A 113797-nucleotide genomic window follows, 5' to 3' on the forward strand; every position below is an offset into this window, starting at 1 on the left:
GGTCCACCAGGTCGGCCAGCGCGGGCCTGGCCCAGGCGCCCAGCAGCCGGGACGCGCCCTCTCCCAGCCGGATCAGCCGGGGGCCGAGCGAGTAGCGGCGGGAGGGTTCCTGGCGCACGTAGCCCCGGGCGACCATCGTCTGCATCAGCCGGTAGACGGTCGGCATCGGCAGACCCGCCTTCTCGGTGAGCTCGGAGAGCGCCAGCTCGCCGCCCGCGTCGGTGAGGTGCTCCAGCAGTTCGAAGGCCCGTTCCAGGGACCGCACAGTCATGGGCTCAGTGTACGGAAACTGCATTTCGCTCTGTGAAAGTGGTCTGGGAGGTTATCTCCGATCATCGTGGGGGATGACCTTGCTGCGCCCCCTTGACCCCCTCCGAACAGGCGACGGAAGGCGGCGGCGGTGCGGGCGAGACGGGTATGGGGAGCGGCGCTCTCGGCGGGACTGGCCCTGTGGACGGCGCCGGGCGCCGTGGCCCTCTGCCCTCCGCCCCGGCCGGAGCCGCCGGAACCTCCGAGCCGCCACGAACACCACGAACCCCGGGCGCGCCACGGGTCGCCGGAGCCCTCGGAGGACCGCGGGTCCTCGAGAGGCCGGGAAGTCCCGGAGGATCCGGAACCCATGGAGGAGCGGGAGCCCTCGACGGACCCGGAGCCCTCGAAGGAGCCGGAGTCCTCGGGAGAACCGGAGCCCTCGGGGGAGCCGGAGCCTCCGGGTCCGCGCCGCTCGCCCCCGCCGTCTCCCGATCCGAGGCCCCGCTATCCCTCGGGACGTCCGGCGGAGGTGCGGGTGGACGTCGGGTTCGAGAGGGGGAAGGGCCCCGGCGCGCGAGACGGGCGGGTCACCGCCACGATCGGGATCCGGGTGGTGCGGGGGGCCGCGAGAAAGGCCCGTCTCACCGTGACGGGGCCGGTCCGATGGTCGCGGATCCCGTCCTCCTGCGAGGTGAAGGGCGCCCGGCTCTCCTGCGAGATGGGCGATCTCGCCGGGATCACCGTGCTCCGGCTCGGACTCAGGGAGAAGGAGGCGGTGGGGAGAGACGAGGGGCTCAGGACCGTCGTCGAGTCGGAGAACACGCCGAAGGTGGTGAAGACCGTCCGGCTGCCGGGGCCAGGGCGGGGATCAGGGCCGGGGCGGGGACCGGGGCCGGGAAAGGCGGCGAGGCACCGCGTCCTCGGATCCGGGCCCTCGGATACCGGGATCGTCGAACGCGTGGAGCGGCGGAAGCCGTCCCGGAGCGTGGACCCGCCCCGGTCTCCGTCATCTCCGCTCTCGCCGGGCGCCGTCCGGCCGCCTGCGTCCGTGGAGCCGCCCTTGGCGCCGCCCGTCCTTCCGAAGGCACCCGTGGTCGCGCTGCCGCCGGTCGGGCCGAGCGGGACGGCGGGGCCGTCGCCGCGGTTGAGCGTCACCAGCGCCGAGGGGCCGCTGGCGGACGACGGCCGGGGCTGGCTGGTGGCGCTGGCCGTCGCGCTGGCCGGTGAGGCGGCGGTGGCTTGGTCCGTCGTCGTGCTGGCGTTGTGGCGGCGCAGGACCTGATTTGTGGGGGACTTGAGAGGTGGTGCGTCTTGACAGGGCGCGCCTGAAGGGTGAGACGTACCGGGCTTGTCACCTCACTAACAAAAGGTCCGGATGTGTATCGTCTCGGTGGTTAGTGACCAGGTGTGCCCGGGTTCCGGTAGCCTCGCGAAGTCATACCCACGGCCCCCCTGGAGTCCTTCATGGCATTGGGTTCACTGCTCCCCGATCTCAACCTCCGTCCGCTGGTCGAGTCGTTGGCAGAGCACGCCGTGACCAAGCCCGATGCCAAGGCGTTCACCTTCGTCGACTACTCCAGCGACCGGGACGGGGCCAAGCACACGCTGACCTGGGGCGAGGTGTGGCGGCGGTCCCAGGCGACGGCCGCGGCGCTGCGCCAGATCGCCGAGCCCGGCGACCGGGCCGCGCTGCTGCTGCCGCAGAGCCTGGAGTACCTGATCTCGATGTGCGGGGCGTTCGCCTCCCAGATCATCGCGGTCCCGCTGTTCTCCCCGGACCTGCCCGGCAACGCCGACCGGCTGATCCGCGCCTACTCCGACGCCGAGCCCGCCGTCATCGTGACGCTGAGCTCCGCGCTCCCGTACGTCGAGAAGTTCCTGGACGAGCACGAGGTGCCCCGCCCGCGCGGCATCGTCCTGGCCGACGAGATCGACCCGGCGCTCGGCGAGGGCTGGGAGCTGCCCGAACTGTCCCCGGACGACCTGGCGTACCTGCAGTACACGTCCGGGTCGACCAGCAGCCCCGCCGGAGTGGAGATCACCCACGGCGGTTTCGCCGCCAACGCCCGCCAGCTGTGGCGCTCCTGGGACCCGCCGGAGATCGAGACGTGCGAGGCGGTCACCTGGCTGCCGCTCTTCCACGACATGGGCCTGATCACCGCGCTGGCGCTACCGCTGGTGAACGGCAACCACGTGATCCTGGCCGACCCGATGTCCTTCCTCATGCGCCCGATCCGCTGGATGCGGCTGCTGTCGGAGTGCCCGAACGTCTACACGGCGGGTCCGAACTTCGCCTACGACTACGTGGCGGGCCAGGCCAACGACAAGAGCCTGGCCGGGCTCGACCTCAGCGGCGTCAACGTGTGCCTGAACGGCGCCGAGCCGATCCGCCCGTCCACCCTCAAGGCGTTCAACGACGCGTTCGCCCCGGCGGGGCTGCGGCCCGGCGTGCTGCGGCCCGCCTACGGGCTCGCCGAGGCGACGGTCTTCGTGTCCGGCAGCTTCGTCACCAACCCCGACCCGACGGTGCCCGCCAGGCTGCTGGGCGTGGACCGCGAGGCGCTCACCCAGGGGCGGATCGTCCCGTTCGAGGGGAGCGAGGAGGACGCGGAGGGCGACAGGGTCCAGTACCTGGTCTCGTGCGGCGCGCCGCAGGGCCAGTACGTCGCGCTCGTCGACCCGGAGACCGGCCGCGAGCAGCCGGACGGGACGGTCGGCGAGATCTGGGTGCACGGGCCGAACGTCGGCCGCGGCTACTGGGGCAACTGCGAGCGCAGCGCCGAGACGTTCAACGCCGTCATCCAGGACGCCCAGGGCATCCCGGCCGGCGGCTGGATGCGCACCGGTGACTTCGGCGCCGTCCACGACGGCGAGCTGTACGTGACGGGCCGCATCAAGGACCTCATCATCGTCGACGGGCGCAACCACTACCCGCAGGACATCGAGGTCACCGCCGAGGAGGCCAGCCCGGCGATCCGGCCGGACTACGTGGCGGCCTTCTCCATTCCCGGCGAGGAGACCGAACGGCTGGTCGTGGTGGCCGAGCGCAACCGGCGGGTGCCGATCGCCAAGCTCGACCTGGCCGAGGTGGAGCGGGCCGTCCGCACCAGGGTCAACCAGGTGCACGAGATGCACATCCACGAGTTCGTGCTGATCGAGCCCGGATCCCTGTCCCGCACGTCCAGCGGGAAGGTCGCCAGGGCGGCGACCCGCACCCGTTACCTGGAAGGCGGTCTGGTGCGCACCACCGACCGCCTCGCCCGCTGATCCGGGGGGATCACCACACATGTACGGCTGGGGTCGTTTCGTCCATCGGTTCCGTTGGCTCGTGCTGCTCTTCGCGACACTCGTGACGTTCGGCGCGGGTTACTGGGGACTGGGGGTCATGAGCCCCGGAGTGCTCAAGCAGGGCGGTTTCGAGGACCCGAACGCCGACTCGACGTACGTCTACCAGCAGTCGGCCAGTGTGTTCGGCGCCTCCAGCCCGGACGTGATGCTGGTCTACCGGAGCGACGAGTACAAGGTCACCGATCCGGAGTTCATGCAGTCGGTGCTGTTCACCGTCGCCCGGCTGCCGAAGGAGCACGTCAAGCAGGTCTTCAGCTACTGGCACATCCCGGGGAACAAGAAGGAAGCCAAGGACGCCCGCAAGAACTTCGTCTCCCATGACGAACACAGCACGATCGTGGCGCTGTTCGTGCAGACGGATCCCGACCCGGCCAAGGCGGACCAGGTCAAGGCGCAACATTACGAGGCCATCAAGGGCCTGGTGCAGGCGCCCGGGATGTCGGTGGAGATCAGCGGCAGCATCCCGATCGGCACCGACTTCGTCAACCAGATGAGCGCGGACATCGTCAACGCCGAGATCATCTCGATGCCGCTGGTGCTCATCATCGGCCTGATCGTCTTCGGCAGCGTCGCGGCCGCGCTGCAGCCGGTGCTCATCGGCGTCTTCTCGATCATGGGCGCGTTCGCCGTCCTGCGCGTGATCACCATGGTGACCGACGTGTCGAACCTGGCGATCTCGCTGGTCAGCCTGCTGTCGGTCGGTCTGGCCATCGACTACTCGCTCTTCGTGATCAGCCGGTTCCGCGAGGAGCTGGGCAAGGGACGAGATCCGCGGACGGCCATGGGCGTCACCATGGCCACGGCGGGGCGCACCATCTCGTTCTCCGCCGTCACGGTCGCGGTGTCCATGGCGGGGCTGCTGCTGTTCCCGCAGGTGTTCCTGAAGTCGATCGGGCTGGTCGGCATCGCGGTCATCTTCGTCGCGATGCTCGCCACCGTGGTGGTCCTGCCGGCGATGTTGTCGATCCTAGGGCCGCGGATCGAGTTCGGTCAGATGCCCTGGCTCAAGCGGGCCAAGAGAAAGGCCAAGCCCGAAGAAGAGGGCATGTGGTACCGCCTCGCGCACAGCGTGATGAAGCGCCCGATCCTCTACTTCCTCGGCACCAGCGCGGTCCTGGTCATGCTCGTCCTGCCCTTCGCGCGGGTGCACTTCGGGGTCTCCGACATCCGGTCCCTGCCGGAGGAGATGGAGACCCGCCAGACGGTGGAGACCATCCAGCGGGAGTTCTCCTCCGGGGTCATGGACCCGATCGACGTGCTGCTCGAAGGCGCGCTGATCCCCAAGAACTACAAGCCCGGCGAGGACGAGCTGCCGAAGAACCTGGCGGACTTCCGCGACCGGGTCGCCGAGCTGCCGGGAGTGGTCGCGGCGACCTACGCCAACCAGAGCCCCGAGCACGGCCTGCTCAAGATGCAGGTGACCTACAAGGGCGACGCGCACAGCAAGGAGACCCAGGACCTCGTCCGGACGCTGCGGGCCATGGACGAGCCGGGGCAGCGGCCGGAGGCGATCGACCACATCAGCGTCGGCGGCAGCACCGCCGGCCAGATGGACCTGATGGCCAGCCTGGCCGAGGCGCTGCCCAAGACCGGCCTCTTCGTCGTGGTCGCCATCTTCCTGCTGCTGTTCGCCGCGTTCGGCTCGATCGCGCTGCCGATCAAGGCGATCATCATGAACCTGCTGTCGATCGGCTCGTCGTTCGGCGCGATGGTCTGGGCGTTCCAGGACGGGCACCTGTCAGGGCTGCTCGGCTTCACCGTCACGGGCAGCATCGACGCCACCGCGATGATCCTGGTCCTGTCCATCATCTTCGGCCTCTCGATGGACTACGAGGTGTTCCTGCTCAGCCGGATCCGGGAGGAGTGGGACAGGACCCATGACAACCGGGCCGCGGTGGCGCGGGGCCTGCAGCAGACCGGCGGCATCATCACCAGCGCGGCCGTCCTGCTCATCGTGGTGGTCGCGGCCTTCTCGACCGCGAAGATCACCACGGTGCAGATCCTGGGCGTGGGCCTGCTGGTCGCGGTGGTCGTCGACGCGACGCTGGTGCGCTCGCTGCTGGTGCCGGCGACCATGCGCTTCCTCGGCGACGCCAACTGGTGGCTGCCGGGGCCGCTGAAGGCGCTGCACGCCGCCATCGACCTGCGCGAGGTCCACGACATCGAGCTCGGGGACGGGGCCGGGGGCCGGGAAGTGACGGGGGACACGTCCCGGACGCTGAAGGGGGAGAGGACTTCCGGCGGATTCCGCCGCACCGTGGTTCCGGTGCGCGGAGGATACGACTGGGACAAAGAAGTACGTCCGCGAACAGCTGGACGCACAGTGAAAAAGCGTGAGATCGTGGCCGGCCCCGACGGGGTGGGCTGGCGATGGCGCGAGGTGGAGGATGAGTATGCGCACTGAAACCCTGCGGCGCTTCGGGATGGTGGTCACGGCTTCCGCGCTGCTGGCCGGAACGCTGCCCGGCGCCGCGAGCGCCGCGCCCAAGCCGAAGTTCAAGCCCGCGTCGACCGGTGCGAAGATCATCGCCTACAAGTGGGTCAGCAAGAACAAGCGGCAGATGGACATCACCGTCAAGACCCCGTCGCTCCCGGGCGGCAACCCCAAGGTGCGGCTGCTGCTGCCCAAGGGCTGGTCGATGAAGTCCAAGAAGACCTGGCCCATCGTGTACCTGCTGCACGGCGGCCAGGACAGCTACCTCTCCTGGACCCGCATGACCGCCATCGAGTCGCTGGCCGCCCAGTACGACGTCATCGTGGCCATGCCCGAAGGCGCCAACGGCTCGTACACCAACTGGTACAACTACGGGAAGTTCGGCACTCCCAAGTGGGAGACCTTCCACATGACGGAGGTCTACCAGCTCATGGAGCGCAACTTCCGGGCGAACAAGTCGCGGGCCGTCATGGGCAACTCCTCCGGCGGCATGGGCGCGATGGGCTACGCCGCCCGCTACCCGCGCCGGTTCAAGTACGCCGCGTCCTTCAGCGGCCTGCTGCACCTGCGCGCCCCGTTCATCCCGCAGTTCCTCTCGCAGATCAACACGGGCAACGGCCAGGACCCCAACGCGATCTGGGGCCGCTACCCGGCCGACGCGGAGAACTGGAAGCTGCACAACCCCTACGACCTGGCCGCGGGCCTGAAGGGCACCAAGATCTTCTTCTCCTCGGGCCTCGACGGCAAGCCCGGCGAGGGCGACCCGCAGAACCTCGACCCGTGGGACCTCGGCCTGGTCTCGGAGAAGTGGACCGGCACCACCAACCAGTACTTCAAGCGGAAGCTCGACAGCCTGAAGCTCCCCTACGTGGCGCACCTGTACGCGAACGGCCGCCACAACTGGCCCGCCTGGCGCCGTGAGTACAAGTTCGTCTGGCCCAGGGCCATGAAGGAAATCGGCGCCAAGAAGTATTGAGCAGAATCGTGAAAATCCCCCGCCACCCCCGCCGTCTCACCTCGCTGGCCGTCACGGGCGCCCTGGTCCTGGCCATGGCCCCCGCCCCGGCCGCTCCCGCGGCGGCCGCCGCACGGTTCAAGAAGGCCGACAACGGCAGTTCGATCACCGCCTACAAGTGGCTGACGAAGGACAAGCGCCGACTCGACGTCGCCGTGAGGTCCAAGGGCCTCGGCAAGACCGAGAAGGTCCGGATCCTGCTGCCCAAGGGCTGGAAGAAGAACACGAAGAAGACCTGGCCCGTCGTGTACCTCCTGCACGGCGGGCGGGCCGGCTACCAGTCCTGGTCGAAGAGCTCCACCATCACGAAGCTCGCCGCCGAGTGGGGTGTCATCGTCGTCATGCCCGAGGGCCGCAACGGCTCGTACACCAACTGGTACAACTACGGGAACTACGGCATCCCCCAATGGGAGACCTTCCACATGACGGAGGTCTTCCAGCTGGTCCAGCGGAACTTCCACGCGGGTTCCCGCCGCGCCGTCATCGGCAACTCCTCGGGCGGCCAGGGCGCCATCACCTACGCCGCACGCTACAAGGGCCGCTTCAAGTACGCCGCGTCCTTCAGCGGTCTCCTGTCGTTGCTCTCCCCGGGCGTCCCGGATGCGCTGAAGCAGGTGAACAGCGGCAACGCCGACATCAATGCCATCTACGGCGACCCTGAAACGAACCGCGACAACTGGGTGGCCCACGACCCGTACTCCCTGGCCGGGAACCTCCGCGGCACCAAGCTCTACTTCACCTCCGGCAGCGGCGCACCCATCCCCACCGACGTCGCCTTCTTCTCCGAATACGTCGTCGGCATGACCAACGGCGACTTCAAGAAGCGCCTCCAGGCCCTCAAGATCGCCCACAAGTCGCACATCTACTCCGGCGGCACCCACGCCTGGCCCTACTGGAAGCGCGAGCTCAAGAAGGCCTGGCCCACCGCCATGAAGACCCTCAAGGCCAAGAAGACCGGCTGACCCCGCGCCACGGGACGAAGGCTCCCGAACCCGCTCGGGGACGCGGGCCGCACCGGGGCGGCGTGCCGCCCCGGTGCCTCTGCCCCCTGGTCAGGAGGAGCGCTTGAAGGACAGCGTCCCGACGGCGGTGCCGTTGGGGTCGGAGATCGTGTACGTGATCTTCAGGGTCGCCGTCGCCTTCTTCGTCTTCTTCGTCTTGCCGGAGCAGTCGAAGGCCGAGACCGGGACGGCGATGGGCTCGTACTCGCCGCCGCGGTACTTCTTGGCGAGCTTGTAGGCCGGGGTCTTCTTGCCGCCGAAGCTGACGGTGCCGGTGGCGCTGCCGGAGGCGGTCTTCGGCTTCAGGGTGAGGGTGCCCGTCTTGGTGCCCTTGAACGAGGACTTCATCGTCAGCGACTTCTTGTACTGCGTCTCGACGGTGAGGGGCTTGCCCGCCTCGGTGCCGGTGGTCACGAGCTTCTTGGCCTTGGTGAAGTTGTAGGTGACCGAGTTCTTGCCGACGGTCAGGCGCATGCCCTCGGCGCCCTGGCCGGTCACGTCGATGTTCTCGCCCTTGGCGGTCATCGTGAACTGGGTGAGCTTCCACTTGCCGAGGAGGCAGGACTTGGCGGCCGAAGCGGGAGCCTGCATGGCGAGCGTGCCGCCGGCGGCCAGAGCGGTGGCCAGCACCAGACGCGTGGTGTTCGCGAGCAAAGTAAACCTCCGTGAGGGGATGAACGGAACAGAAGTCCAGAAGCACCGAACCTTCACACATGATGTGATCCCGGCACTTCGACCCTGGTCTGAACGCTTTAGCGCCGCCCCTCCCGGGTTCGTCACCCCCCGGCGAAAATTCGTCGCGCCGAAGTGTCCTCCCCGCCGCCGACCTGGGAAAGTACGCTGAATTCCGTCGGGACCAGGACCCGCCGAGCGGGTTCAGGGAGGTGTGCCATGACGGTCGTGATGGTCGTCCCCGCGTGGATGCATGAGCGGATCACGGCGGAGCAGTACGACTCCTGGTCTGAGGAACAGTGCTCGGGCATCGAGATCGTGGACGGGATGGTCGTCGTGAGTCCCAGAACGTCCAAACGGAACAACCGCCTCGCTCGGATGCTGGCCAACTCCCTGGAGGGTGCCGCGGGGCCGGACTGGAACGCCGACACGGACTTCGACGTCCGGCTGCAGGACGCGCCGCTCACCAACCGCCGTCCGGATGTCGTCGTGTACAGGGCGGACACGCTCGATGCCACGCCCACGCGCCCGGAGCACGTGCTGCTGGTCGCCGAGGTCGTCTGACCGGGGTCGGAGACGACCGACCGGACCGTGAAGACGGAGCAGTACGCCAAGGCGGGCATCGCCTTCTACTGGCGGGTCGAGCAGGCCGCCACCGGGATTCCGTTGGTGTACACCTACGTCCTCGATCCGGCGGCCGGCGTCTACCGGGAGGGGGAGGTGTTCACCGGCGTGGTCAAGGTGTCGGCTCCTTTCCCGGTGGAGATCGACCTCGGCGCGGTCTGAGCTGCTCCGGCCTCGAACCGAGTCCCGGTTTTCTCGTGACTCTCCGATTACCTGGAGTAATATCGGCTTGTCCTTCGACGCTCGTTGCTCTGTCCAGCCGAGGGCGCTGTTCCTTATGCCGGGCAGGTGATGGGAAGGGGATGCGGCATGGACGCTGAACTCGCGGAGCAGCCGTTCGACGAGGACGAGTCGCTGCTGCAGTACTTTCTGGCCTTGGAGACGCCGGAGGGCTTTCGCGCGGAGCTCGTGGAAGGGGAGATCGTCGTGTCGCCGCCTCCTGGCGGTTACCACGAGCACGCGTTGTCGCGGATCGTCAGGCAGATGGTGAAAGAGGCCGCCGTGCTCATGGACTTCTCGGGCAACAGGGGTGTTCGGCTGCGGCGGGACGGACTGCGCCCGAAGAACCATGTGATCCCCGACGCGGTGTTCGCTCCCGCTGAGATGGCTCTCTTCGCCAGCGACGAGTCGTGGATGGAACCAGAGGGGGTGGCGATGGTCGTCGAGGTGACCTCGTCCAACCCGGATCGGGACCGGACGGTGAAAAGACGCTGTTACGCCCGGGCGGGTATCCCTCTCTACCTGCTGGTGGACCAGAGCGCTCGCACCGTGACGCTGTTCAACGACCCCGATGTGAAGAACAACGACTACCGCACCAGCGTGCGGGAGGACTACGGGACGGCGATCGAGCTGCCCGAGCCGTTCGGGTTCAAGCTGGAGACTTCCGGCTTCTGCTGAGATGTCTTGGGGCGATCAGCGTTGGAGGAGGTCGAGGGCCTCGCAGGCTCGGGCGACGCCGTCTTCGGCGTTGAGGGAGCGGGAGAGCTCCCGGGCCCGGGAGCGGTGGGGGCCCTTGACGGCGTCGCGGAGGCGGGTGGCCAGGGCGTCGACGGTCAGGGACGCGACCGGGAGGGGGGACGGGCCGGCGCCCAGGGCGTGGACGCGGTCGGCCCAGTAGGGCTGGTCGCCGAAGAAGGGGCAGACCAGCGACGGGACGCCGGCGCGCAGGCCCTCGGCGGTGGTGCCGGCACCGCCGTGGTGGACGACGGCGGCCATGCGGGGGAAGAGCCGGCTGTAGGGGACGTCCTGGACGACGAACATGTCGTCCTCGGGTTCGATGGTGCTTCCCGGCTGGGGGGAGAGCACACCGCGCAGGCCCGCCATGCGCAGAGCCGAGCGGATCCGCTGGTCGGTGGCGGCCGGGTCCTTCGTCGCCATGCTGCCGAAGCCGACGTAGACGGGCGGGGGGCCGTCGTCCAGGAAGGCCGACAGGTCGGCGGGGGGCTCCCAGTGGGGCTGCTCCAGGAACCAGAAACCGGTCATGCGGACGTTGTCGGGCCAGTCGGAGGGGCGGTCGACCAGGGTGGGGCTGAAGGCGCACAGGACGGGTGCGCGGCGGGCGGCGGGGAGGGGTCCGCGGAGCGGGGAGAGCCGGGGGAGCTTCAGCTGCTCGGCGCGCCACGGGTTGATGAAGGGGCGGCAGAGCTGCCAGGTGATCCAGTCCAGGGCCTCGAAGCTCAGGCGGTTGGCGTAGGGGCCGAGCAGCCGGGCCCGGGGGAGGAACGGGTGGGGGAAGGCCCGGGTCGGGTGGGAGGGCTGGAAGTGCACGATGGCGTGCGGGATGCCGAGGTGCTCGCTCACGTGCTGGCCGAGGAAGCCCAGGGTGGGGGCGAGGAACAGATCGGCCCCGTCGGCGCCGGCCAGGACCTCCCGCAGGAGTCGCATCGCGAGGGGCCGTGCGATGCGCTGGATGCCGCGCAGGAACTTGACGGGGTTGCGCCCGCCGCTCAGCAGTTCCTGTCCCTCGGGCGAGTTCACGATCTGCGTGGGGTCCAGGGAGAGCGGGGCGAAGCCCAGCCCGGCCCCGGTGATCAGCTCCCGGTACTGCTCGCTGCTGATGAGGCGGACCTCGTCGCCCCGGTCGGCGAGGCCGCGGCCCAGGGCGACGCACGGCTGCAGGTCGCCCCGGGAGCCGGCCGCGAAGATCACTACTGTCCGGCCCATGTTCTGCCTTTCTCCGCCTACCGGGAGCCCGAGCGGGACGAGCCGCTCTCGGACATCTCATAGGGGCTGTAGGGCGGTGGCGGCGGCCACGCGGACGGGATCTGGCTGCGCCGGTTGTTGCCCCACCAGTCGGGGATGACCGGGAACGAGCCGGAGGTGATGGACGGGGACTCGGGGGCCTTGGGCGTGGTGCCCGGCTCCTCTTCGGGGATGTCGCCGCGGCGCTGCAGGGTGAACAGGGTGATGATCGCGCCGGCCAGGACGAGGCCGCCGCCCACCATCAGCGCGGCGGACGAGCCCTGCTCCATCGCCTCGACCTCGCTGGAGCCCTGGGTGAGGGCATCGCGCTCCAACGATTTCAGGACCGCGCCGAGCGCCACGATGCCCATCGCGGCGGAGATCTCGCGGCCGACGTTGAGGACGCCGCCCGCGACGCCGGTGCGCTCCTCGGGGACGGCCTTGATCAGGTAGAGGCCGAGCGGCATGGTCAGGGCGGAGCCCGCGCCGACCAGGGCGATGCCGGGGATGATGTCGACGAAGGTGTCGCCCTGGCGCAGCCGGGAGAAGGCGACGAGGCCGCAGGCCATGAGCACCATGCCGGCGGAGATCGGGACACGGGGGCCGAACTTGGCGGACAGCCAGAACCCGAGGGGGGTGAGCACGCCGATGATGACGGCGGGCGGGATGAAGGCGGTGCCGGCCTGGGAGGGGGTCCATTCGAGGACTTCCTGCATGAAGTTGCCGGAGTAGGTGATGACGCCGGAGAAGCCCATGCCCCAGAGGATCTGCCCGGCCAGGCCGCCGCTGAAGGCCTTGTTCCGGAAGAACTCCGTGGTGAGCATCGGGTTGGGCGCCCATTTCTCGACCAGGATGAACGAGCCGAGGGCCAGGGCGGCCAGCCCGAACACCGCCAGCACGCTGGGGTCCATGAAGCCGAGTTTGGGGTTGCCGCCGGAGTGGATGCCGTAGGTGAGGGCGAAGAGCAGAGTCGCGGAGGTGAGCACCGCGGGCAGGTCGACGCTCTCGGGGCTGTTGTCGCTCTGGCCGTCCAGCACGAACAGGCCGAGGACGGTGACGAACAGGCCGGGCACCACGTTGATCAGGAAGATCCAGTGCCAGCTGAAGGCGTCGATGATCAGGCCGCCGACGGTGGGGCCGAGGGCGGAGGCGATGGTCGCGGTGAGGATGTAGACCAGGTTGCCGACCGACTTCTGCTTGTCGGTCCTCTTGTTGATCACCATGACCAGGGTCGCGGGCAGCGCCAGCGCGGCCCCGGCGCCCTGGACCACCCGGAAGAGGATCAGGTGGGTGAGCTCCTGGGAGAGTCCCGCGCCCAGGGAGGAAAGGGTGAAGGTCGCCATGCCGATGGTGAAGATCCGGCGGCAGCCGTACACATCGACCAGACGTCCGCCCGCGATCATCAGGCAGGAGAACATCAGGATGTAGGAAGTGGTCACCCAGCTGACGGCCGCGATGTCCGTGTCGAAGTACTTGTACAGCGTCGTCAGCGCGATGTTGGTGACTGTGTTGTCGAGGGTGACCATGAACGCGCTGACGGCTACGACCGTCAGCGTCCACCCGTACCTGTCCCGTCCCATTTAGCCCCAATCAAGTCATATTCCAGGGCCAAAGCTCTTGTCATCAAGGTGATAAGGAACACCTGGGATTCGTGGTCCGCGTGCGAAGAGGGATGCGGTCAAAACAGGACAAGGTGGTCCCTCTGCACTGACCCATGCCACCTTGGGGGATCCTCACCATGCCGGAAACCAAAGGTTCCCGATCCCCGGAGTCGGGTAATCCGCAGCTCCAGGCGGAGATCCAGAATTTCCTCATTAGTGAGATAGCACATCGCGCCGGGCTGGTGCCCGGCGAGGTGGACGTGGACCAGCCCCTCGAGGAGTTCGGCCTGGCCTCCCGCGACGCCGTCGCCGTCGCCGGCGAACTCGAGGAACTGCTCGGCCGCTCGCTGCCCGCCACGCTGGTCTGGGAGCACCCGACGATCAGCCGGATCGCCGCCGCGCTCAGCGGCGCGAACCCCCCGGAGGCCGCCGTGGCCGCCGCGCCGAAGGACGGGCCCTCCAGGGCGTCCGACGAGCCGGTCGCCGTGGTGGGCGTGGGCTGCCGCTTCCCCGGCGGGATCAACGGCCCCGAGGACTTCTGGCGCTTCCTGCTGGAGGAGGGCGACGCGATCGGCGAGGTCCCCGAAGGCCGCTGGGACGCCTTCGACGACGGCTCGCCGGAGATCGCCGACCTGCTCGACAAGGTCACCCGCAGGGGCGGCTTTCTGGACGACATCGCCGGCTTCGACGCGCAGTTCTTCGGCATCACCCCGCGCGAGGCCGCCGTCATGGACCCCCAGCAGCGCCTGCTGCTGGAAGTGGCCTGGGAGTCGCTGGAGCACGCGGGGATCGCCCCCGCCCGGCTGCGCGGCACCCGGACCGGCGTGTTCGTCGGCGTCTCGGCCCCCGAGTACGCGGGCCTGACCGCCTCGGACCTGACCAAGCTGGAGGCGTTCACCGCCACCGGCGCGGCGCTGAGCATCGTCGCCAACCGCCTGTCGTACCTGCTCGACCTGCACGGTCCGTCCATGATCGTGGACACGGCCTGCTCCTCCTCCCTGGTCTCGACCCATCTGGCGGTCCAGTCACTGCGCAACGGTGACAGCGACGTGGCCCTCGCGGGCGGCGTCAACGTGCTGCTGTCGCCGACCATCACGATGACCTTCGACGCGGCGGACGCCACCGCCGCGGACGGACACTGCAAAGCGTTCGACGCTTCGGCGGATGGGATGGTTCGCGCCGAAGGGTGTGGAGTCGTCGTCTTGAAGCGGCTTTCGGACGCCCGCCGCGACGGGGACCGCGTCCTGGCCGTCATCACGAAGACCGGCGTCAACTCCGACGGCCGGTCCAACGGCCTGGTCGCGCCGAACGCCGACGCCCAGAAGAGCCTCCTGCGCGACATGTACGCCGCCGACCGCCACCTCGACTACATCGAGGCCCACGGCACCGGCACGTTCCTGGGCGACCCCATCGAGGCCCGGGCGGTCGGCGAGGCCCTCGGCGGAGGCCGGACCGAGCCGCTGCTGCTCGGCTCGGTCAAGTCCAACCTCGGCCACATGGAGGCCGCCGCGGGCGTCACGGGGCTGATCAAGACGGTGCTGTCGCTGTGGCACCGGACGATCCCCGCCTCCCTGCACTACACCTCGCCGAACCCGCACATCCCGTTCGACGAGCTGAACCTCCAGGTCGTCGCCGAGCGCAGGCCCTGGCCGTCCCATGAGGACAGGCCGCCCCGCGCGGGTGTGTCGGCCTTCGGGTTCGGTGGCACCAATGCCCACGTCACGCTGGAGGCCGTCGAGGAGACCGAGCGGACCGTCGAGGCCGCCCCGGTCCGGACGTTCCCGTTGTCGGACGTCGCCGCCGACCGCCTCCCGGCGTACGCCGAGGCCCTTCTCGCGGAGCTCGACGCGCGGGAGGCCGGCGACGGCGTGGACCCGCACGACCTGGCGGACACCGCCGCGACGCTCCGCCGCCGCGACCCGCGCGGACGCGCCCGCGCGGCGGTCGTCGCCCGCGACCTGGAAGGGCTCCGCTCCGGCCTGACGGCACTGGCCGGGGGCACTCCGCACCCGGCGGTCGTCACCGGCATGACGGTCGGTACCCCGGGCCGCCCGGTGTTCGTGTTCTCCGGTTACGGCGCGCAGCGTCCCGGCATGGCGCAGTCCCTGCTGGAGGAGGAGTCGGCGTTCGCCGAGGCGATCGACGACCTGGACGGGCTCTTCGTCGAGGAGGCCGACCTCGCCCTGTGGGACCTGCTGGAGAGCGGCCGGATGCCCGAGGGCCCGGCCGAGATCATGCCGGTGCTCTTCGCGGTGCAGATCGGCCTGGCCCGGATGTGGCGCTCCTACGGGATCGAGCCCGCCGCGGTCGTCGGCCACTCGATGGGCGAGGTCGCCGCGGCGGTCGTCTCCGGGGCGCTCGGTCTCGCCGACGGTGTCAAGGTGATCGTCCGCCGGTCGCGGCTGATGACGGCGCTGGTCGGCGGAGGCGGCATGGCCGTGCTCGGCTGCGGGCTGCCGGAGCTGGCCGACTACGACGGGCCCGAGGTGCACCCGGCGGTGTTGTCCTCACCCCGCCAGACCGTGGTGACCGGCGACAACGAGGCGATCGAGGCGGTGCTGGCCTGGGCGTCGGGGCGGGGATACCTGGCCCGCCAGGTCAAGGCCGAGGGCGCGGGCCACTCCCCGCAGGTCGAGCCGCTGCTGCCGGAACTGCGCGAGCTGCTCGCCGAGCTGAAGCCGAAGGCCGGCACGGTCCCGATGTACACCACCGCGCTGGAGGACCCGCGCAAGCTGCTGGACGGCTCGGTCCCGCTGGACGCCGAGTACTGGGCGGCGAACCTGCGCAACCCCGTCCGGCTCGCGGACGCCGTCACCGCCGCCGCGCAGGACGGCCACCGCACCTTCGTCGAGATCAACGCCCACCCGATCCTGTCGATGGCGGTCGGGGAGACCCTGGAGGGTTCCGGGGCGCTGATCACGCACACGCTGAAGCGCGCGCCGAAGGGCCAGGAGACCGACGACACGGTGACGTTCCACACCCGGCTCGCGACGCTGGCCGTGCACGGGCACCGGACGGTCACCGCCGCGGACGGCGCGATCATCGACCTGCCGCGGGCCCCGTGGCGGCACGAGCGGCACTGGATGGACGGCGCGCGCCGTGTGGCGGGGAGCGACGTCCACCCGCTGCTGGGCTCGCACGTCGAGCTGCCCGGTGAGGACCGCCACGCGTGGCAGGGCCGTCTCGCTTGGGACGGCGCTCTGCTGCCCGCCGCGGCCCTGGCCGAGATGGCCTTGGCTGCGGGCGCGGAGATCGGAGCCGACGCGGTCCGCGGGCTGGCGGTCCACCGGCTGGTGGCGCTGTCGGACGAGACGACCCTGAGCACCACGCTCTCCGAGGACGGGCATGTGGAGATCCACACCCGTACGCCGGCCGGGACGTGGGCGCGGGTCGCGTCCGCCGAGGCGGTCGAGGCCGCCGGGGAGCCCATGGCGGAGGCCGGCGCGGGTTCGGCCGTCGTGGAGGCGGCCGTGCGGGGCAGCCGCCACTACCGGCTGCACCCGGAGGTCTTCGACCGCTGCCTGAAGCTGTTGTCGGCCGAGGTCGGCGAGCCGGGGTGGCTGCCCGAGTCGATCGCCGAGCTGCGGGTCTTCGGCCCCACCCACCGGGGCGGGCGCTGCCGGGTGAACGTCGAGCACACCGAGCAGGGCGTGGTCGGCGAGGTCCTCCTCCACGACGAGGACGGCGCTCCGCTGCTCGCCGCGACCGGGGTCCTGCTGGCCCGGCCGGAGGACGTGCCGGTGCCGCTGGCCGACAAGCTCGTCGAGAGCGTCTGGGCGCCCTCGGAGCTCGCGGAGGAGCCGCGGGACGGCGGCGAGCCGGAAGGCGTGCTGGTCGTCGACGACCTGGACTGGTCGGACACCGAGAAGGCCCTCAAGGCGCTGATCACCCCGGACGTGCGGCACGTCGTTCTCGTCCCGCCGGTGCGGGACGAGGCGCTGGTGCTGGCCGTGGCGGGCGCGGCGCGCGCCTTGTCGTCGCAGCGGCTGTGGCTGGTCACCCGGGGAGCGCAGCCGGTGCTGCCCGGCGAGGCCGGACGTCCGGCCCAGAGTTTCCTCACCGCGCTGGTCCGGGTGCTCGGCTTCGAGCAGCCCGGTCTGCGCACCACCCTGATCGACCTGCCCGCCGGGCTGGGCGGGCGGCTCGGCGCCGACGAGCTCGCCCTGGTGCGGCGCGAGATCGCGGCCGGGACCGCCGACACCGAGATCGCCTGGCGCGACGGCGTGCGCCACACCAGCCGGCTGGCCGCCGCGCGCCTGCCCGAGGGCAAGCCGCGCAGGGCGGTCCGGCGCGGCGGCGCCTACATCATCACCGGCGGCTACGGCGGCATCGGCCTGGTCACCGCGCGCCTCCTGGCCGGGCGCGGCGCGGGCCGGATCGTCCTGTCCGGCCGCTCCGGCCCGTCCCCCGAGGCGGAGAAGGCCATCGCGAGGCTCCGCGAGTCCGGTGTGGACATCGGTGTGGTGCTCGGCGACATCGCGGCCGAGGGCGTCGCCGAACGGCTGGTCGAGGTCGCCCGCGAGGGCGGCCGGAAGTTGTGCGGCATCGTCCACGGCGCGGCCGGGATGGCCGACCGGCTGATCGCGGAGATCGGTCCCGAGGACCTCCACAGGGTGTGGACGCCGAAGGTCGTCGGCGCCTGGCGGCTGCACGAGGCGGCCCCCGACGACCTCGACTTCTTCGTCGTGCACTCCTCCGCCGCCGCCCTGCTCGGCTCCCCCGGCCAGGGCTCCTACGCGGCCGCCAACGCCGCGCTCGACGCGCTCGTCGCACACCGGCGGGCGCAGGGCCTGGCGGGCACCACCGTCAACTGGGGCACCTGGTCCCAGGTCGGCGGCGCGACCGACGTGAACGTCACGGTCATCGAGCCGATCTCGCCGGAGGAGGGCGCCGAGGCGCTGGAGGCGCTGCTGGCCTTCGACCGTCCGGCGACCGGAGTGCTGCGGTTCGACGCCGCCAAGGCCGTCGAGCTGTTCCCCGAGATCAAGCAGATGCCCTTCTACGAGGCGCTCGTCGCCGCCGCGGGCACCGCCGCCGTCCAGGACGACTGGGCCGGTCCGGACGCGCTGCGCGGCATGCCCGCTGACGAGGCCCGCAAGGCGATCCGCGACCGGGTGATGCAGCGGGTGTCGTCCATCCTCGGCTTCGACGCCTCCCGGCTCGACCCGTCCGTCCCGCTCACCGAGCTGGGACTGGACTCGCTGGTCGCGGTCCGGATCAAGAGCGCGATCGAGCACGACCTCGGGCTGACCGTCCCGCCCTCGGTGCTGCTGCAGGGCGCGAGCGTCGACGTCTTCGAGGAGTGGGCCGCGGGAGAGCTCGGCATCGGCGGCACCGCCGAGCACACGAAGGACGACAGCGGCTACGTGATGCCGCGCGACGCGGCCGAGCGCACGGCCGCCCGGCTCTTCGAGGAGCAGCTCGGCCTGGAGAGGGTCAGCGTCGCCGACGACTTCTTCGCCCTCGGCGGCCAGGAGCACCAGGCCGACCGGATCCACGCCGCTCTCGAAGCGGAGTTCGGCGTGAGGCTCGACCGGATGGAGCTGTTCGCCGACCCGACGGCCGAAGGGGTCGCCGACGTCATCCGCGCAGTGGAAGAGGAGGCCGCGCGGCAGACGGTCAGACCCCTCCAGCCGCTCGGCGACGGGCGCCCGTTCTTCGCCGCGCACCCGGCCGGTGGCACCACCGGCTGCTACCGGCAGCTCGCGGAGCTGATCGGCACCGCCCAGCCGTTCTACGGCCTGGAGCGCTGGGAGGACGCGCCCAGCGTCGAGGAACGCGCGGCCCGGTATGTCGAGCACATCCTGGCCACCCAGCCGGAGGGCCCCTACCGGCTCGGCGGCTGGTCCTTCGGCGCCACCCTCGCCTACGAGACCGCGCAGCAGCTCAGCGCGGCCGGGCATGAGGTCGAGTTCGTGGCGCTGTTCGACGGCGGTGTCCCGCTGCCGACCGACGACGACGAGGACAACCTCGCCAAGCGGTTCGCAGGGTTCGCCGCCTATCTCACAGAGACGTACGGGATGGAGGTGAAGCTGGACTACGAAGAACTGGCGGGCAAGAGCGAGGACGAGATGTTCGCCCTCGTCGCCGAACGGACCGCACCCGTGATGGCCTCTCTGCCCCCGGCGGTTCTGCACCACCAGCTGACCTCACACCAGGACACCCGCACGCTGGAGAGGTACACCTACCGCCCGTACGACGGCCGGGTGATCCTCTACAAGGCGCCTCTGCCCACCCCCTGGGCGGTGCAGGACGCGCGTTACATCGATCTCGACGAGACCAACGGCCTGGGCCCGCTGTGCCCGCGCCTGGAGATCGTCGAGGTGACGGACACGCATCACCTCAACCTGCTGGACCCGCCCGGCGTGCACATCATCGCCGGGCACCTGGCGGGGGAACTGGCCCGATGACCGAAGAAGGCGCGACCAAGCTGAGGAAGAAACATGTCTGAACTGCTCCAGGCCGTGATCAACGGCGCCTCCCCCGAGGAGCTGCTCGCCACCGAGCTTCCCGAATCGTTCCGCGCCGCCCACACACTGCGCGACGAGGTGGGGATCTTCGAGGGCGAGACCGACAAGGACGTGCGCAGGTCGATGCACGTCGGCGAGGTCGCCATGCCGGAGATCGCGCCGGACGAGTGCATCGTCGCGGTGATGTCCGCGGCGATCAACTTCAACACCGTCTGGTCGGCGATCTTCGAGCCGGTCCCGACCTTCGCCTTCCTGGAGAAGTTCGGCCGCCAGGGCTGGTACGGCGCCCGCCACGACCTGCCGTACCACATCCTCGGCTCAGACGGCTCGGGCGTCATCGTCCGCACCGGTGTCGGCGTCAAGAACTGGAAGGTCGGCGACAAGGTCGTCATCTCGCCCGCGTACGTGGACGAGGAGGACCACGCCTCCTACGACGACGGCATGATGACCGAGACCCAGCTCGCCTGGGGCTTCGAGACCAACTTCGGCTCGCTCGGCGAGTTCTGCGTCGTCAAGGCCAACCAGCTCATCAAGAAGCCGGCCCACCTCACGTGGGAGGAGTCGGCGTCCAACACCCTGTGCGCCGCCACCGCCTACCGCATGCTGGTCGGCAACCACGGCGCCCGGATGAAGCAGGGCGACGTCGTCCTGGTCTGGGGCGGCACCGGCGGCCTCGGCTCCTACGCCACCCAGCTGGTGAAGAACGGCGGCGGCATCCCGGTCGCGGTCGTCAGCTCCGAGGACAAGGCGGCCCTGGTCCGCAGGCAGGGCGTCGAGCACGTCATCAACCGCAGCGAGCTGGGCCTGGGCTCGGAGGGCTTCCGCAACCGCAAGGCCGGACGCATCCTGGGCGAGGCGATCCGCGCGCAGGTCGGCGAGGACCCGCAGATCGTCTTCGAGTACCTCGGCGCGGAGACCTTCGGCACCTCGGTGTACGTGGCCAAGCGCGGCGGCAAGATCGTCACCTGCGGCTCCTCCACCGGCTACCAGCACCAGTACGACAACCGCTTCCTGTGGATGCGGCTGAAGAGCATCGTCGGCTCGCACGGCTTCAACTACCACGAGGCCGTCGAGACCAACCGCCTGATCAGCCTCGGCATGATCCACCCGACGCTGTCGAAGGTCTTCGACCTCGACGGCGCGGGCGAGGCCACCCGGGCCGTCCAGACCAACCAGCACGTCGGCAAGGTCGCCGTGCTGTGCGCGGCCCCCTCCGAGGGCCTGGGCGTCGACGACCCGGCGCTGCGCGAGAAGATCGGCGAGGACAAGATCAACCTCTACCGCGGCTGAGGCCGGCGGAGGCGCTCGAACGCCTGATGGGGAAGGCCACCCGCGGACGTCCGCGGGTGGCCTTCTTCGGTGGTGCTCGGTACCGGTGGTGCTCAGTAGCGGCGGAAGGTGATGACCTCGCCGCTGACCGCGCGCTGCTGCTCCCCGGAGCCGGTGGAGGCGGTGCTGCCCTGCTGGAGGCGGCGGGCCCGCAGGACGATCTCCAGCTCGAAGCGGAGGTCGGGGTCCAGGAGCTGGTCGCCGAAGAGCTCCTCCAGCTGCCGCAGCCGGTAGCGGACGGTCTGCGGGTGGACGTGCAGGCGCATCGCCACCTCGTTGGCGTTGCGGCCGGACTGGAGCCAGGCCAGCAGGGTCTCGGCGAGCCGGTCCTGCTGGCTGTTGCGCAGGTGCGCCAGCGGGGCGAGGCGCAGCTCTGCCAGCGAGCCCAGCAGCGTCTCGTCCTGGAACAGGATCAGCGTGGACATGTGGTCGACGCACCGGATCACGCCGTGGGCCTCGATCACCCCGCGCTGGGCGAGTTGGAGCATCTGGCGGGCCAGCAGCATGGAGCGGGCGGCCTCGGTGACCGGGACGGTCGGGCCGATCACCCCGCTGCAGTCGGCCAGTGCCCGGTCGACGAGTTGGGCCCGGCCGGGTCCGTCGGGGTCGGGGATGATCAGCGACGGCTGGGTGCGGCTCAGGTCGGACAGCACGTCCGGCGGGAAGGCCGGGGGCCGGGTGTCCTGGTGGCGGATGTCGAGGGCGACCGCGGCGACCGTCCTGGGCACCTGCCAGTGGGCGGCGGCGGCCAGGTCCGCGATGGCCTCGGGGCCGGCGGAGGGGTCGCTGAGCATCAGGTCCAGCAGCCGCCTGCGGCGGCGCTGCATCTCGCCCGCCGCGGCGGCGCGGGCCTGGTGGTAGCCCTCGGCCGCGGACTTGGCGATCTCGTTCTGGTGCAGGAAGACCGCCTCGCCCAGGGCCGCGATGACCCGGGGGTCGAGATCGTAGGCGTTCTCCGAGAGGCGCCGCCAGGCGACCAGGCCGCCGATGCGCATGGCGGCCTGCAGCGGGTCGAGGCTGCGGCCCTCGCCGGCCTCTCCGCGGCCGATGGCCTGGAAGAACTCCGAGTCCGGAGGGCCTCCGGAGGCGGCGATGCGGTCGACGAAGTGTTGAAGCGCGCGTTCGACGATCGTCCTGAGCATGATCGCGTATGGGCCGTCACCCCGTGAGTACTCACGGACCTGGGACTGGATCTCCGCGATCATCTCCTCGGCGAGGGAGTCGAGATGCGGTTGGATGTGCTCGGCCAGCTCGCTGGGGATGTTCCCCCAGGGGATTTGATCAGGACGGGTGCGAGCGGGGAAGCTCGCCTCTGCTGTCACGCGGTGACCTCCGTTCGGCACTGGCCCCGCGCGCCTTGGGGCTGTCGGTCAAGCTCGCCACGGATGTGGCCGAAGAGGGGTTTGTTACAGGACTGTGGGGCAAATCATGTCCCGAGGTGTCCCAGATCGCCAGTGTAGGTGCGGTGGCGACCAGGATCGGCCGGGTTGGGAGCGCAACTTGTGATGAACTTCTCGCCTCCTGAGCCGCCCGCCGCCTCTCGGGTGGAAGGGGCGTCCTCGGCTCGGGAGCGGAACCGCTGGCGGAACGCTCTTTATCAGATGCTGCTCGCCGGTCAGGGCTCTGTGAAGGTGTGGTATTGCGCATAGTCTGTTCGTGCCTTAATTGTTACTAAACTCCTCCATTTTCCTTTTTGGGAGCGTTCCCGGCGTCAGCGGATCAGGCTCCGAAGAGGATTCTCGTGACATGACCCCGTCATGGGCGATCTGGTGCTTCTCCCGTGACTCCCGGTGATTATCGTCAGAAGAGGCGTCGCATCCGGGGGGACGTATGAGGCTGCGGCCGCGGTCCATCAGGGCCCGGGGTACATTGCTGGCCACCATCGTGGCCGCCGTGTTGCTGTGCACGCTGGGGGTGACGGCCGCGTGGCTCTTCCGGACGCTGACCTACGAGGAGGCCCAGAGGTACGCGGAGAGGACGTCGGCGAGGGTCGTCGAGGACGTGCGGTCAGGGTCCCTCGGGCCGAAGATCGAGGCGGACCCGAACGCACCGATAGTCCAGGTCTTCGACGCGAACGGCAAGATGATCGCGGCTACACCGAGTGCCGTGGACCGGCCTCCCCTCAGCACGATGCGCCCGTCTCCCGATGATCGCACGGCCACGTTCGCCCGGTGCTTCCCCAGCGGGAACTGCTATGTGGTCCGGGTGGTCAGGACCGGCGGCGAGCCCGACGCCCCGGTCGTGATGGTGGGGTCTCCGCTGCCCCGGTTCCTGGCCAGCGGGCTGGGCGACCTGTTCAACGCGCTGGTGGTCGGCGCGGCGATCGGGCTGGTCGGGGTGCTGAGCTGGGTGGTGATCGGACGGGCGCTGCGGCCGGTGGACGAACTGCGCGCCCAGTACGAGGAGATCAGGGCCAGCGACCCGAGCCGCCGGATCCCCGAGCCCCAGGGGGAGGACGAGATCTCCCGGCTGGTGCGGACCGTCAACCGGACGCTGGACCAGATGGAGCGGGCGCTGGAACGACAGCGGCAGTTCGCGTCCGACGCCTCCCACGAACTGCGCACCCCGATTGCGAGCCTGCGCGCCAATCTGGAGGACGCGCTGCTGCATCCCGATGACACCGACTTCCGCGAGGTCGCCGAGGCGGCGCTGCGGGCCACCGACCGGCTGGAGCTGATCGTCACCGACCTGCTGCTGCTGGCCCGGATCGGCACGGGCAGGGAGAACTCGGAGGACCTCGACCTGAGCCTGCTGCTGCGCGGCGAGGTGAACCGGGACGTGGCGACCGACATCGAGCCCGGGCTGCGCGTCCACGCGGTCAGGAACGAACTGAGCCGGCTCTTCTCCAACCTGCTGGACAACGCCCACCGCTACGGCGGAGGCGAGATCAGGTTGGCGGCGCGGCGGCACGGCACCGAGGTCGAGGTCGCGGTCACCGACGAGGGGCCGGGCATCCCCGAGTCGGAACGGGAGCGGATCTTCGGCCGGTTCACCCGGCTCGACACCGCGCGCAGCAGGGAGGCCGGGGGCACCGGGCTGGGCCTGGCGATCGCCAGGGAGGTGGCGCTGGCCCACGGGGGCAGCCTGAGGGCGGAGGACACGCCCCGGGGCGCCAGGTTCGTGCTCCGGCTGCCACTGCTCCCGGAGGATCAGGAGCCGACGGCGGACCGCTGACCTTCGGCCGCGGCCACGGTGCGCCGGATGATCCCGGCGGCGGCCTCGGGTCCGCAGCCCCGGGGGAGGTCCCCGCAGCCCGGCAGCCACATGTGGCGGACGTGCGGGAGCCTGTCGCGGGCGCGCAGCGCCTCGGGCGGGGGCGTCCGCCGGTCCCTGCCGCCCCACGCGAGCGTGACGGGGACGTCCGCCAGTTCCCCGGTGAACCGGGCGGGTCGGCGGGGACGGGGCGGGGCGGGCTCCCACATCACCTCGGGGTCGACGACCAGTGCCTCGGCGTCGGCGGGGTGAGGCCGCCCATAGAGCGTGCGGAATCTCAGCGACTCCTGGAGCGGGGACGCGAGGAGCCGTTCCAGGACGGCTCCGGGGAGGGAGGCGCCGAGCCTCATCGCCTGCAGGACGGCGTCGGCATAGCGGGGGCCGGTCCGGGGGGCGAATCCGGAGGGGGAGAAGGCCGTGGCGGAGGCGACGAGGGCACGTTCGGCGGCCTCCAGCGCGAGCAGCCCTCCCAGGGAGTCGCCCGCGATGTGCGGGATCCCCAGCCCGAGGCCGGAGAGGGCGAGCTCCAGGTGGAGGATCAGAGAGCCGGGCTCGGAGTCGGGGAGCCCGTCGGGGGTGCCGCCCAGCACGATGATCTCGTGGTCGCGGGCGAGCAGGTCGGACACCGGTTCCCAGTCGGCGCGGCGGCCGGGCCCGGGGAGCAGGACCAGAGGCGGTCCTTCGCCCCGGCGTTCGAAGACGACGTCCATGAGCGGAGGCTAACCGCCGGTAACTACCCGGTCATATGTCCTATGTCACAAGAAATCGCTGAAAATCAGCGCAAAAGTGACATGGAAACTAATGCGGCGAAACTTCAGGACACGGCAACCTGAGCGGGGAGTTCCTCCGCCGCCCGCGCCGCCGGGTCCCGGTGCTCCAGCGCCATGCGCAGCTGGGCGCGGCCCCGGTGGATCCGGCTGCGCACCGTGCCGATCTTGACGTTGAGGGTCGCGGCGATCTCCTCGTAGGTCAGGCCCTCGATGTCGCAGAGGACGACCGCGACCCGGTACTCGGGGGCCAGCGCGTCCAGGGCGCGCTGGACGTCGGCGTCCAGCGCGGCGTCGTCGAGGATCTGGTCGGGACCGCGCTCGCGGCTGCGCAGGCGCTCGGCGGCCTCGTCGGTGAGGGCGTCGAAGCGGATGCGCTGGCGGCGGCGGGCGCCGTCGAGGAAGAGGTTGGTGGTGATCCGGTGCAGCCACCCCTCGAAGGTGCCGGGAGTGTAGGAGGACAGGGAGCGGAAGACCCGGACGAAGACGTCCTGGGTGAGGTCCTCCGCGTCGTGCCTGTTGCCGGTGAGACGGTAGGCCAGCCGGAAGACGCGGCCGGAGTGCTGGGAGACGATCTCCTCCCAGGTGGGCGGGGTCCAGGCAACCGGTGTGCTCACTTCGCATCGCCCCCTTGCGTGGTTGCCGAATCGTTATGCACAGCATGTCGATTCATCCATAAGACCGCTGTTAACTCCACCGCTTTTCGGGGGTGTTCACCGTCACTCTGCGCCGGTTCCCCTCATGAAGGTTGCGCAATGGGCCCTCAAGGTGCAGAAGTCGGGCAGAAGTTGAGTTCTGTGATGGACCTAACCGAGATGTTTTGTCAGCAGAGTCTTGCTGTGTAACGCGAGCGAAACGGAAGATGTCCGGAACCCGCGTCCACAACCCCCTCGGAGGCGCCGCATGTCCACGTACAACCTGGCCGATCTGCTGGAGATCATCGCCGGTGCCGCACCGGAGCGGGAGGCCCTCGTCGCGGGGGACGTCCGGCTCACCTACGGCGAGCTCGACGCCAGGGCGAGCAAGGCGGGGCACCACCTGGCGGCCCAGGGCGTACGGCCCGGGCAGCACGTGGCGATCCTGGCCTGGAACCGGGCCGAGTGGCTGGAGGCCTTCTTCGGCATCTTCAAGATCCGCGCGGTGCCGGTGCCGGTGAACTACCGCTACGTCGCGGGCGAGCTCCATCACGTGCTGAGCGACTCCGAGTCGGTCGCCCTGATCGCGGAGCGCTCCCTCCTGGCGAACGTCGACCGCGCCACGCTGCCCGGACTGCGCCACGTGATGGTGCTCGAGGACGGCGGGGAGAACGAGGTCCCCGACTCCGTCGAGTACGAGGCGGCGCTGGCCGCGCAGTCCGGCGAGGCCGACTTCCCCGAGCGCTCCAACGACGACCGGTACATCATGTACACCGGCGGGACCACCGGCTACCCCAAGGGCGTCGAGTGGCGCAGCGAGGACATCTTCTTCGGCGCGCTGGGCGGCGGCAACGTGCTGGGCGACCCGATCGGCAGCCCCGAGGAGATCGCCAAGAGCGGCTCCGCCGACCCGACCACCACGCTCGACTGCGCCCCCGTCATGCACGGCGCCGGCCAGTGGGTGGCGATGATGGCGCTGTTCAGCGGCTCCCGGCTGGTGCTCTACACCGACCACGCCTTCGACCCCGCCCGCGCCCTGAAGCTGGTGGAGGCCGAGAAGGCCAACGTCGTCATGCTCGTCGGCGACGTCATGGCCCGTCCGCTCGCCGCCGAACTCGGCAAGGGCGGCTACGACATCTCCTCGGTCTTCGCGATCGCCTCCGGCGGCGCGCCGCTCACCGAGGCCGCCAAGGACGCCATCAAGGAACACCTGCCGTTCGCCATCTTCCTCGACAACTACGGCGCCTCCGAGACCGGAGCGTGCGGCCCGTCCGTCGGAGGCAAGGAGGGCACCGCCCGCTTCCAGATGAAGCCGGGCATCACCGTCCTGGACGACGAGCTCAAGACCGCCGGGATCGGCGAGGTCGGACGGCTGGCGCGCAGCGGCCACATCCCGCTCGGCTACTACAACGACCCGGCCAAGACCGCGAGCACCTTCTTCACCGACGCCGACGGGGTGCGCTGGTCGGTGCCGGGCGACTTCGCCGTCCGCGAGGAGGACGGCACGATCGTCCTGCTCGGCCGCGGCTCCCTGGTCATCAACACCGGCGGCGAGAAGGTCTACCCCGAAGAGGTCGAGGTGGCCATCAAGGACCACCCGGACGTCTACGACGTGGTCGTCGTGGGCCTGCCGGACGAGCGGTTCGGCCAGCGGGTCGCCGCCGTGGTCGCGCCCGTGCCCGGCGCCGAGGTCACCCTGGAGAGCCTCGTCGAGCACTGCCGGGGCAGGCTCGCCGGCTACAAGCTGCCCCGCGAGCTCCAGATCGTCGGCGAGGTGCAGCGGACCGCCGTCGGCAAGTCCGACTACAAGTGGGCCAGGTCGGTCTTCAGCGCCTGAGCTCGTACAGCTCCTCGAACGCGGCGAGCACCGAGGGCCACGTGCACCGCGTCGGCTCGGTGGAGCCGTTGTGCGAGGCGATCCCGTGCCGGAGCTCCGCGTCGCCGACCAGACGGACCAGCGCGTCCGTCAGGTCGGCGGCGCACGAGCCGAGCAGGCCCTCCTTCTCGGGCCGGACGAAGTCCGCGACACCCGAGCCGGCGTGGGCGACGACGGGCAGCCCGGCCAGCCTGGCCTCCAGCGCCGCGAGCCCGAACGACTCGCGGCGGGCGGGCGCGACGAACACGTCAGCGGAGGCCAGCACCTCGCGGACCTCGGCGCGCTCCAGCCGTCCGGTCATCCGCACCCATCCGTCCATGCGGTGGCGGCGCAGGTACCGGCGCATGGCCGGGGCGGCCGGGCCGTCTCCGACGACGACCGCGCGGATCGGCACCCGCCGTCCCGTGTCGCGCAGGATCCGCAGCAGGGCGAACGGCTCCTTGCGCGGGGCGAGCCTGCCCACCGCCGCGACCTGGACCGCGCCGGTGGGCAGCCACGGCCGGATCTCCCGCCACGGCCGGGTGTCGATGCCGTTCGGCACCACGTGCACCGGGACGTCCAGGGCCCGGCGGATCGGCCGGGCCGCGGCCTCGCTCACCGTGCTCACCGTGACCCCGTCGCCGATCAGCCGCCGGTAGAGCGCGCCGATCCCGCCGTCCCACAGGCTGTGGACGGTCACCACGGACGGGACCTCACGGCAGGTCGCCAGTGCCCGCCACGCGAACGGCGACACCACCCCGGCGTGGACGTGCAGGACGTCCGGCGCGAAGTCGCGCAGGACCGAGCGGAGCGAACCGCCGACGGGCAGCCCCCAGGGAACGCGCGGACCCACCCGTATCAGTCCGTCATGGGGCGAACCGGGTGTCGCGGTCGCCACCCGGACGTCGTGGCCCGCGGCCCGCTGGACCGCCGCCAGTTCGTCCACCTGCACCTCGATCCCGCCGAGCCGGGGCAGGAAGCAGTCGCTCACATGGAGGATCCTCACCCTGGGGAGTCTCAGCAGCGGGCGGGCCGCAGACCGGTAACGGCGTCCGTGCTGGCCCAGTCTTGACCCGGGCCAGGAAAGATCTTCAGCCGGTGCCGGGAATGGAGCCAGGGTGCGGACCTGCCTGTTCTTCCACGCCCATCCCGATGACGAGGCGCTGCTGACCGCCGGGCTGATGGCCCGGCTGGCCGCCGAAGGCCATCGGGTGGTCCTCGTGGTCGCCACCGCGGGGGAGGCGGGGCCGTCCGCACCGGCCGTATCGGGTTCCAGGCCGCTCGGCCTGGTCCGGATGGACGAGCTGCGCGAGTCGGCCCGCCGTCTCGGCTGCCATCGCGTCGTCTGCCTCGGCTACCGCGACTCCGGCCTCGACGGCCGGGCCGAGGGGGGCTTCGCGTCCGCGCCGGTGGCACAGGCGGCGGAACGGCTCGCGCGGCTGCTCAAGGAGGAGCAGGCGGACCTGCTGACCGTCTACGACGAGAACGGCGGCTACGGACACCCCGACCACGTCCAGGTCCACCGGGTGGGAGTGGCGGCGGCGGAGCTCGCCGGCACCCCGGTGGTCCTGGAGGCCACCGCGGACCGGGACCGGCTGCTGCGCTGGACGCGCCCGCTGCGGCGGGTGCTTCCGGATTGGAGGAGGGCATACACACCAGGAGCACAGATAACCCACCGCGTCGACGTCCGCCGGTACGCCCGCGTGAAACGCGCCGCGATGGCCGCCCACGTCAGCCAGGCCTCCGGAGGACTGCGCACCCTGTCCGTGCTGCGGCGGATGCCCCTGCCGCTGTTCCGGCTGGCCTTCGGGGTCGAGTGCTACGTGCGGCGGAGTTGAGCCGTTCTCATACCACGGGATGGCGCAGGCCGCTGCTCTCGGCGCTCTCCCTCGCCTTCGGCGCGGTGCTCGTCGCGTTGATGCCGCGGCTGGTCGGCGCGAACTGGAGCGCGGTCTGGCACAGCCTGTCCGGGCTGGACCCGGGCACGCTGGTCCTGCTGTTCGGGCTGTGGGCGCTGGGCTTGTGGGCCTACACCTATGTGCTGACCGGTTCGCTGCCGGGGCTCGGCCACGGCCGCGCGTTCATGCTGAACGCGGCGGGCAGCGCGGTCAGCGACCTGCTGCCGCTGGGCGGCGCCGCCGGGGTGGCCGTCACCTTCACCATGGCCAGGACCTGGGGGTTCTCCAACGCCGCCGTCACCGTCTCGACCCTTGTCAGCGGCGTCTGGAACATCTTCGGGAGGCTGCTGCTGCCCGCGGTGGGCATCGGCGCGCTGCTGCTCGTCGGGCAGGCGCCCGACAGGCGACTGGCCTTCGCCGCGGGCACCGCCGCGCTGCTCCTGCTCGCCGTGGCGCTCCTGCTCGCCGGGTCGCTGCGCTGGGAGTGGGCGGCGCGCACGCTCGACGCCTGGCTGGAGAGGCTGGCCGGCCGGCTTCCCCGGCGTCCGGCGCGGCTGCTGCGCGCGCTCGGCGGTTCGCTGCTGCGGATCCGCGAGCTGACCCTGGACGTGCTGCGCGAGTCCTGGCTCTTCCTGACCCTCGGCATGACCGGATACCTGCTGCTTCAGGGCGTGCTGTTTCACGCCTGCATGTGGGCGGTCGGCGACACGCTCCGCCTGGCCGAGACCATCGCGGTGTTCGCGCTCAACCGGGCGCTCACCAGCGTGGTCCTCACCCCCGGAGGGACGGGCGTGACCGAGACCGGAACCGCCGCGCTGCTCGTGTACTTCGGCCTGGACGCCCCGGCGGCCGCGGCTTCGGTGCTGCTCTACAGCTTCTTCACCTTCCTCATCGAGATCCCGGTGGGAGGGGTGGTGTGGGCCTACTGGCTGGGTCGGCGAGCGGGGAAACTGACCGACTCTTGAACGGACGTCACAGTTGAGACCCGCCCAAAACGGGCAAGTGTCAAGACAAGTAGGCCGGAAACGTGCGAGACGGGGGTCGGGACATTCTTGTCGCGGGAAGGTACCGGCTACTGGAAGAGGTCGGCAGGGGCGGCATGGGCGTGGTCTGGCACGCGCATGACGAACTGCTCGACCGCCCGGTGGCCGTGAAAGAGATCCTGTTTCCGTCCAATGCGGACACCGAGCGGCAGCGCAGGCTGTGCCGGCTGCTCACCAGAGAGGCACGCTCCATGGCGAGGCTGAGCCATCCGGGCGTCGCCGGGGTCTTCGACATCCTGGTCGCGGGAGGACGGCCGTGGATGGTCATGGAAATGGTCGAGGCGCCCAACCTGCAGCAGATCATCGACGAACACGGGCCACTGGCCCCGCGCGAGGCGGCCGAGGTGGGAAGGCAGCTGCTGTCGGTCCTGCGCGCCGCGCACGCCCAGGGCATGCTGCACCGGGACGTGAAACCGAGCAACGTGCTCATCCACCCGGACGGGCGGGTCGTGCTCACCGATTTCGGGCTGGCCATCGACCTGGCCGACACCGAGCCGAGGCTCATGGAGTGCTCCCCGGCCTACGTGTCGCCCGAACAGGCCTTCAACCAGCCGCTCAGCGAGGCGTCCGACCTGTGGTCCCTGGGAGCGACGCTCTACACCGCCGTCGACGGACGTGCGCCCTACCGGCGCGCCGGCGCGCTGGCCTCCATGCTCGCCGTCCTCACGGACGACTACCTGCCGCCACGCCACGCCGGGCCGCTCCGTCCCGTCATCGACGGGCTGCTCCGCAAGGACCCGGAGGAAAGGCTGACCGCGTCCCAGGCCGCACGCCTGCTGGAACGCATGGGGCACACGGGCCCCCGCATGCTCAACCTCTTCCGGCCCGCCCGGACCGTCGCGCGTGCTTGAATCCTGAAGGATCCGGTGGATCCGATGTGTCGGGTGGTGCGTCTCATCGGCAAGGGCAAACCTCAGGGAGAGCATACGGATGCCTGTGATGAGTCGGTCTAACCCTCTAAGACGGACGCATGGCACTCATGGTTGTGGCAGGACCGGGCGAGTTCGTCCGCACGGGGGACTTCACGCACTGCTCGCCTTCGACATCTGCGCCTTCGGAGACCTGAAGCGCAGCCAGGAGGATCGGATCTACCTGCGTTCCACCATGTACACGCTGGTCGAGGAGGCGTTCGCCGCCTCGGGCCTGCCCTGGGACCACTCCTACCGGGAGGACCGCGGCGACGGCATGCTGCTGGCCCTGCCGGGAGGCCTTCCCACCGCCCTGCTCGTCGACCCCCTCGTCGGCGAGCTGAGGGTCATGCTGCACGCCCACAACCGCCGCGCCAGCGAGGGCTCCAGGCTGCGGCTGCGGATGTCGCTCGACGCGGGGCACGTCACCCACGACGGGTACGGGCTCGTCGGCAACGTCGCCAACAAGCTGCACCGGGCCCTGGACGCGCCCGCGTTCAAACGCGAACTCGTCGCCTCCTCCGCCGACCTCGGGGTGATCGTCTCGGACTTCGTGTTCGGCGAGGTGGTCAGCGGGCGGTTCGAGGCCGAGTTCTACCGGCCCATCGAGGTCGCGGTGAAGGAGACCAACGCCAGGGCCTGGGCCTGCTTCCCGCACGGCACCTGGGACCCGGCGCTGCCGCCCGTCACGCTGGTGCCCCGGCCCGTCGCCGGCGCGTGAGGCGGCGTGGGCCGGGAGGCCTTTGACCGGAGGGAGAACCGGACGCCAGACTGGGCGGCATGAGCAGAGCGCTGATTCTCGGTGGTGGCGGGGTGGCCGGTATCGGCTGGGAGGCCGGACTGGTCACCGGGTTGAGGGAGAGAGGCGTCGACCTCGGCGAGGCCGACCTGATCGTGGGCACCTCGGCGGGCTCGGTGGTCGGCACGATGATCCGCCAGAAGGCCGACATGCGGGAGCTGGTCTCCCAGGTGGCCGAGGCGGAGGCCGACGCCGCGCCGATGGTCGTGGACATGGAGAAGGTCATGGAGGCCTTCATGTTCATGTTCGACACCAAGGCGGACCCCGTCGAGTCCCGCCGCAAGATCGGCGAGCTGGCCATGCAGGTCACCGGGGACGGGTCCAGGCTGGCCCAGATCGCCGACCGGCTGCCCAGCCACGAGTGGCCGGCCGAGCCCCTGATGATCACCACGGTGGACGCCGAGGACGGCTCCTTCCACGTCTGGAAGGCCGACTCGGACGTCCCGCTGCCGCTGGCCGTCGCGTCCAGCTGCTGCGTGCCGTGCGTCTTCCCGCCGGTGGAGATCGGCGGACGCCACTACATCGACGGCGGGGTGCACTCGATCACCAACGCCGACCTGGCCGCCGGGCACGACAGAGTGGTGATCATCGAGCCGCTGGGCCACCTGACCCCCCGTTCGACGCTGCGCGCCGAGCTGGAGCGGCTGGGCGCGGCCGAAACCGTCGCGCTCGGCCCCGACCAGCCCGCCATCGAAGCCTTCGGAATCGACGTCCTGAACCCCGGCCTGTGGCTTCCCGCCTTCGAGGCCGGGCTCCGGCAGGCCCCGGAGGTCGCGGATCAGGTCGCCGAGGTCTGGAAGTGACCCATTATTAAAGGGTGAACCTGTATCAGCTGCTTCCCCAAGACGGTGATCCGGACAAGGCGTTCGAGGCGTTCGCCGGGTGGACCGAGGAACGAGGGCTGACCCTCTATCCGGCGCAGGAGGAAGCGCTGATGGAGCTGGTCACCGGGGCCAACGTGATCCTCGCGACCCCGACCGGCTCGGGCAAGTCGCTGGTCGCGGCCGGGGCGCACTTCGCGGCCCTGGCCCGCGACGAGTGCAGCTTCTACACCGCGCCGATCAAGGCGCTGGTGTCGGAGAAGTTCTTCGACCTCGTGGAGCAGTTCGGCAGCGAGAACGTCGGGATGATGACCGGTGACGCCTCGGTCAACCCGGGCGCGCCGATCATCTGCTGCACCGCCGAGGTGCTCTCGGCGATCGCGCTGCAGGAGGGCGACCGGGCCGACATCGGGCTGGTCGTCATGGACGAGTTCCACTTCTACGCCGAGCCCGACCGGGGCGTGGCCTGGCAGATCCCGCTGCTGGAGCTGCCGCAGGCCCAGTTCCTGCTGATGTCGGCGACGCTGGGCGACGTCGCGATGTTCGAGAAGGACCTGACCCGGCGGACGGGGCGGCCCACGGCCGTCGTCAGGTCGGCGACCCGGCCGGTGCCGCTGGAGTACAGCTACAAGCTGACGCCCCTGCACGAGACGATCGAGCACCTGCTGCTCGAGAAGAAGGCGCCGGTCTACATCGTGCACTTCACGCAGGCCGCGGCGATCGAGCGGGCGCAGTCGTTGATGAGCGTCAACGTCTGCACCAAGGAGGAGAAGGCGCAGATCAGCGCGCTGATCGGGCGCTTCCGGTTCACCACGAAGTTCGGCAAGACGCTGGAGCGGCTGGTCCGCCACGGGATCGGCGTGCACCACGCGGGGATGCTGCCGAAGTACCGGCGGCTCGTGGAGCGGCTGGCGCAGGCCGGGCTACTGAAGATCATCTGTGGTACGGACACCCTGGGCGTCGGGGTGAACGTGCCGATCCGGACGGTCCTGTTCACCGCCCTGTCGAAGTACGACGGGCGCCGGGTGCGGCGGCTGCGGGCCCGCGAGTTCCACCAGATCGCCGGTCGGGCGGGACGGGCGGGCTTCGACACCGTCGGATACGTCGTCTGCCAGGCTCCCGATCACGTCGTGGAGAACCACAAGGCGGTCCTGAAGGCCGGGGACGACCAGAAGAAGCTGCGCAAACTCGTCCGCAAGAAGCCGCCGGAGGGCTTCGTCTCCTGGGACGAGGAGACCTTCACCCGGCTCCAGGCCGCCGAGCCGGAGCCGTTGAAGTCCCGGTTCGACGTCACGCACACGATGCTCCTTTCGGTGATCAACCGGCCGGGCAACGCCTTCCAGGCGATGAAGAAGCTGCTGACCGACAACCACGAGGAGAGGGCCGCGCAGCGGCGGCACATCTCCCGGGCGATCGCGATCTACCGCTCCCTGAAGGCGGGCGGCATCGTCGAGGAGCTGCCGGTCCCGGACGAGGACGGACGCTGGGCGCGGATCACCGTCGACCTCCAGGAGGACTTCGCGCTCAACCAGCCGCTGTCGACCTTCGCGCTGGCCTCCCTGGAACTGCTGGACCGAGAGGCCCCCACCTACGCCCTGGACGTCGTGTCCGTCATCGAGGCGACCCTGGACGACCCGCGCCAGATCCTGGCCGCCCAGCTCAACAAGGCCAAGGCCGAGGCCGTCGCCGAGATGAAGATGAACGGCATCGAGTACGAGGAGCGCATGGAACTCCTCCAGGACATCGACTACCCCAAGCCCCTGGCGGAGCTCCTGGACGGCGCCTTCGAGATCTACGCCCGCGCCAACCCGTGGGTGGCCGACCACCCGCTCCGCCCCAAGTCGGTCGTCCGCGACATGTACGAGAAGTTGATGAACTTCTCGCAGTACGTGCAGTTCTACGAACTGGCCCGCAGCGAGGGCATCGTCCTGCGCTATCTGGCGGGCGCCTACAAGGCCCTGGCCCAGACGGTCCCCGACGCCGTCAAGACCGAGGAGCTCCAGGACCTCATCGAGTGGCTGGGCGAGCTGGTCCGCCAGGTCGACTCCAGTCTTCTGGACGAGTGGGAGCAGCTCACCAACCCCACCGAGGAGACGGACAAGCCCATCGAGGAGCGCACGACGGCGGTCACGGCCAACCCGCGCGCCTTCCGCGTCCTGGTCCGCAACGCCCTCTTCCGCCACGTGGAGCTGGCCTCCCTGCGCCGCTACCGCGACCTGGCCGCCCTGGAGACGGGCTGGACGGCCGAGGACTGGGAGGACGCGGTCCTCGACTACTTCGACGAGCACGAGGAGCTGCCCGCGGGACCCGAGGCCCGCGGGCCGGCGTTCCTGGAGATCAAGGAGGAGCCCGGCGTCTGGCACGCCCGCCAGATCATCGCCGACCCCGAAGGCCACCACGACTGGTCCATGACCTTCGACGTCGACCTGGCGGCCTCCGACGAGACGGGCACCGCCGTCCTCCACATCAAGGACTTCACCCGCCTGGACTGACCGGCCGCCGCGCCCCGCGGCGGCCGCGTGGCTCAGGCCGCGGGCTCGGTCCAGGCGAACGGCCGCAGCGCCTCGTCCAGGGGCGCTTCGGTCATGCGGTTGGCGAGGGTGGACATGGTGTAGGCGCTGATGCCGAGGACGACTTCCAGGGCGTTCTGGCGGGTGTAGCCGTGGGCGAGGAACTCCTCCAGGGCCTCGGCGGAGACGGCTCCGGAGGTGGCGAGGACCTCCAGGACGAACAGCCGCAGGGCCTCCAGAGGTGCGTCGTCCAGGGGGCGGCCCTCGCGCAGGGCGGCGATCTGGTCGGGGTTCGCGCCGACAGAGGGGAGCTTGGCCGAGTGCATGGCGACGCAGACGTGGCAGGCGTTGCGGGTGGCCACGGTCATGATGAGCACCTCCCGGGCGAGCGGGCTCAAGGTGGTCGTCTCGAACAGGCCGCTCATCCGCAGGAAGCCGTCCAGCAGTTGGGGGGACTCGGCGAGCCGGGCGACGGCGGCGGGCAGGTATCCCGTCTTCTTGAGGACCGCCTCCATGGGGCGGCGGGCGGCGGCGGGGGCTGACTCGATGGTGTGGTCGACGAACGACATGAGGGATCTTCCCCTAAAATGGGCAATGTGGTTGTCGAAATAGTAAACCGGGTTGTCCATGTCCGCAACATCTGACGGGCGTCCGGGCTTCGAGCTGCCCCTGCTGCTCCTGGCCGGATTCCGCACCCTCATCGATGAGCTGCACGCCGAACTGGCCCGCCAGGGGCATCCGGACGCACGTCCGGCCCACGGGTTCGCGATGCAGGCCATCGGCCTTGCCGGCGCCTCGGCCACCGAGGTCGGCCGCCGCCTCGGGGTCTCCAAACAGGCCGCGGGCAAGACCATCGGCAGGCTGGAGGAACTCGGCTACGCCGAACGCGTGGACGACCCCGCGGACGGGCGGCGCAAACTGGTGCGCCTGACCCCGCGCGGCGTTGACGCGCTCACCCGGTCCGCGGTGATCTTCGAGGGGCTGCGCTCCCGGTGGGCCGCGGCCCTGGGCGCCGACCGCCTCGCCGACCTGGAGGACTCCCTGCGTGCGGTGGCCGCGCCCGTGGGAATCGGCATCGACACCGACACCGTCGGCTGGTTCGCGGGCGGATGACGGCCCGCGCGGGCCCGGCCGCCGCCGAGGCGGCCGGGTACCGGCGGATCAGTACTGGCCGGCCGCGAGCATCTGCTCGATCTTGAGGTCGGGGAACTCGCGCTCGATGGCGCGCAGACGCCACTTGTCGGAGAAGAGGACGACGAGGTCGCCGGTCAGGGAGCGGGTGAAGACCTCGACGCCGCGCATCTTGGCGAGCTGCTCGGCCGACTCGGCGTCGGTGAGGCGGCACTCGTTGAAGTCGATCGTGTTGAGGACCACGGGGGAGTTGAACTCGTGCTCCATGCGGTGGGCGACGACCTCGAACTGGAGGGGGCCGACCGCGGCGAGGACCGGGGACTGGTCGCCCCGGACGTCGCTGCGCAGGACCTGGACGGCGCCCTCGCTGTCGAGCTGCTCGATGCCCCGGCGGAACTGCTTGTACTTGCCGACGTCCTTGGCGCGGCAGACCATGAAGTGCTCGGGGGCGAACGCGGGGATCGCCGGGTAGGTCACGGCGGGGCCGTCGTAGAGGGTCTCGCCGACCGTGAGGCCGTGGGTGTTGGGGAGGCCGATGACGTCGCCGGGGTAGGCGGTGTCGACGGTCGTGCGGTCGCGGCCGAAGACCGTCTGGGCGTGCTTGGTGACCAGGCCGCGGCTGGACGATCCCATGGTCAGGGTCATGCCGCGCTCGAATTTGCCGGAGAAGACGCGGATGAACGCCAGGGAGTCGCGGTGGGCCTTGTCCATGCCCGCCTGGACCTTGAACACCTGGCCGGAGAACGGGGCGTCGACCGGGCGGGGCTCGCCCTTGGCGTCCTTGTGGGCCGAAGGGGGCGGGGCGTAGGTGGTCAGGGCGTCCAGCAGGGCGCTCACCCCGAACTGGGGCAGGGCCGCGCCGAACAGCACCGGGGTGGAGATCCCGCCGGTGAACGCCTCCTCGTCGAGCTCCGCGCCGATCTCGGTGAGGAGGGTGAGCTCCTCCAGCGCGGTCTCCCACAGGTCGCCGAGCTCGGCGGCGGCGTCCTCGGCGGACATCCGGACGGCCTGGGCGCGGCCGCCGCCGGGGGCGGGGACGAACTTCGTGAACGAGCCGTCCGCCCGGCTGATCAGCCCGCGGAAGTCGCCCGCGATGCCGACCGGCCAGTTCAGCGGGGCGGCGTGCAGGCCGATCCGCTGCTCGATCTCGTCCAGCAGCTCCAGCGGCTCCCGGCCGGGCCGGTCCCACTTGTTGACGAACGTGATGATCGGGACGTTGCCGTGCTTGCAGACGTCGAACAGCTTGAGGGTCTGGGCCTCCAGGCCCTTGGCGGAGTCCAGCAGCATGACCGCCCCGTCGACCGCCGACAGCACCCGGTAGGTGTCCTCGGAGAAGTCGGCGTGGCCGGGGGTGTCCAGCAGGTTGAGCAGCGCCCCGTGGTAGTCGAACCGCAGCACCGACGAGGTGATCGAGATCCCTCGGCTGCGCTCCATCTCCATCCAGTCGGAGGTGACGCCCGCCCGGTCGCCCTTGCCGTGCACGGCCCCGGCGGTGGAGATCGCCGCGGCCTGGACGGCCAGCGCCTCGGTGAGCGTGGACTTTCCGGCGTCGGGGTGGCTGATCACCGCGAAGGTACGCCGCCGCGCGGCCTCGGCCGAGACCTCGTCGATCCTGCCCTTGACGGTGGACACCGCGTACCCCTCTCGAACGCCGGTTCAGCCTTTCTACTTTACGGGGGGCGGCGGTATGGCGGGGACGCCTCCAGAGGACCCCTGGTAGCGGACGGCGAGATCACCGCTGTCGTTCCTGGCGCGGATCCGGTGGGGGGCCGAACCGGTCTGCTCCACGGAGACCTCACGGCTCCCGGCGACGCTTTCCGCGTCGACGAAGTAGAGGGCTCCCCGGGGCACTTGGATTTCGAGGTTCCCGGCGGTCGTACGGACGTCGACGCTCGTCGGGGGCGTGACGAAGCCGAGGTGGGTGTCGCCCGCGGTGGACTCCACCACCACGGATCTCGACCGGGAATCCATGATCGACACATTGCCCGCGACGTTGGTGACGTCGAGGTCCCCCAGAACGTTCTCCAGCCGGATGTCGCCGCCGGCGAGGTCGACGTCGATCTTCTCGGTGAGGTCGCGGACCGTCACGTCCCCACCGCCCCCCTTCACGGTGAGAGGCGTCTGCGCCGGGACGCTCAGCCGGTAGGAGACGCGGCACGGCCGCGTGATCTCGATACGGCAGCGCACCTTGATCCGTAGCGTGTCGCCTTCCCAGGTCTCCTGGATCTTCGGCTCGAAGGACGACCAACGGAGCACCCGGACGACCCGGACCCGTCCCACGGGACCTGGTTCGACCTCCACGGAGGCGTTGTCCAGATCGATGGACAGGCTGGTGAGGGAGCGCTCGTAGACGTCACTGGTCGTCTTGCTGCTGGCCAGCATCAGGTCCATGGCGGCGAGGGAGCCCGCCAGCAGCGCCAGCAGGGTGAGGAGGATCCCGCCCACCCGCCAGCCCGTGCGCTTCTTCGCACTCGTTGCAGGGGTGAGCCCGGTCTCGGCGGTGGTCTTCATGCCCGTTCTCCCAGGAAGCGCAGTACGGCCAGAACCCGGCGGTGGTCACTGTCGGCGTGACGGAGGTCGAGCTTGGCGAAGATGTTGTTGATGTGCTTGGCGACCGCGCTCTCGCTGACGGTCAGGGCGGCGGCGACGCCCGCGTTGGACCGGCCCTCGGCCATCGCCTTGAGGACGTCGAGTTCGCGGGGGGTGAGCCGGTCGAGGGGGTCGCTGCGCCGCCGGACGAGCAACTGGGAGACGACCTCGGGGTCCAGGACGGTGCCGCCGGAGGCGACCCGGCGCAGCCCGTCCAGGAAGTCCGCCACGTCGGCCACCCGGTCCTTCAGCAGGTAGCCGACTCCGGAGGTCTCGCCGGCCAGCAGGTCGGTGGCGTAACGCTCCTCCACGTACTGGGACAGGACGAGCACCCCCATGTCCGGCCACTGCCTGCGGATGACGAGCGCCGCGCGGAGTCCTTCGTCGGTGTGCGACGGCGGCATGCGGACGTCCGTGACGACGACGTCCGGCTGCTCTCGTTCGAGTTCCACGAGCAGGTCCTCGGCCGTTCCCACCGCCGCCTGGACGGTGAATCCGGCGCGTTCCAGCAGCCGGATGAGGCCTTCTCGCAGCAGGACCGAGTCTTCGGCGATCACGACGCGCACGGGAGCTCCGCGGTGAGAGTGGTGGGACCGCCCGCAGGGCTGTGGACGGTGAGGGTTCCGTCGATGGACTCGACGCGCTGGGCGAGGCCGCGCAGGCCACTGCCCTTGCCGGGGTGGGCGCCGCCGATCCCGTCGTCGGTGACGAGGATCCGGATGACGTCGCCGTCACGGGAGACGGTCACCTCCGCACGGCCGGCCTGAGCGTGTTTGGCGGCGTTGGCCAGGGCTTCGGAGACCACGAAGTAGGCGACGGCCTCCGTGGTCGCGGAGGGTCGTTCGGGGAGGTCCACCGCCAGCGTCACGGGTACGGGTGAGCGCGCCGCGATTCCCGAGAGCGCCGCGTCGAGCCCCCGGTCGTTCAGGACCGCCGGGTGCAGCCCCCGGACGAAGTCGCGCAGTTCGGTGAGGGCCAGCTTGGCCTCTTCGTGTGCTTCGGCGATCTCCGGCAGGTCGGGGTTCATCGCCCGTGCCATCCCGAGGTTCATGGCCAGCGAGACGAGCCGCTGCTGGGTGCCGTCGTGCAGGTCGCGTTCGATCCTCCGCCGCTCGGCGTCGGCGGCGTCCACCACCGCGCTGCGGCTCTCGGTGAGCACCTCGACGCGGTGCGAGAGTTCCTTCGTCTGGTCGGGACCGAGCAGCGCGCGGGCCATGGCCAGATCCAGAGCGGTCAGCGCGTGCACCACCCAGGGCGTGACGAACAGCAGGAGCACCCCGAGAAGGAGCAGCACGACCTCCAGAGCGGTGTTGGAGGTGTCCAGCATGTCGGTGTCACGCAGCAGGTCCGGAGCCGTCACGGAGAGGGCGGACAGGGACAGCAGGCCGAAGCCCGCGCTCCAGAGGCCGACCACGAGGAGGGCCGAACCCAGCTCCGTCACCCCGGCCGCGACGTGGAATCCCGCCTGCTTCCACGTGTTGCGGTCAGCGATGTCGGCCACGAGACGTTCGCGGAAGCCCTCCGGGCGGTTGCGGGGCAGGGGGCTCACCGTCTCGCCCAGAAGGACGGAGAACCGGTTCCGCTGCAGGTCCCCCAGGACCCATACGCAGAAGAACAGGCCCGCCAGGGCGAAGGGGAGGATGACGAGGAGCATGACGGCGGAGGCCAGCAGGGCCAGTGAGCACACCCCGGCCACGGATACGAGCGCGCCCGTGACCAGGTGGACCGTCTTCCACCAGGTTCGGGGGCGCACCGGGCCGAGGAGGATCTCGCGCCAGATGGCGTCGGGTCTGTTCCCTTTCACGATGATCACGGTAGAGGCGGCTCGTGAGTCAGGCGATCCCTCTGGTTGCCGGATATGTGGTGAAGCCAGTGCCACCCGGGACGGGTCGTTCCGGCGACCGCATCAAGCCTTGCGGGCTGCGTAGGCCAGGATGTCCGCGCGCCGGTAGAGGCGGCGTGTCCGGCCGCCGCCCAGCGGAACCTCCTCCACCGGCTCGGGCCATCCCTTCGGCGGGCGGGAGGCGTAGACGGTGACGGTGCTCGGGGCCAGACCGAGCAGGCGTCCGGCCTCGGCGAGGGTCACCAGTTCCTTCTCGGGGGCCCGGTCCCGCGCCCGGGAGAACCCCTGGTACCAGGAGGCCCATTCCTCGGCGTCCCAGTAGAGGGCCTTGCCGTGGCGGTGGGCCGGTTCGGGGTGGCCGTTGGACGCGCGGGCCGCCCACAGGTCCTTCAGGGCGTGCTTGGAGAGGCCGTGGGCCTCCGCCAGCTGGTCGCGGGTGGCCAAGCCGGAAGGGGCGGGCGAGGCCGTCTCGCGGGAGGCGTACCAGGCGCTCCACTCGTCCGCGTCCCAGGTGAGCTGCTGCCCGCACCGGCCGTCCGGCTCGGGATGTCCGTTGGAGGCCCGTTCCCGGAACCACTTCTCCAGGGTGCTTCGTCCCAGGTCGTAGCGGGCCATGAGGTCTGCGCGCGTTACGGAAGTCACGCATCCAGTGTCGTGTACGTGCCTGAGATTACGCGGACATTAGGTGCCCTCCCGGTAGTGTTCACCCACGATGAGAAGGCCTGCCGTGCGTTTCGCGCTGCTCGTCGCCGGTGCGGCGGCCGCAGCGGTGGCTGCGGCGTTCCTGGTGCCGGACCGGGACGGGCTGGCGGCCGCCTTCGTGTCGGCGGGTGAGCTCAACCCGGTGCTGGCCGTCGTCGCCACCTGGGTGCTGATCCTCGCGATGGTGCCGCGCACGGCGCTGGCGTTCGTCTGCGGCCTGCTGTTCGGGCTGGGCCCGGGGGTCGGCTACGCGCTGGCCGGCGCGCTGCTGGGTGCCAGCACGGCCTTCGCCGTGGGCCGTTTCCTGGGCCGGGAGTTCGTCGACGGCGTGCTGTCGCGGGAGCACTCGGGGTGGCGGGGCGCGCTGGCGGCCCGGATGGCGCGGCTGGACCGCTGGCTGGGCCACAACGGGATCATCGGAGTGGTGGCCGTCCGGTTCCTGCCGATTGCTCCCTATGGCATGGTCTCTTATGCTTTCGGGACTTCTGCGACCCGTTACCGCGACTTCCTTTTCGGCAGCGCGGCGGGTGTCCTTCCCTCGACTCTGGGGTATGCGGCACTGGGAGCCGCCGTTTTCGGTCCCTCCGCGGCGCCGATGAGCATCGCTATCCTCAGTGGGCTGGGACTGCTGAGCCTGGTGGTGACCATCGTGCTACACCGAGTACGCAAAAACGAGCCCCACCCGTCGCCCGGACCGTCAAGACCGGATAACTTGAACATGGTCCGCCGGTGACCACAGAGAAGTGAGACTCCTGGAGGTCCCCCCGATGAAGATCCTGCTCGCCGGAGCCACCGGTGTGATCGGCCGCGCGCTGGTGCCGCTGCTCGTCGAGGCAGGCCACGAGGTGTCGGGGACGACCCGGCACCGCGCCAAGGGCAAGTTCCTCGAAGGGCTGGGCGCGCACCCGGTGATCGTGGACGTCCTGGACGCCAAGAGGCTGCGCAAGGCGGTCAAGGCAGAACGCCCCGACGTGATCGTCCACCAGCTCACCGATCTGTCGAACGAGGACTTCGCCGCCAACGGCGCGCTGCGCATCGAGGGCACCCGCAACCTGGTGGACGCCGCGCTGGCCGCGAACGTCGAGACGATGGTCGCGCAGAGCATCGCCTGGCTGTACACGCGGGGCGAGGAGCCCGCGGTGGAGACCGACGCGCTCGACCCCGCGCTGCAGCCCTACAAGAGCATCGCCTCGCTGGAGCAGGAGGTCGCGCGGATGCCCCGGGGCGTCATCCTGCGTTACGGCGCGTTCTACGGGCCGGGCACCTGGTACGCCCCGGACGGGGCGATCGCCGACCGGGTGCGGCGCGGGGAACTGGCGCTGACCCCGGCGTGGACGTCGTTCGTGCACGTGGAGGACGCCGCGGCCGCCGCCGTCGCCGCCCTCGGCTGGGAGCCGGGGCCGGTCAACATCGTCGACGACGAGCCCGCCACCTTCCAGCAGTGGCTGCCGCCCTACGTCGAGGCGCTGGGCGCTCCGGCGCCGAGGTCGATCCGGCACGCCGCCGCCACCGGCCGTCCGGTCTCCAACGTCAAGGCCAGGCAGCTGGGCTGGAAGCCGCAGTACCCGACCTGGCGGACCGGACTGATCGCCGAGGCCGCCCCGGCCGAGTAGGAGGACCGCGGGCGGGGAGCCCGCGGCCGGTCCGCGGGACGGCTCAGAAGGTGACCGTGTACCAGAACCGGAGCCGCTGGTCGGAGAGCCGCTCCCAGCCCCATTCCTTGGCGAGGAAGTCCAGGATGTACAGCCCGCGGCCGCTCTCCCGGTCGCTGTCGGGGTCGTAGCGCAGGGCGGGTTCCCCGTTCCCCCCGCAGTCGACGACCTCGACCCGCACCTGCTGGTCGTTCAGCTCCGCGGTGAGCTCCACCATCCCGCCGGGACGGGCGTAGAGCACGCTGTTGCCGAAGGTCTCCGAGAGCAGCTGCACCGCCGCGTATTCGGCCGGATGGTCGGCCCCGAGCCAGGCGGACAGCCATCTGCGTGCCACGCGTACCTGCTCCGGTCTGCCGGGCATGGTGATGCGCGTGGCGGTCAGCATGGTCGATCCTTCGGCCGTTCGGACTCTTGCTCCATCGCTCGAACCCTCCTGCGATCCTGCCGGGTCCGGCCGGGTGGTTCAGGGGGTTCTCCGGGGGATTACCCCTGGATTCCTCCAACACCGAGCCTTCCCGTCGCTACTCTCTGAGTGTGAAGCGCGACGGGGGGTCATGTAAAGCGCTTTCGTGGAATATTCCAAACTCGATCGTGTCGTCGATCGGGGACCACGCACCAGGAGGATCCGATGACCTCAGGGCGGACCAGCCCGACAGTCCGCCGGCGGAGGCTCGCCGCCGAGATGCGCAGGCTCCGCGCGGCTCGCGCGGTGAACCTGGACGAGGTGGCCAGGGGCTCGGACGTGGGACGGACCACCGTCTACCGCATCGAGCAGGCCTCCCACGCGCCGAAGGTGAACGACATCAGGGCGCTGTGCCGGTACTACGACCTCTCGGAGGAGGCGACCGAGGAGCTGGTGACCCTGGCCAGGGAGAGCCGGCAGCGGGGCTGGTGGCAGCGCCCCGGCCCGTCCTCGTCGATCCCCTCCTGGTTCGAGACCTACATCGGGCTGGAGGAGGAGGCCTCGGAGCTGCTGGTCTACGAGCCCGAGCTGATCACCGGCCTGTTGCAGACCGAGGACTACTACCGGGCGCTGCTGTGCGTCGACCCGGTGCTGCCCGAGGAGAGCGCCGCCGAGCAGGACCGCCGGGTGGAGGTCAGGCTCAAGCGCCAGGAGAGGCTGGCCGGCCCGGACGCGCCCAAGCTCTGGGTCATCCTCAACGAGGCCAGCGTGCGGCGGGTGGTGGGTGGCCGAACTGTCATGAAAAAGCAGCTGGAACAACTCATCGCGATCTCCCGGCCGCGCAGAATAACGTTGCAGATACTACCTTTCTCGGCCGGGGCCCATGCCGCCGTCGACGGGTCATTCCATATTTTGCATTTTCCCCGGCAGGCACATCCCTCGATCGTGTACCTTCAGTTCCGCCGCGGCAGCCTCTATCTCGAGGAAAAGGCAGATATCGCCGAGTACATGGAGATCTACGAGCACCTGCGCGCCATGGCGCTCTCTCCCGAGCTTTCCGTCGAGCTGATCGAACGGATAGCCGGAGAGTTGCCGCCCGCGTAGGACCGATATATGAAAGCGGGTGTTCTGAATGCTGGAGTTCTCCCGTCCCACCTGGCGGAAGAGTAGCCGAAGCGCCCAGAACGGTGCGTGTGTCGAGATCGGCACGTACCGCTCCGGTGCGCCTGTGGCGATACGTGACAGCAAGAATCCGGAAGGTGCGAAACTGGCCTTCTCCCGGCCTGAGTTCCGTTCCTTCATCTCGAAGGTGAAGACACTTTAGCGGGTTCTCCGGCAGAACGGCGCGGCACTCCGGTGTCGCGCCGTTCTGGTTTTCCGGACATTTTCCAGAATCCATTGTCTCAATCTGAGACTCTCGAAGTGTAATTTTTCAGATCAGTGGCGGTGGCGGATTCCGTGAAAGAGCGCCACCGCCCCGGCCAGCCAGGCGGCGCCCGCGACGATGAAGAAGCACAGGACGTAGTCGTCGAGGGTGGTGACCGCGCCCCCGCCGGTGAGGATCGCCGCGACGACCGCGCCGGCGACCGCGCCGCCGGCCGTCCGCACCAGGGAGTTGACGCCGCTGGCGATGCCGCTCTGGCTCATCGGCACGTGCTCGACGGCCAGGGTGCCCAGGGCGGCGTAGGCGATGCCGAACCCCACGCCCTGGAGCGCTCCATAGGCCAGGAAGTCGAAGCCGTGCGAGTTGGAGAGCGCCAGCCAGAGGTAGGAGCCGCCGGCGGGCAGGGATCCGATCGCCAGGGCGAACGCCGGGCCGGTCCGGGCCGCCAGCCTGCCGGAGTAGGTGGAGGCGTAGAACATCGTGACCGTGCTCGGCAGCGAGTACAGGCCCACGTCCAGCACCGAGCCGCCCAGCCCGTACCCCATGCTCTTCGGGGTCTGGACGAGGTTGGAGATCAGCGTGAACGAGGAGTACATCGAGAAGCCCAGCAGCAGCGACATCAGGTTCGCCGACAACGACTTGGGGCCGACCAGCAGGGACAGCCGCACGAGCGGCTCGGGGACCCTCAGCTCGGTCAGCGTCCAGCACACGCACAACACCGCCGAGGCGGCGAACAGCCCGAGGACCCGGCCCGACGTCCAGCCCCAGGCGTTGCCCTGGCTGATGGCCAGCAGCAGGCACAGCAGCATCAGGGCGGTGAGGACCGCGCCGGGGTAGTCGGGCCTGCCCCCGTGCCCGACGCCTCCCGAGGGCACGCCGAAAGCGACGAGGGCGATGCACAGGGCGCTGAGCCCGGCCGCCACCCAGAAGACCGGGGCGTGGTGGGAGGTGGAGGCGGCCAGCAGTCCGGTGATGAGCATGCCGAGGGTGCCGCCGATGCCCATGGTGGCGCTGACGAAGCCGATCGCGCTCATGATGCGGGCGGGCGGGAGGACGTCGCGGATCACCCCGATCGCCAGCGGGAAGAGCGCCACGCTGACGCCCTGCACCGCGCGTCCGGCGAACAGCACGCCCAGCGATGTGGCCAGCGCGCAGAGGACGGAGCCGGCCAGCAGCGTCCCCAAGGTCATCAGGATCAGCGGCTTCTTGCCGTACATGTCGCCGAAGCGCGACAGCAGCGGGGTGGCGACGGCGCCGGCCAGCAGGGAGGCGGTGAAGACCCAGGTGACGGTGGCGACCGAGGTGTCGAACTCGCGCATGAGGTTCGGCAGCAGCGGGATGACCAGGGTCTGCTGGACCGCCACCAGGGAGCACGCGACCGCCAGAGCCGCCAGGGTCAGCCTGGATCGGGGGGAAGGGGAGGTGGACTCGGGCGCGGGGGGATCGAGGGTGCTGGTCAAGGGGGGTCTCCTGGGGGCGCTCCCGGCTGCTGCTTACCCGACGAAGGTAGCCGGAGCGCTTTCCCCGGGATCCACCCGGCCTGCTCTCCTAAGCGAAGCAGCAGCGGACCGCCATCGTCCACTCGGTGACCGAGGAGCCGTGGCCGGAGACGTGCTCGTACTCCGAGCAGAGCATCTGGACGACGAACAGGCCCCGCCCGTCCTCGGCCAGCTCCTCCACCGCGACCGCGGGCCCGGCCGGGGCCAGCAGGAGCTCGGTCTGCGCGGCGACGTCGCCGCGCAGCACCGGCTTGCCGGTGGGCGGGGAGTGGTGGACCAGACGTCCCCACACGTGGTCCCTGCCGTGGACGACGCTCAGGGAGACCTTGCCGCCGCCGCCGTGCTCGGCGCAGTTGCCGAGCAGTTCGGACACCACGAGCAGGAACTCGTCGCGGGTCGGGCAGGAGGGGCCGAAGATGCCGCGAAGCCAGCTGCGGGCCGCCGTCCCGGCCCGCAGATCCACCGGAAGCGTCCGTTCCGCCGTCCACCCGGGAGACGAGGACGGGCCCATCTGGCTGTCGACCGTGGTCGGTCTGTTCACGGATCGCTCCAGTCAGCGTGCTTCCGATGGACGTGCCTAAAACTAGGGATTCGACGAGGGGCACGTCCAGGTTGTTTCTCGGAGTTTCTTCAGGGTTTTGCCGCCTCGATCAGATTCTGCGCGGTACGGCCGTAGGCCGAGGCCTCCACCAGGTGTTCGAAGGTCTTGAGGTAGTGCGCGACGTCCGCCGGCTGGCGGTTGCGGATCTGCCCCGCGACCAGATCCGGACGGACCTCATCGGCGTCGTAGATCCAGAATCCCTCCCACGGCCAGACCGTGCGGGGTGCCGACAGGGGCAGGACGCCGAGGGAGACGTTCACCTGCCCGCCCACGAAGTGCAGGAGGTGCTCGAGCTGTTCCCGCATGCCGTCCTCATCGAGCATCGGAGCGTACAGCGCGGCCTCGGAGACGACGAAGCTGAAGCGCTTGGCGCCGTCGGCGAGGTGCTGCTGGTGTTTGATCCGCTCCTGTGCCGCGGCGTCCGCGTCGTCGGGCACCTCGCGGAACCGCATGATGGAGGTGAGGTGCGCCTTGGCGTAGGCGGGGGTCTGCAGCAGCGAAGGGATGGGGCTGTGCTGGAAGATCCGGAACTCGGACGTGCCCTCGTACTGGGGGTGGAAGGACTCCTGGACCCGGCGCAGCCCGGTCTGCTCGATCCGGCGCCACTGGATGTAGAGGTCGTCGATGTTGCGCACGGCCGCGATGAGGTCGAGGACGCTCTCGGGGTTGCCCGTGGCCTCGCACCAGATGCGGATGTCCTTCTCGGTGGGGATCTGCACCCCGTTCTGGATCTTGGAGACCTTCGACTTGGCCCAGCCGACCTCGGCGGCCAGCGAGACGGTGTTGAGCGGCGACTCGGCGAGCAGCTGCCGCAGCCGGGCCGCGAGGATCCTCGCCGCCTCGTCGGCCCGTTCCTTGGTAGTGGGCATCCCTCGAAGCTACGCCGTTTGTTTCGAGTTGTCGCGGCGAGTTTCTAGATCGGTTTCAGTGGAGGTCGGACGGGTCGGTGTTGCCGCCGCACAGGACGACCACGGTGGTGCCCGGCTCGCCTTCGAACCGCCGCAGCCCGGCCAGGGCCGTCGACGCGCCGTGTTCGACCGCGAGCCGGTGGTGCCGCCACAGGTGCCTTCGGGCGTCGATGATCTCCTCGTCGGTGACGAGGACACTGTCGGCGCGGGTGGCCCGCGCGGTGTCCAGGGCCAGCCGGGAGGCGCGGCGGGCGCCGAGGGAGTCGGCGGCCACCGAGTCGACGGGGACGTCCACGGGTTCTCCCGCCTCCAGCGCGGCGTTCAGCGCGCGGCAGTGCTCGGGCTCCACGACGATCGTGCGCAGCCCGTGGTGGTCGGCGGCGGTCGCCACCCCGGTGAACAGCCCGCCGCCTCCGGCCGAGACGACGATCGTGTCGGGTTCCGGCACCTGGGCGAGGATCTCGTCGACGAGCGTTCCGGCCCCGGCCGCGATCAGGGGGTTGTCGTAGGCGTGCGAGGCCAGCGCTCCGGAGCCTGCCGCGAACTCCTCGCAGGCCCCGAGCGCGTCGGCGTACTGGGTGCCGACCTGCCGGACGTCCGCTCCGTATCCCCGAAGGCGGTCGACCTTCACCGCCGGGGCCGTCTCCGGGACGAAGACGGTGGCGGGGATCCCGAACATGCCCGCCGCCCACGCGCAGGCCATCGCGGCGTTGCCTCCGCTGGCGATCGTCACCCCGGCCTCGGGGAGCGTCCCGGCCTCCCGGTGGGCGAGCAGCAGGTTCAGCGCGCCGCGCGCCTTGAAGGAGCCGGTGTGCTGCATGAACTCCAGCGCGAACCACACCCCGTCGTCCGCGGGCGCGACGGCGACCTCGCGGATCCCGGAGCCGATGCGCCGGGCGGCCTGCGCGACATCGTCATATCCGATCTTCTGAGCTTCCACATATCCCTCTTACCGCACCATTTGCCCGGGCAATCACCCGGCCAGGGCATGGATCAGTCCGATCGCCGCGCCGATGGCGAGGTACCACGCGTTGTTGATCCGGGTCCGCCACACCGCCACGAGAGTGCCGAGGGTGATGGCGGCGGTGAGGGGGTCGACGACCGCGGCGCGCGCGAGCTGCCAGGAGACCCCGGCCATCAGCGCGAGGGCCGTGGCGTTGAGCCCGTCCAGCATGGCGCCCGTCCAGTCCCGGCTCCGCAGGAAACCGGTGAGCCGGGTGAGCAGCCCGACGAACAGGAACGACGGCAGGAAGATCGCCACGGTGGCGAGGAACGCGCCGGCCGGCCCGGCGATCACGTATCCGAGGAAGGTCGCGGTGGTGAAGACCGGTCCCGGCGTGACCTGCCCGATGGAGACGGCGTCGGCGAGCTGCTGTTCGGTGATCCAGCCGAGCCGGTCGACGAAGTCGCCGCGCAGGAATGCCAGCAGGACGTAGCCGCTGCCGTACAGGACCGCGCCGATCTTCAGCATGGTGGCGAAGAGCTGGGCGAGCTGGGCTCCGGTCGGGTCGGGGAACAGCGGGCCGGAGAGCGGCAGGACCAGGGCTCGCGGGTCGAGGGGGCGCGCTCGGCGAGCGGCGTGGACCGCGACGGCCGCGAGCGCGCCGGAGACCAGGATGAGCAGTTCGTTGGCGCCCGCCAGGTAGGCGGCGAGGGCGGCGGTGGCCAGCAGGGCGAGCCACACCGTCTTGAGGACGGTGCGGAGCAGGGCGAAGAGGGCGTGGGCGATGATCGCGATGACGGCCGGCACCACCCCGTACAGGATCCCCTCGACCGCAGGGGTGCTCCCGTAGCGCACGTACGCCCAGGCCAACGCCGTGACCATCAGGGCGGCGGGGAGGATGAAGCAGACCCCGGCCGCGACCAGCCCGCGCCACCGCGCCCGTTCGTGGCCGAGGTGGATGGCCAGCTCGGTGGAGTTGGGGCCGGGAATGAGGTTGGTGGCGCCCATGAGGTCGGCGAACCTCTGGTCGGTGAGCCAGCCGCGGCGGCGCACCAGTTCGTCTCGCATCAGCGCGGTGTGCGCCGCGGGCCCTCCGAACGCGATCGTGCCGAGCCGGAGGAACAGCAGCGCCACCTCCTGCCAGGATCCCTGAGCCGGTGCTTCCCCGTTCCCGTTCGCCACCCCCGCATCTCACCACGCTCCGGTGAACCGGCGGTGAAGCGCGGACGCGTGCCGTCAGGGCACGCGGGACAGCGGCTGGGGCAGCAGGGCGTGGGCGTGGGCGATGGCGGCGGGGGTGTCGGGGAAGAGCAGCCCGTCCCGGCGCAGGTGGTCGGCGATGCCGAGGGCGGCCAGCACCTGGTCGTGGTCGGGCTGGATGCCCGAGAGCAGGACGGTGATGCCGCGCTGCTCCAGCTTGGTGATGGCGTCGCCGAGGATCTGCGCGCCGGTGGCGTCCAGGGTGGTGACCCGCGACATGCGCAGGATGACCACCCGCACATCGGCGGTCTCCGACAGCTCCAGCAGGAAGCGGTGCGCCACCCCGAAGAACAGCGGCCCGTCGAACCGGAAGACGACGATGTGCTCGTCGAGCAGGCGCCGCTCCTCCTCGCTGTGGTCGCCGCCCTCCAGCGGCATCTGGTCGAGCTTGGCGGTGCGGGCGACGGCGCGCAGCGCCACCAGGATCGCCAGGGCGACGCCGACGGCGACCGCGGTGATGAGGTCGAGGGCGACGGTGACGGCGAAGGTGAGCAGCAGCACCAGTCCGTCGCCGCGGGTGGCGCGGGCGATGGCGCGCAGCGAGCTGACCTCGACCATCCGGATGGTGGTGGCCAGCAGGACGCCGGCCAGCGCGGCCAGCGGGATCCGTCCGACCAGTCCGGACGCGGCGAGCACGATGACGGCGAGCACGGCGGCGTGGGTGAGCGCGGCCAGCCGGGAGCGGGCCCCGGCCCGGACGTTGACGGCGGTGCGGGCGATCGCGGCGGTGGCCGGCACTCCGCCGAAGACCGGCGCGGCGAGGTTGGCGATGCCCTGCCCGAACAGCTCCCGGTCGGGGTCGTGCTTCTCCCCGACGGTCATGCCGTCGGCGACGGTCGCGCACAGCAGGCTCTCCAGCGCGGCGAGCGCCGCGACGGCCAGCGCGGACGGCAGCAGTGCGGCCATCGTGTCCACGGACACGAATCCCAGGGACGGGGAGGGCAGCCCGGAGGGCAGCGCCCCGATCCGGGCGACGTCGAGGTCGGCGAGTTCGGCCGCGGCCGTGGCCAGCACGATGCCCGCGAGCGAGAACGGGACGGCGGGCTTGAACCTGGCGCCGACGAGCATCAGCGCGGCGACCGAGAGCGCCATGGCGGGCGCCGCGATCCCGGGGCTCTGGAGGAAGAGGAGCAGGGACTGCCAGGCGGCCCGCCAGACCTCCTCGACGTCGGGCGCCTCGACCCCGAGCGCGGCGGGCACCTGCTGGAGCGCGATGACCACCGCGATGCCCGCGGTGAACCCCTCGATGACCGGCATCGGTAGGTACTGGGCGAACCGGCCGGCGCGCAGCGCGGCCAGCAGGATGAGCACGAGTCCGGCCATCAGCCCGACGAGCAGCACCCCTTCGGCCCCGTACCGGTGCACGATCGGCACCAGCACCACCGTCATGGCCCCGGTCGGGCCGGAGACCTGCAGGTTGCTGCCGCCGAAGACGGCGGCGAGCGCCCCGGCGACGATCGCGGTGACCAGCCCGGCCTGCGCGCCGAGCCCGGAGCTGACGCCGAAGGCCAGGGCCAGGGGCAGCGCGACCACCGCGACGATCAGGCCGGCGAGCAGATCGCGGCCGGGGGAGCGGCGGGCGGCGCGCCAGTCGGATCTGGCGGGCAGCAGCTCGGGCAGCCGCTGCAGCATGGTGGGGGTGGTCATCGTGATTCCTGCGCTCGTAGTTCGGCCAGCAGCTCGCCCTGGTCGGCGAGCATCTCGGTGAGGATGCGGCGGGCGGCCCGCAACAGGTCCGCCACGTCGGGGGTGCTCAGGGAGTAGACGACGGTGCCGCCCTCGCGGGTGCCGTTGACCAGTCCGGCGCGGCGCAGCACCGCGAGCTGCTGCGAGAGGTTCGACGCCTCGACCGCGAGCTCCTCGAGCAGCTCGCGTACCGGCCGGGGGCCGTCCTGGAGCAGCTCCAGGACGCGGATGCGCATGGGGTGGCCCAGGACGCGGAAGAACTCGGCCTTTGCCTGGTACAGCGGGACGGGCACGCGGGACTCGTTTCGCCGGGTGTGGGAGGTGGGAGGTTCTCTTCACTATGCATGAAATTGAAGAATTCTTCAAATCGTGGACACGAGAAGGGCCCGCGGCGGGTGTGTGCCGCGGGCCCGGGTGGCGGGTCCGGTGTCCCGGAGCTCAGTAACCCCAGAGGCGGGTGATCTCCCGCAGGTCCTCCGGCACGTCCTCGAAACGGGGCAGCGGGCGGGCCGGCTGGATCTTCCCGGACTTGATGTTGGCGCTCCAGTCGCCGAAGACCGGCTTGATCGGTCCGTGGTCGTGGGAGCCGTAGTCGAGCATCGAGGGCTCCCACGGCACCCCGAGATAGGCGCAGATCTTCTTCGTCACGTCGGCCGGGTCGGCGGTCAGGTCCTCGTAGCGGACCGTGAGGCCCTCCAGGCTCTGCCGGGCGGTCTCGACGCCCACCAGGTACTCGAGCACCTCCTTGACGACGGCGTCGTGCTCGGCGTCCTTGCGGCGGTTCATGACCGACTCGACGACGGCGGCGGGATGGCGCTGCAGGAAGATGTACCGGGCCTGGGGCCAGGCCGAGGAGATGCGCTGCCACTGCAGGGCGTTCGACGGGGTCTTGTCGACGATGATGCTCTTGCGGCTCTTCAGCAGCTCGTGGTGGAGCACCCTGTCCCACAGCAAGTGCTCCAGTTCGGTCAGGCTGAGCCCGACCGCCTCCATGATGTCGGCGGAGTACTTGCGGCTCGGCTCCACCTTGAGCGTGCGCAGGTGCAGCTCGTGCGGGGCGCGGATGCGCGAGTGGCTGTTGAGCAGGACGCGCAGGAGGGTCGACCCCGACCGTACCGATGAGAGGACGAAGACAGGTGAGGCGACCAGGCGTGTGGCCGACCGGTCGGGCAACGGCGCCCTCCGCTTGAGCGCCATCCCCGGAGGCCGTACGGCCTCGAGCAGGTGTGCTCCCCTGCGCCGGATGGCCTTCTTGATCACGCGCTTGCGCTTAGCGTCCTGCATCCTTCATCCCGGGGTCGACTCCTCCTGAACTCCCCGGACGGTACCGGGAGATCATGAAATATAGCTAAAGATTCTCGTTTATTAGGAGATGTTCATGCAACCTTTGGAGTCGCCGAGGTGTCAGCTTGGCACAGATCGCGGGCCATGAGCGTGGCTCCGGCGACCGCGCCGGGCATGAACAGCACCGCGCCGAGCGGGATGAGGAACAGCGCGCAGGTGGCGGTGCCGAAGCCCAGGGCGGTGGACCGCCGCGACCTCAGCCGGGCGAAGCGCTCCTTGCGCCGGATCCCGCGGCGCTCCATCGCGATGCCGGTCAGCTCCCCGGTGAGGAAGTAGCCCGACACCACGAGCGCGACGACCGGGACGACGGTCTGGCCGATCACCGGGATGAAGCCCAGCGCGAAGAACAGCACGCCGAAGGCCACCGCGGCCGCGCCCAGGACGAGCGCGTCGCGGACGCTCCGTCCGAGCCCGTGCCAGAACGGCTCGCCGGGTTCGGGCGGGGCGCCGCCCACGGAGTCCTCCACCCGGACGGCGAGCGCCTCGTAGAACGGTTCGCCGATGATGAGGGTGACGGCGGTGAAGAGGAGCAGCGAGACGAACAGTGCCGCGCCGAAGACCGCGATCCCGGAGATGAGGCGCAGCGTGTCGCGCGCCCCGGGGGCCCAGCCGTCGGCGAACGGCGTCATCCACCGGACGAGGTCGCCGATCTGGAAGCCCAGCCAGGTCAGCAGCCCCGCGAACAGCAGCAGCGCCAGCAGGGCGGGGATCAGCCCGAACATCCACTGCACGGGGCGTTTGGCCACCCAGCCGATTCCCCGTCCGAGGTAGCGCACTCCATCGATCACCGTTCGCACCTCCGCGTCGTCATGACTTCCCGCGGAGATTAGTTTGCCAAGATGGCGAGTCGGTTCGGCCGTCGCGCAGTGGAGCAACGCATGAACGGAATCCCTGTCGTCATCCACACCGACGGCGGGCCGGCACACGATCGGCCGGCGCGCCGAGATCTCTCCTTATCGGAGACCAGCATCACACCGGGTATTCGTGGCAGAACAAGGCGCGCCTATCTCTTCGATATCAATAGTGTCCGACCGGCGGTGCGTTCCCGAAGTAATGGGAGGCTTCATCGGGCATGAGATTCCGCCGTGATGTCCTGTTCCAAGGTCGCCCGGCTTTCGGGGCGCCGATCGTGGTGTGCTGCGGGAAGGCCGCGTGGGCACGGGTTTCTCTCTCCGTGACGCCGCTACCACGGAGAGGGCGTCGCGCGATGCCGGGCATGCGTGCGGCGGCAACTTCCATTATGGAAGGCCCCGGGTTCGGGTCGGTGGCCAAAACCCCTTGAAACTCAGTACTGTGAGCGACCCTGGTTGATCAGGGGACCCGACCACGGAGCGAAAACGTTGTTCAAACGCCAAAAATCTCCGACCCCTCGTCGTGGGCGGCCGATTCTGCGACGCATCGCGGCGCTGCTGGTACTGCCGTTGCTCTCACTGACGGTGCTGTGGGGATACGCGGCGAGCACGACGTTGTCGGCCGCGCTGCGGAAGTTCGAGTACACGGACACCTACGAGCAGCTCGGCCTGCCCGCGACCGACGTCGTGACGAAGCTCGGCGCGGAGCGCGTCGCGGCCTCCATGCTGCTGGGCCGCTCGAGCACCGCCGAAGCCGCCTACGGCCAGGCGAAGAAGGAGACGGACGCGATCCTCGGCGTGTTCCTGCCGGCGATCGAGGACAAGGACATCGTCGCCAGGCTGGGCGACGGCGCGGGGTCGCACCTCGTCAAGGCCAAGGAGGCCCTCGGCGGGCTGCAGCAGCTGCGTACCAAGGTCGAAGACGGCCGGACCGACCTGATCGGCGTCCTCCAGGGCTACGGCGGGCTCATCGACAGCATGCTGAGCTCGGTCGCCGGTCTGGTCAGCGTCGAGGACGTCCAGGTGGTGCAGGACACCAAGTCGATGCTCCACCTGATGTGGGCCCACGACCTGCTGATGCGCGAGGGCGCGCTGATGTCCTCGATCAGGCCCGGCACCCGGGTCGACGCCGCCCACAGGGTCGCGTTCGCCGAATGGGCCGGCAGCCGCAAGCGGTTCTTCGCCTTCGGCGTCAGCGGTATGGACGGCGAGCTGCAGAAGTACATGGACAAGGTCGTCAACAGCCCCGAGTACCAGAAGTACGAGCAGATGGAGCAGTCGGTCCTCGCCGGCCGCACCCAGCAGGACCCCAAGGAATGGCGGGCTATCAGCGGGCAGGTGGCCCTCCTGTGGGGCACCGAGCTCCGCGAGGCCGGCGCCTACCTGAGGAACGAGAAGGTCGAGCCGATCGGCCAGCGGATCATCACGGAGTTCATCCTGGCCGGTGGTCTCGGTCTGCTCGCGGTGATCGCGTCCGTCCTGATGTCGCTGCGGTTCGCGCGCAGCGTCTCGCGCGAGCTGAGGGGACTCCAGCTGGCCGCGTGGGACCTGGCCCGCGAGCGGCTGCCCCGGGTCGTGGCCCGGCTGCGGCGCGGTGAGGAGGTCGACTCCGCGGCCGAGGCGCCGCCGATCGACCGAGGCGTGACCAAGGAGATCAACGAGGTCGCCGAGGCGTTCGACACCGTGCAGCACACCGCGGTCGACGTCGCCGTCGCCGAGGCGCAGCTGCGCAAGAGCGTCGGCCAGGTCTTCGTCAACCTATCGTGGCGCAGCCAGGCGCTGCTGCAGCGCCAGCTCCAGCTGCTCGACGCGATGGAGCGCCGCGCCTCCAGTCCCGAGGAGCTGGACGGCCTGTTCAAGCTGGACCACCTCACCACCCGCATGCGGCGGCACGCCGAGGGTCTGGTCATCCTGTCCGGGGCGCCCACCGTCCGGGCCTGGGACCACCCGGTGGAGATGGAGGACGTGGTCCGCGCCGCGCTCGGCGAGGTGGAGGAGTACACCCGGGTCGACACCGCGGTCTCCTCCTCCGTCCTGATCAACGGCGACGTGGTCGCCGACGTCATCCACCTCCTGGCCGAGCTCATCGAGAACGCCACGATGTTCTCCCCGCCGACCACCGAGGTGCTGGTCCGGGCCGAGGCCGTCGCCAACGGCGTGGTCGTCGAGATCGTCGACCGCGGCATCGGGATCTACCCCGACCAGATGGCCATGCTCAACCGGAACCTCGCCGACCCGCCGGAGTTCAACCTGGCCGACAGCGACCGGCTCGGCCTCTTCGTGGTGGCCCGGCTGGCGGCGCAGCACGGCATCAAGGTCACGCTCCAGCCGTCCGCCTACGGAGGCACCTCGGCCGTCGTCCTCCTGCCCGAGAGCCTGGTCGTGCGGACCGGCGGAGCCCACGCGAGGAAGGAACGAGAGCCCGTGCGGGCCAGCAGGATGTCCCCGGCGGCTCCGTCCGCCTCCACCACGGGCCAGAACCCCGCGCTGCCGGAGGGGCCCGCGACCTCGTCCTCGGGCAGGTACGCCCCGCCCTCGATACCGCCTTCGGTGCCTTCGGACTCGAACTCGACGCTCACCGGCGGGTTCGACGCCTACACGGGGGCGGTTCCGGAGACCCCGGCAGGACTGTTCCCGCAGCCGCCCGCGCCCGCTCCCGCCCCGGAGCAGGGCCGGGGAAACGGCGGACGGCCGGGCAAGCTGCCCCGCCGGAACCGGCAGCAGCACCTGGCGCCGCAGCTGCGTAAGACGTCGGAGTCCTCGTACACCGGTGCCGCGAACGGGTCCTCCGAGGAGGACGAGGGTTTCGTCGAGCCGGATCCGGAGTTCAGCCGGGACCTGATGTCCGCACTGCAGTCTGGATGGCTGCAGGGACGCGGCTCGGACGATGAGACCACAGAGTTCGAAACCTACGATGAACGGGAGAGGCCGTGACTCAGCCGCAGCCATCCGGAGAATTGAGCTGGATGCTCGATGACCTGGTCCAGCGGGTGGAACAGGTGCACCAGGCGGTGCTGCTGTCCCGCGACGGTCTGGTGATGGGTGCCTCGCGCACCGTCTCCCGCGCGGACGCCGAGTTCCTCGCCGCGCTGTCCTCGGGTTTCCACAGCCTGTCCAACGGCGCGCGTGATCATTTCGGCGCCAGGCAGGTCCGGCAGGCGGTCATCGAGCTCGACGACAAGCTCTTCTTCGTCCTGCCCGCAGGGAACGGCAGCTGCCTGGCCGTGCTGAGCACCGCCGGGCCGAAGGCGGGACTCGTCGCCTATGAGATGGCGCTCCTGATCAAGCGGGTGCGGCAGCACATGGCGGCCGCGCCGCGCAGGCAACCGACGGCGAGCGCCGGATGAGCGCGGCCGGGGGACCGGGGGGAACAGGAGGGCCGCTGCCCAGGGAACGCTGGGTGGGCAAGGAAGCCGGTCCGCTGGTGCGCCCCTACGCGGTCACCAGGGGCCGCACCCAGCCCCGGGGGGTGCGGCTCGACCTGGTCACCATCCTGGTCGTGAGCGGCCGGGGCGCCGCGGAGAACGTCAGGCTCTCGAGTGAGCACCGGCGGCTGCTGGAACTGTGTCGGCGGCCGTCGACCACCGCCGACCTGGCCTCCGAGGTGGAACTTCCGCTGCGGGTGGTCCAGGTGCTCCTGGGCGACCTCTACCACTACGGACTGATCGAAGAGGTCCGTCAACCTGCCCCCCAGCGTCCTGACGCTCACTTGCTGATGAGAGTGCTCGATGAACTTCGCCACCTCTGACCCTTCCCACCGGGAAGTCGCCGACGCGCCGACCGTCGCGTTGAAACTGCTGGTCGCCGGTGGTTTCGGAGTCGGAAAGACCACCCTGGTCGGCGCGATCAGCGAGATCCGTCCGCTGCGCACGGAGGAGGACCTGACCGACGCCAGCGTGGGTGTCGACGACACCACCGGCGTGGAGCGCAAGTCCACCACCACGGTGGCGATGGACTTCGGCCGGCTGACCTTCAGCGGCGGCCTGCGGATCTACCTGTTCGGCACGCCCGGCCAGGAGCGGTTCTGGTTCATGTGGGACGAGATGGCCTACGGCGCGACCGGCGCGATCGTCCTGGCCGACACCCGCAGGCTGGAGTCGAGCTTCGCCTCGATCGACTTTTTCGAGCAGCGCGGCATCCCGTTCGTGGTGGCGGCGAACTGCTTCGAAGGGGCCCAGAAGTACAACCCGGACGAGATCCGGGACGCCCTGGACGTGGGCCCCGAGGTCCCGGTCCTCCTGTGCGACGTGCGCCAGCGCGAGTCCGTCAAGGCCATCCTGGTCACGCTGATCGAGTACGTCCTCAGGCTGACCAACGCCGCCTGATCTGGCCGGCCTCCGCCTGATCGGCTGACCGAGGCCTGATCAGGCGGTCGGCTGCGGCACGGGGTGGCGCCGGCTCCAGTGCGACAGGACCGCCGGGCTCGGCCGTCGCCCCTGACTCCTGACCCGGGGGCGACGGCGTGGGCCGGGGGTTCAGGGTTTGCGGCCGACCCCGCAGACGGCATCGCTGGTCTCCAGCGGGGTGCCGACCTCCACCGGGCCGGGACGCCATTGGGCGCTGGTGGTGACGCCCGGCGGGACGAGTTCCAGGCCTTCGAAGTAGCGGGTGATCTCGTCCCGGCTGCGCAGGTGGTAGGAGCTGGCGGAGTTGGCGTTGTACGTCGCGATCGCCTGGTTGAGCGTCTCGTTGGTGTCGGTGCCGTCGCCGAGCGCCAGGTAGCTGCCGGACGGCAGCGCGTCGACCAGCGTGCGGACGATGCTGTGCGGATCGTCGGAATCCGGGAGCTGGCCCATGATGCCGAGCATGGTCAGCCCGATCGGCTTGCTGAAGTCCAGCGTCTCGGCGGCCTCGGCGAGGATCTTCCCCGGGTCGCGGACGTCGGCCTCGATATAGGCGCAGGCCCCTTCGGGGGCGCTGCGCAGCAGCGCCTCGGCGTGCACCAGCACCAGAGGGTCGTTGTCCACGTAGACGACACGGCACTCGGGCGCGATGGCCTGCGCGACCTCGTGGGTGTTGTCCGCGGTCGGCAGCCCGGCTCCGATGTCCAGGAACTGCCGGATGCCCGCCTCCTTGGCCAGATAGGTGACGGCGGCGACCAGGAACCGCCGCTGCAGCCGCGCCAGCAGGGCGATGTCCGGGAACATGTTGATGATCATGCCCCCGACCTCGCGGTCGGGCGGGTAGTTGTCCTGGCCGCCGAGGAGGTAGTTCCAAGTACGCGCGGAATGAGGCAGGTGAGCCTGGATCCGGTCCTGCCAACCAGGTGTTTCAGAAACATCCACTCTTTACATTTACACGTTCAAAATGGCTTTTGCCTTACTTCCCGGGAATGGGGAAGGGCCCGCCGGGGTGGGCGGGCCCTTCGTGTCGCCGGAGGAGGACGGCGACGTGGGGGATGGTCAGGAGTTACGGATGACGGCGGCCAGGGGCAGGGTTCCGCCGAGGATGGTCATGGCGGTGCTGCCGCAGGTGGACAGGTCGTCGGAGTTCCCGCAGTAGTGGCTGGCGGTGTAGGAGCCGGTGGCCATGTCCTTGGCCCAGGTGGAGCCGTAGTCGCGCAGGCGGGCGACCTGTGTGCTGTTGGGGGAGCAGGCGGCGCCGAGGACGCCGAGGGTGTCGGTGTTCTCGCCCTCGGAGTCGATGTGGCAGCTGCCGCCGGACGGCGAGACGCCCGCGTTGTACTTGGTCCACACGAGCTGGATGCCGACGAAGTCCGCGCCGAGCGAGGCCAGCGCGTCGAAGGAGTTGTTGAACAGGTTGATGAGGCTCGGGCGGGCCGCGATCTGCAGGACCGGGCGGGTGGCGCCGGCCGAGATGGCCTGGAGGTTGGCGGTGAAGCCGTCGCTGGCGACGCCGTCGAAGAGGATCGCGCCCTTCAGGTCGGCGTAGCCGTTGGCGGCCAGGCGGGCGCCGACGACGGAGGCGAAGTGGCCGCCCGCGGAGTGGCCGCCCACGATGTACTTGACGGGCAGCGCCCTGCCGTTCGGCGGGGTGAGGGTGCGGGCGCTGAGCGCGTTGCCCAGAGCGTTGCCCAGGGCCGCGTTGCCGCCGGTCATGTCGGCGTTCAGGCAGAACACCATGACGCCTTTTTCGGCGATCGCCTTGCTGGTGTTGGTGAGGTTGTTGCAGCCGCGGCTGAAGCCGTGCTGGACGAGCATCAGCGCGGAAGCGGTGCCGTTGGGCAGGTACCACTTCAGGTTGTAGGACGTCCCGCCGATGGTCGCGGACTCGGTGACGCAGGTGGTGCTGCTCGAAGAGTAACCGCTGCAGGCCGTGGCCGCGCTCGCCGCGGGGGCGGCGACGACCGTGGACGCCAGGAGCGCGCCGGCCGCGGCGGTGATCGCGAGGGCGGTCTTCTTCGGACGCCAACTGAAGGTGACCTTCACTGTCTCTCCTTGTGCTCGCTTGAGCTCGGTGGTGCGGCACCGGGCGGAAGGCCCGGCGTGATGGGTGACAGCGACGGCCCACCGGAACCGGCGTCGCGCCGGCCGTCGTCTCCTCGAGGGCGGGTGATGGTCCGGGAGATTTCCCAAAAAGGAAACGCTGTTTCCCAAAATGGGAGCCGCCTCCAGCTCCTCGGCAGCCCCGGAAGCCGGAATTCCGCTACCACCCGCTGAACAGCGGGGGTTTCCGGGCCCGGGTCGAGGTCGACCGCAAGCTGGATCCATGCATGCTCCTGACGGACAAAATGGAAACAACGTTTCGCAGAGTAGAGTCTTAGGCCGCCTCCAGGCAATGCCTTCGGGTACGAATCGGGGCGGAACGCCGAACCGGCGGGGCGCCGCGGGGCGGCGCCCCGCCGGTCGCGGGAACGGTGGATCGGCGCGCGTCAGCGCGAGTCGAAGGAACCGTGACGGCCCGCCCCGGACGAGAAGCGGGCGGCGCCGTCGAGGGCGTCCGAGGCCAGGGAGACCAGGCCGTGCCGGAACTCCGCGGCCAGGGCCTCCGCCTCGGTGAGGCCGTGCTGGTCCAGGACCGAGGCGCGGTCCCGGCGCAGGCACGTCTGCGGGAACGCCGCGAGGGTCTCGGCCAGCTCGCGGGCCGCCGCGAGGGCCCGGCCCTCGGGGACCACCCGGTTGGCCAGGCCGATGCGCAGGGCTTCGGCGGCGTCCACCGGGCGGCCGGTGAGGATGAGGTCCATCGCGTGGCTCTGGCCGATGAGGCGGGGCAGGCGGACGGTGCCGCCGTCGATCAGCGGCACGCCCCAGCGGCGGCAGAACACCCCGAGAACCGCGGTCTCCTCGACCACCCGCAGATCCGCCCAGACCGCCAGTTCCAGTCCGCCGGCCACGGCGTGCCCGCTGATCGCGGCGATCACCGGTTTGGACAGGCGCATCCGGGTCGGGCCCATGGGGCCGTCGCCGTCGGGCTCGACCCGGTTGCCGTCGCCGGTGCCGAGCGCGTGCAGGTCCGCGCCCGCGCAGAACGTCCCGCCCGTCCCGTAGAGCACCGCGACGGCGGCGTCATCGTCGGCGTCGAAGGCGCGGAACGCGTCGGCCAGGGCCTCGGCGGTGGGGCGGTCGACGGCGTTGCGGCGCTCGGGCCGGTCGATCCCGATCAGGGTGACCGGTCCGTCCTTGTCGACGATGACCGTCATGACCGGGGGTCCCCTTCGGTACCGGCCCACAGCGGTTCGCGCGGCGCGGCGCCCCTGCACACCAGGTCAACGGCCGACATGGAAGCCTCCTCGAATAAACAGTCCGTCTGGACGGTCTTTTTTAGCACGTCGGCCGCTACCATGGCCAGGTGTCAGAACGTCCCCGCCAGCAGAGATGGGAGCGCACGCGCGCGGCCCTCCTCGACGCCGCCGTCACCTGCCTGGTCGAAGACGGGTACGCCGAGACCACCCTCCAGCGCGTGCAGACCCGCGCGGGCGTCTCCCGCGGCGCGCTCCTGCACCACTTCGGGTCCAAGAGCGAACTGCTCGTGGCCGCGGTCCGGCACATCGCCGAACGCCAGATCGCCTACGTCCGCACCCGTTTCCACGACCTGCCCCCCGTCGAGGGCCGCGTCGACGCGGCGGTGGACCTCTTCCGCGAGGTGATGTCGGGCCCCCTGTTCCTGGCCGGCCTGGAACTGTGGCTCGCCGCCCGCACCGACGAGGCCCTCCGCCAGGCCCTCGTCCCGGGCGAACGCGAACTCGGCCGCACCCTGCACGACCTCCTCTCGCAGGCCTTCCCCCACCTGTCCGGAACCGACCGCCAGAGCACCGTCTCCCACGAGTCCCTCCTGGCGCTCCTGCGCGGCCTGGCCCTCAGCAGCGTCCTGCGCACCGACCGCACCATCGAGGACGAGGTCCTCCACCTCTGGGCCGACCAGATCCTCCGCCCCGTCCCGTCCTCCCTGGAGACCTCGAGATGACGGACTCCCCGCTGCCCGGCGCGATCCGGCTGCCCGACGGCTCCTGGATCCGGGGCCGCGGCCTTCGCCGCCCCCCGCCGGAGGGCCCCGCACCCGCCTTCGGCCTCTACCTCGGCTCGTCCCGGCTGCGCCGCCGCCACGACGACGCCCTGACGTGGCCGCACGAGTGGCTCGAATGGCCGGACTTCCTGCTGCCCCGCGACCACGCCCAGGCCGTCGAGCGCATTCGGTCACTGCACGAACGGGCCAAGGCGGGCGAGCCCGTCGAAGTCGCCTGCAACGGCGGCGTCGGCCGCACCGGCACCGTCATCGCCTGCCTGGCCGTCCTGTCCGGCCTCTCCCCGGACGAGGCCGTCGCCTGGGCCCGCGCCCACCACCACCCGCGCGCCGTCGAAACCCCCTGGCAGCGCCGCTGGGTGTCCCGCTTCGGGAAGGAGCGGCTCTCCGGCTAGCGGGTCTTCGGGCGGTGGACGACGGCGTGGACTCGGGCGGGGAAGGTGTTGCCGAAGTCGGGGTCGAGTTCCCAGTCGATGGTGATGACCTCGCGGGCCAGGGGGGCGGCGCCGTCGGGGAGGTCGCGGGCGTTGTTGCGGACGAGGGTGTCGGTGCCGGACAGGGAGGCCACGTCGTCGGTGCCGATGAGGAAACGTCCCGGACGGGTCTGGTGGTACTGGGTGACGAGGGCGACCATGCGGTCCAGGCCGCGTTCGGTGGGGGCCGCGACGACGATGCGCCGGTCGGAGGAGAGGGTGGCCAGGCGGCGGAGGACCGCGGGGCTGGGAGAGGCGTTGATTTCCACGACGTTGTCGAAAGAGCCGACCAGGGGCTCCAGGTCGCGCAGGTGGAAGATGGGGGTGGTGACGACGTCGTATTCGGTGTCGAGGCGGCGGCCCGCGGCGTCTTCCAGAAGAATGGGCTCGACGGAGATGCCGGAAGTGTTCTCGACCAGGGCGCTCATGCGTTCCAGGTCGCGCGGATTGCATTCCACGAAAGCGACGCGGGGGGCGGGGCGCAGGGCGTCGAGGGCCTCGTCCACCAGGTGTTGGATGTCCGCCGAGGACAATCCCGCGGACTGGGCTCGGGTGAAGAGGGCGCGCAGGTCGGAGCCGAAGGTCTCGGCGCTGAGCAGGGTCGATTCGGGGATCCGGGTGACGAAACTGCCCTGCCGGGCGTGGGTGCGGACCAGGCCGGAGGCCGCCAGTCGCTGGATGGCGCGGTCCACCGTCGAAGGATTGGTGCCCAATTCGGTGGCCAAAGCCCGGCAGGACGGAAGTTTCGTACCGACCGTGTAGACGCCTGCGCCGATACGATCGCGGAGAATGCGGTGCACATCGGTCAGCGTCAACAAGACAGCACCACTCATCCAGTTTCCCCCACCAGTACCAGAACGGGACGAGGATAGGCCGCTTCCCGGATTTCAGAAAGACCCGCGGCAGCGAGCAGATCCCTTATGGCGTCGGGGGTTCTGGCCTTTCCCGGGGTTTCCACCCGCATCATCAGGTCGAACAGCGGACCCATCGTCCCGGGGGAGTCACCGGGGATCTCCACGATGACGACCGAGCCGCCGGGGGTGAGCGCGGCACGGGCTTCGCGCAGGACCCGGACGCACTGCTCGTCGGTGAGGTCGTGCAGCAGGTGGGAGATCAGGACGGTGTCCGCCGAGCCGGGTTCGACACCGCAGGACGGCACGGCCAGGACGTCGGCGGCGACGGCCTTCACGTTCCCGGGGAGATCCTCGCGGGCCCACGCGACGACCTGCGGCAGGTCGACCATCGTCACGTCGGCTCCGGCCGAGGCCAAGGGGACGGCGTAGGAGCCGAGGCCGCCGCCGACGTCCAGGACGCGCCTGCCGGGGGCGAACTCCGGCAGGGCGGTCAGGTCGGGGCCGGTCTCCCGGGCGAGGGTGATGAGGGCGGCGAGGAAGTCGCGGGCGACCTGCGGTTCGGTCTCCAGCCGTTCGGTCCAGGGGGCCAGCCGGGGCTCGCCGGTGCGGATCGTGGGGTCCAGGTCGGTCCAGACCTTCGCGAAGAACGCCTCTTTGCGGACGAGCAGTTCCAGGTCCGCGCCCCGGCGCAGGCGCTCCGCCAGGGGGGTGAGGGTGTTGCCGGGGCCGAGCAGCCCGAGGGCGGTCAGGGAGGCGAGCAGCGTGCCGGTCGGGGCGGGGGCCAGGCCCAGTTCGGCGGCGAGGTCGGCGGCCTCGCGGGGGGTGTCGCCGAGCGCGTCGAACACGCCCAGGCGGCAGGCGGAGGCGATCACGGCGGCCGGCTGGTAGCCGGTCATCGCGTCGATCAGCTCGAAGGCGGTCTTCATCGGCTCTTCCTCTCGGTGGCGCGCATCGCGCGGTAGGCCCGCAGGCCCGACCACAGGCCCGAGGCCTCCTGCCGGGCCCTGGTCCAGGGCTTTTCGGCGGCGGGGCGCCGTCCGGTGTCGGTGAGCAGCGCGGTGGCCGCGGTCCTGCCGGAGACGCCGGACAGGCCGCCGCCGGGGTGGGTGCCGGCTCCGGCGAGGTAGAGGCCGGGCAGCGGGGTGCGGGGCGCGCGCAGGCCGGGCGGGCGCCAGCCGAGGAGCTGGTCGACGCTCAGGTCGAGGTGGTTGGGGTTGCCGTCGCCATGCAGCCGCTGTGACCAGGCGGCGGGGCCGGTGACGAGGACGTCGCCGGACAGGTCGGTTCCGAGCACCTTGGAGACGGACGCCAGGACGCGTTCGGCGGCCTGCTCCTCCAAGGCGGGGGTCCACGGGCCGTCGGCGCGGCGCAGGGGGACCACCGAGGAGATCCACATCCCCGTCCCGGCGCCGATGGCCATCGCCCAGGGAGAGCCGGGGAGGCGTCCCGCGATGACGTCGCCGAAGCCCCGCCGCAGGTCCTCCAGGCGGTCCTGGACGAAGCAGAGGGGGCCTGTCGGGTCGGCGAAGGGCTCGGGCGGGGTGAGTCCGGTCAGGGAGATGGTCAGTTCGCAGACGTTGAAGCGCCCTGAGGTGACGCTGTCGGCGGCTCGGCGCATCGCATCGGGCGGGGCGGTGAGCAGGTTCGTCGTCCGCTTCACGTCCAGCGTCGAGATGACCTTGTCCGCGGTGAGACGGTCGCCGTCTGCCAGCGTCACGGCGTAACCGGTGTCTCCGACACGCTCCAAGCCGGTGACTTCGGCTCCCGTACGGACTTTCCCTCCGGCGGCTTCCAGCGCCGCGACCAGTGCGGAGACCAGTGCTCTGGAGCCGCCCACCGGACGCACCGCGGGCTCGCCGTGCATGGACGGCAGTAGCAGTGCGAGCATTCCGGAGCCCGGCGCCCAGGCTGGGATCTGTCCGTGCGCCGCGTAAAGAGCGAGCGAGGCCCGCAGGTGCGGGTCGCTGAAGGTGCGTTCCAGGACGGCTTCCGCCGACGACAGGAGCATCCGGAACGTGGTGTCGCCGCCGCGTAGACCGTTCAGGACAGCGGCGAGTTCGGTCATCGTCGGAGGGCTGGCGAAGCCGTCCAGCACGGAGAAGAACGACCGTGCCTGCCGTACGAGCTCCAGGTACGCGGCGGCGTCGGCACCGAATCCGGCTGCCGTCTCCTCGGCCGAGACCTCGAAGACGCGGCGTTCGCCGTCGCCGAAGAGAACCGTCTGGAGCCGGTCGCGTTCGACGTATTCCAGCCCGAAGGCGTCCAGGCCGAGGTCGGCCGCGATCGCCGCGATGCCTCCGTGGTCGACGGCTCCACGTTCGGCGATGGCCTCGCCGGGGAGTTCCTCCGTCCAGACGCAGCCGCCCGGTGTCTCGGACGCCTCCAGGACGGTCACCTCGACTCCGGCTCTGGCCAGGTACACGGCGGCCACCAGCCCGTTGTGGCCGCCGCCGATGACGATCGCGCTCATGTCGTCCTGCCTCCGAGCCGGGAGAAGCCGGCGGAGGCGAGCCCGGAGGTCTCGGCGATACGCCGGGTGAGCGGGCGGCAGACCTCGATCTGCTCCCGTTCGTCGATGACCGTGCAGGCGTGGTCACTGACGAGGTTCCGTCCGTCCACCCACACCTCGCGTACGGAGCGCGGTGAGGCCCCGTAGACGAGTTGGCCGCAGGGGTCGTGCAGCACCGACACGCAGACGGAGTCCTGGAGGAGCACCAGGTCGGCCCGCTTGCCGGGCTCGATGCTGCCGACGAGGTGGTCGAGTCCGAGTGCGCGCGCCCCGTCCAGTGTCGCCATCCGCAGCACGTCGGAGGCGTCGATGACCGACGGGTCCAGCGTGTGCACCTTCTGCAGCAGCGCCGCCATCTTGACGGCTTGGAGCATGTCCTGGCCGTCGTTGGACGCCGCCCCGTCGGTGCCGATGCCGACGGCGATCCCGGCTTTGCGCAGCCGGGGCACCGGGCAGACACCGGAGCCGAGGATCATGTTGGCGACGGGGTTGTGGGCGATCGCCACGTCGTGCGAGGCGAGGATGTCGATGTCGGGTTCGGTCACCCAGACGCCGTGCCCGGCGATCAGCGGCCGTTCGAACAGTCCCAGGCGCAGCGCGTGCGGGATGGTCCGCACTCCCCACCGCTGTGTCGCGGCGACGAGTTCCTCGCGGACCTCGGCCAGGTGGGTGTGCACGGCCCAGCCGTGGCTCCGGCAGGCGTCCACACCCGCTTCGAGCAGTTCGTCGCTCTGCCCGAGCAGCGTTCCGACCCCGTACCGGTAGACGATCAGCTCCGCGTCGGACGCGGATTGAGCCAGTGCCTCCTGCTCGGCCATGATCCGTGTGACGTCGGCCCAGGCGGGCTCTCCCGGGGCCGCGATGTCCTCGGCGCCGAAGGAGACGACGCCCCGCATCCCCGCCGACTCCAGCCCGGCGACCACGCCGAGGCTCGCGTACGCGTCGGGGTTGCAGTGGACGAACATGTCGTTGACCGTCGTGACGCCCGACAGGAGCATCTCCACGGCCCGCAGACGGGTGCCTTCGCGGGCGTCCTCCTCGGTGAGCACCGAGCCCAGCGGCCCGACGATCCCCGCGCCCCACTCGAAGAGCGTCAGTTCCGAGCCCATCCCGGTGGCCAGCGCCTCCGACAGGTGGGTGTGGGTGTTGACGAAGCCCGGGATGAGCAGGCCCGTCCCGTCGCCCGTGACGGGAACGCCGGGAAGCGCCGCGCGCAGGGCTTCGTAGGGTCCGACGGAGACGATCCGCCCGTCGCGTACGTGCACCGCGCCATCCGGGACGTCCCCTTCCGGCCCGACGGTCAGTACCCAGGCCGCCCGGATCAGGACCTCTTCGCGGGCCAGCGGCGGCCCGCTCACGCCAGTCTGCCGAGGACGGTGCGGAGCACGCCGATGAAGACGTCGATCTCGGCGGGCGTGATGACCAGCGGCGGCGTCACGCGGATCGTGCCCTCGGAGTTGAGGACCGAGCCGACGAGCACTCCGCGCTCCTGCATCATGTCGGCCACCTGCTGGGCCGGGACGCTCAGCTCGAACGCGCACCACAGGCCGCGGCCCCGGATGTCGACGAGCAGGTCGGGGAACTGGCCGCGCACCGACTCCAGCCGTTCGCGCAGGTACGTGCCGAGTTCGGCGGACCTGGCGACAAGCCCCTCGTTCTCGATCACGTCGAAGGCGGCGATGCCCGCCGCGCAGGCGACCGGGTTGCCGCCCATCGTGGTGAGGTGGCTGAGCGCCGGGTCGAGGAACGTCGCGAAGACCTCCGGACGGGCCAGCACCGCGCCCAGCGGGAGCCCGCCGCCGACGGCCTTCGCGCAGGTGACGATGTCCGGCTGCACCCCCCACAGCTGGTGGGAGAACCAGACCCCGGCCCGTCCCATGCCGCCCTGCACCTCGTCGCAGATGAGCAGCGCACCTGCGCGGTCGCACAGCTCGCGCAGCCCCGGCAGGTAGCCGTCGGACGGGACGCGGATGCCGCCCTCGCCCTGGATCGGTTCGACGATCACCGCGGCGGTCCGCTCGTCGATGGCGGCAGCGGCGGCCTCCAGGTCGTCGAAGGGGACGAACTCCACCTCGGGCAGCAGCGGCTCGAACGGCTTGCGCCACTGCTCCCGCCAGCTCACCGACAGGGCCCCGAACGTCCGTCCGTGGTAGGCCCGCTCCATCGCGACGAACTTGGGCCGCCCGGTGTACTTGCGCGCGAGCTTGAGCGCGCACTCCGTGGACTCCGCCCCGGAGGAGGTCAGGTAGGCGGTGCTGAGCGCGCCGCCCGCCGCGCGGGACAGCCGTTCGGCCATCTCCACCTGCTCGGGGATGACGAACCGCCCGTACACGTTGACGTGCGCGTACCGGGTGATCTGCCGCTGCACGGCCTCGACCACCGCCGGGTGGGAGTGGCCCACGTTGGCGACCGCGATGCCCGACGTCATGTCCAGGTAGACGCGGCCGTCGGCGGCCCGCAGCGTGCAGGCGTCGGCGGCGGAGACCACCAGCTCCTTGCGGCCGGGGACGGTCTGGGACAGGTGGGCGGCGAACCGGTCCCGGTAGGACTCCAGTTCCTCTTCGCTCATCGTCGCCGAGGGCTCCAGCGAGTTCAGCATCGGTCTCCTCCTCAGTTCTGGTCGTCGGTCCGGGTGCGGAAGCGGTGGGCGAACCAGCGGCAGGCCCGGACCAGTTCCACCGCGCTGTCGGGCTCCCGCGCGTCCCATTCGGCCTCGGTGACCGGGCGGGCGGCAGGAGGCGTGGGGGCGAGCGCGACCCGCGCCCGTTCTTCGAGCGCGTACAGCCGGGTCGCGGCCTCGGTGAGCGTCGCCCCCACGGCGAGTCCTCCGTTGGCCCGCAGCAGCAGGGCGCTGTCGGGGCCGAGCCGCTCGGCGGCGGCCCGTCCCCTCCGCAGATCGGAGATCAGCGCGATGTCGTCGTGGACCCGCACCCGGCGTCCCGCCAGCAGCCCCAGCCCGTGCAGGGCGGGCAGGTCGGCGTCGGACGCGCCCCAGGCGACGGCGGCGGGGGAGTGCCCCCGGCAGATCGCCATCACGTCGGGGCGGGCCGCGTAGATCTCCAGGTGGAGCCGGATCTCCAGTGGAACGTCGTCCAGCGCGCCGCCGACGGCCTCACCGGACGCGTCGAGCAGCACCACGTCCTGCGCCCGCGCCGCGTCCATCGGCCGCGTCGAGGTGATCGCCACGCCGTCGGGCAGCCGCGCCGACACGTGCCCGAACGCCTCGACCAGCCCGGCCGCCGCGATCATGCGGGCGGTCCGCGCGACCTCCTCCCGCACCCGCTCGACGCTCATCGGGGGACGTCCAGAGGCGCGGCCGCGGGGCGGAGCCCGCGGATGGCCAGGAAGCGGGTGCGGGTCAGCTCCTCGATCGTGTAGCCGTCGCCTTCGCGGCCCGCGCCGGCCATGCCGACGCCGCCGAACGGGACGACCGGGGGCCGGTAGTTGTTGGTGCCGTTGAGGACGACGCCGCCGAAGTCGAGCCGCTGGGCGACGGCCATGGCGCGGGGCAGGTCGGGGGAGAAGACGGCGGCGGTGAGGCGGAGGGCGCTGGCGTTGGCGACCGCGGCGGCCTCGGTGTCGTCCTCGACCGGGATGACGGTGAAGACGGGACCGAAGATCTCGTCGTCGCACGCCACGGCGGCGCTCGTCGGGACGTCGGCCAGGAGGGCGGGCCCGTACCAGGGGCCGTCCGCCTCCGAGGCGCCGAGGACCAGCCGTCCGCCCTCGGAGACGGCCCGGCGGACCTGTCCGGCGACGCGGGCGGCGGCGCCGGCGTCGATCAGCGGGCCCAGGCGGGCGTCCTCCTTCAGCGGGTCCTCCGGACGCACCTCGGCGAGGGCCGCGTGGAGGCGTTCGGTGAGGTCGCCGGCGATGGAGCGGTGGGCCAGGACGCGCTTGGTGGCGGCGCAGGCCTGGCCGTTCATCAGGAGCCGGCCGCGGAGGGTCTCGCTGACGACGAGGTCCAGGTCGGCGTCGGGCAGGATGATCGCGGCACCGTTGCCGCCCAGTTCCAGGTGGAGGGGGCGCAGCAGGGCGGCGGTGGCCGAGGCGACGGCGACGCCCGCGCCGACCGAGCCGGTCAGGGACACGGCGTCCACGCCGGGGGCCGCGCACAGGGCGGCGGACAGCTCGGTACCACCGGGGACGACCTGCAGGACGTCCTGCGGAACACCCGCCTCGTGGAGCAGCCCGCAGACCTCGGTGGTCGCCTGAGGGTTCTGCGGCGGCGGCTTGACGATGACGACGTTGCCGGTGGCCAGGGCGGCGGCGGTCTTCTCGACGGTCAGCTCGACGGGGAAGTTGAACGGGATCACCGCGACGACGACGCCCACGGGCACACGTTCCACGAGGGTGAGGTCGCGTTCCCCGCCGGGGAGGGCCCCGGTCGGGGCGAGGGCGCCCGCCCAGGTGCGGCCGAGTTCGGCGTTGACCTCCAGCAGGCGGGCGGCGCCGCGCACCTCGCCGCGGGCCTGGGTGATGACCTTGCCCGACTCCCGTGAGTGCAGGACGGCGAGTTTCTCCAGACGTTCCCGGACGAGGTCGGCGGCGCGGCGGAGCACGTCGGCGCGGGCGTGCGGGGCGGCGTCACGCCAGCCCGGTAGGGCCGCCCGAGCGGCGGAGACGATGCCGGGGACGGCTTCGGGGGAGGTCATGAGCGTCCTCCCGTCACGCTGTCGATCCAGCCGTTGAGGTGGGCCAGGGTCTCGGGGAGCGCCAGCGGGGTGTCGCGGCCGTCGCCGCGGGCGAACACCGAGCGGACCGAGCCCGGCGAGGAGGAGCGGCCCTGCCCGGCGAGGCGGACGGCCAGGGCTTCGAGCGCGGAGTCGAGCTGCCGCCGGTCGGGCATCAGGGTGAGCGCTCCGGGAAGCCGGTCGAGGACCCCGGTCAGCGGCTTCAGGCCGGTCGGCCCGCGGCGCGAGGAGGGGATCCCGTCGGCCTTCCGGCGCGGCAGGTCGGCCAGGAAGCTGATGTGGGTGAGGCCGGGTGACACCCACGCGCCGATCCCCGTGTACGAGGGGCCGACACGCTCCAACGTCGTGGCGAGCACCGCGACCAGCGCGTCGTGCATGTCGACATACGCCTCGCGTTCGCCCGGACCCCAGCGCCAGGTGCCGTCGGGCGCGGGAGTGGCGGTGTTGTCCTCCCGGTAGGGCGTCACGGAGGTTCCGCGCGACTCGAACAACCCCGGGTCGTCGTAGGACGTGGCGGGACTCTGCTCGCCGCGCCAGTGGTAGACGTGCTCGTACGGCACCAGCGCGAGGGGTTCGCTCACCACGAAGCGGTCCAGCACCCACCCGTCGCGGACCATCGGCGACACGTCGAGCAGCCGGGGGTCCTCCCCGGGCTCCAGGCACGCGTCGAGCCCTTCGGGGATCTCACCGCCGGACGGCTTCCAGCCCGCGGCGAGCAGCGCGGTGTTGATGCCGCGGTGCTCGCGGCTCGTCGGGTACGGCTTGTACTTCGTGCACGGGATCAGCACGGCGATCCGTCCGGCGTCCGCGCCCGGCACCGGCGAGGGCGTCCACTCGTGCTGGACGAAGTCGAGCCACGCGGCCACCCGGGGGTGCTGGAGGGAGTCGACGTTCTCCTGCGGCGAGTAGAAGCACATCGTCGGGTCGATCGTGAACGGAGGCCGGATCTTCCGCGCGGAGACGGGGAGGCGCGCCTGCCGGGAAAGCTCGTAGAAGGCGGTCATCGCTCGTCCTCCGCGTCTCGGACGACCAGACGCATCGACGTGGGGTCGTAGTTGTTGCACGGGCTGAGGTCCTGCGGGCAGGCCGACACCAGCACGATCAGGTCGCGTTCGGCGCGCATCGTGATGGTGGAGCCGGCCGGGTGCAGCGCCGGGTCGGTGACGACCTCGCCCGTCTCGGTCACCCGGTTGTGCATGAAGACGTTCCAGGCGTTCTCGCCGCGTACCGTCAGGTCCAGTCCGAGGAGGTCACGGGCCTGGAAGAGGTTGTCCAGGCAGCTCCGGTGCCCTTTGACGCCGTAGGAGTACTCGTACCGTTCGGGGTCGCAGCACGGCACCACGATGTCGTGCCTGCCCACGTCGTCGCGGACGATGGTGAGCAGCGGGTTGCGGTGGTTGGAGTACAGGCTCTGCCCGACCTTCAGCAGTACGGAGGTGTTCACGGCGGCCGTGTGCGCGGGGGAGAGGTACTCCTCCTCGGGTTTGGCGGCGTCGTAGGCGACCAGGTCGGCGACCTGGCTTCCCTCCAGGTCGATCAGGTCGAGCAGCTGCCCGGCCGCGACCCGCACTCCCCGGCCTTCCTCGGCGGGGATGAGGACATCGGTGATGGTCATGGATCTCTCCTCGTCAGCAGACGTGCGCCGAGCCGGGCGGTTCGGGGATGTGCGGGGTGATCCGCGCCTTGCGCGCGGCCGCGGGGGTGTTCCGGCTGGTGAGGGCCTTGATCTCGCCGTCGATGAGCACCAGGCTGATGCCGGGGATGTCGCCGCGGGCGAGCGCGCCGAGCGCGTCGGGGGCCTGCGAGCCCCAGGGCGCGTCGAGCACCACCAGGTCGGCGGGACGTCCCGGCTCGATGAGCCCGGCCTCCAGCGAGTAGACCGACGAGACGTTGCCCGTCGCCCACGCCCACGCCACCGCCGGGTCGACCCCGGCCAGGGAGCTGAGCTCGGCGACCGTCTTCAGCACGCCCAGCGGCATCGTGCCGGTTCCGGTGGGGGTGTCGGAGCCGAGCACCACCCGGTGCTCCGCCCCGTACTCGCGCACCAGCTCGACCAGCTCGATCGCGCTGCGCAGGTTCCCGGCCTGGACGAGCTGCAGCGCCATGCCGCCGTCCCGGACGATGGTGCGCAGCCCGTCGGAGTCCAGCGAGGTGGGGCCGCCGTTGATGTGCCCGCAGACGTCGGGCTTCAGCAGCATCAGGTGGTCGGTCGTGATCGGCTTGGATCCCGGGATGGAGGCCCCGCCGGAGTGGCAGGTGACCAGGATCCCGGCCCGCTGCGCGGCGCTGACCTGCGCCAGGCCGTCGGCGGGGTCGGCGTACCGGCCGAACCCGAACTTCGCCCAGCGCACCCCCTCGGCGGCGAGCTCCCGGAAGTCCTCCTCGGTGAGCACCGGCTCCAGCACGACGGAGCCGCCGTTGACCTTCATCCCGCCGGGCCGGTAGTCGCTCCAGGAGCGCTGCGCGAGGACGGCGAGGGCCTTCACCCCGGCGGCGTCGTGCGGCCGTCCGGGCAGGTGGATCTCGCCGGGGGAGATGACGGACGTGATCCCGCCGTGCACGTAGGAGGCGAGGAAGCCGACGGCCGTCTGCCGGGGCGTGTAGTCGCCGAGCACCACGTGGCAGTGCGAGTCGATGAGACCGGGCGCCAGTGTCGCGCCCTGCACGTCGATCACCTGGTCCACCTCGGCGGCGGTGACGGAGGTGTTCAGTTCCGCGATCCGTCCGTCGGTGACGAGCAGGTCGCCGGGCTCTCCGACGGGGGCGTCGACGTTCCCGGTGAGCAGCGTGCCGATGCCGGTGATCAGGGTTCTCATCGGGCCAGCTCCGAGAGGTGCGCGAGGCCGGCCCGCCGGACCAGGTCGCGGGCCATCGGACGGGATCGTTCGGCGATCTCCGCCGCGTCGACCGTGACGACCTCTCCGTCCGCCACGCTCGGACGCCCGTCCACCAGCACGTCCTTCACCTCGCGTGACCCGGCCACGTACACGACGGCCTGGTAGGGGTCGTGGATGTTGGCCAGCGTCGGCGAGGATCCGTCGAGCACCACCACGTCGGCGGCCTTGCCGACTTCCAGGGAGCCGATCACGTCGTCCATCTCCAGCGCCCGCGCGCCGCCGATCGTGGCCATCTCGAACGCTTCGCGGGCGGTCATCGCGGTCGCCTGCATCGCGTGTACGCGGGCCAGCAGCGCCGCCGACTTGATCGCCTGGAGCATGTCCTGGCTGTCGTTGGACGCCGCCCCGTCGACGCCGATCCCCACGTTGACGCCGAGGGCCCGCATCTCCATGACGGGAGCCGCACCGGAGGCGAGGATCATGTTGGAGACCGGGTTGTGAGCCACCCCGACCCTGTGGTCGGCGAGCAGCCGCCGGTCGTGGCGGTCCACCCAGACGCAGTGCGCGGCCAGCGTCGGCGCGGCGAACAGCCCTTCCCTGGCGCAGTGCGCGATCGGTGTGGCGCCGTACCGCTGGAAGGTCGCGGTGACCTCCTCCCGGACCTCCTGGAGGTGGATGTGCACCCCGTGGCCGCCGCCGACGGCGAGTTCGACCGAGGCGGCGAAGAGCTCTTCGCTCTGCCCGCCGATCGCGCCGACGCCGACCCGGAACGTGCTCAGCCGGCTCGCTTCTGCGGACTCCAGGAGCGCCGCGTGCTCCTCCAGCTGCGCGGTGACGGAGCCGACCGGGATGTCACCGGCGCCGAAGGAGACCACGCCCCGCAGGTTCAGTTCGTCCAGCGCGGCGACGACGCCGGGGGTCAGGGGCTCGTCGGCGCCCGGGTCGGAGCAGAACATGTCGTTCGCCGTGGTGATGCCGCTGCGCAGCATCTGGATGCCGGAGAGCATCGTGCCCATGTACGCCGAAGCGCGGTTCAGGTGCGGCGCCACCGGGTCGATCAGCGCGTGGAGCCACTCCCAGAGGGTGAACCCCTCGGCCAGTCCGGTGATCAGTCCTTCGGAGAAGTGCCCGTGGGTGTTGACGAAGCCCGGCAGTACCAGGTCGTGCGGCCCGCCGAGCTCGGCGGCGTCGGGGTGGGCGGCCTTCAGCTCCGCGTACGGGCCGACCGCGGTGATCGTCGAACCCTCGACCAGCACCGCCGCGTCGCGGAGCGCACCCGCCGGACCCGCGGTGAGGACGTGAGCGCCCCGGATCAGTGTCTTTCCGCTCATCGTGCCGCCTCCGTCGCGGGCCGGGCGTGGTAGTCGAAGAGGTCGTCTCGGGGTTCGGCGAGCTCGCCGTAGAGCTCGGGGCGGCGGGCGCGCAGCAGCCCGGGGATGGAGTCGAAGGACTTGACCGCGCCGAGCTGGTCGTCGTTCTCGCGCAGCCAGCGCAGCCGGGCCAGGTCGACGGTCGCCACGGCCAGTTCGGCGCGTCCGGCGTGGACCAGCGGGTGCTCCGGGCCGGTGATCATCGCCGAGCCGGACTCGACGTCGTAGAGGTTGTGGGTGAGGGCCAGGTAGCACTGGTTCTCGATGGCGCGGACCCGGGCGATCAGCTCCCAGTTGGGGGCGAGGCTGGTGAAGCCGCCGCCCGCCGGGGAGAGCAGGATCTGCGCGCCGCGCAGCGCCAGCACCCGGGCGGGCTCGGGGATCCACAGCTCCGAGCAGACCGCGATGCCCATCGGGACGCCGTCGAGCTCGAAGGAGGCGAGCACCGGGCCGGGCGCGACGTGGGCGCCGGTGTCGGAGACGGGGACGGTCGCCGGGTGGCTGCGCTCGTAGCGCAGCACCTGCTCGCCGGTCCTGTCGACGACGTACACCGTCAGCCGCCACAGGCCGTCGGAGCCCTGCTCCATCCGGCTCCAGCAGACCGCGATGCCGTGCTCGGCCGCGGCGGCCGACAGTGCGGGCGCGGCGTCGAAGTCCTCACCGGGGAAGAACGGGCCGGGGCAGTGTTCGGGGAAGAGCACCAGGTCGGCGCCCCGCCCGGCGGCCTCGGCGATCAGCTCCACGGCCCGGCCGACGTTCTCGGCCCGGCGTTCGGGAGGCGCGGTGCGTGGTTGGGCTACGGCGAGCGTGTAGCTGTCGCGGGGCATGAGGTCCTCACTCGGGTCGGAGGGCGGGAGGGGGGCACGGCGTGCCGGGGAGAGGGGGCACGCCGTGCCCGGCGCGGGGGAGGGTCAGTTCTTGAGGCCGATGGACGGGTCGATGAACTCGTTGGTGACCAGGTCGTCGGGGGTGGTGCCCTTGACGTCGGCGTCCTTGGCGTACTTGGAGACCAGGTCGATGAGGGTCTGGACGCGGGCCGGGTCGTAGTCGCCGAGGGTCTTGTCGTCGCCGTTGGAGACGAGGCCCATGTCGATCTGGGCCTTGACGGAGAACTCGGCTCCGGCGGGGGTGTAGGTCCAGCCGGTGCCGTACTCCTCGGTCAGCTTGATGATCAGCTCGTTGGTCTCGGAGTAGTCGGTGATGTAGTCGATCTGGGACTGCTGGAGGATCGGGACGAGCTTGGACAGGCAGTCCTTCTTCGCCGTCACGTCCTCCTTGCGGACCACCAGCGACTGGAAGTACTCGGGGTAGCCGGTGTCGTGGACGAGCTGGCCCTTGACCGGGCGGCCCCAGGCCTTGATCTCCTTCTCGTACATGAACGGCTCGGCGGTGATGAAGCCGGCCTCGGCGTCCTTGCCCCGGGCGGCGACGAAGGTGGCGGGCTTGGGCGCGTCGCTCTGGTCGATCTGCGACGGGGCGATGACGCCGGTCCCGACCAGGTACTCCTGCCAGACGGTGACCTCGGAGCCCATGAGGATCTTGACGTTCTCGGCCTTCAGGTCGGCGATCGTCTCGGCCTCGGGGTAGGTCTTGGGGTCCCAGTAGACGGCGTAAGGGCTCTTCTCCAGCTGGGCCACGACCGAGACGACCGGGTTCTCCTTCTGGGTGACCATGTACTCCGAGACCCGGCCGTAGCCGAACATGATGTCCTTGTCCTGGTAGAGCAGCGACTGCGCGCTCTGGTAGCCGACGGGCGCGCCGCCGATGCGGATCTCGACGTCGACGCCGGTGTCCTTTCCGCCGGCCATGAGCGGGCCGCGGACCGCCTTCTTCTGGACGTCGATCTCGTACTCGTCGCCGAGCAGCCGGTAGATGCCGCCGTGCTCGGACTCGGGCTCCCAGTCGGCCTGGAAGACGACGGTCGCGGGGCAGACCTCGGAGAGCACTCCGGAGCGGTCGGCCTTGGCCTCGGTGGGGTCCTCGTCGCCGCAGGCCGTGGCGAGCAGTCCGACGGAGGTGAGCAGGGCCGTCGTGCTCAGGGCACGGCGAAGGAAGGAACTGGCGGGCATGGGGTGTCCTTTTCGTGGCGTCCGGTGCGGTGACCGGTGAGGGGTCTGGGAGAAGGGGACGGGGGAACGGAAAGGATGGGTGGGAGGTGTCAGGAGGAGCCGGGCGAGGCGGACTGCCGTTCGGCCGCGCCCCAGGCGTCGGACCAGCGGCCGACGAGCCGGCGGCCGAGCGCGCCGAAGACCCAGAAGACGGCCATGCCGAGGATCGCCGCGGCGAAGACCGTCGCCAGCATCTCGGCGGACTCCAGGCGGGAGCTGTAGCGCGACAGCAGCAGGCCCAGGCCGATCTCGCCGCGGCCGAAGAAGAAGTCGCCGACCACGGCGCCGACGATGGCCAGGCCCGCCGCGCTCTGCAGCCCCACGAACACCTGCGGCATCGCCGCCGGGATCTGCAGCTTGACCAGCCGGGTGAACGGCTTGGCGCGGGCCAGGGTGAGCAGGTCGTGCAGGCCGCGCTCGACGCCGAGCAGGCCCTGCAGCGGGTTGATGACGAGCGGGAAGACGGCGATGATCACACAGACCACGACCCGGGCGGTCAGCTCGTAGCCGAACCAGAAGCCGATGACCGGCACGATCGCCAGGATCGGGATGGTCTGCAGGAAGATCACCCACGGGTAGAGGGAACGTTCCACCCAGCGGGCCTGGGCCATGAGGACGGCCAGCACCGAGCCGATCACGAACGCGATGGCCAGGCCGATCAGCGCGGCCTTCAACGTCACCCAGCCCGCCTCGAGGATGTCCATGCGGATCTTCGCTTCGAGGAAGCCCTCGGCGATCACCTCGTGCGGCGGGGGGAGCAGGAAGCGCCGGTCGGGTTCGAGGATCCGGTAGGTGGTCAGGTACCAGCCCGCCAGGATCAGGACCAGCACGCCCAGCGGCGGCAGGCCCAGGACGAGCCTGCGCTTGAGGCCTTTCATGACGCCTCCTCCAAGGCCTTGGCCACCCGTCCGGACAGCTCGGCGAACTCCGCGGTGTAGCGCAGTTCCGCCGGCCGGGGGAACGCGAACGGGATGGCGAACTCGGCGACGATCCGGCCGGGGCGGGCCGACATCACCACCACCCGGTCGGAGAGGAAGACCGACTCGTCCACCGAGTGGGTGATGAGCAGCCCGCCGAACCGGTGCTCCACGAACAGCTCCATGAGCTGGATGTTGAGCCGGGTCCGCGTGATCTCGTCCAGGGCGCCGAAGGGCTCGTCGAACAGGAACAGTTCGGGTTCGAGCACCAGGGCGCGGGCCAGGCTGGCGCGCATCTTCATGCCGCCGGACAGCTGCCGGGGCAGATGGCCGCCGAAGTCCGCCAGGCCGACGGACTCCAGTGCGGCCTGCGCGCGCATCCTCACATTGCCGCGGTTGCCGCCGGCGAGCTCGCCGAGGAGTTCGACGTTGCGCCGGACGGTGCGCCAGGGCATCAGCGTGGCGTCCTGGAAGACGTATCCGACGTTGTCGGTCGTCCGTACGACCTCGCCCGAGCTGGCCTGGTCGAGACCGGAGGCCAGCCGGAGGAGGGTGGACTTCCCGCAGCCGGACGGGCCGATCACCGAGACGAACTCGCCTCGGGAGATCCGCAGGTCGACCGGGGCGACGGCCTGGACCTTCCCGAAGGTCCTGGTGACGGCGTTGAACGAGAGCAGCGGACCCGGCTTCGTCACGTCAGTCCGTCCTTTCCGACCACTTCGTCGGCGGAGATCCCGCCGAGACGGGCGTTGAGACGGCCCCGGTTGGCGACGGCCACCGCGATCAGGACCTCGTCCGGGTACGGCGCGTCAGCCGGGTGGAGGGTGACGGCGTCGTAGTGGTCCCGGACGTACAGGGCGTCCTTGTGCGCGAGCGGGAGGGTCAGCGGGGTGCCCGCCGCGCCCACACAGGTGGCCGAGGAGACCCAGGCCGCGCCGCCGCCGACCGCGTCGCGCAGCGCGTTGCCGAACGGCGTGGTGACGAAGGCGACGACGTGCTCTTGGGAGCCGTTGGTCCCGGCGATGCCGCCCTTGCCGTAGCTGAGCGCGGGCTCGCCGAGCACCTCCACGGCCATGCCGCCGAGCAGCTTGCCGAGTTCCGGTGACCATTCCACGGCCGCGGACAGGTCCTCGTGGTACTCGCCCGCGAACGGGTTGGCGATGACGGCTCCGACGACGACCTTGCGCAGCGGCTTGTCGGCGACGATGCCCTCGCAGCTGAGGTCCTCGGTGACCTGGGTGATGAACCTGCGGATCGGGAAACCGGCCATCACGCGCCCGCCTTCGCCGCGGCCGGCGGGAACTGGGCGTCGAACAGGCCGGCTTCCAGCGACTCCAGGTACTCGACGACGTCGTCGGTGTCGGTGACGTCGCAGTACTTCATGTGGACGTCCATCAGCGCGACCTTGTGCGACAGCTGGGAGCGGTCGAACGCGGCCTCGTGCGGGATCGTCACCTTCAGGTCGTAGGAGATGGCGTCCACCGCGGTAGCGCGTACGCAGCCGCTGGTGGTGGAGCCCATCAGGATCAGCGAGTCGGCCTTGAGGTTGGTGAGGTGGCTCATCAGCGGCGTGCCGAAGAACGCGGACGGCTTGCGCTTCTCGATGAAGATGTCGCCGTCCTCAGGTGCGACCTCGTCGACGATGTCGTTGCCGCGGTGGCCCATGACGTCCACGACGTCCTCGGAGCGGTGGCTCTTGTCGTTCCACACGCCGAGGTCGAAGCCGTCGGGGCGGCGCGGGTTGGTGGTGTAGATGACCGGCAGGCGCTTGCTCCGGGCCGCCTCCAGGATGCGGATGATGGCCGGGACACCGCGCGTCCACGCCTCGGGGCCGCAGGCGTAGCGCCAGCGCTTGATGGACTCCAGGATCGGGTCGGCGTTGTCGCCGCAGAAGTTGTAGTTGACGTCGATGACGACGATCGCCGGACGCGAGCCGAAACCGGCCCGGCGGCCCCATCCGGCCGCCTCGAAGACGGTCCGGTCGGTCTCGTCGAGAACGTCGTCCCACGGGGCCACGCCCCGCTCGTAGAGGGCGCCCACGTCAGTTCCCCTTCATGGCGGTGTACTTGAGGGTCTCCTTGGAGAAGCCCGGACGGGTGAAGTCGGTGCCCAGCCAGCGGTTGCTGGGGGCCACGCGGGTCGGCTCGGTGACCGCGTACGCCTGCTTGGAGCCGGCGGGCGTCCGGGGAAGATAGAGGCCGCGGGCCTCGCCGACCGGGCGCATGCCGGGGGAGTCGTCGGCCCACTCGGCGGTGACCTTGCCGCGCAGGATCGTCTTGACGGGCCAGCCGGTGAAGGTGTGGCCCTCCATGATCGACCAGCCGGAGCGGGTGTTCAGGTGCTCCTTGCCGACGGTGACCTCGCGTCCGGCGTCGACGATCGTGATGTCGGCGTCGAAGCCGGGCAGCAGCGAGCCCTTCTTGCCCCACAGGCCGGCGGTCTTGGCGGGGTTCTCGCAGACGACCTGGACCATGCGCTCGATGGAGATGCGGCCCTTGGCCACGCCCTCGGACAGCAGGACGGGCAGCAGCATCTCGACGCGGGAGAAGCCGGTGCGGCAGTCCCAGATGTTGGCGTTGTACATCTCCTCGTACGTGGCGGGCTCCCAGCCGACCACGTGGTCGGAGCCGACGACGTCGACGATGCCGTCGGCGAGCGCCACCCACAGGGCCTCGATGTTCTCGCGGCGCCGCAGGGGGACGTTGATGCGCCAGCCGTACTCCGGCTCGGCCCACAGCCAGGCGGGGCCGGTCTGGGCGTAGACGTCCACGCCTTCGCCGCGGGCCTTCAGCACCTCGTCGAAGCTGAGCTGGGTCGTGCAGTGCTGCAGGTAGAGGGACACACGGCCGGGCGTCTGCTGCGCCATGTAGGAGTAGGCGCGGATGTGCTGCGCCTCCAGGAAGTCCGGCGAGCGGTCGGTCCACGCGCCGAAGTCCTTGCGTCCGGCCTTGCGCAGGCGCTCCTCGAAGATGCGGCCGATCTCCCAGTTCTCCGGGTGGATGTGGACCATGCCGCCGTAGTGCGCGGCCTCCTCCATCACCCGGAAGACGGTGCCGTCGTCGATGCCCGTGCCGAGTCCCGCCCGGCGTGACGGCCAGTTGTTGTCCTCGGCGTCGGACATGCCCTTCATGCCGCGCGTCTGGAGGTACAGCTTGTAGTCCGTGACGCCGTGCTGCTCGACGTACTCGGGGATCTCGTCGGCCTGCTCGTCGGTCTCCAGCATGTACGTCAGGTAGGCGTCGGTGAACGACACGTCCTCGATGACGCGCTTGGCCGACGGGAACGCCTCGTGGAAGGAGACGACGTCGGCCTTGCCCACGATCTCCTTGAACGGCTCGGTCCCCATCCGGGTGACGGGCGCCTGGATGCCCCACGTCGTGATGCCCGCGCACGCGGCGGCCTTCGACTCGGTCCGCATGTCGTACTCGAACGGGACGTAGCAGCCCGGGTGGGCCTCGGAGTCGACGACGCCGGGGATCACGTAGTTCCCGCGCGCGTCCACGACCTCCTTGGCGTCGGGCAGCAGCTCGTCGGGCGCCAGCGCCACGATGACGCCGTCCTTGACCCCGATCCCGAGCCTGTACTTCCCGTCCCCCAGCACGACCGTGCCGTTGATCACTTTGAGGTCGAGTTTTTCCTCTGCCATGTGGTTGCCTCCGGCGGAAGCAACAGGGCGGCTGCGGGAGCGTCGTCGGCCTGTCTCCTGTTGCTGTCAGGAGGATGCAATCACGGTGACAAGAATGGCCAAAAGGGGCGAAACATCATCTTAATGCCGCATTTACGCAGCTAGATTGGTTTTACCTCGATGAAACACCGTGTCTCTAACAGGACACAAAAGAGACACACGAAAACCTGGCCGGAGGGTCAGAGCTCGGCCTCGGCGGCGGCGACGTTGTTCTTGACGGCGAGGAAGCTGTCGGGGGTGACGGAGATGGAGTCGATGCCCGCCTGGACGAGGAAGCGGGCGAAGTCCGGGTCGTCGCTGGGCCGCTGCCCGCAGAGACCGACCTTGCTGCCCGCTGCGTGCCCGTCGGAGATGAGGCGGGTGATGCTGGTCAGGACGGCGGGGTCGCGTTCGTCGAACAGGTGGGACAGCGCGGCGGAGTCGCGGTCCACGCCCAGGGTGAGCTGGGTGAGGTCGTTGCTGCCGATGGAGAAGCCGTCGAAACGCTCGGCGAACTCCTTCGCCAGGATGATGTTGGCGGGGATCTCGGCCATGACGTAGATCCGCAGGCCGTCCTCGCCGCGCCGCAGCCCGTTCTCGGCCAGGACGGACAGGACGGAGTCGGCCTCGGTGAGGGTGCGGCAGAACGGGATCATGAGGATGACGTTGCTCAGGCCCATCTGCTCGCGGACCCGGCGCAGGGCCCGGCACTCGAGGGCGAAACCGTCGCGGTAGCCGTCGCTGTAGTAGCGGGACGCGCCGCGCCAGCCGATCATCGGGTTGGCCTCGTCCGGTTCGAAGGCGCGGCCTCCGACGAGCCGGGCGTACTCGTTGGTCTTGAAGTCGCTCATCCGGACGATCACCGGGTTCGGCCAGCGGGAGGCGGCGATCCGGCCGATCCCGGAGGAGAGCCGGTCCACGAAGTAGTCGGCGGGGGCGTCGTAGCCCCGCGTCAGTTCGTCGATGGCCGCCTGGTCCTCGGGGGACACGCGGTCGGGGTGGACGAGCGCCATCGGGTGGACCTTGACGTGGTCGTTGACGAGGAACTCCATCCGCAGCAGGCCCACGCCGTCGGCGGGCAGCCGCCACCAGCGCAGGGCCGCGGCCGGGTTCGCCAGGTTCAGCATGACCTTGGTGCGGGTGCGCGGCAGATCCGAGAAGTCCAGCTCCTGGACCTCGACCTCGGCGACGCCCGCGTAGATCCGGCCCCGGTCGCCCTCGGCGCAGGAGACCGTGATCTCCCGCCCGGCCTCCAGGAGGCGGGTGGCCTCTCCGGTGCCGACGATCGCGGGGACGCCCACCTCCCGGCTGACGATCGCGGCGTGCGACGTCCGGCCGCCGTGGTCGGTGACGACCGCCGCGGCCCGTTTCATGATCGGCTCCCAGTCGGGGTCGGTGTCGGCGGTGACCAGGATCGCGCCGTCGGGGAAGGAGTCCCGGTCGGCGGGGTCGTCCAGCCGGCAGACCTTTCCGGACGCCACCGCCTCGCCGATCGCGATGCCGGTCAGCAGCCGCTCGCCCGCCCGCACCAGCCGGTAGGAGCGCAGGAAACCGGCCTGCCTGCGGGCCTGGACGGTCTCCGGGCGGGCCTGGAGGATGAACAGCTCCCCGCTCCGCCCGTCCTTGGCCCACTCGATGTCCATGGGGGTGCCGTAGTGGTCCTCGATCCGCACCGCCCACCGGCTGAGCCGGAGGATCTCCTCGTCGGTGAGCGCCAGCGCTTCCCGCTCGGCGGCGGTCGTCTCGACCGTGCGGGTACCCTCCTCGGCGTAGACGATCTTGGTCTCCTTGCGGCCCCGGCTGCGCGTCAGGATCGGGCAGGGCGCCTTGTCGAGCAGCGGTTTGAACACGGTGTACTCGTCGGGGTCCACCTTGCCGCCGACCACGGCCTCGCCGAGCCCGTAGGAGGCGTTCACCACGAGCGTGTGCGGGAAGCCGGTCTCGGTGTCGAGGGTGAAGAGCACCCCGGCGGCCCCCAGATCGGAGCGGACCATCGGCTGCACGCCCACCGACAGGGCCACGTCCAGCCCCTCGAAGCCGTGGTGCCCCCGGTAGCTGATCGCCCGGTCGGTGAACAACGAGGCGAAGCACCGGTGGACGGCCTCCAGCACCGCGTCGGCGCCGCGGACGTTCAGAAAGGTCTCCTGCTGCCCGGCGAAGCTGGCCTCCGGCAGGTCCTCCGCGGTGGCGCTGCTGCGCACCGCGACCTCGATCCCGTCTCCGAGCCGGGCGTAGGCGGCGGTGACGGCTTCGGCCAGGGGGCCGGGCAGCGGGGTCCGGAGGATGAGTTCGCGGATCGCCGTCCCCACCTCGGCCAGCGAGGCCCCCGTCGCCCGCCGGCCGAGGAGTTCGGTGATCCGCTCGTCGAGTCCGCCGGAGCGCAGGAATTCCCGGTAGGCGTCCGCCGTGGTGGCGAATCCGTTCGGGACGGGTATTCCGGGCAGTGCCCGGACCATCTCTCCCAGCGAGGCGTTCTTGCCGCCCACGACCGGGACGTCCTTCAGTGAAAGCTCGTCGAACCACCGCACCAAGTCCATGGGTTCAGGGTCCCCGCCCGATCCCCGTTCTCCGAGGGCCTTTCGTCCCTATCGGGGGTCCGTTCGCCACCGACCTCTCCTCGGCTCTCGACCGCGAGGTCCAGGCCGCCGCCTCGACGCCCGACCGGCCGGAGTGAGCCGCAGGCCCGGGAGGCGTCTCAGATGGAGCGGGTCTCCCCGCTGCGGTCGCGGTAGGCGGAGCGCAGATCGCCGTTCAGGGCGTGGCGGACCCGGTCGACCATGTCCTCGACCTGCTCGGTGTCGTGGGCGACGGGCTCGGAGGGCAGGCCCGCGACGACGAGGTCGGTCTGGAAGGCGATCTGCTCGCGCTGGCCGTCGTCGCGGGCGGAGACCGCCACGTCGCGCAGCATGCGCAGCAACGCGTTCAGGACGGCGGGTTCGTGGCGGCCGTACCGGCGGATCGGCCCGCAGACCAGCTCGAGGTAGTACTCCAGGTCGCGGTCGGGGATGACGACCCGGCCCTCGCCCCGGCCGGCCGAATGGAGGGTGGCGCCGAGGCGCCGCCCGGTGAGGCGGACCATGAGGTCGGCCACGTGGCCGATGGCGTGGGCTGCGGTGACCGGATCGTTGACGCCGGGCGACAGGGCCTTGACCGCGATGTCGGTGAGCTGGCGGAAACCGAAGGCGACGTCCTGCTCGATGGTGCGTTCGTAACCGATCTCGATGCCTTCCCGCACGGCCTTCCCGATCTCCTCGAGGTCGGGTTCGCGACCCGGCCCGCTCCAGACCGTCGCGATCGGGGTCCCTTTCACCACATGGTCTCCGGGACGCACCGTGACCTCGACGGCGAGGTCGTGGGCCGAGGCCGTGCGCAGCAGCGGACCGAGCACGATCAGCTGGACGAACCCGCTGGTCTCCGCGCGCAGGTCCGTGCCGCCGGGGGGCGTCGCGCCGGGGGACCGCGGGCGTTCGTCCTCGTAGGCCGGGTAGTAGGTGGAGATCATCCGGTCGGTCTGGTCGTGGACCGACAACATCATCGTGTCCACCCGCAGCAGCCGGGCGAGGTGCGTGAGGAAGCCGAGGACGGCCACCAGCGCGACCATGCTCAGCAGAGAGGCGACGAACATCGCCAGGTTCGGCGCGGGCTCGCCGTCCTGGATGTACCGCAGCGTCACGGTGGTGAAGACGAAGGTGCTCACCAGCGCGGACAGGACCGCCTTGATGACGGGGTCACGGGTGAACTCGCGCAGCAGCCGCGGTGAGAACTGCTGCGAGGCCAGCTGCAGGGCCACGACCGTCAACGAGAAGGTCAGGCCGGTCACGGTGATCACCGAGCCGGCCACCGCCTGCAGCAGCGTCCTGGCGGAGGCGGAGTCGCCGTGCCAGCGCGCCCAGACCGGAGGGGTCAGGCCCCTCTCGTGCATGCGCACGGACACCACCGCCGCGGCGAAGCCCGCCATGCTCGAGAGCACGGGCCACAGCCACAGCGGGGTCCGGGACCGCTCCGCGCGGAGCGAGCGGTCGATCGGCAACCGCACGCCTTCTGGTTACCCGCGGTGACGGCCTTCCATGTCGGGGCGGCCGCCGCATCCCGGTGATCTATCGAAGGCGAAGCGGGCGCAAAAAGTCCCTGAAGGTCGGTTTGCATCTAATTCTCTGGCGATTTGTCGCATTAATCTCACAAGGGACAGAGCAAGGGAGCACGTGCGGCGACCTGCGGTGGGCCACGTCATGATGTGGCTCCAGGGCACGTTCTCATCGCATGCTGCCGACCGCGACCATGCAGGGGGAAGCATGAAAGGCGGAGGCCGAATAGCCGTCTCGGTAGTCGGGGGTTATCTGCTGGGGCGGAGTCACAGGGCCAGGCTGGCGGCGATCCTGGCGCTCATGGCCGCCGGCGGCAGGCTGCCGGGCAACGCGGGGGAGATCCTGCGCCGTACGGCCCTGGGCGGCTCGCTGGACCAGATCACCGGAGATCTGCGCGGCAGGCTGGCCGGCGCGGGGTCGGAGCTGGCGAAGAAGGCGGCGAGCACTCCCGTGGAGTCGCTCAGCGACATCCTGCACGAGCGCACGGAGGCGCTGCACGCGGAGGGCTGGACCGGGGAGAAGGCCGGGAAGGCCGCGAAGACCGTGAAGTCGGGGCTCGCCGGAGCCGGCGGAAGGGCCGGATCGCTCCTGGAGACGGAGGAGCGCGAGGAACCCGGGGAGCACGAGGAGCACAGGAGACACGGGAAGCACCACGGCCGGCGTGGAAGGCACGGCGGGCCGGGGGCTCCCGGAGAGCAGGGACGCAAAGGACGCGAGGAGCGCGAAGAACGTCCGGAGTCCTGGGAGGACGAGGAGTACGAGCCTCCTGCGAGGCGCGGGCGCGAGGAGGCCGAGTACGAGGACGAGGAAGGCCCCTACGCGCGGGACGAGGACGAGGGGGACGAGGAGGAGCCTGTTCGGGCGGTGAAGACCCGGCGGCGAGTGCCGACCGGGGAGGAGAGGTCCTCGGGGAGGGCCCGGACGTCGCGGTGACACGGATTGAGGGGGTCGGGGGATGAGCGAGGAAGACCAGCCCAGGGGGAAGGCCGCCGGCCTGCTCGAGGACCTGCCCGTGCGCAGGCTGGCGCAGGAGGCGAAGGGCTTCCTGGGTGCTTACGCGGAGAAGGCGCTGGCGTCGGCCGGGGAGAAGGCCGGGCGGAAGGTGAGCGAGACCGCGCACGACCTGCTGCAGAGGGCGGAGCAGGAGGACGGGGGCGGCCCGGGGGTGAAGGCCGCGCTCAGCGGGGTCGGCGCGCTCACCGAGGGCAAGGGGCCGGTCCGGGCCGCGCTCAGCGCCGGGATGACCGGGCTGAAGGAGAAGATCAAGCAGATCGGGAAGGGCGGGGGCAAGAAGAAGCTCAAGCTCACCAACATCGTCGAGACCATCGACGTGGGGGTTCCGCTGCGGCTCGCCTACGACCAGTGGACGCAGTTCGAGGACTTCCCCACCTTCACCAAGAAGGTGGAGCAGGCCGAGCAGACGGAGGAAGGGAAGACCACCTGGAAGGCGCAGGTGTGGTGGTCGCACCGCACCTGGGAGGCGAAGATCGTCGAGCAGGTGCCGGACGACCACATCGTCTGGCGGTCCAAGGGCGCCAAGGGGCACGTCGACGGGGCGGTGTCGTTCTCCGAACTGGCCCCGAACCTCACCCGCATCTGCCTGGTCATGGAGTACCACCCGCAGGGACTCTTCGAGCGCACCGGGAACCTCTGGCGGGCGCAGGGGCGGCGGGCCCGGCTGGAACTCAAGCACTTCCGGCGGCACGTGATGTCGTACGCGATCCTGCAGGCCGACGAGATCGAGGGCTGGCGCGGCGAGATCCGTGACGGAGAGGTCGTGAAGAGCCACGAGGAGGCGCTGGAGGAGGAGGACGCCGGCCGTCGGGAAGAGCCGGCCGGGCGCGAGCGGGGCAAGCGCGGGACGGAGCCTCACGGGGAGGCGGAACCGTACGACGAGGCGGAGCCTTACGAGGGCGAGGAGTCCCGCGGCGAAGAGGAGGAGCGCGAGGAGACGGAGCCCTACGAGGGCGAGGAGTCCCGCGAAGAGGAGGAGGAACCCGAGGAGCCGAGGGAGGAGAGGCAGAGGCGGCCGCGGCGGCGGCCCGTCCCCACCACGTCGGAGGAGGAACAGCCCCGCCGACCCGCCCGGAGGCGTCCGGGGGCCGAGACGGAGGAGCGGCAGGTCCGGGGGCGGCAGCCGGCGAGACGCGGATCCTGAGCACGAGGGGGCGGACCCATGACGATATCTCCGGGCAAGGGGGCGGGGTCTCCCGTCCAGCGTTCGGCCGGCGGGGGGCTGGCGGACGTCGTCGATCTGATCCTGGACAAGGGCCTGGTCATCGACGCGTTCGTCAGGGTGTCCCTGGTCGGCATCGAGCTGATCACCATCGACGCGCGGATCGTGGTGGCGAGCGTGGACACCTATATGCGGTTCGCCGAGGCCACCAACAGGCTCGACCTTTACGAGAAGGGCGGGAAGGGCCTGCCGGATCTGGTGCAGGGCATCACCGAAGGCGGTGCCCGCGAGGGGGCCAAGGGCAAGACCCAGGGGGTGCTGGACGCGGCCAAGGAGACCGTGCAGGACGCGCTCGGCGGCGAGGAAGAAGACGAGCGCTTCGAGGAGGAGGTGCGGGAGCCACGCCGTCGCAGGCCGTCGCATGGGGAGCGTGAGCGATGACGACCGAGCGAGAGGAAGGCGGAACGGCCACGGCCAACCCCGTCTGCTACGTCTACGGGGTCATCCCGGCCGACGCCGAGCTTCCAGAAGCGCTGGAGGGCACCGGTGGAGGCGAGGTCTTCCTGGTGGAGGTGGGGGACGTGGCCGCCGTGGTCAGCGAGTTCCTCCCCAGCGGCCCGCTCGGAAGCCGCGACGACCTGCTCGCGCACGAGGGCGTGGTGGCGGCGGTGGCCGAGCACACGACGGTGCTTCCGTTGCGGTTCGGCGCCGTGGTCACCACGGCGGACGCGGTGGCCGAGGAGATGCTGAACCCGCACCACGACTGGTTCGTGTCCGTCCTGGAGGACCTGAAGGGCCGCCACGAGTTCGTCGTCATCGGCACGTACGTGGAGGAGACGGTGCTCCGTGAGGTCCTGGAAGAGCAGCCGGAGGTGAGGCGGCTCCAGCAGACCACCCGTGACATGCCGGAAGACGCCGCGTACTACGACCGGATACGGCTCGGGGAACTCATCGTCCAGGCGCTGGAGCAGAAACGCCAGGCGGACACCGACGCCTTGACGGAGACGCTTTCCCCGCATGCGCTCGCCGTATCTCCGCGCGAGCCGAAAGACGAGGAAACGGCTGCGGACGTCGCCTTCCTCGTCGACGACGATGGCCGTGCGCGGTTCGAGCAGGAGGTGGACGAGCTGGGGGAACGCTGGGACGGGCGTATCCGACTGCGTCTGCTCGGCCCGCTCGCCCCGTACGACTTCGTACCGCAACCGCAGGAGGCGTGAGTCATGGGACTGATCAGCGGCTTGCTCACTTTCCCTCTGGCTCCCGTACGCGGCGTCGTATGGCTGGCGGAACGCATCCAGGAGGAGGCGGAACGGCAGATGTACGACCCCGCGACGGTTCGGAGGCGGCTCTCGGAGATCGACCGGTCGCGGGCCTCCGGTGAGCTCTCCGAGGAGGAGGCGGCGGACCTGCAGAACGAACTGCTGAGTCGGATGATCTCCGGGCGGTCGGGCGGGCCGCCATGAGCGAGCCGCCTGGCAGGGAGATGTCCGGTTACGGGGGCTACGGGAGAGGAGCCCCCCAGTCCCGGCGCAGCGAGCCCGCGAACCTCGCCGACATCCTGGAACGGGTCCTGGACAAGGGCATCGTCATCGCCGGCGACATCCAGGTGAACCTGCTCGACATCGAGCTGCTGACCATCAAGCTGCGGCTGGTGATCGTCTCCGTCGACAAGGCCAAGGAGATGGGCATCAACTGGTGGGAGAACGACCCGACGCTCTCCACCGGCCACCGCGACATGGTGGAGGAGAACCGCAGGCTGCGGGAGCGGGTGGCCGACCTCGAGGCGGGGACGGAGGAGTACCCGGAGGAGGTCGAAGAGGAGTACTACGAGGAGGATCGCCGTGAGTGACACGGAGTCCCCCGGCTTCGGGATCTACGTGTACGGCATCACCCGTGACCTGCCGGGTGAGGCGCTGAAGGACGTCAAGGGGGTGTCCGGAGCGCCCGTCCTGCTCATGGAGCAGGACGGGCTGATCGCGTTGGGAAGCCGGGTGAGCCTGTCGGAGTTCGGCGAGGCGGCCCTGCGCGAGAACCTCGAGGACATCGAATGGCTGGAGTCCACCGCCCGTGCGCACCACGCGGTGGTGGACGCCGCCTTGGAGAGGGCTGCCACCGTGCCGCTGGGCCTGGTCACCGTCTACCGGAACGAAGAACGGGTGCGTAAGGCGCTCAGAGAACGCCGGGAGGAGTTCGTCGGCGCGCTGGACCGGATCACCGGCCGCACCGAATGGGGTGTGAAGGTGTACGCGGATGTGAAGCGACCCGAGTCCGCCTCCGCTCCGGCCGGGAAAGAAGCCCCTTCACGCCCCGGCACGTCCTATCTGCAGCGTCGGCTCGTGCAGCGGAACACGGCGGAGGAGGAGCGCCGCAAGGTCCTGGCCGTCGCGGAATACATCCACTGCCAGCTCTGCGACCTCGCCGTCGCGACGCGTCTGCACCGTCCCCAGGACCCGCAGCTGTCCGGAGAACAGGGCTGGATGCTCCTCAACGCCGCCTACCTCGTCGATGACGCCCGCGTCGAGGAGTTCCACGACGCCGTCGCGCACCTGACCCGTCTGCATCCCGACGTCAGGGTGCGGCTCACCGGCCCGTGGGCGCCCTACTCGTTCGCGGCCGAGGAGGAGCCAGAAGAGGAGGAGGCATGGACGGGGCCCTAGACCAACGCCCCGAGTTCCGTACGACGGGACCGGCGAGGGAACAGCCCGTCGCCCTGGTGGACCTGCTGGACAGGCTGCTGGCGGGCGGCGTCGTCATCACGGGTGACATCACCATCTCCATCGCGGAGGTCGACCTCGTCCACATCTCCCTCCGCGCGATCATCGCCTCCATCCGCCCGGAGATGGCCCGCATCGTGGACGACGAGGACCTGGCGCGGTGAGCCCGAGCCCGTACCGCCCTGAGCCGGGCCGTCGTTTGGCGCACCGGATAGAGACCGATCCCGAGGCCGTCCAGCGCGACCTCGTACGCCTCGTCCTCACCCTCATCGAACTCATCCGCCAGCTCATGGAACGCCAGGCCCTCCGCCGTGTCGAGGGCGGAGACCTCTCCGACGACAAGGTCGAGCAGCTGGGCCTGGCCCTGATGCGTCTGGAGGAGGCGATGGCCGAGCTGGAGGAGCGCTTCGACATCGACCCCCGCGACCTCAATCTCGACCTCGGCCCCCTGGGTCCCCTCCTCCCACCCGACTGAGACGGCCGGGCGCCTCGGCCGCCACCCGCCCATCGGTCCCTCGCGAGGCGCTCGCCACTCCTCGACGGACGGTATCGACGGGGAGGTAAGTGGGCGGTTATTTTGTGCGGATGACGACGATGTCTGGATCCGAGGTCTTCGAGGACCTCGAAGCCGAGTACGCGCATCTCGACGGGTTGCTCGCGGGGCTGGACCCCGAGCAGTGGGGGCTGGAGTCCGGGGCCGCGGGCTGGAGCGTCGCGGACGTGGTGCTGCATCTGGCGCAGAGCGAGGAGCTCGTCCTGGCCTCGATCGCCGGGGACCGCGACGCCTTCGGACGCCAGGACGGGACACCGCTGGACGAGCTGATGGACCAGCGGGTGGTCAGCGAGCGGGGGTCCGGCTCCCAGGTGCTCGCGCGGTGGCGTGAGGCGGCCGGGGCGACGCCCGGAGCGCTGCGGGCCTGCCCGCCGGACACCCGGCTGTCGTGGGCGACCATCCCGCTGTCCCCCAGGACGCTCGCCACCACGAGGCTGGCCGAGCACTGGGCGCACACGCTCGACGTCATGGCGCCGCTGGGCCTGGATTACCCGGACACCGCGAGGCTTCGGCACATAGCCTGGCTGGGCCACCGGACGCTGCCGTACGCCTTCGCCGTCGCGGGGCGGGAGGGCGGTCCGGTGTTCTGCGAGCTCACCGGACCCTCGGGAGAGCTCTGGAGGTTCGGCGACCCGGAGGCACCCTCCGCGATCACCGGGCCCGCGGGGCAGTTCTGCCGGGTGGGGGCGCACCGCCTGCCGCCCTCGGAAACCGCCCTGGAGACCCGGGGCCCCCACGCCGAAGCGGCCCTGCGCGTCATGCGCAACTACGCGGTCTGACCGTCTCCATCCACCCCTACCGGAAGACAGCACAATGAGCCGAACCCTCTCCGTCCACGAAGCCGGCCTCATGGTGGCCGACCCCGCCTCCTACGCCGACGAGGAGCGGCTGCACGCCGCGCTGACGCTCCTGCGCAAGGAGTCCCCCGTCCACCGCGTCGAAGCCCCCGGCTACAACCCGTTCTGGGCGGTCACCCGGCACGCGGACGTGATGGAGGTCGAGCGGAACAACCAGCTGTTCCTGAGCGCTCCCCGCACCCTGCTGGCCACCGCGGAGATGGACGCCCTGCAGGCCCAACAGCGGGAGCTGGGCATGGAGCTGCGCACCCTGGTGCACATGGACGACCCGCAGCATCGGGTGGTGCGGGCGATCGGCGCCGACTGGTTCCGGCCCAAGGCGATGCGGGCGATGCAGGCGCGGATCGACGAGCTGGCCCGCCAGTACGTGGACCGGATGGCGGAGTTCGGCGGCGAGTGCGATTTCGTGCAGCAGGTCGCCGTGCACTACCCGCTGTACGTGATCCTGTCGCTGCTGGGCCTGCCGGAGTCCGACTTCTCCCGGATGCTGCAGCTCACCCAGGAGTTGTTCGGCGGCCAGGACGAGGAGCTGCGCCGCGGCGAGAGCGCGCAGGACCAGCTCCAGACGCTTTTCGAGTTCTTCGACTACTTCAACGGGCTGACCGCGGCCCGCCGCGCGAACCCCACCGACGACCTGGCCTCGGCGATCGCCAACGCGAAGGTCGACGGGGAGCCGCTGTCGGACGTCGACATCGCCTCCTACTACGTGATCGTCGCGACGGCGGGGCACGACACCACCAGCGCCACCATCTCCGGCGGCCTGGAGGCGCTCATCTCCCACCCCGACCAGTTCGAGCGGCTGCGGAACGACCTGTCGCTGCTGCCGAAGGCCACCGACGAGATGATCCGCTGGGTCACCCCCGTCAAGGAGTTCATGCGCACCGCCGCGCAGGACACCGAGGTCGCGGGCGTCCCCATCGCCGAGGGCGAGGCCGTCCTGCTGTCCTACCCCTCGGCCAACCGCGACGAGGACGTCTTCGACGACCCGTTCACCTTCGACGTCGGCCGCGACCCCAACCGCCACCTGGCGTTCGGCTTCGGCGTGCACTACTGCCTGGGCGCCGCCCTGGCCCGCATGGAGATCCAGGCCCTGTACCGCGAGCTCCTGCCCCGCCTGCGCTCGGTCGAGCTCGCCGGCACCCCCCGCTGGACCGCCACGACCTTCGTCGGCGGCCTCAAGCACCTGCCCATCCGCTACACCCTCGGCTGAGCGGATCCCGACCGGTCCAGGCGGGCGTCCGCCTGGACCGGCCGTCGTTCCCGGACTCCCGGGGCCGGGTCACAGGGAGGCCGGGGCGATCCTGATCTTGTTCAGGTGGGTCTGGAGGAGGGCGGGGTCGCAGGGGACGATCGCCGACTCGTACTGGCGGCCGAGGTTGCGCAGGAGCTCCATCCACTCCCAGCTCACGGAGATCTCCTCGTCGATCGGGTGGACCTTGTCGCCGAGGACGCGGCCCGCGTCGTGGCGCAGGACGAGGTTGCGCCACTGGCCGATGAACCTGCGGAACTCCTCCAGGGACGTTCCGGTCTGCGTGACCAGGTGCGCGATGTCGCGCAGGGCGGCGTTGACCCGCTGCACCTGCTCGGACATCTCCGCGATGCAGGACCCGGCGGCGTCGCACAGCAGCGGCACCGCGGTGAGGGACTCCGGCGGCGCGACGCGGTCGAAGACCTCGGCGGCGAACGCGGCGGCCATGTCGTTGTAGAGGCTGGCCAGCGAGATCTGGAACCGGAGGTGCGCCACGTCGGTCCGCAGTCGGCCGAACTCGGTCTGCAGGCGTTCCAGAGCGTCGACGGCCTTGTTCATCGGCCCCGCCATGACACGGGCGACGTTCGCCAGTACGGGCGCGGATTCCGCGACGAGTTCCGACGCCTCCGTGGCGGCCGCCACGGAGGCGTTCAGCCTGTGCGCGATGTCGAGGACCTTGGCGGAGGTCGTGGAGAGCTCCTCGCCGAGCTTCTGGTACCCGGCCAGGCGTCCGACGAGTTCGTCGAGCATCCCGTCCAGCGCTCCCGTCCCGGACAGGACCTCCGCGATGGAGCCCTGCGCGCCGGGCCTGGCGTATCCGCGCTTCCGCAGCCGGCTCCTGGCGGAGACCTCCTGGGGCAGCACGTGGAGCATGAACTCCTCGTAGGAGGCGTACCCGCGCTTCCACAACGAGGCCTCGATCTCGGCCATGCCGAGCAGAGCGGCGTCGTGACGGTTCATCCCGTCCCGCTGGACCGCCTCCCGCTCGAGGCGCAACGCCTGCGCGTACACCCGTTTGGCGAACTCGAACAGCGGCCCGCACGGGGCCATGCGCACCGAGACGTAGCCGTCGTGCAGCGGGCTGATGACCGCGAACACCCAGTAGGAGCCGCCGTCCTTGGTGCGGTTCTTCATGTAGGCGCCCACCGGCCGCCCGGCGTTCAGCCTGTCCCAGATCAGCCGGAACAGCCCCGCCGGCATGTCCGGGTGTCGCACGGTGTTGTGCGGAGCCCCGACCAGCTCATCCAGCGAGTAACCGGAGATCCGGACGAACACGGAGTTCCCCTGCCGGATCACCCCGCGCCGGTCCGTGGTGGAGAAGAACAGCTCTTCCGCGCCCATCGCCCGCTCCCGGCCATCGACGCCCGACGTCCTCAGGTCCCCCACGGCCCGCTCCCTCTCCGAGGCCGCGAGCGAAGAACACGAACGCAGCGATAACTCTACTAAGTACACCCTAAGCCATGAACTTTTCATGATCGGCCCGGGGTGGGGTGAGGGGATCAGCCGACGGGCGGCGCCTCCATGTCGAAGTTGACCTGGGAGCCCTCGACCGAGGTGACCGTGACGTTGACGGTGCGCGAGGTGCCGTCGCCGGTGACCATGGTGCAGGTGAGGGTGGAGCCGACCTCGCCGGGCAGGTCGCCGGGGCAGGTCACGTCCTGGATCCCGCCGACCTGGGTGCCGAGCTTGTCCTTGATCTGCTGCTCGACGTCGGATGCGATCACCTTGGTGTCGCCGACGGAGAACTCGCAGGCGGTGAGGCCGGTGAGGAGTGCCGCGCCCAGCAGGGCGGGGGCCAGGAACGTGCGCATGGTGACTCCTTGGGTCCGTGAGTGGTGACGTACTCGACGGTCCACGGACGCCCGTCCCCCCGCCCAGTGTCCCCAGTCCCGTCCGGTGGAGGAGATCCGTCCGTCAGGGCCGGGTGGTCTCCGTCCCGCCTATCCGGATGTCATAGACGAGCCGCCGGTCCTTGACGCCGGTGATGGTCACCTTCACCGGATAGACCACCCCGTGAGGGGCCGTGACCTGGCACGACAGCCAGTCCCCGGCCTTCCCCGACAGATCGTCCGAACACTTCACCCCCAGGACCTCCAGCCCCTCCCGGGTGTACTTCTCCTTGATCTCCAGCTCCAGCACGGCCTTCTCCACCGGCGGCACCCCCGGAGAGGAGCACCCGGCCGTCAGTCCCGCCCCGAGCACGGCCCGTAGAAACCCACGCATTCCCATCCGAGGAAGATCCCGTGTCCCCTGTCCCGTCCCCCAGGGACCCGAGTCCCGGGACGGGCTCGGATAACGTCGGACGCATGCGGCTTCATGTGGGATGTGCGATGTGGACGCACACGACGTGGCAGGGGCGGTACCTGTCGTCGCGGCTTCCGGCGGGGGAGCGGTTGCGGTCGTACGCGAGCTGGTGCGACGCGGTGGAGGGGAACACGACGTTCTACGCCACGCCCACGAGGAGCACCGTGGAGTCCTGGGCACGGCAGACCTACCCGGACTTCCGGTTCCTGCTGAAGCTGCCCAAGCCGGTCACGCACGAGCGGCGGCTCACCGGTGTCGAGGCGGAGCTCAACCCCTTCCTGGACGTGATCGAACCGCTCGGGCCGCGGATCCACGCGCTGTGGGTGCAGCTGCCGGGGTCGTTCGGGCCGCTCGACCTGGCCCTGCTGTCGGGCTTCCTCAGGAGCCTGCCCCGTTCCTACCGGTACGCCGTGGAGGTGCGGCACCGCGCGTTCTTCGAGGACGCCCGTTCCGCCAGGCTCCTGGAGAAGGTGCTGGGGGAGGTCGGCGCCGAGTGGGTGCCGTTCGACACCGCGTTCTTCTTCCAGGAGCCGCCCACCACGGACGCCGAACGCGAGGGCTGGACGCGCAAACCGCGCATGCCGCGCCGCACCCGCGCGCTGACAGACCGCCCGGTCGTCCGCTACCTGGGCCGGGACGACGCGGAGCGCACCGCCAGGAGCTGGCGCCCGTGGGTCGACACGGTCGTCGGCTGGCTCAAGGAGGGGCGTTCGCCCACCTTCTTCATGCACACCCCGGACAACAGGGAGGCCCCGGCCCTGGCCCGCCGCTTCCACGACGACGTCCGCGCCCGCCTGCCGCAACTGGAGCCGCTCCCCGAACCGATCGTGGACGACGAGCCCCTGACGCTCTTCTGAGGCCTCAGGGTCCGGGAAGGAAGGACATTCCTCCCGGCGGGCCGGGACGGGCGCGGATGAACGGCAGGACAGGGCGCTCCTACCTTCCACGGTGAATCCCCGAGTCAAGGAGACGCCGTGTTCACCGATGGAGTGCGCCGCTGGATCACGTCCGGCAGCCTGGTCCTCTTTCCCGTCCTGCTGTTCTTCGCCTTCCTCACCTCGCCGTCCGACCAGAACCACGAGCCGCACATCTTCCGCGCCCAGGCGGCCAAGGTGGAGATCAGCGCGGTGTTCTTCCACTGGTCCGTCATCGTCATGGCCTTCGCGATCATCGGTCTGGCCTGGGCCGCACGGACCCGCGCGCTCACCCAGACCGGCGCGGTCCTCGGCCTGGTCGGCGCGGTGAGCGGCGGCGGCCTGTTCATCGCCGACTTCTACGACCTGGCCACGGCCCAGAACCTCACCGACGAGCAGGCCGTGGCCGTCACTCAGGCCGTCGACGGGTATGCCGGCTACGTCTACGGCTTCGTGTTCCCTTCGTTCCTCCTGCACATCGGCGTGCTCTGCCTGCTGATCGCGCTGGTCCGCGACAAGGCGGTGCCCGTGTGGGTGCCGGTGCTGATGCTCGCCGGCGTCTTCTTCCCGTTCTTCACCGTGGAGCAGGAGCCCGTCGTCCAGTCGGCGGGGCCGCTGCTGCAGCTCGTGGCCTGCGGCATGGTCGCGGTCCGGCTGCTGCGCGCCCCGCGCGTCCAGGTCCCGCAGCACGCCCTGGCGTGAGCCCGCTCCGGCAGGGCCCCGTCACAGCCCCGCTTCGCGGGCGCGGAGGATGGCCTGGGCCCGGTCGGAGACTCCGAGCTTGGTGAAGATGTTCGAGACGTGGTTGCGCACGGTCTTGTCGCTGAGGCCGAGCCGGGCGGCGATCTGCGGGTTGGTCAGATGCCGGGCGAGCAGCGTCAGGACCTCCCTTTCCCGTTCCGTCAGTTCGGGGAAGGGATTCTCCTGCCTTCTGCCCATCTGGCCGAAGTAGTCGGTCAGGCGGGCGGCGATGGCCGGGCCGAAGATCGCCTCTCCTTCGGAGACCGCCCGAAGGGAGCGCAGGATCTCACCGCGGCGGGCGCCCTTGAGGACGTAGCCCCTGGCGCCGGCGCGGATCGCGGCGAGCACCGAGTCGTCGTCGTCCGACATGCTCAGCACCAGCACCCGGACGTGCGGGTGCGTCTTGAGGATGCGGCTCGTCGCCTCGATGCCTCCCATGCCCGGCATCGTCAGGTCCATCAGCACGACGTCCGGCTGGATCCCCGGCAGCAGCGCGAGGGCCTGCTCGCCGCTGGCGGCCTCGTCCACCACCTCGACGTCGGCCGCGGAGGACAGCAGCGCCCGCAGCCCGCTGCGGAACGGCTCATGGTCGTCGACGATCAGAACCCTGAGCATCAGGCCCCCAGCGGAAGAACGGCCCGGACCACGGTCCCCCGGCCCGGCCCGGACTCCACCGCGAACGAGCCGCCCAGCTCCACGGCCCGCTCCCGCATCGACCCCAGGCCCACGCCCGTGCCCGGCCCGGCGGCGCCCCGCCCGTCGTCGGCGACCCGAACGGTCAGCGCTCCGCCCTCGGCGGCCAGCGTGAGCAGGCAGCCGTCGGCGTGCGCGTGGCGCCACACGTTGGCGACGGCCTCGGTGGCGATCCGGTAGGCGGCGACCTCGGTGGCGGCGCCCAGCGGCGGCAGCTCGTCCGGACGCTCCAGCCGCACCTTCGGCCCGCCCGGAGGCTGCCCGTCCACGAACGCCTGCAGTGCCCCGGCCAGCCCGAGGCTGTCGAGCGCGGGCGGTCGCAGCCCGTCGATCAGCCGCCGCACCTCTCCGATCGCGGACCCGGTACCCGTCACGATCTCCTCCAGCAACATCCTGGCGCGCTCCGGATGCCCGTCCATCAACTCCTGGGCGGCCTCGGCCCGCATCGTCAGCGAGGCCAGCGTAGGCCCGAGCCCGTCGTGCAGCTCCCGCCGGAGCCTGCGCCGTTCCTCCTCCCGCGCCGTGACCAGCCGTTCCCTGGACTGCTGGAGGTGCACGGCGATCGCGATCTGCCCGGCGAGGTCCTGGAGCAGCGTGAGGTCGGCGGCGCCGAAATCCCTCTCTCCGGGCCTCGGCGAGAGGATCAACCTTCCGACGCGCTCCCCGTTGTAGACGAGCGGCAGCTTGATCGGCTCCCGGTTCTCCTCGCCGTGCTCCACCACGACCCCCGTCGCGGCGATCTCCACCGCCACGTACGGCAACCGCAGCGCTTCCGCGACCGTACGGGCCGCGCCGGCCGCCGCCTCGGGTTCTTCCAGGTGCCGTCCGAGCCTCGTCAGGACGGCGTACGGCTCGTCGCGCTGCCCGTACATGAGCCTGTCGACGGCACGCTGCACCTGCTCACGAAGCGGAGCGAACACCAGCGCGATGATCCCGGTGGCCACCAGCGAGACCGGTAGGCCCGTCTCGAACAGCGCCCCCAGGTAGTTGACGGTCGCCACGTAACCGCCGACCACGCACGCGGTCAGCACCGCGTAGACGAGCGTCCGGCTGATCAGAAGGTCGATGTCGAACAGCCCGTGCCGCAGGATCGCGATCCCGATCGCCACCGGGATCACCGTCATGGAGGCCGTGCCGACGAACTCCCAGACCAGGCTTTCGCGGGGGAAGACCCCGGGCCGCCCGTCCGACAGCCCGGCGGCCAGCCGTCCGAGCACCCCCGCGGCGGACAGCCCCACCGCGTAGGCGAGCCACTTGAACGGCCGGGCGGACTCGCCTTCGGCCTGCCGGGCTCGGACGGCCACGCCCGCGGCCCCCGCCAGGAAAAGCGCGCCGACCAAGGGGTTGAACACCGCCTCAGCGAGCTGCGCAGGCGTCTCGGCGAGGTCGAGCCCGTACGGATTGTCCACTCCGCCGCTGCCGACCTGCCCGTTCTCTCCGGGCCTGAAAGCGGCGAACAACGCCGTCACCGTTCCGAGCACGACGGCCGAGACGACCACCGGCCGCCACTTCCGCCCCGGCAGCCGCCCTTCGGGGAAGTACAGCGGGATGAGGGTGAGCGTCAGATTGGCCGGCACCCACAGCCAGGTCTGCGGCCACCCCGCGGCCTCGGCCAGCGGCCCGTCCCCTCTGATGGCGTACTCTCCGCAGGCGTCCATCAACGCGAACGAGAACGCTCCCGTCAGCAGCAGCCGTCCCACCGTGTTCTCCGGCCGCCGGTACCGGATCAGCCCTCCGACCGCTCCGCAGACCGCCACGAACGCCAGATGGCTCAGGTCCTTCACCTCGGTGCCGTTCAGCACCCCCAGCCACACCGCGGCGACGACGAGCACCAGCGTGACCACGGCCCAGGCCGGCCGCAAAAGCGAGCTCAACGCACCAGTCCTTCCAGAAGGCCCGGCCACTGTAACCGCCGTTTTGTCCCATCCGCCCGGGACCATGTCCCGCCCGGAGGTCTGGCTTCGCGGAAAGAGGAGTGCCGTGACGCTCCTGGCCTGTCAGCGCCGGATGAGGACCAGACCTCACAAATTCTGACAACCCGATGGGCAAGGCGGCTCAAGGAGCCTTGAGTTCGGCACAATGTATCCTTATCATTACAGTCGTAGTGTTAGCTTTACTCTCATGCCGGCGAAGGAGATCGAGGAAGAAATCAAGAAGTTGGAGGAACTCGGATGCGACGTCATTCCGTGCGGTCCTCGCGCACACTGTTACGCCACCGTCAAATGTCCCGGCGGACGTGGCTGCTGTCCGCCGTTTACGATCAACGGATCGCCTCGGGTGCCTGAACATGAGGCTGAAAAGATCCGTAGGCGCATTCGCCGGTGCCCGACGATCAACCCGACGAGCGGTGAGGAAGGAGTCCGATGAACACCTACTGGTTCACGATCAAGACCGCCGGCTTTCCCGGGGAAGAACTCGTCGACATCTCGAACAGGCTCTACGGACTTCTGGAGCGCAGTGGGGGCGTGGACGCGCTGCTCGCGGGGGACGAGCGGGGCGGTGAGATCGAGTTCTCCCGCGAGGCGGAGGACGCCGTCGTCGCGATCGTCTCGGCGATCGAGCAGGTCGAGGAGGCGGGCCTGGAGGTCGTCGGGGTGACCGAGGATCTCGTGGATCTCGAAGGTATCGCCGAGCGGGCCGGAGTCGGCGCGGCGGCCGTCTCCCACTGGACGTCCGGTGCCCGCGGCGGTGGAGGATTCCCGCCTCCGGTGATCGAGCGCAGGCGGGGAAGCCTCTGGTCCTGGTCGCAGGTGTCCCGATGGCTGCAGGATCGGAAACTGGGAAAGGCCGACCACGCGGCCGTCGAGGTCGCGCGTGCGGCCCGGTTCTTCGACGCCGTCCTCATCGCACGGAGGGAGAGGGACAGCGTGATCCCGTCCTATCGGCGAGAGCGGGTCAGAAGCCTGCTCTCCGACCTGGTCGCCTGACCGACCGCACTTTCTGGTCCGGGCCCGCCCGGGTTTGCCGGAGGCGGTGGGCGCACGGGGGCGGGAAAACCGGTTGTCGCTCGGGACCGGCCCTGGGATGTTCTCAAAATGAGATCGAATCGACGGAAGGCCGCCGAAGAGACGATGGCGATCCTCGAGGCCGGCGCCTACACGGTGGGCGGGCGGGCCGTGCGGATCGGGGACGGGGTGGCGGCGGCCGTGGCGGGGGCCAGGCTGTACCCGCCGGACGGGTTCGCCGAGCCGACGGGGACCGCGCGGCACACCACGGTCGTCGAACTGACCCGGGAGACGACCCTGGACGCGGCCCGGCGGCTGGGCAAGGACGTCGTCGCGCTGAACTTCGCGTCCGCCAAGAACCCGGGAGGCGGATTCCTGCGCGGGGCCCACGCCCAGGAGGAGGCACTGGCGCGGGCCTCCGGCCTGTACCCGACGCTGCGCCGCTTCCAGGAGGACTTCTACGACTTCCACCGGGCGGCCGGGGACCTGCGGTACTCGGACCGGATGATCTACTCGCCCGGCGTTCCCGTCTTCCGGGACGAGACCGGGGCGCTGCTGGACGAGCCCTTCCCCGTCTCGTTCATCACCTCCGCCGCGCCGAACCGGGGAGCGCTTCCTCCCGGAACCCCGGTCTCCGAGGCGTTGCGGCGCAGGGCGTGGAAGGTCCTCGCCCTGGCCGCAGCCGAGGGGCACGAGCACGTCGTGCTGGGGGCGTGGGGGTGCGGGGTCTTCCGCAACGACCCCGCCGAGGTGGCCGAGATCTGGTCGGACCTGCTGTCCGGTCCCTTCTCAGGACGGTTCGCCCATGTCGCCATGGCCGTCTGGGACCCGGACGGCACCACGCCGCAGTACCGGGCGTTCGCCCGCGTCTTCCGGGAGTGAGGCGGGTGCCGTCCGCCGGTGGTCAGCCGGCGTTCTCCGCGCCCTGTTCGCGGAGGGCGGCGAGGGCGGAGGAGAACATCGTGGCCTTGATGGCGCCGAGGGTGGCGCGGTCCTTGCCCGCCAGGGGGCGGACCCGGGCGGCGGCGGTCTCGAGCAGTGCGGCCTCGTCGGCGATGTCGTCGACCAGGCCGAGGTCCCGGGCGTCGGGGCCGCCGAAGCGCAGGGCGGTGGTCATCGAGGCGACGGCGGCGGCGGGGGTGAGCTTCGCCTGGATGAGCGCGGCCATGCCGGGGGTGAAGGGGATGTTGATGTCCGCCTCGGGGAAGCAGAAGTAGCCCCGGTCGGACCGCATGACGCGGAAGTCGTGGGCCATCGCGAGCATCGCCCCCGCGCCGAAGGCGTGGCCGTTGACGGCGGCGATCGTCGGGATCGGGAGTTCGAGGACGCGGGCGAACAGCTCGTGCACGTCGGCGACGTAGGACATCATCTGGTCGCCGTGGCCGCCGAGCCATTCCAGGTCCAGGCCGTTGGAGAAGAACTTCCCCTTCCCGGTCGTGACGAGCACCGCCGGGCCGGGATGGTCGGCGACCTCGTCCAGCAGGGCGTGGACGTTCTTCATCCAGTCGGGGGAGAAGCGGTTCTCGTCGTCTCCCAGTTCCAGGAAGAAGATGGAGTCCTCTCGATGCAGCTCAGGCATGTCATTCCTTTCCAGAAGGCCGCCGGGCCCGTTCGGGGGGCACGGTCAGCACGGCGCGGACGGCGGCCTCCAGCCGCCGCCGACGATCGTCGGAGATCTCCACGGCTCCCAGAGCCGGTCCGGTCAGCACCCGGCCGAACAGGGCGGTCGGCAGGTCCACCACGCAGGTGGTGACCACCTCGACCGCCGCGGCGTCGGCCCGCCCCCACAGGGCCTCGGCCAGTCGCGCCAGCAGGGCCACCAGCCGCCGGTCCAGCCCGAGCAGGGCCTCGGCCACCTCTTCGGGCAGTTGGGGCCCCAGTAGCCGGTCGCTCCGCACGCTCATCAGCATCCGGGCCGCAGCCGGCCGCCGTGCCGCGAACGCCGCGGGTGCGTCGGCCGCCGCGATCACCGCCCGGACGGCAGCACCGTCCCGGTGCCCGCCTTCGAGCGCGGTGTCGACCAGCGAGGTCTGCAGTTCCAGGAAGTCACCCCCGGCTCGCAGCCACGTCCGTCCGAGCAGCGCCGTCACCGAGCCGAACGCGTGGTAGAGCGCCCCGTTGGACACGCCTGAGGCGGCGGCGAGCCTCCGGATGGTGAACCTCTCCAGCCCGTCTTCGGCCACGAGTTCTTCGGCCACGTCGAGTATCCGGTCGAGATCGTGCATGCGCGGACGGGCCATGCCGGAATCATAACAGAGCAAGTGTTCTAAAACTTGGCGACTCCGGTCGCCGGGGCATGCGTGGACAAAGGTTTCCTGATGAAGGCGCAGCTCACACCCATCACGGGTACCCATACCCGATGGCAGTGGATCTCGCGGTGGCGCCGTTCAGATGATCCGCCGTCTCGGGACCGAGGCCATCGGCGAGGCGAGAGGAGCCGGTCGCCGTCACCGCCATCTGAAACAACGGGCAAGGAGAACGACCATGAAGCGCACGGTTCTGACAGCGGGGATCGTCGTGGCCCTCGGCCTCGGCGCCACGGCGTGCGGAGGCGAGGAACCGGAGACGCCTCCGACCTCTCCGGCGGCCACGTCACCGGCCATGCCACCGGCCACGTCACCGGCCCCCCAGACGCAGGAGGCGGGCGGCGCGCCGTTCGGGCCCGGCTGTTCGGCGTTGCCCACCCAGGGCCCCGGCAGCCCCGAGAGCGTGGCCTCCAAGCCGGTGGCGACCGCGGTCTCCGAGAGCCCGGACCTGTCGACCCTGGCCACCGCGGTGAAGGAGGCCGGGCTGGTCGAGACCCTGAACTCCGCGCAGGACATCACCGTCTTCGCGCCGACGAACGACGCGTTCGCCAAGATCCCCGAAGCCGACCTGAACAAGGTGCTCGCCGACAAGAAGCAGCTGACCGCACTCCTGCAGTACCACGTCGTCGAAGGCCGCAAGACGCCCGCCGACCTGGGGTCCGGCTCCTTCAAGACCCTGCAGGGCGGCACCGTCACCACCAAGGGGAGCGGCACCGAGTACACCGTCAACGACGCCAAGGTGGTCTGCGGCAACGTGCCGACCTCCAACGCCACCGTCTACATCATCGACACCGTCCTGATGCCGCCGCAGTGAGACCTCCTCCGGAGCCGCCCGGTTGCGGGCGGCTCCGCGGGCCGGCGGCGCGGGCGTCAGGTGAAGAAGATGGGCTGGGTGACCGTGGCCGGGAGTTCGTCGTCGGCCTTGACGAACGCGTCGAGCGCCTCGACGAGGGCGGTGCGCTGGCCCGGGGCGAGGCGTGCGACGACCCGGGCGATCTCCTCGCGCCGCCGGGCGGTCACGTCCGCGACGATCCGCCGGCCGGCCGGTGCGAGCTCGAGGATGATCTCGCGGCGGTTGTTCGGGTTGGTCTCGCGGGTGAGCAGTCCCGCGAGCGAGAGCCGCTCGGCCATCCGCAGCGCCGTGGAGGAGTTGACGCCCAGCAGGTCCGCCAGCGACGCCAGCTTCATCGGCCCCTTGGCGGAAAGGCTCGTCAGCATCCGGAACTGGGGGAGGGTCACCCCGCTGTCGCCCGCTTCGAGCGCGCGTGCCGAGAGCGCCACCAGGAGGCGGGAAGCCGACAGGAGGGCCGAGGTCACGGCTTCGATATCGTCGCCATCGTCCGATTTTACGGCCCGTGCAGTGTTCATACCTTCTTTGTACCGCTACCTGGACTCGCGGGAGCCTTGCCCCGACCTGGGGGATCATTGCACTCTGCAAGAGAAACCCTTGCAGGGTGCAATGGTCATTGGTAGGTTCGGGCCACGCTCGCGGTCGTGACGTGGTGGAAGAAGTCCTCGGCCGGGGCCTTTCAGCAGCAGAAGCGGATCGCCGTCGCATCCCCCCGACCATCCGTACGCCTTGAACGGCGTGCCGGTTCGGGTCGTCGTCGGCCCCGGGGCATCGAGAGAGCGGGTGAGATCCGAGGATGTCGCTACCCGGTGGCCGCAAGGCCGTGTCGGCGGCCCTCGCCGTGGTCGTGGCCGTGGCGGCCGTCGTCGCGGGAATCCTCCTGACCCGGGGCGGGCCGGAGGACGCGGCGGACGGCCCGGACACCTCCCTGGCGGTGGAGGACCCCTCTCTGGAGGAAGCCGACACCGAGCCGCTCCCGCCGGAGACCGCGCCCAGCGAGAAGCCCGTGATCACCCCGCAGGCGACCGGTCTCGAAGAAGAGAAATTCCCCGAGGTGGAGCCCGACCAGGAGAAGTCGGACGGCGTTCCTCAGGGCCCGGGCTCATGCGACCGCAACTACGGCGGGCTGACGCAGTGCGTCCCCTGGACGTTCCCCGACGGCATCACCCAGTACGCGGACAAATGCCTGTGGCTCAAGCTCAACGGCTTCGGCACGGCCCTCAAGGTCGTGGGCACCGACCGCCAGCGGCTCGACCAGAACGGCAACAAGATCGCCTGCGACGGCTGAGAGGCCGCGAGGCACCCCCGAGGAGTTCAACGGTGAGATTCCGCAGGACAAGGGTCCGGGCGTTCCTGGCCGGGTCGACGATGACGATGATGACGGCCGTCCTCGTGCAGGGCGGCGTACCCGCGCACGCCGCGGCCAACCTCGCGCCCAACCCGAAGCTCGAGACCGTCGCGGGCAGGCTCCCCCAGTGCTGGGAGGTCAAGGCCACGGGCCGCAACACCGGGTCGGCCAAGATCGTCACGGGACGCGGCGGCAAGCGCGCGATGCAGATCACCCAGACGATGCGGGTGTCGGGGTGGCGGGCCCTGGTGCAGACCAGGTCGTGCGCGATCAAGAAGGTCAAGGCGGGGCAGCGCCTCGACCTGTCCTTCCTGATGAAGTCCACCACCCCCAAGATGTCGGTGATGTTCTTCCGGCAGAAGAGCGACGGCACCTGGGTGCGCTGGTCCGACCACGGCGTCGGCGACGCGAACGACACATGGCACAGGGCGACGGTGCGGACCGGCCCGGTCCCCGAGGGCACCAAGGCGGTCCGGTTCGGTCTCGCGATCTCGGGCAAGGGCGTCATCGCCACCGACGACTACGTCCTGACCGCCTCGGCGGCCCGGCCCGCCAAGTGCACCAACGCCGTGGCCTGCGTCGAGGGCAGGTGGAGGTACGTCAGCTTCGGCGACGCCGCGCCCGACGACGGTGACAACGACGCCAACGGCTACACCAACCCCGGCGACCAAGACGATGAGGTGGTGAAGAAGGGCGTCCGGGCGATGCACACGGTCGTGCTCCGCAACGGCAAGGTACTGCTCATCGCCGGCTCCGGGAACAACCCGAAGAACTTCAATCCGAAAGGCTTCGAGAGCCTCCTCTACGATCCGGTCACCGGCAGGTACAAGAAGATCAAAACGCCGACCGACATGTTCTGCGCAGGGCACGTCCAGCTTCCTGACGGGCGCGTCCTGATCATGGGCGGCACGAAGAAGTACCCCTCGTACATCCAGGGACAGTCCGAGGCGTACCGGGGTTGGAAGGGCGAGGACAAGTCATACGTCTTCGACCCGAACGACAACAAATACCACCAGACCAACAATACGAGGGACGGCCACTGGTACCCGTCCGCGACCATCCTCGGCAACGGCGACGTCTACTCCGTCGGCGGCTACTCCGACGACTACACCAAGGACGGCTACCAGCGGGTCTCGCGGGTCTCCGAGAAGTTCAAGTACAAGAAGAACTCGAAGGCCGGCGGCTACTGGCTGCCCCGGAGAAAGGTCAAGCAGACCCCCGGGGTCAACTGGTCGACTTACCCGTCGCTGATCCTCATGCAGAACGGAAGGCTGTTCTACTCCGGGAGCAGCGTCTTCGGCCATCCGGTCAAGGGCGGGGACGATGAGAGCAACTACGACCACGACGCGAAGGCCTTCATCGGCCCCGGCATCTTCAACCACGAGAAAGGCACTTACAAGAAGGTCCGGGGCCTGACCCAGCCGTGGGCGCGCGACCAGTCCGCCAGCGTTCTGCTGCCGCCGGCCCAGCGCCAGAAGGTCATGATCATGGGTGGTATGGACTTCTCGAAGCAGGGCCCGGGCGTCGCGCACGCGCACACCGACATCGTCGACCTCAAAGCCGGCAGTCCGAGGTACAGGCGTGGTCCCGACCTGAACGCCGCGAAGGTTTACGTGTCGACCGTCCTGCTCCCCGACGGCAAGGTCTTCGAGACCGGCGGCTCCCTGATGGAGCGCAAGCAGTACGTCAAGGAAGCCGCCATGTTCGATCCGAAGCGCCCGAACGCCTGGGAGAGGATGGCTCCCGACAAGATCGGCCGCACCTACCACAACACCGCGGTCCTGCTGCCCGACGGCAGGGTCCTGGCCGCGGGCTCCAACCCGGCGAGCAACTTCTACGAGACCCGCCTCTCGATCTACTCGCCGCCGTACTTCTTCAAGGGCCCCCGGCCCAGGATCAAGAGCGTCAAGAAGTACTGGGCCTACGGGGCCACCTACGACATCAAGACCAACCGCAAGATCAAGAGTGCGTGGCTGATGCGCCCTGGGGCGGTCACCCACTCCTCCGACCCCAACCAGCGCGCGGTGGCCCCGGAGAAGCTGAAGATCAGCGGCAACACCAGCAGGTTCAAGCTGACCAACAACCCCAACATCGCCCCGCCCGGCTGGTACATGCTCTTCGCCACCGACGCCAACGGCGTGCCGTCAGTGGCGAAGTGGGTCCACATCGGCTGACCGGCCGCGGACCCGGGCGCTCGCCCTGAAGTCGGCCCCCTCGGATTCCGAGGGGGCCGACTCGTCGGCGCTTCTGTCATCTGATTCGGTCGTAGCAAGGACTCGTCGTACGTGTGGGTCCTCCTTCAGCGGGTGCGGCGCCACAGGGGGCGGGTGGCCAGGACGACGAGCACGGTGGACAGCGACGTCAGGGCGCCGCCCTCGCCGAGGAACCAGGGGGAGCGCTCGGAGGCCTCGGTCATGGGCGTGACGACGAAGTAGATCGTGGCGTTGAAGGTGGCGTGCAGGACCAGGACCGGCCAGATGCTCGAGGTCCGCAGCCGCAGCCACACCAGCGGGTAGGCGAGGGCGACCGTCTCCACCGTGAAGCACAGCAGCGCGTAGGGGGCGGGGACGCCCTCCTCGACCGCGCCCGGCACGAAGAGCATCAGCGGGAAGTGGAACGCCCCCCAGGCCAGGCCGACGATCAGGGCCGTGGCGTCGGTGCTCCTGGTCTCGGACAGCCGGACGGCCAGCAGGGAGCTCCAGCCGACCTGCTCGCCGAACGACAGCAGCATGTACGGCAGGATGCCGGGAATGAGGCCGAGGACGACGGCCAGGGCGGGGTGGAGGCCTCCGGTGCTCGCGCTCAGGTGGCCGGTGTCGAGGTCGGCGATGCCGGTCAGCCAGGCGGTGCCGTACGCCAGCCCGAGACTCGCCACGGGCAGGGCCCAGGCCAGGGCGATCACCCGCCAGGGAACGCGGCGGAACCCCCAGCCGAAGCCGCGCAGGCCGTGCCCGCCCGCCAGCCGGGCCACCAGGCCGGCGACGCCCGGCATGAGGCCCGTGCTGAAGATCGCGATCTGCGCGGGGACCGGCGCGTCGCCGAGCCGGTTCAGGTCGAGGCCCTGCGAGACGGCGAAGGCGATGGCCGGGAGCACGAGGGCGGGCAGTACGAGGGCGTAGGCGGTGAGCTGTCGCCGGGCCGACGCGCCGGCTCGCAGAGGCGTTGTGGTGGACATGGCGGCAGTACATCCGCCCGACGGTCCCAGAAGCCTGGACCTGGGGTCCCGTCCTGGTCCCGGTCTATTGTCCGATTGGCCCGGCATGTCACACCATGTGCGAATGCATGCTTATCGATGGCCATGGGTGATCCCGGCGGTCTCGGCCGCGGCCATCCTCGCCGGCGTCGTCCTGACCGGCCTGACCGACGAGGCCCTCGTCCCCGACACCACCTACCTGGTGGTCGACGCCGTCGTGGGGCTGACGTTCCCCCTGGTCGGTGCGCTGATCGTCACCCGCAGGCCGCGCAACCCGCTCGGCTGGCTGTTCTGCCTGGGCGGCGCGGGCCTGGCGCTGCAGGCGCTGGCGGGCGGTTACGCCGCCTACGGCCAGGCGCACGGATGGCCCGGGAACGGCTTCGCGGCCTGGCTGGTGAACTGGGTGTTCTTCACCGGCTTCGGCCCGCTCTTCCTGCTGCCCGTGCTGCTTCCCGACGGCAGGCCGCCGTCCAGACGGTGGCGGGGGACGGTCGGCGCCCTGGTCCTGGCGCTCGCCGCGGTTCAGATCATGCTGATGTTCCGCGACCGGATCTGGGTCTGGGGCAGGGAGGAGCCCAACCCGTTCGGGTTCCTGCCGACGAGCGTCCTCACGGTCCTGCTCGGGATCACGGTCGCCGTGACGGCCGTCGCGGGGGTGGCCGCGCTGGCCGTCCGGGTCCGCCGCGCCCAGGACCGGCGCCAGCTGCTGCCCGTCCTCGCCGCGGCCGCCGCCATCGCCGTGGCCGCGCTCATCGACGCCGCGCCCCCGGACGGCCTGCCGCGGCTCGGGGTGTGGCTCGAGGCCCTGACCCTGCCGCTGCTCCCCCTGGCCACGGCGGTCTCGATCTTCCGCTACCGGCTGTTCGACGTCGAGGTGCTGATCCGCAGGACCGTCGTGTACGTCATCGTCACGGGCTTGCTGCTCGGCGCTTACCTCGCGACGGTCGCCACGTTCGACACGCTGCTGCGGCAGAACGTCGGAGTGCCCCTCCTGGGCACGGCGGTGGTGGCGGTGGCGTTCGCCCCGGTGCGTGACGCGGTGCAGCGTGCCGTCGGCCGTCTCCTGTTCGGCAACCGGGACGATCCCGCGACGGCGCTACGGCTGCTCGGCCAGCGGCTCGAGACGTCGGTCGAGCCGACCAGGCTCCTCGACGGCACAGCGGAGGTCGTGGCGTCCACGCTGCGCCTTCCTTCCGTGGCCGTGCTCGCCGCTGACGGAACGCCCGTCTCCGTCGTCGGAGGCGTCCCGGAGAGCGGAGTACGGCTGCCGTTGCTGAGCGGCGGCATTCCGGAAGGAGAGCTCCGCGCCGCCCCGCGCTCGCCGGGCGAGGCCCTGTCGAAACTCGACCTCGCCGTGCTGGACGACCTCGCCCGCCAGCTGGCACTGGCCCTGGCCACCGTACGCCTGGCCAGGGAAGTGCAGGCGTCACGCGAGCGGCTGGTCATCGCGCGAGAAGAAGAACGCCGACGTCTGCGCCGCGATCTGCACGACGGGCTCGGCCCCGGCCTGGCGACCATCGGTGTGCGGCTCGACCTGCTCAAACTCACGGCGTCCGAGGAGCTTCGGGAACCACTGGGAGAGGTACGGCAGCTCACCCGGGAACTCGTCGGCGACATCCGCCGGATCGTGCACGACCTGCGTCCTCCCGCACTGGACGAACTCGGCCTGGAAGGCGCGCTGGAGGACCTCGTCCTCGAGGGCGCGCCGGACTCCGGCCTCGGCCCGACGGTCGCCGTCGGCATCCCGGCGCCGCTCCCGGCCCTCCCGGCGGCGGTGGAGGTGGCCGCATACCGGATCGGCCAGGAGGCGCTGGCCAACGCGCTCAAACACGCGAACGCGTCGCATGTGAGGATCACCGTGAGGACCGCATCGGAACGGCTGCTCCTGGAGGTCCGGGACGACGGCCGCGGCCTGCCCGACCCTGTCGTGGAAGGAGTGGGATCGGGCAGTATGCGAGAGCGCGCCGCCGAACTCGGCGGCACCCTGCGCAGAACGTCCAGCCCTGGAAAGGGCACGATCGTGGAAGCCGAACTTCCCCTGTGACCGTTGAGATGGTGTTTCTTTCATGAGTTCCGAGCCGAGCGGCGAGCCGATCCGCGTCCTGCTCGTGGACGACCATCCGCTGCTCCGGCACGGCCTGCGGGCCCTGCTGGAGCAGGTGGGCGGAGCCGAGGTGGTGGGCGAGGCCTCCGACGGCGAGGAGGCGGTCGCGCTCGCCCTGTCGTTGAACCCGGACGTCGTCGTCATGGACCTGGTCATGCCCGGCGTCACCGGCATCGAGGCGACCCGGCGGCTGATCGACCGGCGCCCCGACCTCGGCGTCCTCGTCCTGACGATGAGCGAGGACGACGCGTCCGTCTTCGCCGCGCTGCGCGCCGGTGCCCGCGGCTACGTCCTCAAGGGCGCCGACGGCGAAGACTTCCTGGCCGCCGTCCGGGCCGTGGCCAGGGGAGAGGCGGTCTACGGCCCGGCGGTCGCCCGCCGCATCCGCCGATTCCTCACCGTGGGCCCCACCGGCGCGCCCTTCCCGGAACTGACCCAGCGGGAGCACGAGGTCCTCGGCCTTCTGGCCTCCGGCAGGACCAACGCCGAGATCGCCCGCCGCCTCTTCCTCAGCCAGAAGACCGTCAAGAACCACCTCACCTCGATCTTCGCCAAACTCCAGGTGGCCGACCGCGCCCAGGCCGTCGTCCGAGCCCGCCGAGCCGGCCTCGGCGAGTGACGAAGAGGCCGGATCCGCACCGTCATGGCCCTGGAGGAGGACCTCAGCGGAGCCCGAGGAGCTCGGGTCGTTCGGCCCGTTCGCGCCACCGCGCCGCCGGGTCGTCGACCAGGCGGCGGTTCCTGAGGTCGAGGAGCCCGCTCACGTGGCGGACCTCGGCGGCCGGGGTGCCGTCGGGGAGCCGGAGGACGTGCTCCACCCGGTAGGTCTTTCCGTTCCCCCAGACCCAGGCGCAGGACACGTCGACCTCATCCCCGCCCCGCAGTTCGCGGTGATATCTGATCACGGTCTCCAGGTTGACGGGGCCCAGGCCGTCACCGATCAGCTCCTCCACCGACACCCCGGCGGCCTGGACGCAGGCGAATCTGGAATGGTCGGCGTACTGCTGGTACACCGCGCCGTTGACGTGGAGCTGCGGGTCCAGCTCGTAGCTGCGGACCTCCAGCCGGACGGTGAACGGGTCAGTCCTCACCGCTTCGGTCATCTTCCGCCTCCTTCCGCCTGAGCCAGGCGAACGATCTGTCCGTGAGATAGCGCCGGCCGTCCTGCCGTACCTCCAGCCAGTCGCCCCGCACCCAGCCGCCCGCCGCCTGCGGCGCGAACCCGTGTCTTCGGAACAGCGCGCTGGCCTCGGCCCTGTCCAGTCCGCGGTCACCCCACTCGGTGAGGAGAGCCCGGTGGCGCTCGGCCTCCGGGACCTCTTCGGAACCGGCGGAGATCGCATCGGCGAGTTCGGTGAACCCTTTGCCGATCTGCCGCAACGCGGCGGCGATCCGTTCCGCCTGGGAAGGCGACGAAGGACGGGATTCCATAGGGAAAGGATACCGATCGCCATCTATCGCTTAGCGATGGTTTCTCGGCCGCGAATAAGGGGATGGTGGGGAATACCCCATGGGGGTATGTTGTTGCGAGAGGGCGGACGACCTCCGAAGGAAAGGACTGCCAGACCATGGATCACACAGGACACCACCCGGGTGTTTCGGCGGACCACGCCGGACACCACGGGCACCCGGTGGCGGGCGCGTCGTGGGGCACGGCGATGAAGGCGACCCTGCACTGCCTGCTGGGATGCGCCATCGGCGAGATCCTCGGCATGGTCGTCGGCACCGCCCTGGGCTGGGGCAACGTGGAGACGATGGTCCTGGCGGTCACCCTGGCCTTCCTGTTCGGTTACTCGTTCACTCTGTTCTCCGTCCGGAGGGCGGGCCTGGACCTCAAGAGCGCGGTCAAGGTGGCGCTGGCCGCCGACACCGTCTCCATCGCGGTGATGGAGCTCGTCGACAACGGCATCATCGCGCTCACCCCCGGCGCGATGGACGCCCACCTGTCCGACGGGCTGTTCTGGTCTGCGTTGCTGGGCGGATTCGCCGTCGCCTTCGTGATCACGACTCCGGTCAACAAGTGGATGATCGGCCGAGGTAAGGGCCACGCCGTCGTCCACGCCTACCACTGACCGGCACCGCGGAGACCGACTCCCCGGTCGTCGCTCCACGGAGGCCGTCCGGCCCGCCGGTCGGCGGAGCCGGGCGGCTTTCGCGTGGTCATGGGAGAGCCGGGTCAGAGCAGGGACGCGATGGCGGCGGCGGCGTCGGGATGGCGGGTCAGCAGAGTGCTCACCTCCCGGGAAGCGTCGACGGAGGGCGAGGGCTCCTGCCAGACGGGCTCGTGGCCGAACAGGACGGCCAGCGCGTCGCATGCCACCGGATGGGAGGCCAGCAGAGTCGAGGCGGGGCCGGACCCGACGGGCTGCGGGGAGTCGGAGGGCGGCTGCCCTCGCTCCCAAGGGGGAACCCAGGAGTCGAGAGCGGGCAGGGCGGCGGGGAAGGTGCGGGCCGCTTCGCGGACGAGGACCGGCACGAGGTCGCGGGCCTCGGCGCGCAGGGTGGTGATGAGTTTGGGCAGCCAGGGGAGGAGCACGGAGTCCGGGAGGCGGGCGAAGGCCTTGGACATCAGCTCGACGACGAAGGGGCCCAAGGTCGGCACCGGTTCCAGCGAGTGGACGAAACCGCTCATGTACTGCGGGAACGCCTCCACGGTGAACGGGCTGTCCAGAAGGGCGTCGCAGCGGGCTCGCAGCTCGTCCTGGGACAGGAGGCCCAGGCGGGAGCGGGCCGCCCACAGGAGGGC

The 113797-nt window shown here is 70.6% G+C and carries 109 protein-coding genes (2 of these 109 cut by a window edge); 50 read left to right on the top strand and 59 right to left on the bottom strand.

The window, feature by feature from the left end; translation table 11 throughout:
• Window positions 1-271: the 5' portion of an IclR family transcriptional regulator gene (locus ABGB12_RS18825; protein ID WP_347679608.1), read on the bottom strand. It extends 467 nt beyond the left edge of the window; 271 of the gene's 738 nt are visible here — the first part of the coding sequence; it begins with the start codon at window positions 269-271; its stop codon lies off the left edge, out of view.
• Window positions 272-619: 348 nt separating this feature from the next.
• Here ABGB12_RS18825 and ABGB12_RS18830 point away from each other — a divergent pair, with 348 nt between their 5' ends.
• The 5 genes from ABGB12_RS18830 to ABGB12_RS18850 all read left to right on the top strand — a co-directional run bounded on the left by ABGB12_RS18830 (window position 620) and on the right by ABGB12_RS18850 (window position 8011).
• Window positions 620-1534, top strand: a complete 915-nt coding sequence (locus ABGB12_RS18830) for a hypothetical protein (RefSeq protein WP_347679610.1) — start codon at window positions 620-622, stop codon at window positions 1532-1534.
• Window positions 1535-1716: 182 nt separating this feature from the next.
• Window positions 1717-3519, top strand: a complete 1803-nt coding sequence (locus ABGB12_RS18835; RefSeq protein WP_347679612.1) for a fatty acyl-AMP ligase — start codon at window positions 1717-1719, stop codon at window positions 3517-3519.
• A gap of 61 nt (window positions 3520-3580) precedes the next feature.
• Window positions 3581-6004, top strand: coding sequence for an MMPL family transporter (locus ABGB12_RS18840; RefSeq protein WP_347679614.1), 2424 nt, complete (start codon window positions 3581-3583; stop codon window positions 6002-6004).
• Window positions 5994-7010, top strand: coding sequence for an alpha/beta fold hydrolase (locus tag ABGB12_RS18845; RefSeq protein WP_347679616.1), 1017 nt, complete (start codon window positions 5994-5996; stop codon window positions 7008-7010). The genes ABGB12_RS18840 and ABGB12_RS18845 overlap by 11 nt, the downstream gene beginning before the upstream one ends.
• Complete coding sequence (locus ABGB12_RS18850; RefSeq protein ID WP_347679618.1) at window positions 7007-8011, top strand: alpha/beta hydrolase family protein; 1005 nt, start codon at window positions 7007-7009, stop codon at window positions 8009-8011. Before ABGB12_RS18845 ends, ABGB12_RS18850 begins: the two co-directional genes overlap by 4 nt.
• A 90-nt stretch (window positions 8012-8101) precedes the next feature.
• Here the strand turns inward: ABGB12_RS18850 and ABGB12_RS18855 are convergent, their stop codons facing one another.
• Complete coding sequence (locus tag ABGB12_RS18855; RefSeq protein ID WP_347679620.1) at window positions 8102-8704, bottom strand: hypothetical protein; 603 nt, start codon at window positions 8702-8704, stop codon at window positions 8102-8104.
• 237 nt (window positions 8705-8941) lie between these two features.
• On the opposite strand from ABGB12_RS18855, the gene ABGB12_RS18860 reads away from it, so the two are divergent.
• The 3 genes from ABGB12_RS18860 to ABGB12_RS18870 all read left to right on the top strand — a co-directional run bounded on the left by ABGB12_RS18860 (window position 8942) and on the right by ABGB12_RS18870 (window position 10243).
• Complete coding sequence (locus tag ABGB12_RS18860) at window positions 8942-9286, top strand: Uma2 family endonuclease (RefSeq protein ID WP_347679622.1); 345 nt, start codon at window positions 8942-8944, stop codon at window positions 9284-9286.
• Window positions 9287-9313: 27 nt separating this feature from the next.
• On the top strand, window positions 9314-9508 hold the full coding sequence (locus ABGB12_RS18865) for a hypothetical protein (protein WP_347679624.1): 195 nt from the start codon (window positions 9314-9316) through the stop codon (window positions 9506-9508).
• A gap of 147 nt (window positions 9509-9655) precedes the next feature.
• Entirely contained in the window at window positions 9656-10243 is a 588-nt protein-coding gene (locus ABGB12_RS18870) for a Uma2 family endonuclease (protein WP_347679626.1), read from the top strand.
• A 15-nt stretch (window positions 10244-10258) separates the two neighbouring features.
• Here ABGB12_RS18870 and ABGB12_RS18875 read toward each other — a convergent pair whose 3' ends face one another.
• Window positions 10259-11509: a glycosyltransferase gene (locus tag ABGB12_RS18875; protein ID WP_347679628.1), complete on the bottom strand. Its 1251-nt coding sequence runs from the start codon at window positions 11507-11509 to the stop codon at window positions 10259-10261.
• Between the two features lie 17 nt (window positions 11510-11526).
• A complete protein-coding gene (locus ABGB12_RS18880; protein ID WP_347679630.1) occupies window positions 11527-13107 on the bottom strand; it encodes an MFS transporter in 1581 nt (526 codons plus the stop codon).
• A 158-nt stretch (window positions 13108-13265) separates the two neighbouring features.
• Here ABGB12_RS18880 and ABGB12_RS18885 point away from each other — a divergent pair, with 158 nt between their 5' ends.
• A complete protein-coding gene (locus tag ABGB12_RS18885) occupies window positions 13266-19538 on the top strand; it encodes an SDR family NAD(P)-dependent oxidoreductase (protein ID WP_347679632.1) in 6273 nt (2090 codons plus the stop codon).
• Between the two features lie 33 nt (window positions 19539-19571).
• Window positions 19572-20888 carry a crotonyl-CoA carboxylase/reductase gene (gene ccrA / locus ABGB12_RS18890; RefSeq protein ID WP_347679634.1) on the top strand — a complete coding sequence of 439 codons (1317 nt, stop codon included), beginning with the start codon at window positions 19572-19574 and terminating at the stop codon, window positions 20886-20888.
• Window positions 20889-20980: 92 nt separating this feature from the next.
• On the opposite strand, the gene ABGB12_RS18895 is transcribed toward ccrA, so the two are convergent.
• Window positions 20981-22249, bottom strand: coding sequence for a helix-turn-helix domain-containing protein (locus ABGB12_RS18895; RefSeq protein WP_347679636.1), 1269 nt, complete (start codon window positions 22247-22249; stop codon window positions 20981-20983).
• 562 nt (window positions 22250-22811) lie between these two features.
• On the opposite strand from ABGB12_RS18895, the gene ABGB12_RS18900 reads away from it, so the two are divergent.
• Window positions 22812-24101, top strand: a complete 1290-nt coding sequence (locus tag ABGB12_RS18900; protein ID WP_347679638.1) for a HAMP domain-containing sensor histidine kinase — start codon at window positions 22812-22814, stop codon at window positions 24099-24101.
• Here the strand turns inward: ABGB12_RS18900 and ABGB12_RS18905 are convergent.
• Both ABGB12_RS18905 and sigE read right to left on the bottom strand, forming a co-directional pair.
• Complete coding sequence (locus ABGB12_RS18905) at window positions 24077-24850, bottom strand: alpha/beta hydrolase (RefSeq protein WP_347679640.1); 774 nt, start codon at window positions 24848-24850, stop codon at window positions 24077-24079. The genes ABGB12_RS18900 and ABGB12_RS18905 overlap by 25 nt on opposite strands.
• A 104-nt stretch (window positions 24851-24954) precedes the next feature.
• Window positions 24955-25524 carry an RNA polymerase sigma factor SigE gene (sigE, locus tag ABGB12_RS18910; protein ID WP_347679642.1) on the bottom strand — a complete coding sequence of 190 codons (570 nt, stop codon included), beginning with the start codon at window positions 25522-25524 and terminating at the stop codon, window positions 24955-24957.
• A 286-nt stretch (window positions 25525-25810) separates the two neighbouring features.
• Here sigE and ABGB12_RS18915 point away from each other — a divergent pair, with 286 nt between their 5' ends.
• Window positions 25811-27379, top strand: a complete 1569-nt coding sequence (locus tag ABGB12_RS18915; RefSeq protein WP_347679644.1) for an acyl-CoA synthetase — start codon at window positions 25811-25813, stop codon at window positions 27377-27379.
• Here the strand turns inward: ABGB12_RS18915 and ABGB12_RS18920 are convergent.
• Window positions 27369-28388 carry a glycosyltransferase family 4 protein gene (locus ABGB12_RS18920; protein WP_347679646.1) on the bottom strand — a complete coding sequence of 340 codons (1020 nt, stop codon included), beginning with the start codon at window positions 28386-28388 and terminating at the stop codon, window positions 27369-27371. The genes ABGB12_RS18915 and ABGB12_RS18920 overlap by 11 nt on opposite strands.
• Window positions 28389-28515: 127 nt before the next feature.
• Here ABGB12_RS18920 and ABGB12_RS18925 point away from each other — a divergent pair, with 127 nt between their 5' ends.
• From ABGB12_RS18925 to ABGB12_RS18950, 6 genes are all read left to right on the top strand, one after another.
• A complete protein-coding gene (locus ABGB12_RS18925; protein WP_347679648.1) occupies window positions 28516-29235 on the top strand; it encodes a PIG-L family deacetylase in 720 nt (239 codons plus the stop codon).
• Entirely contained in the window at window positions 29232-30260 is a 1029-nt protein-coding gene (locus ABGB12_RS18930; RefSeq protein ID WP_347679650.1) for a lysylphosphatidylglycerol synthase domain-containing protein, read from the top strand. The genes ABGB12_RS18925 and ABGB12_RS18930 overlap by 4 nt, the downstream gene beginning before the upstream one ends.
• Window positions 30261-30322: 62 nt before the next feature.
• Window positions 30323-31189, top strand: coding sequence for a serine/threonine-protein kinase (locus tag ABGB12_RS18935; protein WP_347679652.1), 867 nt, complete (start codon window positions 30323-30325; stop codon window positions 31187-31189).
• A 253-nt stretch (window positions 31190-31442) separates the two neighbouring features.
• On the top strand, window positions 31443-31967 hold the full coding sequence (locus tag ABGB12_RS18940; protein ID WP_347679654.1) for a hypothetical protein: 525 nt from the start codon (window positions 31443-31445) through the stop codon (window positions 31965-31967).
• A 59-nt stretch (window positions 31968-32026) separates the two neighbouring features.
• The gene (locus ABGB12_RS18945; protein ID WP_347679656.1) at window positions 32027-32848 is read left to right on the top strand and encodes a patatin-like phospholipase family protein; all 822 of its coding nucleotides are present in this window, start codon (window positions 32027-32029) and stop codon (window positions 32846-32848) included.
• A 14-nt stretch (window positions 32849-32862) separates the two neighbouring features.
• Window positions 32863-35358: a DUF3516 domain-containing protein gene (locus ABGB12_RS18950; protein WP_347679658.1), complete on the top strand. Its 2496-nt coding sequence runs from the start codon at window positions 32863-32865 to the stop codon at window positions 35356-35358.
• 32 nt (window positions 35359-35390) lie between these two features.
• On the opposite strand, the gene ABGB12_RS18955 is transcribed toward ABGB12_RS18950, so the two are convergent.
• On the bottom strand, window positions 35391-35945 hold the full coding sequence (locus tag ABGB12_RS18955) for a carboxymuconolactone decarboxylase family protein (protein ID WP_347679660.1): 555 nt from the start codon (window positions 35943-35945) through the stop codon (window positions 35391-35393).
• Window positions 35946-36003: 58 nt separating this feature from the next.
• Here ABGB12_RS18955 and ABGB12_RS18960 point away from each other — a divergent pair, with 58 nt between their 5' ends.
• The gene (locus ABGB12_RS18960; RefSeq protein WP_347679661.1) at window positions 36004-36489 is read left to right on the top strand and encodes a MarR family transcriptional regulator; all 486 of its coding nucleotides are present in this window, start codon (window positions 36004-36006) and stop codon (window positions 36487-36489) included.
• Window positions 36490-36537: 48 nt separating this feature from the next.
• Here the strand turns inward: ABGB12_RS18960 and ABGB12_RS18965 are convergent, their stop codons facing one another.
• From ABGB12_RS18965 to ABGB12_RS18985, 5 genes are all read right to left on the bottom strand, one after another.
• Window positions 36538-38139, bottom strand: a complete 1602-nt coding sequence (locus ABGB12_RS18965; RefSeq protein ID WP_347679662.1) for a peptide chain release factor 3 — start codon at window positions 38137-38139, stop codon at window positions 36538-36540.
• Window positions 38140-38172: 33 nt separating this feature from the next.
• Window positions 38173-39018, bottom strand: coding sequence for a DUF4097 family beta strand repeat-containing protein (locus tag ABGB12_RS18970; protein ID WP_347679664.1), 846 nt, complete (start codon window positions 39016-39018; stop codon window positions 38173-38175).
• Complete coding sequence (locus ABGB12_RS18975) at window positions 39015-39662, bottom strand: response regulator transcription factor (protein WP_347679666.1); 648 nt, start codon at window positions 39660-39662, stop codon at window positions 39015-39017. The genes ABGB12_RS18970 and ABGB12_RS18975 overlap by 4 nt, the downstream gene beginning before the upstream one ends.
• Entirely contained in the window at window positions 39650-40900 is a 1251-nt protein-coding gene (locus ABGB12_RS18980) for a sensor histidine kinase (RefSeq protein ID WP_347679668.1), read from the bottom strand. The genes ABGB12_RS18975 and ABGB12_RS18980 overlap by 13 nt, the downstream gene beginning before the upstream one ends.
• Before the next feature lie 102 nt (window positions 40901-41002).
• Window positions 41003-41581, bottom strand: coding sequence for a hypothetical protein (locus ABGB12_RS18985; RefSeq protein WP_347679670.1), 579 nt, complete (start codon window positions 41579-41581; stop codon window positions 41003-41005).
• 70 nt (window positions 41582-41651) lie between these two features.
• On the opposite strand from ABGB12_RS18985, the gene ABGB12_RS18990 reads away from it, so the two are divergent.
• Both ABGB12_RS18990 and ABGB12_RS18995 read left to right on the top strand, forming a co-directional pair.
• Window positions 41652-42374 (top strand): VTT domain-containing protein, encoded by a 723-nt coding sequence (locus tag ABGB12_RS18990; protein ID WP_347679672.1) that lies wholly within the window; start codon window positions 41652-41654, stop codon window positions 42372-42374.
• A 34-nt stretch (window positions 42375-42408) separates the two neighbouring features.
• Window positions 42409-43254 carry an NAD(P)-dependent oxidoreductase gene (locus ABGB12_RS18995; protein ID WP_347679674.1) on the top strand — a complete coding sequence of 282 codons (846 nt, stop codon included), beginning with the start codon at window positions 42409-42411 and terminating at the stop codon, window positions 43252-43254.
• A 43-nt stretch (window positions 43255-43297) separates the two neighbouring features.
• Here the strand turns inward: ABGB12_RS18995 and ABGB12_RS19000 are convergent, their stop codons facing one another.
• Entirely contained in the window at window positions 43298-43678 is a 381-nt protein-coding gene (locus tag ABGB12_RS19000) for an ATP-binding protein (protein WP_347679676.1), read from the bottom strand.
• Window positions 43679-43921: 243 nt separating this feature from the next.
• On the opposite strand from ABGB12_RS19000, the gene ABGB12_RS19005 reads away from it, so the two are divergent.
• Window positions 43922-44800: a helix-turn-helix transcriptional regulator gene (locus ABGB12_RS19005; RefSeq protein WP_347679678.1), complete on the top strand. Its 879-nt coding sequence runs from the start codon at window positions 43922-43924 to the stop codon at window positions 44798-44800.
• Window positions 44801-44828: 28 nt separating this feature from the next.
• The gene (locus ABGB12_RS19010; RefSeq protein ID WP_347679680.1) at window positions 44829-45020 is read left to right on the top strand and encodes a DUF397 domain-containing protein; all 192 of its coding nucleotides are present in this window, start codon (window positions 44829-44831) and stop codon (window positions 45018-45020) included.
• 113 nt (window positions 45021-45133) lie between these two features.
• Here ABGB12_RS19010 and ABGB12_RS19015 read toward each other — a convergent pair whose 3' ends face one another.
• The 9 genes from ABGB12_RS19015 to ABGB12_RS19055 all read right to left on the bottom strand — a co-directional run bounded on the left by ABGB12_RS19015 (window position 45134) and on the right by ABGB12_RS19055 (window position 54109).
• Window positions 45134-46540, bottom strand: coding sequence for an MFS transporter (locus tag ABGB12_RS19015; protein ID WP_347679682.1), 1407 nt, complete (start codon window positions 46538-46540; stop codon window positions 45134-45136).
• A gap of 88 nt (window positions 46541-46628) precedes the next feature.
• Window positions 46629-47120, bottom strand: a complete 492-nt coding sequence (locus ABGB12_RS19020) for an ATP-binding protein (RefSeq protein WP_347679684.1) — start codon at window positions 47118-47120, stop codon at window positions 46629-46631.
• Window positions 47121-47209: 89 nt separating this feature from the next.
• Window positions 47210-48049, bottom strand: a complete 840-nt coding sequence (locus ABGB12_RS19025) for a helix-turn-helix transcriptional regulator (protein WP_347679686.1) — start codon at window positions 48047-48049, stop codon at window positions 47210-47212.
• 55 nt (window positions 48050-48104) lie between these two features.
• Window positions 48105-49028 (bottom strand): threonine/serine dehydratase, encoded by a 924-nt coding sequence (locus tag ABGB12_RS19030; protein WP_347679688.1) that lies wholly within the window; start codon window positions 49026-49028, stop codon window positions 48105-48107.
• Window positions 49029-49061: 33 nt separating this feature from the next.
• A complete protein-coding gene (gene chrA / locus ABGB12_RS19035; protein WP_347679690.1) occupies window positions 49062-50165 on the bottom strand; it encodes a chromate efflux transporter in 1104 nt (367 codons plus the stop codon).
• A gap of 102 nt (window positions 50166-50267) precedes the next feature.
• Complete coding sequence (locus tag ABGB12_RS19040; RefSeq protein WP_347679692.1) at window positions 50268-51938, bottom strand: SulP family inorganic anion transporter; 1671 nt, start codon at window positions 51936-51938, stop codon at window positions 50268-50270.
• Complete coding sequence (locus ABGB12_RS19045) at window positions 51935-52270, bottom strand: metalloregulator ArsR/SmtB family transcription factor (protein ID WP_347679694.1); 336 nt, start codon at window positions 52268-52270, stop codon at window positions 51935-51937. The genes ABGB12_RS19040 and ABGB12_RS19045 overlap by 4 nt, the downstream gene beginning before the upstream one ends.
• A gap of 145 nt (window positions 52271-52415) precedes the next feature.
• Complete coding sequence (locus ABGB12_RS19050; protein ID WP_347679696.1) at window positions 52416-53261, bottom strand: sulfotransferase; 846 nt, start codon at window positions 53259-53261, stop codon at window positions 52416-52418.
• A gap of 92 nt (window positions 53262-53353) precedes the next feature.
• On the bottom strand, window positions 53354-54109 hold the full coding sequence (locus ABGB12_RS19055; RefSeq protein ID WP_347679698.1) for an EI24 domain-containing protein: 756 nt from the start codon (window positions 54107-54109) through the stop codon (window positions 53354-53356).
• A gap of 633 nt (window positions 54110-54742) precedes the next feature.
• On the opposite strand from ABGB12_RS19055, the gene ABGB12_RS19060 reads away from it, so the two are divergent.
• The 4 genes from ABGB12_RS19060 to ABGB12_RS19075 are packed head-to-tail and all read left to right on the top strand — an operon-like array spanning window position 54743 to window position 58497.
• Window positions 54743-57106 (top strand): nitrate- and nitrite sensing domain-containing protein, encoded by a 2364-nt coding sequence (locus tag ABGB12_RS19060; RefSeq protein WP_347679700.1) that lies wholly within the window; start codon window positions 54743-54745, stop codon window positions 57104-57106.
• Between the two features lie 32 nt (window positions 57107-57138).
• Window positions 57139-57519 (top strand): roadblock/LC7 domain-containing protein, encoded by a 381-nt coding sequence (locus tag ABGB12_RS19065; RefSeq protein ID WP_347679702.1) that lies wholly within the window; start codon window positions 57139-57141, stop codon window positions 57517-57519.
• Window positions 57520-57572: 53 nt separating this feature from the next.
• The gene (locus ABGB12_RS19070) at window positions 57573-57920 is read left to right on the top strand and encodes a DUF742 domain-containing protein (protein ID WP_347679704.1); all 348 of its coding nucleotides are present in this window, start codon (window positions 57573-57575) and stop codon (window positions 57918-57920) included.
• Window positions 57901-58497, top strand: a complete 597-nt coding sequence (locus tag ABGB12_RS19075) for an ATP/GTP-binding protein (RefSeq protein WP_347679705.1) — start codon at window positions 57901-57903, stop codon at window positions 58495-58497. Before ABGB12_RS19070 ends, ABGB12_RS19075 begins: the two co-directional genes overlap by 20 nt.
• Before the next feature lie 150 nt (window positions 58498-58647).
• On the opposite strand, the gene ABGB12_RS19080 is transcribed toward ABGB12_RS19075, so the two are convergent.
• From ABGB12_RS19080 to ABGB12_RS19090, 3 genes are all read right to left on the bottom strand, one after another.
• Window positions 58648-59457, bottom strand: coding sequence for an SAM-dependent methyltransferase (locus tag ABGB12_RS19080; RefSeq protein WP_347679707.1), 810 nt, complete (start codon window positions 59455-59457; stop codon window positions 58648-58650).
• 117 nt (window positions 59458-59574) lie between these two features.
• Window positions 59575-60561 (bottom strand): hypothetical protein, encoded by a 987-nt coding sequence (locus ABGB12_RS19085; RefSeq protein ID WP_347679709.1) that lies wholly within the window; start codon window positions 60559-60561, stop codon window positions 59575-59577.
• A 443-nt stretch (window positions 60562-61004) separates the two neighbouring features.
• The gene (locus ABGB12_RS19090) at window positions 61005-61772 is read right to left on the bottom strand and encodes a crotonase/enoyl-CoA hydratase family protein (RefSeq protein WP_347679711.1); all 768 of its coding nucleotides are present in this window, start codon (window positions 61770-61772) and stop codon (window positions 61005-61007) included.
• A gap of 149 nt (window positions 61773-61921) precedes the next feature.
• Here ABGB12_RS19090 and ABGB12_RS19095 point away from each other — a divergent pair, with 149 nt between their 5' ends.
• Window positions 61922-62536 carry a TetR/AcrR family transcriptional regulator gene (locus tag ABGB12_RS19095; RefSeq protein WP_347679713.1) on the top strand — a complete coding sequence of 205 codons (615 nt, stop codon included), beginning with the start codon at window positions 61922-61924 and terminating at the stop codon, window positions 62534-62536.
• Window positions 62533-62988: a protein-tyrosine phosphatase family protein gene (locus ABGB12_RS19100; protein ID WP_347679715.1), complete on the top strand. Its 456-nt coding sequence runs from the start codon at window positions 62533-62535 to the stop codon at window positions 62986-62988. Before ABGB12_RS19095 ends, ABGB12_RS19100 begins: the two co-directional genes overlap by 4 nt.
• Here ABGB12_RS19100 and ABGB12_RS19105 read toward each other — a convergent pair.
• The 20 genes from ABGB12_RS19105 to ABGB12_RS19200 form a co-directional block, all read right to left on the bottom strand.
• Window positions 62985-63899, bottom strand: a complete 915-nt coding sequence (locus ABGB12_RS19105; RefSeq protein WP_347679717.1) for a GntR family transcriptional regulator — start codon at window positions 63897-63899, stop codon at window positions 62985-62987. The two genes, ABGB12_RS19100 and ABGB12_RS19105, sit on opposite strands and share 4 nt — an antisense overlap.
• Window positions 63896-64846, bottom strand: coding sequence for a methyltransferase (locus tag ABGB12_RS19110; protein ID WP_347679719.1), 951 nt, complete (start codon window positions 64844-64846; stop codon window positions 63896-63898). The genes ABGB12_RS19105 and ABGB12_RS19110 overlap by 4 nt, the downstream gene beginning before the upstream one ends.
• Window positions 64843-66390, bottom strand: a complete 1548-nt coding sequence (locus tag ABGB12_RS19115; RefSeq protein WP_347679721.1) for an NAD(P)/FAD-dependent oxidoreductase — start codon at window positions 66388-66390, stop codon at window positions 64843-64845. Before ABGB12_RS19115 ends, ABGB12_RS19110 begins: the two co-directional genes overlap by 4 nt.
• Window positions 66387-67787: an amidohydrolase gene (locus ABGB12_RS19120; protein ID WP_347679723.1), complete on the bottom strand. Its 1401-nt coding sequence runs from the start codon at window positions 67785-67787 to the stop codon at window positions 66387-66389. Before ABGB12_RS19120 ends, ABGB12_RS19115 begins: the two co-directional genes overlap by 4 nt.
• The gene (locus ABGB12_RS19125) at window positions 67784-69028 is read right to left on the bottom strand and encodes an aspartate aminotransferase family protein (protein WP_347679725.1); all 1245 of its coding nucleotides are present in this window, start codon (window positions 69026-69028) and stop codon (window positions 67784-67786) included. Before ABGB12_RS19125 ends, ABGB12_RS19120 begins: the two co-directional genes overlap by 4 nt.
• Before the next feature lie 11 nt (window positions 69029-69039).
• The gene (locus ABGB12_RS19130; RefSeq protein ID WP_347679727.1) at window positions 69040-69723 is read right to left on the bottom strand and encodes a class II aldolase/adducin family protein; all 684 of its coding nucleotides are present in this window, start codon (window positions 69721-69723) and stop codon (window positions 69040-69042) included.
• Window positions 69720-71084 (bottom strand): aldehyde dehydrogenase family protein, encoded by a 1365-nt coding sequence (locus ABGB12_RS19135; protein ID WP_347679729.1) that lies wholly within the window; start codon window positions 71082-71084, stop codon window positions 69720-69722. The genes ABGB12_RS19130 and ABGB12_RS19135 overlap by 4 nt, the downstream gene beginning before the upstream one ends.
• Window positions 71081-72127, bottom strand: coding sequence for a hypothetical protein (locus tag ABGB12_RS19140; RefSeq protein WP_347679731.1), 1047 nt, complete (start codon window positions 72125-72127; stop codon window positions 71081-71083). The genes ABGB12_RS19135 and ABGB12_RS19140 overlap by 4 nt, the downstream gene beginning before the upstream one ends.
• Window positions 72124-72738 carry an urea carboxylase-associated family protein gene (locus ABGB12_RS19145; RefSeq protein ID WP_347679733.1) on the bottom strand — a complete coding sequence of 205 codons (615 nt, stop codon included), beginning with the start codon at window positions 72736-72738 and terminating at the stop codon, window positions 72124-72126. The genes ABGB12_RS19140 and ABGB12_RS19145 overlap by 4 nt, the downstream gene beginning before the upstream one ends.
• Window positions 72739-72751: 13 nt before the next feature.
• Window positions 72752-73939: an amidohydrolase family protein gene (locus ABGB12_RS19150; RefSeq protein ID WP_347679734.1), complete on the bottom strand. Its 1188-nt coding sequence runs from the start codon at window positions 73937-73939 to the stop codon at window positions 72752-72754.
• Window positions 73936-75291, bottom strand: coding sequence for an amidohydrolase (locus tag ABGB12_RS19155; RefSeq protein WP_347679735.1), 1356 nt, complete (start codon window positions 75289-75291; stop codon window positions 73936-73938). Before ABGB12_RS19155 ends, ABGB12_RS19150 begins: the two co-directional genes overlap by 4 nt.
• A complete protein-coding gene (locus ABGB12_RS19160) occupies window positions 75288-76157 on the bottom strand; it encodes a carbon-nitrogen hydrolase family protein (RefSeq protein WP_347679737.1) in 870 nt (289 codons plus the stop codon). The genes ABGB12_RS19155 and ABGB12_RS19160 overlap by 4 nt, the downstream gene beginning before the upstream one ends.
• A gap of 84 nt (window positions 76158-76241) precedes the next feature.
• The gene (locus tag ABGB12_RS19165; RefSeq protein WP_347679739.1) at window positions 76242-77399 is read right to left on the bottom strand and encodes a hypothetical protein; all 1158 of its coding nucleotides are present in this window, start codon (window positions 77397-77399) and stop codon (window positions 76242-76244) included.
• An 89-nt stretch (window positions 77400-77488) separates the two neighbouring features.
• Entirely contained in the window at window positions 77489-78316 is an 828-nt protein-coding gene (locus tag ABGB12_RS19170; protein ID WP_347679741.1) for an ABC transporter permease, read from the bottom strand.
• Entirely contained in the window at window positions 78313-79050 is a 738-nt protein-coding gene (locus ABGB12_RS19175; RefSeq protein WP_347679743.1) for an ABC transporter ATP-binding protein, read from the bottom strand. Before ABGB12_RS19175 ends, ABGB12_RS19170 begins: the two co-directional genes overlap by 4 nt.
• On the bottom strand, window positions 79047-79625 hold the full coding sequence (locus ABGB12_RS19180) for an amino acid synthesis family protein (protein ID WP_347679745.1): 579 nt from the start codon (window positions 79623-79625) through the stop codon (window positions 79047-79049). The genes ABGB12_RS19175 and ABGB12_RS19180 overlap by 4 nt, the downstream gene beginning before the upstream one ends.
• On the bottom strand, window positions 79625-80395 hold the full coding sequence (locus ABGB12_RS19185; RefSeq protein WP_347679747.1) for an isochorismatase family protein: 771 nt from the start codon (window positions 80393-80395) through the stop codon (window positions 79625-79627). Before ABGB12_RS19185 ends, ABGB12_RS19180 begins: the two co-directional genes overlap by 1 nt.
• 1 nt (window position 80396) lies before the next feature.
• Entirely contained in the window at window positions 80397-82001 is a 1605-nt protein-coding gene (locus tag ABGB12_RS19190) for an amidohydrolase family protein (protein WP_347679749.1), read from the bottom strand.
• 218 nt (window positions 82002-82219) lie between these two features.
• Window positions 82220-84556 (bottom strand): phosphoenolpyruvate synthase, encoded by a 2337-nt coding sequence (ppsA, locus tag ABGB12_RS19195; protein ID WP_347679753.1) that lies wholly within the window; start codon window positions 84554-84556, stop codon window positions 82220-82222.
• A gap of 158 nt (window positions 84557-84714) precedes the next feature.
• Window positions 84715-86055, bottom strand: a complete 1341-nt coding sequence (locus ABGB12_RS19200; protein ID WP_347679755.1) for a DUF2254 domain-containing protein — start codon at window positions 86053-86055, stop codon at window positions 84715-84717.
• A 256-nt stretch (window positions 86056-86311) separates the two neighbouring features.
• On the opposite strand from ABGB12_RS19200, the gene ABGB12_RS19205 reads away from it, so the two are divergent.
• From ABGB12_RS19205 to ABGB12_RS19255, 11 genes are all read left to right on the top strand, one after another.
• The gene (locus ABGB12_RS19205) at window positions 86312-87037 is read left to right on the top strand and encodes a hypothetical protein (RefSeq protein ID WP_347679757.1); all 726 of its coding nucleotides are present in this window, start codon (window positions 86312-86314) and stop codon (window positions 87035-87037) included.
• Between the two features lie 22 nt (window positions 87038-87059).
• Entirely contained in the window at window positions 87060-88262 is a 1203-nt protein-coding gene (locus ABGB12_RS19210) for an SRPBCC family protein (RefSeq protein ID WP_347679759.1), read from the top strand.
• Window positions 88263-88280: 18 nt separating this feature from the next.
• On the top strand, window positions 88281-88721 hold the full coding sequence (gene gvpJ, locus ABGB12_RS19215) for a gas vesicle protein GvpJ (RefSeq protein ID WP_347679761.1): 441 nt from the start codon (window positions 88281-88283) through the stop codon (window positions 88719-88721).
• A complete protein-coding gene (locus tag ABGB12_RS19220; protein ID WP_347679763.1) occupies window positions 88718-89497 on the top strand; it encodes a GvpL/GvpF family gas vesicle protein in 780 nt (259 codons plus the stop codon). Before gvpJ ends, ABGB12_RS19220 begins: the two co-directional genes overlap by 4 nt.
• Window positions 89498-89500: 3 nt before the next feature.
• Window positions 89501-89743 carry a c-type cytochrome biogenesis protein CcmI gene (gene ccmI / locus ABGB12_RS19225; protein WP_347679765.1) on the top strand — a complete coding sequence of 81 codons (243 nt, stop codon included), beginning with the start codon at window positions 89501-89503 and terminating at the stop codon, window positions 89741-89743.
• A 20-nt stretch (window positions 89744-89763) separates the two neighbouring features.
• A complete protein-coding gene (locus ABGB12_RS19230; protein WP_347680649.1) occupies window positions 89764-90129 on the top strand; it encodes a gas vesicle protein in 366 nt (121 codons plus the stop codon).
• Complete coding sequence (locus tag ABGB12_RS19235) at window positions 90122-90937, top strand: GvpL/GvpF family gas vesicle protein (RefSeq protein WP_347679767.1); 816 nt, start codon at window positions 90122-90124, stop codon at window positions 90935-90937. The genes ABGB12_RS19230 and ABGB12_RS19235 overlap by 8 nt, the downstream gene beginning before the upstream one ends.
• Window positions 90922-91158 (top strand): gas vesicle protein, encoded by a 237-nt coding sequence (locus ABGB12_RS19240; protein ID WP_347679769.1) that lies wholly within the window; start codon window positions 90922-90924, stop codon window positions 91156-91158. The genes ABGB12_RS19235 and ABGB12_RS19240 overlap by 16 nt, the downstream gene beginning before the upstream one ends.
• Complete coding sequence (locus ABGB12_RS19245; RefSeq protein ID WP_347679771.1) at window positions 91155-91469, top strand: gas vesicle protein K; 315 nt, start codon at window positions 91155-91157, stop codon at window positions 91467-91469. The genes ABGB12_RS19240 and ABGB12_RS19245 overlap by 4 nt, the downstream gene beginning before the upstream one ends.
• 110 nt (window positions 91470-91579) lie before the next feature.
• Window positions 91580-92326, top strand: a complete 747-nt coding sequence (locus tag ABGB12_RS19250; protein WP_347679773.1) for a maleylpyruvate isomerase family mycothiol-dependent enzyme — start codon at window positions 91580-91582, stop codon at window positions 92324-92326.
• Between the two features lie 34 nt (window positions 92327-92360).
• Complete coding sequence (locus ABGB12_RS19255; RefSeq protein ID WP_347679775.1) at window positions 92361-93614, top strand: cytochrome P450; 1254 nt, start codon at window positions 92361-92363, stop codon at window positions 93612-93614.
• Between the two features lie 69 nt (window positions 93615-93683).
• Here ABGB12_RS19255 and ABGB12_RS19260 read toward each other — a convergent pair whose 3' ends face one another.
• The 3 genes from ABGB12_RS19260 to ABGB12_RS19270 all read right to left on the bottom strand — a co-directional run bounded on the left by ABGB12_RS19260 (window position 93684) and on the right by ABGB12_RS19270 (window position 95882).
• A complete protein-coding gene (locus ABGB12_RS19260) occupies window positions 93684-95039 on the bottom strand; it encodes a PAS domain-containing protein (protein ID WP_347679777.1) in 1356 nt (451 codons plus the stop codon).
• 113 nt (window positions 95040-95152) lie between these two features.
• Complete coding sequence (locus ABGB12_RS19265; RefSeq protein ID WP_347679779.1) at window positions 95153-95464, bottom strand: DUF4333 domain-containing protein; 312 nt, start codon at window positions 95462-95464, stop codon at window positions 95153-95155.
• A gap of 103 nt (window positions 95465-95567) precedes the next feature.
• Window positions 95568-95882, bottom strand: a complete 315-nt coding sequence (locus ABGB12_RS19270) for a DUF4333 domain-containing protein (protein ID WP_347679781.1) — start codon at window positions 95880-95882, stop codon at window positions 95568-95570.
• A gap of 77 nt (window positions 95883-95959) precedes the next feature.
• Here ABGB12_RS19270 and ABGB12_RS19275 point away from each other — a divergent pair, with 77 nt between their 5' ends.
• On the top strand, window positions 95960-96814 hold the full coding sequence (locus ABGB12_RS19275) for a DUF72 domain-containing protein (protein WP_347679783.1): 855 nt from the start codon (window positions 95960-95962) through the stop codon (window positions 96812-96814).
• 117 nt (window positions 96815-96931) lie between these two features.
• Window positions 96932-97573 carry a hypothetical protein gene (locus ABGB12_RS19280; RefSeq protein ID WP_347679785.1) on the top strand — a complete coding sequence of 214 codons (642 nt, stop codon included), beginning with the start codon at window positions 96932-96934 and terminating at the stop codon, window positions 97571-97573.
• Window positions 97574-97594: 21 nt separating this feature from the next.
• On the opposite strand, the gene ABGB12_RS19285 is transcribed toward ABGB12_RS19280, so the two are convergent.
• Together ABGB12_RS19285 and ABGB12_RS19290 are read right to left on the bottom strand one after the other, a co-directional pair.
• Window positions 97595-98227, bottom strand: a complete 633-nt coding sequence (locus tag ABGB12_RS19285; protein WP_347679787.1) for a response regulator transcription factor — start codon at window positions 98225-98227, stop codon at window positions 97595-97597.
• Window positions 98227-100179: a GAF domain-containing sensor histidine kinase gene (locus ABGB12_RS19290; RefSeq protein ID WP_347679789.1), complete on the bottom strand. Its 1953-nt coding sequence runs from the start codon at window positions 100177-100179 to the stop codon at window positions 98227-98229. Before ABGB12_RS19290 ends, ABGB12_RS19285 begins: the two co-directional genes overlap by 1 nt.
• Window positions 100180-100668: 489 nt before the next feature.
• Between ABGB12_RS19290 and ABGB12_RS19295 the strand changes: the two genes are divergently transcribed.
• A complete protein-coding gene (locus ABGB12_RS19295; protein WP_347679791.1) occupies window positions 100669-101232 on the top strand; it encodes a hypothetical protein in 564 nt (187 codons plus the stop codon).
• A 108-nt stretch (window positions 101233-101340) separates the two neighbouring features.
• Entirely contained in the window at window positions 101341-102132 is a 792-nt protein-coding gene (locus ABGB12_RS19300; RefSeq protein ID WP_347679793.1) for a TIGR02452 family protein, read from the top strand.
• A 22-nt stretch (window positions 102133-102154) separates the two neighbouring features.
• On the opposite strand, the gene ABGB12_RS19305 is transcribed toward ABGB12_RS19300, so the two are convergent.
• A complete protein-coding gene (locus tag ABGB12_RS19305) occupies window positions 102155-102829 on the bottom strand; it encodes an enoyl-CoA hydratase-related protein (RefSeq protein WP_347679795.1) in 675 nt (224 codons plus the stop codon).
• Between the two features lies 1 nt (window position 102830).
• The gene (locus tag ABGB12_RS19310) at window positions 102831-103490 is read right to left on the bottom strand and encodes a helix-turn-helix domain-containing protein (RefSeq protein ID WP_347679797.1); all 660 of its coding nucleotides are present in this window, start codon (window positions 103488-103490) and stop codon (window positions 102831-102833) included.
• Window positions 103491-103734: 244 nt separating this feature from the next.
• Here ABGB12_RS19310 and ABGB12_RS19315 point away from each other — a divergent pair, with 244 nt between their 5' ends.
• On the top strand, window positions 103735-104370 hold the full coding sequence (locus tag ABGB12_RS19315) for a fasciclin domain-containing protein (protein WP_347679799.1): 636 nt from the start codon (window positions 103735-103737) through the stop codon (window positions 104368-104370).
• 56 nt (window positions 104371-104426) lie between these two features.
• On the opposite strand, the gene ABGB12_RS19320 is transcribed toward ABGB12_RS19315, so the two are convergent.
• Complete coding sequence (locus tag ABGB12_RS19320) at window positions 104427-104873, bottom strand: MarR family transcriptional regulator (RefSeq protein ID WP_347679802.1); 447 nt, start codon at window positions 104871-104873, stop codon at window positions 104427-104429.
• 329 nt (window positions 104874-105202) lie between these two features.
• Here ABGB12_RS19320 and ABGB12_RS19325 point away from each other — a divergent pair, with 329 nt between their 5' ends.
• Together ABGB12_RS19325 and ABGB12_RS19330 are read left to right on the top strand one after the other, a co-directional pair.
• Window positions 105203-105694 (top strand): hypothetical protein, encoded by a 492-nt coding sequence (locus ABGB12_RS19325; protein WP_347679804.1) that lies wholly within the window; start codon window positions 105203-105205, stop codon window positions 105692-105694.
• A 32-nt stretch (window positions 105695-105726) separates the two neighbouring features.
• Window positions 105727-107928 (top strand): galactose oxidase early set domain-containing protein, encoded by a 2202-nt coding sequence (locus ABGB12_RS19330; protein WP_347679806.1) that lies wholly within the window; start codon window positions 105727-105729, stop codon window positions 107926-107928.
• Window positions 107929-108053: 125 nt separating this feature from the next.
• On the opposite strand, the gene ABGB12_RS19335 is transcribed toward ABGB12_RS19330, so the two are convergent.
• On the bottom strand, window positions 108054-108929 hold the full coding sequence (locus ABGB12_RS19335; RefSeq protein WP_347679808.1) for a CPBP family intramembrane glutamic endopeptidase: 876 nt from the start codon (window positions 108927-108929) through the stop codon (window positions 108054-108056).
• Window positions 108930-109032: 103 nt separating this feature from the next.
• Between ABGB12_RS19335 and ABGB12_RS19340 the strand changes: the two genes are divergently transcribed.
• Together ABGB12_RS19340 and ABGB12_RS19345 are read left to right on the top strand one after the other, a co-directional pair.
• On the top strand, window positions 109033-110991 hold the full coding sequence (locus ABGB12_RS19340) for a sensor histidine kinase (RefSeq protein ID WP_347679810.1): 1959 nt from the start codon (window positions 109033-109035) through the stop codon (window positions 110989-110991).
• A 22-nt stretch (window positions 110992-111013) separates the two neighbouring features.
• Window positions 111014-111670: a response regulator transcription factor gene (locus tag ABGB12_RS19345; protein WP_347679812.1), complete on the top strand. Its 657-nt coding sequence runs from the start codon at window positions 111014-111016 to the stop codon at window positions 111668-111670.
• A 43-nt stretch (window positions 111671-111713) separates the two neighbouring features.
• Here ABGB12_RS19345 and ABGB12_RS19350 read toward each other — a convergent pair whose 3' ends face one another.
• Both ABGB12_RS19350 and ABGB12_RS19355 read right to left on the bottom strand, forming a co-directional pair.
• On the bottom strand, window positions 111714-112154 hold the full coding sequence (locus tag ABGB12_RS19350; RefSeq protein ID WP_347679813.1) for an acyl-CoA thioesterase: 441 nt from the start codon (window positions 112152-112154) through the stop codon (window positions 111714-111716).
• Window positions 112132-112482 carry a hypothetical protein gene (locus ABGB12_RS19355; RefSeq protein ID WP_347679815.1) on the bottom strand — a complete coding sequence of 117 codons (351 nt, stop codon included), beginning with the start codon at window positions 112480-112482 and terminating at the stop codon, window positions 112132-112134. Before ABGB12_RS19355 ends, ABGB12_RS19350 begins: the two co-directional genes overlap by 23 nt.
• A gap of 137 nt (window positions 112483-112619) precedes the next feature.
• Between ABGB12_RS19355 and ABGB12_RS19360 the strand changes: the two genes are divergently transcribed.
• The gene (locus ABGB12_RS19360) at window positions 112620-113123 is read left to right on the top strand and encodes a DUF4396 domain-containing protein (protein WP_347679817.1); all 504 of its coding nucleotides are present in this window, start codon (window positions 112620-112622) and stop codon (window positions 113121-113123) included.
• A gap of 104 nt (window positions 113124-113227) precedes the next feature.
• Here the strand turns inward: ABGB12_RS19360 and ABGB12_RS19365 are convergent, their stop codons facing one another.
• A protein-coding gene (locus ABGB12_RS19365; RefSeq protein ID WP_347679819.1) for a hypothetical protein crosses the window boundary here: on the bottom strand, window positions 113228-113797 show its end. 2196 nt of this gene lie beyond the right edge of the window; the window shows 570 of its 2766 coding nt (coding positions 2197-2766); the start codon falls outside the window, past its right edge; the stop codon is at window positions 113228-113230.

Source organism: Actinocorallia sp. B10E7, assembly GCF_039871655.1.
Lineage (GTDB): Bacteria > Actinomycetota > Actinomycetes > Streptosporangiales > Streptosporangiaceae > Actinocorallia.

Coding starts and splice junctions, on each gene's coding strand:
- ABGB12_RS18830 (WP_347679610.1), top strand. CDS start 620: ATGGAGGAGCGGGAGCCCTCGACGGACCCGGAGCCCTCGAAGGAGCCG.
- ABGB12_RS18835 (WP_347679612.1), top strand. CDS start 1,717: ATGGCATTGGGTTCACTGCTCCCCGATCTCAACCTCCGTCCGCTGGTC.
- ABGB12_RS18845 (WP_347679616.1), top strand. CDS start 5,994: ATGCGCACTGAAACCCTGCGGCGCTTCGGGATGGTGGTCACGGCTTCC.
- ABGB12_RS18860 (WP_347679622.1), top strand. CDS start 8,942: ATGACGGTCGTGATGGTCGTCCCCGCGTGGATGCATGAGCGGATCACG.
- ABGB12_RS18870 (WP_347679626.1), top strand. CDS start 9,656: ATGGACGCTGAACTCGCGGAGCAGCCGTTCGACGAGGACGAGTCGCTG.
- ABGB12_RS18875 (WP_347679628.1), bottom strand. CDS start 11,509: ATGGGCCGGACAGTAGTGATCTTCGCGGCCGGCTCCCGGGGCGACCTG.
- ABGB12_RS18880 (WP_347679630.1), bottom strand. CDS start 13,107: ATGGGACGGGACAGGTACGGGTGGACGCTGACGGTCGTAGCCGTCAGC.
- ABGB12_RS18885 (WP_347679632.1), top strand. CDS start 13,266: ATGCCGGAAACCAAAGGTTCCCGATCCCCGGAGTCGGGTAATCCGCAG.
- ccrA (WP_347679634.1), top strand. CDS start 19,572: ATGTCTGAACTGCTCCAGGCCGTGATCAACGGCGCCTCCCCCGAGGAG.
- ABGB12_RS18905 (WP_347679640.1), bottom strand. CDS start 24,850: ATGGACGTCGTCTTCGAACGCCGGGGCGAAGGACCGCCTCTGGTCCTG.
- ABGB12_RS18915 (WP_347679644.1), top strand. CDS start 25,811: ATGTCCACGTACAACCTGGCCGATCTGCTGGAGATCATCGCCGGTGCC.
- ABGB12_RS18940 (WP_347679654.1), top strand. CDS start 31,443: ATGTACACGCTGGTCGAGGAGGCGTTCGCCGCCTCGGGCCTGCCCTGG.
- ABGB12_RS18945 (WP_347679656.1), top strand. CDS start 32,027: ATGAGCAGAGCGCTGATTCTCGGTGGTGGCGGGGTGGCCGGTATCGGC.
- ABGB12_RS18955 (WP_347679660.1), bottom strand. CDS start 35,945: ATGTCGTTCGTCGACCACACCATCGAGTCAGCCCCCGCCGCCGCCCGC.
- ABGB12_RS18960 (WP_347679661.1), top strand. CDS start 36,004: ATGTCCGCAACATCTGACGGGCGTCCGGGCTTCGAGCTGCCCCTGCTG.
- ABGB12_RS18970 (WP_347679664.1), bottom strand. CDS start 39,018: ATGAAGACCACCGCCGAGACCGGGCTCACCCCTGCAACGAGTGCGAAG.
- ABGB12_RS18990 (WP_347679672.1), top strand. CDS start 41,652: ATGAGAAGGCCTGCCGTGCGTTTCGCGCTGCTCGTCGCCGGTGCGGCG.
- ABGB12_RS18995 (WP_347679674.1), top strand. CDS start 42,409: ATGAAGATCCTGCTCGCCGGAGCCACCGGTGTGATCGGCCGCGCGCTG.
- ABGB12_RS19000 (WP_347679676.1), bottom strand. CDS start 43,678: ATGCTGACCGCCACGCGCATCACCATGCCCGGCAGACCGGAGCAGGTA.
- ABGB12_RS19005 (WP_347679678.1), top strand. CDS start 43,922: ATGACCTCAGGGCGGACCAGCCCGACAGTCCGCCGGCGGAGGCTCGCC.
- ABGB12_RS19010 (WP_347679680.1), top strand. CDS start 44,829: ATGCTGGAGTTCTCCCGTCCCACCTGGCGGAAGAGTAGCCGAAGCGCC.
- ABGB12_RS19025 (WP_347679686.1), bottom strand. CDS start 48,049: ATGCCCACTACCAAGGAACGGGCCGACGAGGCGGCGAGGATCCTCGCG.
- ABGB12_RS19040 (WP_347679692.1), bottom strand. CDS start 51,938: ATGACCACCCCCACCATGCTGCAGCGGCTGCCCGAGCTGCTGCCCGCC.
- ABGB12_RS19050 (WP_347679696.1), bottom strand. CDS start 53,261: ATGCAGGACGCTAAGCGCAAGCGCGTGATCAAGAAGGCCATCCGGCGC.
- ABGB12_RS19065 (WP_347679702.1), top strand. CDS start 57,139: ATGCTCGATGACCTGGTCCAGCGGGTGGAACAGGTGCACCAGGCGGTG.
- ABGB12_RS19075 (WP_347679705.1), top strand. CDS start 57,901: ATGAACTTCGCCACCTCTGACCCTTCCCACCGGGAAGTCGCCGACGCG.
- ABGB12_RS19090 (WP_347679711.1), bottom strand. CDS start 61,772: ATGACGGTCATCGTCGACAAGGACGGACCGGTCACCCTGATCGGGATC.
- ABGB12_RS19100 (WP_347679715.1), top strand. CDS start 62,533: ATGACGGACTCCCCGCTGCCCGGCGCGATCCGGCTGCCCGACGGCTCC.
- ABGB12_RS19105 (WP_347679717.1), bottom strand. CDS start 63,899: ATGAGTGGTGCTGTCTTGTTGACGCTGACCGATGTGCACCGCATTCTC.
- ABGB12_RS19110 (WP_347679719.1), bottom strand. CDS start 64,846: ATGAAGACCGCCTTCGAGCTGATCGACGCGATGACCGGCTACCAGCCG.
- ABGB12_RS19115 (WP_347679721.1), bottom strand. CDS start 66,390: ATGAGCGCGATCGTCATCGGCGGCGGCCACAACGGGCTGGTGGCCGCC.
- ABGB12_RS19125 (WP_347679725.1), bottom strand. CDS start 69,028: ATGCTGAACTCGCTGGAGCCCTCGGCGACGATGAGCGAAGAGGAACTG.
- ABGB12_RS19130 (WP_347679727.1), bottom strand. CDS start 69,723: ATGAGCGTCGAGCGGGTGCGGGAGGAGGTCGCGCGGACCGCCCGCATG.
- ABGB12_RS19135 (WP_347679729.1), bottom strand. CDS start 71,084: ATGACCTCCCCCGAAGCCGTCCCCGGCATCGTCTCCGCCGCTCGGGCG.
- ABGB12_RS19140 (WP_347679731.1), bottom strand. CDS start 72,127: ATGACCGCCTTCTACGAGCTTTCCCGGCAGGCGCGCCTCCCCGTCTCC.
- ABGB12_RS19145 (WP_347679733.1), bottom strand. CDS start 72,738: ATGACCATCACCGATGTCCTCATCCCCGCCGAGGAAGGCCGGGGAGTG.
- ABGB12_RS19150 (WP_347679734.1), bottom strand. CDS start 73,939: ATGAGAACCCTGATCACCGGCATCGGCACGCTGCTCACCGGGAACGTC.
- ABGB12_RS19155 (WP_347679735.1), bottom strand. CDS start 75,291: ATGAGCGGAAAGACACTGATCCGGGGCGCTCACGTCCTCACCGCGGGT.
- ABGB12_RS19160 (WP_347679737.1), bottom strand. CDS start 76,157: ATGCCCCGCGACAGCTACACGCTCGCCGTAGCCCAACCACGCACCGCG.
- ABGB12_RS19165 (WP_347679739.1), bottom strand. CDS start 77,399: ATGCCCGCCAGTTCCTTCCTTCGCCGTGCCCTGAGCACGACGGCCCTG.
- ABGB12_RS19170 (WP_347679741.1), bottom strand. CDS start 78,316: ATGAAAGGCCTCAAGCGCAGGCTCGTCCTGGGCCTGCCGCCGCTGGGC.
- ABGB12_RS19180 (WP_347679745.1), bottom strand. CDS start 79,625: ATGGCCGGTTTCCCGATCCGCAGGTTCATCACCCAGGTCACCGAGGAC.
- ABGB12_RS19190 (WP_347679749.1), bottom strand. CDS start 82,001: ATGGCAGAGGAAAAACTCGACCTCAAAGTGATCAACGGCACGGTCGTG.
- ppsA (WP_347679753.1), bottom strand. CDS start 84,556: ATGGACTTGGTGCGGTGGTTCGACGAGCTTTCACTGAAGGACGTCCCG.
- ABGB12_RS19205 (WP_347679757.1), top strand. CDS start 86,312: ATGAAAGGCGGAGGCCGAATAGCCGTCTCGGTAGTCGGGGGTTATCTG.
- ABGB12_RS19210 (WP_347679759.1), top strand. CDS start 87,060: ATGAGCGAGGAAGACCAGCCCAGGGGGAAGGCCGCCGGCCTGCTCGAG.
- gvpJ (WP_347679761.1), top strand. CDS start 88,281: ATGACGATATCTCCGGGCAAGGGGGCGGGGTCTCCCGTCCAGCGTTCG.
- ABGB12_RS19220 (WP_347679763.1), top strand. CDS start 88,718: ATGACGACCGAGCGAGAGGAAGGCGGAACGGCCACGGCCAACCCCGTC.
- ccmI (WP_347679765.1), top strand. CDS start 89,501: ATGGGACTGATCAGCGGCTTGCTCACTTTCCCTCTGGCTCCCGTACGC.
- ABGB12_RS19230 (WP_347680649.1), top strand. CDS start 89,764: ATGTCCGGTTACGGGGGCTACGGGAGAGGAGCCCCCCAGTCCCGGCGC.
- ABGB12_RS19240 (WP_347679769.1), top strand. CDS start 90,922: ATGGACGGGGCCCTAGACCAACGCCCCGAGTTCCGTACGACGGGACCG.
- ABGB12_RS19250 (WP_347679773.1), top strand. CDS start 91,580: ATGACGACGATGTCTGGATCCGAGGTCTTCGAGGACCTCGAAGCCGAG.
- ABGB12_RS19255 (WP_347679775.1), top strand. CDS start 92,361: ATGAGCCGAACCCTCTCCGTCCACGAAGCCGGCCTCATGGTGGCCGAC.
- ABGB12_RS19265 (WP_347679779.1), bottom strand. CDS start 95,464: ATGCGCACGTTCCTGGCCCCCGCCCTGCTGGGCGCGGCACTCCTCACC.
- ABGB12_RS19270 (WP_347679781.1), bottom strand. CDS start 95,882: ATGGGAATGCGTGGGTTTCTACGGGCCGTGCTCGGGGCGGGACTGACG.
- ABGB12_RS19275 (WP_347679783.1), top strand. CDS start 95,960: ATGCGGCTTCATGTGGGATGTGCGATGTGGACGCACACGACGTGGCAG.
- ABGB12_RS19285 (WP_347679787.1), bottom strand. CDS start 98,227: ATGCTCAGGGTTCTGATCGTCGACGACCATGAGCCGTTCCGCAGCGGG.
- ABGB12_RS19295 (WP_347679791.1), top strand. CDS start 100,669: ATGAACACCTACTGGTTCACGATCAAGACCGCCGGCTTTCCCGGGGAA.
- ABGB12_RS19300 (WP_347679793.1), top strand. CDS start 101,341: ATGAGATCGAATCGACGGAAGGCCGCCGAAGAGACGATGGCGATCCTC.
- ABGB12_RS19305 (WP_347679795.1), bottom strand. CDS start 102,829: ATGCCTGAGCTGCATCGAGAGGACTCCATCTTCTTCCTGGAACTGGGA.
- ABGB12_RS19310 (WP_347679797.1), bottom strand. CDS start 103,490: ATGGCCCGTCCGCGCATGCACGATCTCGACCGGATACTCGACGTGGCC.
- ABGB12_RS19315 (WP_347679799.1), top strand. CDS start 103,735: ATGAAGCGCACGGTTCTGACAGCGGGGATCGTCGTGGCCCTCGGCCTC.
- ABGB12_RS19325 (WP_347679804.1), top strand. CDS start 105,203: ATGTCGCTACCCGGTGGCCGCAAGGCCGTGTCGGCGGCCCTCGCCGTG.
- ABGB12_RS19335 (WP_347679808.1), bottom strand. CDS start 108,929: ATGTCCACCACAACGCCTCTGCGAGCCGGCGCGTCGGCCCGGCGACAG.
- ABGB12_RS19340 (WP_347679810.1), top strand. CDS start 109,033: ATGCATGCTTATCGATGGCCATGGGTGATCCCGGCGGTCTCGGCCGCG.
- ABGB12_RS19345 (WP_347679812.1), top strand. CDS start 111,014: ATGAGTTCCGAGCCGAGCGGCGAGCCGATCCGCGTCCTGCTCGTGGAC.
- ABGB12_RS19350 (WP_347679813.1), bottom strand. CDS start 112,154: ATGACCGAAGCGGTGAGGACTGACCCGTTCACCGTCCGGCTGGAGGTC.
- ABGB12_RS19355 (WP_347679815.1), bottom strand. CDS start 112,482: ATGGAATCCCGTCCTTCGTCGCCTTCCCAGGCGGAACGGATCGCCGCC.
- ABGB12_RS19360 (WP_347679817.1), top strand. CDS start 112,620: ATGGATCACACAGGACACCACCCGGGTGTTTCGGCGGACCACGCCGGA.